Consider the following 110200-nt stretch of genomic DNA (forward strand, 5'->3'; position numbering starts at 1 on the left):
GCCGAACTACGACGCCGCCAGCGTCGCGGCGGCGGCTGAGGCCGTGGCCAAGGCCGGCATGCCCGCCCGGATCATGGTCGATGTCAGCCATGCCAACAGCGGCAAGAACCACGAGAACCAGCCGGCCGTCGTCGCCGACATCGCCGCTCAACTGGCCACGGGGACCTCGCCGATCATGGGCGTGATGATCGAGAGCAATCTCGTCGCCGGCCGCCAGGACATCGTCCCCGGCCGGCCCCTGACCTACGGCCAGTCGGTCACCGACGCCTGCGTCGACTGGGACACTTCGGTGCGCCTGCTCGACCAGCTGGCCGCCGCCGTGAAGGCCGGCCGCGAGGCGCGCAAGGCCTGACGACCAGACGCGCGAACGGCGGGGCTTAAGTCGACCACCCGCCGTTCGCGCATCCTTCTGACGACGAGCCGCGTTGTGAAGCCCGAGGGACCTTCACCAAGGCGAAGATCAAAATGACCCGTCTCGTCATCATCGGCCTGGCCATCGGCGCCATCGCCCTTCCCGCGACGCTGGCGCCCACGGACGCCGACGCCGCCACCTGCCGCAGCCGCAAGGCCACCGGCACCGTCATCGGCGGCCTGGGCGGGGCCCTGGTCGGCAACGCCATCTCCAAGGGCGGCGGCGGCCTGATCGTCGGCGGCCTGGGCGGCGCCTTGGTCGGCCGCGAGATCGGCAAGAGCGGCTGCCGCTCGCGCACGGCCTACTACAGCTCCGGCTCGCGCAGCGCTTCCTACGCGGCCCCGGCCCAGCCCGCGCCGGTCCGTCAGGTCTATTACGACCACATGGGCAATCCGGTCGCCACGGGCGAGGTCCGCAACGGGACCTTCCAGCAGGTCTCGGCCAATACCTCGACCGGTGGGACGTGCCGCAACGCCACGATCTCCTACTACGACGAGCGCGGTCGCCTCTCGCAGCGCCCCGTCCAGATCTGCCCCCGCTAAGAACCCACGGAAATCAAAACGATGATCCGCAAGCCTGTGATGGCCGCCCTGGCCCTCGCCACCCTCGCCTTGGCCGCCTGCGAAAACGGGCATGAAGCCATGAGCAATCCGAAGATCTGCGCCGACTTCAGCAATAACGCCGGCCCCGGCGCCACGGCGGCCTCGGACCCGTCGACGCCGGTCGACGAGTGCGCGCGTCGCTGGGCCTACAGCCTGGCCGGCTCCAAGGACGGCGCCGAGATCGTCGCCGACGCGGTCGTGGCCGCCTGCGCCCCGGTGCTGAGCCGCTGGAACCAGGCCTCGCTGGGCCAGAGCGCCAATAGCGGCGAGCAGGCGCTGAGCCTGACCACCGGCCAGCCGACCAACCCGCTGGCCGAGCACAGCAGCTTCGCCCAAGGCCGCGCGCTGTTCTACGTCGTCCAGGCCCGCGCCGGCCGCTGCAAGCCGCCGCCGGTCAATAACGGGGTCCCCGCCGGACTCTAGTGCTCAAGGTCTCTCTGTGGCAGAAGCGGAGCCGGACACCGCTCCGCACCCGGCACGCGCATCGCCGCCCCTGCCCTTCTTGCCTCAGAGAGACCGCGAGCGATGACCTCATCGACCTCGACCATCCGGTTCGGCCGCCTGGCCGCATCCGCCTTCACGCGTGACATCGACGCCGCCCACACCTTCTACCGAGACGTCCTGGGCTTCACGAAAGTCTTTGAGAACGGCGACCCCGTCGGCTTCATGATCCTGGAGAAGGACGGCGCCGAGCTGCACCTGAGCCTGGTCAAGGACCACAGGCCCTCGACCACCAACATCGCCCATCTGATCGTCGACAAGGTCGACGCCCTGCATGACCACCTGGTCGCGGCCGGCGTGCGGATCATCAAGTCGCTGGCCGACAAGGACTACGGCCTGCGGGCCTTCGTCTTCGCCGATCCGGACGGCAACCGCATCGACGTCGGCCAGCCGCTCGAAGCCGAAGCGCCGCGCTTCAAGACCCGCAACATGGCGGACGCGGCGTTCGTCGACTGCCGACTGGCCGGCGCGACGTTCGAGGATGTCGACCTGTCGAAGGCCCGCTTCAACAACGTCAATCTCAGCGGCGTCACGATCGACGACGCCAGGATCGACGGGCTGACGATCTTCGGCATGGACATCCAGGCGCTGATCCGGGCCGAACTGGCCCGCCGGCGCGAAGGCTAGGCGCGCGCGGCGCGCTCCCACTCCAGGAACTCCGGCGTCGCCAGCAAGCGATCGGCATAGGCCTGCGCCGCGCCGGCGTCGCCATAGTCAGCGAGCTTGATCCCGTAGGTGCGGAAGCGCGTCGCCACCGGCGCATAGAAGGCGTCGGCGATCGACCACTCGCCGACCAGGAAAGGCCCGCCCGAGCGTTCGAGCAGCTGGTTCCAGCGCCCGACGATCGTGCGGACGTTCTTCTGGACGGCTTCGGAGATGTCGGCGACGCGCGGCGCTTCGTCCAGCGCCATCGCGCACTCGCTCCGCAGGGCCTGGAAGCCGCCGTGCATCTCGGCCGCCGCCGAGCGGCCTAGTGCGCGCAAGGTCGGGTCTGCCGGCCATAGCTTCGCTTCGGGGAATTTCTCGGCCAGGTATTCGCAGATCGCCAGCGAGTCCCAGACGGTCAGGTCGCCGTCCTTCAGCACCGGCACCTGGCGGCTGGGCGAGTGCGCGGCGATGGCCGCGTCGGTGACCTCGCCCTGACGCAACTGGATCTCGATCTCCTGGAACGGCGCGCCCGTGCGCTTGAGCGCCAGCCACGGCCGCAGCGACCAGCTGGACCAGGCCTTGGTGCCGATGACGAGTTCCATGCCGCTCTCCCCTGATGCGATTGCCGCCCGGCTTACCTTGCGTCTAAGGTCGCCTCAACGATTAGAACAAATGTTCGAGGGAGAGAGTCCATGGCGGAAGCCGCCACGCCGTCGCCCGTTGTCGCGCCCGTATCGACGGCCTACCGACGATACGCCCTCTGGGTCCTGCTGATCATCTACACCCTGAACTTCCTGGACCGGCAGGTGGTCAACATCCTGGCCGAGCCGATCAAGCGCGATCTCAACCTCGCCGACTGGCAGCTGGGCATGATGACCGGCCTGGCCTTCGCCATCTTCTACACCGTGCTGGGCATCCCGATCGCCCGCATCGCCGAGACCAAGAACCGCCCCTACATCATCGGCGCCTCGGTGGCCGCCTGGAGCGCCTTCACCGTGCTGTGCGGCTTCACCCAGAACTTCTGGCAACTGATCCTGGCCCGTATCGGCGTGGGCGTCGGCGAAGCCGGCTGCACCCCGCCCGCCCACTCGCTGATCACCGACTACGTGCCCAAGGAGAAGCGGGCCAGCGCCATCGCCTTCTACTCGATCGGCACGCCGCTGGGCACGCTGGCCGGCATGGCCATGGGCGGGCTGATCGCCGACGCCTATGGCTGGCGAGCGGCCTTCATGGTGGCCGGCGCGCCGGGCGTGCTTTTCGCTCTGATCGCCGCCTTCACCCTGGTGGAGCCGCGCAAGCAAATGGCGGCCGAGATGGCCGCCCGCGCCAGCTCGCAGATCAGCTTCGCCGCCGCCCTGGCGGTGCTGGCGACCAAGAAGACCTTCTGGCTGGTGGCCCTGGCCGCCTCGATCAAGGCCTTCATCGGCTATGGCCACGCCCCCTTCACCGCCTCGTTCTTCTTCCGCAACCACGGCGCTGAGATCGCCGAACTGGCGGCCATGTTCGGCCTGAAGTCCGCCGGCTTCCTGGGTCTGGCGCTGGGCCTGATCGGCGGCACGGCCGGCGTCATCGGCGCCTGGCTGGGCGGGGTGTTCGCCGACCGCCTGGGGGCCAAGGACCTGCGGGCCTACGTTACCGTGCCGGCCATCGCCTCGCTGATCACCATCCCGATCTACATCATCGCCGTCAGCCTGGACGCGCCGATGCCGGCCATCGGCCTGCTGGCCATCAACGCCCTGCTCGGCACGCTCTGGTACGGCCCGGTCTACGCCACCGCCCAGAGCATCGTCGATCCGGCCCTGCGAGCCACCGCCTCGGCCGTGCTGCTGCTGATCATCAATCTGATCGGCCTGGGCCTCGGCCCCGTCGCCGTGGGCCTGCTCAGCGACGTGCTGGCCGGACACATGGGGCTTGGCGAAGCCCAAGGCGTGCGCTGGGCGCTGATGGTCTCGGCCACCTTGGGCCTGGTCGCGTTCGGCCTGTTCTGGGCGGCCCGGAACAGCATCCGCGAGGAGATGGTGGCCTGATCTCGAAGAGCGCCGGAGGCCTGGTGAAATAGCCTCTGGCGCTTTGGCTTCCGCTCCGTCACAGTCCCCTCAAATAATTAGAACAAATGTTTGAAGGGAGAGAGTCAGTATGGCCGACGCGCGTGCGTCCGGCGGCGATCGGCCGCTTTATTCCAATAGCTACAAGGCCGCGGTGCTGGGGCTTCTGCTCGCCACCTACACCTTCAACTTCATCGACCGGACGATCATCGCCACCATCGGTCAGGCCATCAAGGTCGATCTGAAGCTGACCGACACGCAGCTGGGCCTGCTTGGCGGCCTCTACTTCGCCCTCCTCTACACATTGCTCGGCATCCCGATCGCCCGCCTGGCCGAGCGCTGGAACCGCGTGAGCATCATCTCGGTGTCGCTGGTCGTCTGGTCGGGCTTCACCGCCCTGTGCGGCGCGGCCACCAGCTTCGCCCAGCTGGCCCTGTTCCGCTTCGGCGTCGGGGTCGGCGAGGCCGGCTGCTCGCCGCCCAGCCACTCGCTGATCAGCGACTATTATGAGCCCAAGAAGCGCGCCACGGCCCTGTCGATCTACTCATTTGGCATCCCGCTGGGCACCATGTTCGGCGCCGTCGCCGGCGGCTGGCTGGCCCAGGAGTTCAGCTGGCGGGTGGCCTTCGTCATCGTCGGCCTGCCCGGCGTGATCCTGGCCCTAATCGTCAAGCTGGTGGTCAAGGAGCCGCCGCGCGGCCATTCCGAGATCGTCGAGCGCCCCCTCGAGGCCGAGAACCTCGTGGTCGAGCCCGCGCCCAAGCCGGCCTTCTCCCTGGCCACCGAGTTCTCCGAACTGTGGGCGGTCTTCAAGGTCCTGTTCTTCAAGTGGCCGGTGCTGAACATGGTGCTGGGCGTGACCATCGCCTCGTTCGGCTCGTACGGCTCGGGCGCCTTCGTGCCGTCCTACTTCGTGCGCGCCTTTGGTCTGGGCCTGGCGCAGGTGGGCCTGATCACCGGCCTGATCGGCGGCTTCTCGGCCGGCATCGGCACCCTGGTCGGCGGCTTCCTCAGCGACTGGGCCGGCAAGCGCAGCGTCAAATGGTACGCCTGGGTGCCCGCCATCGGCCTGATCATCTGCACGCCGATCTACATCCTGGCCTATATGCAAGCTGAGTGGCAGGCGACGGCGATGATCCTGCTGGTCCCCGGCATCTTCCACTACGTCTACCTGGCCCCGACCTTCGCCGTGGTCCAGAACTCGGTGGAGCCGCGCCGCCGGGCCACCGCCACGGCCCTGCTGTTCTTCTTCCTGAACCTGATCGCCCTGGGCGGCGGGCCGGTCTTCACCGGCTGGCTGATCGACCACCTGGCCCAGTACCACTTCAACGTTCCGGACGCGGGCGGCGTGATCCACAGCGTGCTGGGCTCGTTTGGCGTCGAAGGCGGCCAGAGCTTCGCGGCGACCTGCCCCGGCGGCGTCGCGCCCAAGGGCTCGGCGCCCGAACTGATGGCGCAGTGCCGCACGACCCTGGCCCTCTCCAGCCAGCAGGGCATCATCGTCTCCCTGTGCTTCTACGCCTGGGCCGGCGTCCACTACGCCCTGGCCGCGATCGGCATGGTCAAGCACATGAAGTCGCGCGAAGCGGCGTAAGTAATAAGCCTCTTCCCTTGACTCCGTGGGCGGGCGGGCCGAAACGCCCGCCCATGATCAGCCGCTACGCCCGCCCCGAAGCCGCCGCCATCTGGTCCAGCCAGACCAAGTACAAGATCTGGTTCGAGATCGAGGCCCACGCCGCCGACGCCATGGCCGAGATCGGGACCATCCCGAAGCTCGCCGCCGAGACGATCTGGGAAAAAGGCAAGGACGCTGTCTGGGACAGCGACCGCATCGACGAGATCGAGCGCGTCACCAAGCACGACGTCATCGCCTTCCTGACCCACGTGGCCGAGATCGTCGGTCCGGAAGCCCGCTTCCTGCACCAGGGCATGACCAGCAGCGACGTGCTGGACACCTGCTTCGCCGTGCAGCTCAGCAAGGCCACCGACCTGCTGCTGGAAGACGTCGACCTGGTCCTCGCCGCCCTGAAGCGCCGCGCGCTCGAACACAAGATGACCGTCTGCGTCGGCCGCAGCCACGGCATCCACGCCGAGCCCCTGACCTTCGGCCTGAAGCTGGCCGGCTACTACGCCGAGTTCCAGCGCGCCAAGGAGCGCCTGGCGATGGCCAAGTTCGAGATCGCCACCTGCGCGATCTCGGGCGCCGTCGGCACCTTCGCCAATGTCGACCCGCGCGTCGAACAGCACGTGGCCGACAAGATGGGCCTGGCCGTCGAGCCGGTCTCGACCCAGGTCATCCCGCGCGACCGTCACGCTGCCTATTTCGCCGCCCTGGGCGTCGTGGCCTCGTCGGTCGAGCGCCTGGCCACCGAGATCCGCCACCTGCAGCGCACCGAAGTGCTCGAAGCCGAAGAGCCGTTCGATCCGGGTCAGAAGGGCTCGTCGGCCATGCCGCACAAGCGCAACCCGATCCTGACCGAGAACCTGACCGGCCTGGCCCGTCTGGTCCGCTCGGCCGTGGTGCCGGCGATGGAGAACGTCGCCCTCTGGCACGAGCGCGACATCAGCCACTCGTCGGTCGAGCGCGGCATCGGCCCGGACGCCACCATCCACCTCGACTTCGCCCTGCGCCGCTTGGCCGGGGTGATCGAGCGCTTCAACATCTATCCCGACAACATGGCCAAGAACCTGGACAAGCTGGGCGGCCTGGTGTTCTCGCAGCGCGTCATGCTGGCCCTGACCCAGGAAGGCGTCAGCCGCGAGGACGCCTATGCCGCCGTGCAGGGCAACTCGATGAAGGTGTGGCGCGGCGAGGGTCGGTTCATCGACTTCCTCAAGGCCGACCCTGTGGTCTCCAAGGCCCTGTCGGACGAAGTGCTCGAGGAGCTGTTCGACTACGGCTACCACACCAAGAACGTCGACGTGATCTTCAAGCGCGTCTTCGGCGAGCAAGGCTAAGGCATGAGTGAACCGCCGGTTCTCCGCCTCAACCCGGCGCTGGATCCGGCGGTCTTCGCGCAGGCCTATGCGCGCGACGGCCTCGTGCGCATTCCCGAGGTGTTCGAGCCGGCGGTCGTCGACCGCCTGGCCGGCATTCTCGAGCAGACCATCGACTGGGACATCATCTGCTCGAACGAGCGCGGCGGGGCCGAGGTCATCACCCGCGCTCGCCGGCAGGAACTGGGCGACCAGGTGGTGGCCAACAAGCTGCACGCGGCCACGGTGCGGGCCCGCAGCGGCTTCGCCTATGCCTATCTCGGCTATCCGATGATCAACGCCTTCGTCGAGGGCCGTGACCGGGGTCACCCGATCCACGCCCTGACCCAGTTCCTCAACAGCCCCGAGTTCATCGCCTTCGGCGCGGCGGTCACCGGCGAGCCGGGGATCACCAAGATCGACGGCCAAGCGACCTGCTACCGGCCCGGCGACTTCCTGACCCAGCACGACGACACCGGCGTCGGCGAGCGCTTGGCGGCCTACACCCTGGGCCTGACCCGGCAGTGGCGGCCCGACTGGGGCGGCCAGCTGTTGTTCCACGACGCCAACGGCGACGTGGCGCGCGGCTTCGCGCCGGCGTTCAATGTCCTGACCCTGTTCAAGGTGCCCCAGCAGCACTCGGTGGCCCCGGTCGCGCCCTATGCCGGGGCGCTGCGGCTGACGGTCACCGGCTGGCTGCGCAACGATCCGCCTAATGGCGCCGGCGGCTAAACGCGGCTTTCCGCCGGTCGTCGATGCGGACACCCGGGTGCTGGTGCTGGGCAGCCTGCCCGGCGAGGCCTCGCTGGCGATCAGCCAGTATTACGGCAATCCGAGGAACGCGTTCTGGCGGCTGATCGAGGGCGTGATCGACGCGCCGCTCGTACCGCTGGCCTATGAGGAGCGGCTGGCGACCTTGCGGACTCACGGCGTCGGTCTTTGGGACGTGATCGCCGAAGCCACGCGGGCCGGCAGCCTCGACGCCGCCATCCGCGATCCGGCGGCCAACGATCTCCTGGCGCTGATCGAGACCCTGCCGGCGCTGCGGTGCGTGGCCTTCAACGGCGGGACCGCCGCCAAACTCGGCGCGCGGCTGGTCGGCGACCGCGTCGCGACCCTTGCCCTGCCCTCCTCCAGCCCGGCCCACGCGGCGATGACCTTCGCGGAGAAGGCGCAGGCTTGGAGCGCGCTGAAGCCTTACTTGAGCGCCGCGACGTAGAGGTCCCGGAACCGCTTCAACTCGGCCGGATCCAGATCAGACACCGCCCAGTAGGTCAAACCGCCGGCTTGCCAGTGCTCCAGCCTGTAGCCGTTGCGCTGGCTGACAGTCCCTAGGCGATCAGCCCCGTCGCCCGGCCAGACGAACACGTTGATGACGTGCAGCCCGCGCCGATAGACCAGCGCCGCCGCGGGCTGGTTCTTCACATAGTCCAGCCGTCCGCCCGCTAGCGGGAAGCCCTGGTCAGCGAAGTCCACCACCGTCGGGGCGAAGGCGACCTTGCCGTCGAACCATGGCTTCACGACGTGCCGGCTGGACGTCTCGACATCGACCAGATGGTTGGCCTGCAGCGAGCGCACGTGGTCGGCGACCAGCTCGTCGGCGAGGCCAGTCCGCCATTGGCCGACGCCGGTTACGCCTAGGGTCACGGCCAGGGCGAGCGCCGCAAAGCTCGGGATCAGGCCGATGTTGGCGCGCGGCCTCTTCGCGCTCTGCTTCCGCGCCGTCGCCTCGGCGTCGATCGCGATGGCGACACGGCGCTTCAGGGCCTCGGGCGCCGCATAAGCCACGCCAGGCGCGGCCATGGCCTCGCGCACGAGCTTCAAGTCCTCCAGCGCCTGGGCGCAGGCGGCGCAGGTCTTCAGGTGCTCCTCGACGCGTAAGGTCCCGGCGGCGTCCAGTTCGCCGTCCATCATCGCCTGCAACAGCAGCCGGCAGGTGTCGCAATCGCTCATCGCCCGGCCTCCGTGCGCAGCGCCCGCGCCAGCAGTTCGCGGCCCCGGGCCAGGCGGGACATGACCGTGCCCTGCGGCACGCCGGTCATCTCGGCCACCTCGCGGTAGGACAGGCCCTCGATCTCGCGCAGGATCAGGCTCTCGCGGAACGGCTCGGGCAAGGCCTGCAAGGCGCGCTGGACCGTGGCGACGTCCGCCGCCCGCGACAGCAGCGTCTCGGCGGTCTCGGCCGGATCGGCGACATCCTCGGCGGCCTCGTCCTCGGCGAACACCGAGCGGCTGGCGCGGCGGGCGTTGGCCCAGTCGATGAAGCCGCGCCGGACGATGGTCAGCAGCCAGGCCTTGGCGTTGTCGCCGCGATACGCCGCGAACCCGCGATAGGCCTTCAGCAGCGCCTCCTGGACGATGTCCTCGGCCAGCTCGACATCGCCGGTCAGGTAGCGCGCCAGGTTATAGGCCGCGTCGATATGGACGAGGATCACGCCGTCGAAGTCGCCCGACCCCGTGGTCGCCGACGACCGCGCCCGACGGCTCCACCAGGCGCGCCCGCCGCCGTGGGCGACGGCCAGCAGCGGGCCCAGCACCAGCACCAGGAGGCGCTGGCCCGGCATGGGTCCCGGGCGGATCGCCGGAGCGGTCATCGACAGCGTCTGCATCTCAGCTCGGCTTCACCACCACCTTGCCCACCATGTGGGGGTGCAGGGAGCAGAAATAGCCGAATTCGCCGGGCTTGGTGAAGGTGAACGAGAAGCGATCGCCCGTGTCCAGGACCTTGGACCTGAACAACGTCTTGTCGTCGGCCACGACCGTGTGGGGGATGTCGTCCTCGTTGATCCAGGTGACGGTGGTCCCGACCGGCACGCTGAGCACCGTCGGACCGAAGGTGAAGTTTCCGATGCGGATGGTCTGCGGGACCGGCGCGACGGCAGCGGCGACCGGCATGACAACGGCCGGGCCGACCGAGAAGAAGGCGAGCGCCAGAGCGCCGGCGAGAGCGGGAAGACGGGTCATGAAAAGCCTTGTGACTTGAGCGTTTAAGCGAGCGTGCCGTCGATCAGGGCGATGCGCTCCTGGCCACGCACGAAGGTGGCGCTGGTGATCCCCAGCATCGACCGCAGCTGTTCGGCGGGAACCTTCAGCGGTCCCGGCGAGGGCCCCTCGCCGCCCACCGGCTGCGGGAAGGCGGTCGAACGTGCGGTGTGGAAGGCGACATTGCCTTCGACCTTCTGGGTGATCTGATGGATGTGGCCGTTCAGCACGGTTACCGAGCCGAAGCGCTTGAGGTAGCCCAGCGCCTGGGCCGCATCGTCGGTGCCCCAGCCCCAGTCGGCATAGACCGTCCAGAGCGGGATGTGGGCGAAGACCACGATCGGCGTCGAGGACGACCGGCCGGCCAGGTCCTTCTCCAGCCAGGCCAGCTGCTCAGGCCCCAGGCTGCCCATGCCGCCGGCCTTGAGGTTCACGACATTGACCAGGGCCACGAAGTGCACGCCGTGGTGGTCGAAACTATACCAGCCGGCGCCCTTGGTCCCCTTGCCATAGCGGTCGAGGAAGGCCTTGCCAGCGCCCTCGTCCAGCATGTCGTGCTCGCCCGGCACGTGGAACACGGTGAGGCCGGCCTCCTTCAGGATCTGGTCGGCGTCGTCGAACTCCTCGTCGCGCGACAGCTGGGTGATGTCGCCGGTGTGGAGGATGAAGTCCGGCTTGACCGGCAGGGCCAGGACCTTGCCCACCGCCTCGCGGAAGGTCGCCTTCGTGTCGGGGTTGGCGGCCTTGTTGAAGCCGATGTGGCTGTCGCTGATCTGCAGGAAAGAGAAGCCCTTGGCGGCCCCGTAGGGCGCGGCAACGGCCTGGTCGAGGCTGATCGAGTTGGCCAGCCCGCCGCTCATCGTGAACAGCGCGCCCGTGCCGGCCCAGGCCATGCACTTGAGGAATCCGCGCCGGTCGTCGTGGTGGTGTTCGTCCATCTTGGCTCCTTGGACTTGGGGTCTCAGGGAGCAAGACGGGACCGGCCGCGCGGTTATTCCCGGCGGCCGGAAAATTGTTCGCCTAGTGCGTCTTATCGGTCTTGAAATTGATCACGTGGTAGACCGCGTTGGTCGCGCCGATGTTCTTCAGGGCGTGGGGGCTGTTGCTGGCGTTGAAGATTACGCCGCCCGGGCCAAGCTTCTCCCACTTGCCGCCCGACAGGGTCTCGACCTGGCCTTCCTTGATGATGACCAGCTCCTCGTTCGGATGGGTGTGGGGCGGGTGCGAGCTGGTGCCAGGCTTCAGGGTCGTGACGTGCATCTCCAGCTCGTCCAGCGTCGCGGTCGGGCCCTTGGCCAGCTGGGCGTAGGTCCCGACGTCGGTGTCGTGGGGTTTCATCTCCTCCCAGCGCCAGACCATCGGACCGATTAGGGCGGGCTTGGGGGCCTGGGCGACGGCGACGCCGGCCAGGGTGAGGACCACCGCGCCGGCGGCGATGGCGAGGTCGCGTTTCGTGAGCATCGCCATCTCCTAGAACGTGTACGGCTTGCGCTGAGGACGGCTCAACAAGGCGTTAGCGGCGTCGTCATTGATGAAGCGCTCGGCCTTGGGGTCCCAGTGCAGGCGGCGGCCGGTCTTCATGGCCGCGTGGTGCAGCAGACAGGTCGAGCACGCGCGGTGGCCGATCTCCGCCGGGGCCGAGGGGGCCGCCCGGGTCTTGATCGAGATCAGCCAGTCGCCGTGTTGCTCGACCGATTTGCGCAGGTGGATCTCGTTGGGGCCAATCACGCTGTCGAGGATCTTCGGGTTGCTGGCCGACAGGGCCGGCGTCGGCTTCTGGCCGAAGCTGGGATCGCTGGAGGTGACGGCCGCGTCGCGGGCGACGAAGATCCAGCCTTCCGTGCCGATGAACTTCACCCCGTTCGGGAAGTCGCCCGAGATGTCCATGGTCACGCCGTTGGCGTATCGGGCGTGGGTCAGGAACTTGCCATGCACGTTCCACAGGCCGCTCTTGGGGAACTCAGCCGAGCCCCAGATCTCGACCGGACCCGAGTGCTCCATGTCCATGCCCCAGTGGGCTGTGTCGATGTGGTGCGCGCCCCAGCCGGTGATCATCCCGGCCCCGAACTGCTCGCAGCGCAGCCAGCCCGGACGGCCGAAGTCGGCCTGCGGATGGACCCGCATCTCGGTGTAGTAGGCCTCCGGCGTCGAGCCCAGCCAGGCGTCGTAGTTCAAGTTGGCCGGGATCGGCTGCTGCGGCGCCTCGGGGCCGGACGGATCGCCCGGCAGCCCGACCTCGACGTGCTTGAGCTGTCCGATGCGGCCGTTGCGGACCAGCTCGCACGCGCGGCGGAACTGCGGCCAGGGATTGTCCGACCGCTGCTGCGAGCCGATCTGCAGGATGCGGCCCGACTTGGCGACCGCGTCGGCCATGGTCCGGCCCTCGGCGATGGTCAGCGAGGCCGGCTTCTGCAGATAGACGTCCTTGCCGGCCTTGACCGCGTGCACGGCCAGGATGGCGTGCTGGTGGTCGGGCGTGGCGATGATGACCGCGTCCAGGTCCTTGGCGGCCAGCACCTCGTGATAGTCGGCATAGCCCCGGGCGCTATCCCAGGTGCGGCCGTACTTCTTGCTGTAGGTCTCGTTGACCAGCTGCTTGCCGGACTCCACGCGCTTGGAGTCCAGATCGCAGACCGCCAGGATCTGGGCGTGGTCGTATTTGAAGGTCTCGGCCATGTCGTGGCCGCGGGCGATGCGGCCCACGCCGATGACGCCGATATTGATGCGGTTCGACGGCGCGTTCTGGCCGAACACCGTGGCGGGCACGATGGTCGGGAAGGCGATGCCGGCGGCGAGGATTCCGCGACGGGTGAGGTTGCTCATCGTCATTTCCCTTAACCCAGGACCGGCTTGGTGGCGTTCTTCTGGGCGGTCAGCACCAGTTCGGCGGCCAGCAGCGCCTGCGTCTGGTCCTGGGCGACCGAGGTGCGCTCGACGATGTCGCCGACGAACTGCGGACCGAACGGCAGCTGGACCTGGCTGCAGTCGATGTAGCGGGCCGACTTCTTGTCGACGATCAGCAGATGGTTGGCGCCGGGCCGCCCCGTCGGATCGACGTACTTGCGCAGCTCGATATAGCCCTCGGTGCCGAGGATGAAGAGCCGCCCGTCGCCCCAGACGCCCAGGCCGTCCGGCGTGAACCAGTCGACCCGCACATAGCCCGTGCCGCCGTCGCCGACGACGGTCATGTCGCCGAAATCCTCGAACTTGGGATGGGCGGCGTTGTTGAGATTGCCGGTCTGGCTGGCGACGACCTTGGCGGTCTTGCTGCCGGTGTAGAACAGGAATTGGTCGGCCTGGTGCGAGCCGATGTCGGTCAGGATGCCGCCGTAGCGGGCCTTGTCGAAGAACCAGTCCGGACGCGGCGAACCGATGCGGTGCGGGGCGATGTTGATGGTCTGGACGACCTTGCCGATCGCGCCGGCCTGGACCAGCTCGCCGGCCTTGATCGCCGAGGGCACTTCCAGGCGCTCGGAATACATGATCGCGTACTTGCGGCCGGTGGACTTCACCGCCGCGCGGACCTGGGCCAGCTGCGCCAGCGTGATGATGCCCGGCTTGTCGGACAGGTAGTCCTTACCCGCCGCCATCACCTTCAGGCCCAGCGGCGTGCGCTGGTCGGGGATCGGGGCGGCGGCGACCAGCTGGATCGACTTGTCGTTGAGGATCTGGTCGATGCTGACGGCCACCGGCACGTCGCCGTGCTGGGTCTTGAAGTCGGCCAGCTGTTTGGCGTCATTGCCGTAGGCGTAGACCCAGGCGCACTCGCCCCCGCCCCGCTTGATCGCGGCGGTCATGCTCATGATGTGGTAGTGGTCGAGGCCGATCACCGCGAACTTGATCTTGTGCTTGGCGGTCAGGGCCGGTCCCGGCGCGGCGACCTCCTGGGCGAGGGCGTCGCTGGCGATGGCCATGCCACCCAGTCCGGCCGCCAACAGGAACGCCCGGCGGCTCGCGAGATCGTCCATGGTCTTTATTCCTCTCCAGTCGCCAGCTTGCCTGACCTCTTATGAGAAGAGATCAGACCACTAAAACGCGACCGAGGAAATACCTTCTTGGTCGTAGGCGCGCCGTTCGACGTCCGGAGGACGAGCCGGCGGCACATTACGGGAAATTCATCTGCACGCCGGCCGCGCTTGGGGCAGGCTCCGCGCCTTAGAGGGGAATCCTACACATGCGCATCTTCCTGCTGGCCGCCGTTTCCGCCGCGGCTATCTCCGGCGCGGCCATAGCCGCCGAAAAGCCGATGTACGGCGCGTGGGGCGTCGACCTGACGTCGCGCGATCTGGCGGTGAAGCCGGGCAACGACTTCAACAAGTACGCCAACGGCGGCTGGGAGAAGAAGACGACCATCCCCGCCGACCAGCCCTCGGCCGGCGTCGGCTACGACGTCTTCAACCGCTCGCAGGACCAGCTGCGGACCCTGATCGAGACGGCGGACGCCTCGACCCAGATCGGCGCGCTGTACAAGAGCTTCACCGACGAGGCCAAGATCGAGCAGGTCGATGACGCGCCGCTGAAGGCCGACCTGGCGAAGATCCAGGCGATCTCGTCGAAGGCCGACCTGGCCAAGGCCCTGGGCGCGGCCCATGGCGGCTTCGGCCCCGACCTGTTCTCGCTGGACATCTATCCGGACGCCAAGAACCCCGAGATCAACGCGCTCTATATCGGTCAGTCGGGCCTGGGCTTGCCCGACCGCGACTACTACCTGACCGACGGCTTCAAGCCGCAGCTGGACGCCTACAAGGCCTTCGCCGAGCGGGCGCTGAAGATGGCCGGCTATGCCGATCCGACCAAGGCGGCCGCCGACGTGATCGCCTTCGAGACGGCCATCGCCAAGGTCAGCTGGCCGGTCGCCGACCGCCGCGACATCGACAAGGTCTACAACCCCGTCTCGCTGACCGAGCTGCAGGCCTATGCGCCCGAGGTTCCGTGGGCCGACTATCTGGCCGCCGCGGGCATCACCGGCCGCAGCCAGGTGGTGCTGGGCGAGAAGACCGCCGTCAGCGACATCGCCAAGCTGTTCGCCGCCACGCCGCTGGAGACCCTCAAGGCCTGGCAGACCGTCCAGGGCGTGCAGGAGATGTCGCCCTACCTCTCCAAGCGCTTCGTCGACAGCCGCTTCGAATATGTGAAGGTGCTGAGCGGTCAGACCACCCTGCGCCCGCGCTGGAAGCGCGGCGTGACCCTGGTGGACGGCAGCCTGGGCGAGGTGGTCGGCCAGACCTATGTCGCCAAGTACTTCCCGCCCTCGTCCAAGGCCCAGATGGTCGATCTGATCGCCAATCTGAAGGTCGCCATGGCCGAGCGCATCGAGAAGGCGCCGTGGATGGCCCCGGTCACCAAGCAGGCGGCCCTGACCAAGCTGAAGAAGATGACCGTCATGGTCGGCTATCCCGACAAGTGGCGCGATTATTCGGCCCTGAAGCTCGACGCCGGCGACCTCTACGGCAATGTCCGCCGCAGCGGGGCCTTCGAGTGGGCCTATGCCCTGTCCGACCTGGGCCAGCCGGTGGACCACGCCAAGTGGGGCATGACCCCGCAGACCGTGAACGCCTACAACGGCGGGCTGGAGAACAAGATCGTCTTCCCTGCCGGCATCCTGCAGGCGCCCTACTTCGATCCGGCCGCCGACCCGGCGGTTAACTATGGCGCGATCGGCGCGGTGATCGGCCACGAGATCAGCCACGGGTTCGACGACCAGGGCCGCAAGATCGACGACACCGGCAAGCTGCGCGACTGGTGGACCGCCGAGGACGCCAAGCGCTTCGAGACCCAGGCCGACGTACTGGGCAAGCAGTACGACGGCTACGAGGCCGTGCCCGGCATGTTCATCAACGGCAAGCTGACCATGGGCGAGAACATCGCCGACCTGGCCGGCCTACAGGTGGCCTATGACGCCTACCACGCCTCGCTGAAGGGCAAGCCCGCTCCGGTCGTGGCCGGCATGACCGGCGACCAGCGCTTCTTCCTGGCCTTCGCCCAGGCCTGGCAGGACAAGTCGCGTCCGGACTCGCTGAAGCAGCAGATGGCGTCGGACCCGCACGCGCCGTCGAACTTCCGGGTCATCGGCCCGACGCGCAATGTCGACGCCTGGTACGCGGCCTTCGGCGTCAAGCCGGGCGACAAGTTCTACCTCCCGCCGGAGAAGCGCTCGCGCATCTGGTAGGCCCCGAAAGAGAAAGCCCGCGCCGTCTTGTGGGACGGCGCGGGCAGTTGGGTTTCCGAGTGTTCCCGGAAGGGGGGTGGTGGGGGTTGAAACGCCGGCTCAGCCGACCTTCTTCACCGGCACGTTCTCGACGTGGGTGTTGACGTAGTTGAAGCCGCCCGAGCCGTTCCATTCCTGGTCGACCGTCAGGGCCGCCGTGAACTTGGCGATGAACGAGCCGATGGCCGGCGGCGGCACGCTGTAGACGAACTCGCCGTTCAGCGAGACCAGCTGATGGTTGGGCCCAAAGCCGGTCTGATAGATCTGGCCCGAGACCTGGAAGCGGTGATTGCCGCCCGGGGTGGCCTGGACGATCTCGGCGAGGCCGGCCACGTGGCCCGAGGCGGCTTGCACCGACAGGGCCAGGTTGACGATCGGCGCGCCGGGCATGCCGACGTTACCGACCACGGCCTTGACGAAATAGAGACCGATGACGTCGCTGGCGGTCTTCTGGGTATGAAGGGTGTCGGCTTCAGCGCTCATTGGACGTTCTCCCTTTTCGGCGGTCCCGACGACCGCCCGGCGGGCACATTGATCCATCCCTTTTCGAGCGCCAGATAAAACCTGGGCGAAAATTTGAATTTCTAACAACCAAAAAGTGTATACGGTCGCTGACCTTGCGGAAGCCCCATAACGACAAAGCCCGGCGAGGTCTGGGACCTGCGCCGGGCTTTTAGAATAAATCGAATCGATCCCGAAGGACCAACCGTGGCGAAGCTTACTCGCCAGCCTTGATCTGTTCGCGGGCCACGGCCAGCAGCTCGTCCATCTTCATGCGGACCTCGCCTTCCGAGGCGGAGACGCCCGAGCCCGACAGATCCTGGTAGACCTTGCGCAGCACGTCCTCGTCGCCCGGCTGTTCGAAGTCGGACTTCACCACGGCGCGCGCGTACTCCTCGACCGTCGCCAGGCCCATGAGACCAGCGGCCCATTCGCCCAGCAGGCGGTTGCGGCGCGCGGTCGCCTTGAATTCAAGCTCCTGGTCGTGAGCGAACTTGTTTTCGAAAGCCCGTTCGCGGTCGTCGAAGGTGGTCATGAAGGCCCCAAAGTCGTCCGAGCCTGTCGCGCCCAGATAAATTCATCCGGTCGCGGCAGGCTCTAATTCTAAACATTTAGAGCATGATAGTCGCCGAAACCGGCGTCCACTTCCGGCTATCGTGCTCTTACGCGGGCTGCATATCCCGTGCCGCCCTCCGCCGCAATCGGCGGATAAGCCGCAGGCTACGTTTCCAGTCGCAGCATAGCCCAAAACGCCGGAGGAAAGCTGTCCTTCGTTTGCGCGGTCGTGCTGATTCAGGTAGGTTCCGCACGATATTTCCAGTGAGCGGCCTTGAGTCGAATGCCGCGCGCAGCTATCCGCCGCGCGCGCTTTTCGTTTCTCCGGAACTTTCCGGCCTCGAGGAGCGGCGCGCGCTTACAGAAGGGCCTCGACGAGAGCCATGACGACCCGTCGCAAGAAGATCTACGAAGGCAAGGCCAAGATCTTGTACGAGGGCCCCGAGCCCGGCACCCTGATCCAGTACTTCAAGGACGACGCGACGGCCTTCAACGCCCAGAAGAAAGCCATCCTGGAAGGCAAGGGCGTCATCAACAATCGGATCAGCGAGTACATCATGACTCGCCTGAACTCGATCGGCGTCCAGAACCACTTCATCCGCCGCCTGAACCTGCGCGAGCAGCTGATCAAGGAAGTCGAGATCGTCCCGCTCGAGGTCGTGGTGCGCAACATCGCCGCCGGCTCGATCGCCACGCGCCTGGGCCTGACCGAGGGTCAGCCCCTGCCCCGCTCGATCATCGAGTTCTACTACAAGGACGACAAGCTCGGTGACCCGATGGTCTCCGAGGAGCACATCACCGCGTTCAACTGGGCCGCGACCCAGGAGATCGACGACATGATGGCCACCGCCCTGCGGGTCAACGACTACCTGTCGGGCCTGTTCAGCGCCGTCGGCATCACCCTGGTGGACTTCAAGATCGAGTTCGGCCGCATCTACGAGGGTGACTTCTCGCGGATCATCCTGGCCGACGAGATCAGCCCCGACAGCTGCCGCCTGTGGGACTCGGTCACCAGCGAGAAGCTGGACAAGGACCGTTTCCGCCGCGACCTCGGCAACGTCATCGAAAGCTATACCGAGGTGGCTCGCCGCCTGGGGATCATGAAGGAAATGCCGACCGTCATCCAAGGCGGCGTGCACTAACCTTCATTCGGAAAGCAGCGTGGCCCTTTGACCGCCGCGCGGGGAGAACCTGTCAGTGAAAGCCACCGTCCACGTGTTCCTGAAGCCCGGCGTGCTCGACGTCCAGGGCAAGGCTGTCGAGAACGCCCTGCATGGCCTGGGCTGGCCGTCGGTCAAGGACGCCCGCGTCGGCCGCGTCATCGAATTCGATCTCGACGCCACGGACGCCGAGGCCGCCAAGGCCGAGGTCAAGACCATGTGCGACAAGCTGCTGGCCAACACGGTCATCGAAAGCTACCGCATCGACATCGCCTAAAAGGCGAGACTCGACAAAAACACGTTAAACGCGCACCCTCTCGTGACATTGTTGCGAGAGGGTGGCGACGTGACGATCTTCCAGATCCAGACGGCCTTGGCCGCGCGCGGCTTCGATCCGGGCAATATCGACGGCATCTGGGGTCGCAGGACCGCCGCGGCGGTTCGCGACTTCCAGAGAGCCAGCGGCCTGCTGATCGACGGGGTCGTTGGCCCCAAGACCCTGAAGGCGCTAGGCCTGGACGACAGCCCGCCCAAGAACGCCCTGGACGATCCCGCCCTGCCCTGGCTGATCGAGGCCAAGCGCCTGATCGGCGTGCGCGAGACGCCCGGCCCAGCCGACAACCCGGACATCATGCGATGGGCCGAGAACCTCGACATCGACTACGCCGGTGACGACGTCGCCTGGTGCGGCCTGTTCGTGGCCCACTGCGTCGGCTCCACCCTGGGCAACGAGCCCCTGCCGGCCAACCCGCTGGGCGCGCGCAGCTGGCTGAAGTTCGGCTCCCCCAGCAAGCCGCAGCCGGGCGCGGTGATGGTCTTCTGGCGAGGCTCCAGGACCGGCTGGCAAGGCCATGTCGGCTTCTATGCCGGCGAGAACGACGCCAAGGGCTATCTCATCCTCGGGGGTAACCAGTCGGATAAGGTGAGCTACACCTGGCTGGCCAAGGATCGGCTGCTGGACGCCCGCTGGCCGGCCACCGCGCCGCCCGGCTCGGGCAAGCCCCGCAAGGTCAAGGACGACGGAAAGCCGGTCTCGACCAACGAACAGTGATCGGCGACCCTTGCGGATCGGACCGGCCGAGCCCAGCTCCCCAGGTATCGAGACGGGAGGGAGCATCGAACATGTGGCAACTGGCGCAGGTCAATGTCGGACGCCTGAAGGCGGCGATCGACCATCCGATGATCAAGGACTTCGCCGACAACCTCGATCGCATCAACGCGCTGGCCGAGAGTTCGCCCGGCTTCGTCTGGCGGCTGAAGGGCGACGGCAACAACGCCACCGACCTGGCGATCAACGACGATCCGCTTTTCATCCCGAACCTGTCGGTGTGGGCGGACATCCCCTCGCTGGGCGCGTTCGTCTACCGCAGCGGCCACATCGAGATCATGCGCCGCCGCAAGGAATGGTTCGAGGACATGGACACCTACATGGCCCTGTGGTGGGTCCCGGTGGGTCATGAGCCGACGGTGGAAGAGGCGCTGGAGAAGCTGGCGTTGCTGAAGGCCCACGGGCCAACGCCGGCGGCGTTCACGTTCAAGACGCCCTTCCCCGCGCCGACGGGGGAGCCGGTGGCGCCTGAGCTGGATGAGTGCGCCTAAGAACTGTCGTCCCGGCTTTCGCCGGGATGACAAATCCATACGAACGGTGCTACAGGCCCGCGCCATGAAAGCCGCCGTCGTCGTATTCCCCGGTTCGAACTGTGACCGCGACTGCAAGGTCGCCATCGAGCGCTCCGCGGGCGCCCGTGTCGAGATGGTCTGGCACCAGGAGACGGCGCTGCCGGACGACCTGGACCTGATCGTCCTGCCCGGCGGCTTCTCGTACGGCGACTACCTGCGCTGCGGCGCCATGGCGGCCCAGAGCCCCGTCATGAAGGAAGTCGTCTCGGCCGCCGAAAAGGGCGTCGCCGTGGTCGGCATCTGCAACGGCTTCCAAGTCTTGACGGAAGTCGGCCTTCTGCCCGGCGCCCTGCTGCGCAACGCCGGCCTGAAGTACGTCTGCAAGGCCATCGATCTGGACATCGTCAACGGCCAGACCCGCTTCACCGCCGGCTATGGCGAGCAGCGCGACGCGGTCATGACCGTGGGCAACGGCGAGGGCAACTATTACGCCGACGAGGAGACCCTCGACCGGATCGAGGGCGAGGGCCAGGTGGTGTTCCGCTACAAGCAGAACCCGAACGGCTCGGCGCGCGGCATCGCCGGCATCGTCAACAAGGGCGGCAACGTCCTGGGCCTGATGCCCCACCCCGACCGCTCGTTCGATCCCGACCTGGGCTCTGACGACGGCGCGGTGCTGTTCCGCAGCATCTTCCAGAGCGCCTGACGCGGCTCAGCCCACGGATCAAAAAGTGGGCTGAAGCGTGCTGTTACAGTGTAGCAGCTCCAAAATCCCAGGCCTAAGGTGCCCGCCTCTGCAGGAGGGCCAACCATGAGTCTCGTCACCACCTTGCGCGCCGGCCTGATGGCCGCCGTCGCCATCTCGGCCGTCGCCGTCACGGCCCATGCCCAGACGCCGCCGATGGCGCCGGACATCGCCGGCAAGTACGTCGCCGCCAAGATCAACTACGACTACGAGAAGCGCGTCGTGATGATCCCGATGCGCGACGGGACCAAGCTCTACACGGTCATCGTCATCCCCAAGGGCGGCAAGAGCCTGCCGATCCTGCTGACCCGCACGCCCTACAACGCCGCCAAGCGCGCCGCCCGCAACGACAGCTCCAAGATGGTCTCGGCCCTGGCCCAGGGCGACGAGGTCTTCGTGGCCGACGGCGGCTATATCCGCGTCTTCCAGGACATCCGCGGCAAGTACGGCTCGGAGGGCGACTATGTGATGACGCGCCCGCTGAAGGGTCCGCTGAACTCGTCCGAGGTCGACCACTCCACCGACGCCTACGACACCATCGACTGGCTGGTGAAGAACGTGCCGGAGACCAACGGCAATGTCGGCATGCTGGGCAGCTCGTATGAGGGCTTCACGGTCGTGATGGCTCTGGTCAATCCGCACCCGGCCTTGAAGGCCGCGGCGCCGATGAGCCCGATGGTCGATGGCTGGATGGGCGACGACTGGTTCCACCACGGGGCTTTCCGCCAGCCGAACTTCGACTACATCACCGGCCAGACCACGGTGCGCGGCGCGGGCGATGGCGTGCAGCGCCAGGGCTATGACGACTACGCCAACTTCCTGAAGGAAGGCTCGGCCGGCGACTACGCCAAGAACCATGGCCTGGACGCCCTGCCCTTCTGGAAGAAGATCAGCGAACACCCGGCCTATGACAGCTTCTGGAGCGAGCAGGCTCTGGACAAGACCATGGAGAAGACGCCGCTGAAGGTGCCGACCATGTGGATCCAGGGCCTGTGGGACCAGGAGGACATGTGGGGCGCGGTGCACTCGTATCCGGCGCTGGAGTCCAAGGATACCAACAACGACATGAACTACCTGGTGCTGGGCCCGTGGCGGCACAGCCAGGTGAACTACGACGCCTTCAACCTGGGTCCGTTCAAGTGGGACGGCGATACCGCCCTGCAGTTCCGCCGTGATGTGCTCAAGCCCTTCTTCGACCAGCACCTGAAGGGCGCGGCCAAGGCCGACACGCCGCCGGTGCTGATCTACGACCCGGGCCAGAACAAGTGGAACCGCTATGCATCGTGGCCGCAGGGCAAGACCAAGAACCTCTATCTGGAGGCCAAGGGCGGCTTGGGCTTCGACGCCCCGGCGGCGGCCAAGGGCGCGGCGGCGTATGACGAGTACGTCTCCGATCCCGCCAAGCCGGTGCCCTACATCCCGCGCCCGCTGCAGTTCTCCGACCGCAGCCGCTGGACCCAGTGGCTGGTCACCGACCAGCGCGGTGTCGACGGCCGTCCCGACGTCCTGACCTACACTTCCGAACCGCTGAAAGAGCCGCTGAAGATCGCCGGCGTGCCGAAGGTGAACCTGACCGCCTCGACCAGCGGGACGGACAGCGACTGGGTCGTGAAGCTGATCGACGTCTATCCGGACGAGGTCCCCAGCCAGCCCGAGCTGGGCGGCTACCAGCTGGCCGTGGGCATGGACATCTTCCGCGGCCGCTATCGCGAGGGCTTCACCGAGGGCAAGCCGATCAAAGCCAACACCCCGCTGAAGTACCAGTTCATCCTGCCGACCGCGAACTACACCTTCCAGCCGGGCCACCGGATCATGGTGCAGGTCCAGTCCAGCTGGTTCCCGCTCTACGATCGCAACCCGCAGACCTTCGTGCCGAACATCTTCTTCGCCAAGCCAGCCGACTATGTGAAGGCCACCCAGCGGGTGTTCCACGCGGGAACGGACGCCAGCTTCATCGAGCTGCCGGTCGTCGACAGCAAGTGACAACGAGAAAGGCCGGCGGGGTCACCGCCGGCCTTCCTTCTACGGAGAGGTGCTCGTCAGGTCAGCGGTCGCCGCGCCTGACATTGTCATCCTGCTGATTGGCCTGGCCGCCAGGGTTGCGGCCCTGCTCGTCCTGCCTAGGTTCGCCTTGCCTGGGCTGCCCTTGCTGCTGCTGCTGGCCGGGCGCTCGGCGCTGTTGGTCGTTCTGCTGCTGCGGATTGCGGTTGTTGTCAGCCATCGGGCTTACTCCTTCTACACAGCGCGCTCGTGACGCACGGTTAGAGAACGAACCCGGAGTCGGGGCGTTCCTACGGCGGAGCCGCCTTATTTCCAGCTAAGCTGCGGATTTTTCAGGGATTCACTCCAAAATCCCGACGCTACGGCGGTTCCGCAACGATCGCCTCGCCATCATCCCCCTTAAAGCAAAGCTTTCGCCTCAAGCGAGAGAATTGGGGTCGAGCCGCGCCTTGCAGGGGATAGAACTAGAATCCCCGTTTCAAGCGCGCAACATTTCGCCGAACAAGGAAATGCGAAGGCATCGACGGTTGATATGACCATGGCCGACCCCGAAGTTCGGTTCCCCGACACCTATGTCAGCGGCCTGCCCGTCTGGGCCAAGCGCCGCAAGTCCTCGGGCGTGCATCCCGTGTTGCGCTTGATCGTGATCGCTCTGGCCCTGTTCGGCGCCGTGGTGATCGGCGTCTCGCTGCGCATGGGCTCGGTCGAAAAAGGCGGCGTGGTGATCGACTACTGGCTCGGCGAAGGCGGCGCCCATCTCGAGCACCTGATCAAGTCGATGTAGCGGAATCTGGGCGGTCAGGTTAGAAGGCGCGCCCATGAGCACGCCCCAAAAGCCCATGGCCGAATTGGCCGCCGAGTTCGGCCTGAAACCCGCCGAATATGACGTCGTCCTGGCCCGACTGGGCCGAGAGCCCAACCTCGTCGAGCTGGGCGTCTTCTCGGTGATGTGGTCCGAGCACTGCTCGTACAAGTCCTCCAAGAACCAGCTGAAGAAGTTCCCGATCGACGGGCCGCGCGTCATCTGCGGTCCGGGCGAGAACGCCGGCGTCATCGACATCGGCGATGGCGACGCGATCATCTTCAAGATGGAGAGCCACAACCACCCGTCCTACATCGAGCCCTATCAGGGCGCGGCGACGGGCGTGGGCGGCATCATGCGCGACGTCTTCACGATGGGCGCACGACCGATCGCTCTCTTGAACGCCCTGCGCTTCGGTGATCCCGAGCACCCCAAGACCAAGCGCCTGGTGGACGGCGTGGTCGCCGGCATCGCCGGCTACGGCAACTGCGTGGGCGTGCCCACGGTCGCCGGCGAGACCAACTTCCACAAGGGCTACAACGGCAACATCCTGGTCAACGCCATGTGCGTGGGCCTGGCCAAGGCCGACAGCATCTTCTACTCGGCCGCTCCGGGTCCGAACCTGGCGGTCGTCTATTTCGGCTCCAAGACCGGCCGCGACGGCATCCACGGCGCGACCATGTCCTCGACCGAGTTCACCGCGGACTCCGAGGAGAAGCGCCCCACCGTGCAGGTCGGCGACCCCTTCGCCGAGAAGCTGCTGATCGAAGCCACCCTGGAGCTGATGGCTACCGGCGCGGTCGCCGCCATCCAGGACATGGGCGCGGCGGGCCTGACCTCGTCGTCGGTCGAGATGGCCGGCAAGGGCGGCGTCGGCATCGAGCTGAACATGGACATGGTCCCGCAGCGCGAAGAAGGCATGTCGGCCTACGAGATGATGCTGTCGGAAAGCCAGGAGCGCATGCTGGCGGTCCTGAAGCCCGGCCGCGAGCAGGACGGCCACGCCATCTTCGAGAAATGGGGCCTGGACGCCGCGGTCATCGGCTACACCACCGACACCGGCCGCCTGGTGCTGAAGCATCACGGCGAGACGGTCTGCGACGTGCCGCTGGCCCCGCTGTTCGACGACGCGCCGCTTTATGACCGCCCGTGGGTGCAGCCCAAGCTGGACGCCCGCCTCGACCCGGCCAAGATCCCCGCCCCGATCGACTGGAACGAAGCGGTCCTGAAGATCGTCGGCAGCCCCGACATGGCCTCCAAGCGCTGGCTGTGGGAGCAGTACGACCGTCACGTGATGGCCGATACCCTGGAAGACAGCGCCACCGGCTGCGACGCCGGCATCGTGCGCATCCACGGCACCGGCAAGGCCATCGCCGTGACCAGCGACTGCACCCCGCGCTACGTCCAGGCCGACCCGTACGAGGGCGGCAAGCAGGCCGTGGCGGAAGCCTGGCGCAACCTGACGGCCGCCGGCGCCCTGCCGATCGCCATCACCGACAACCTCAACTTCGGCAGCCCCGAAAAGCCCGAGACCATGGGCCAGATCGTCCGCGCCACCGACGGCATGGCCGAGGCCTGCCGCGTGCTGGACTTCCCGGTCGTGAGCGGGAACGTCAGCCTCTACAACGAGACCAACGGCGTCGCCATTCCGCCGACCCCGACCGTCGGCGCCGTGGGCCTGCTGGAAGACTACGACCTGCGCACCGGCTTCGGCGCGGTGGCCGAGGGCGACACGCTGGTGCTGATCGGCGAGACCCACGGCGAACTGGGCGCCTCGATCTATCTGCGCGAAATCCTGGGCCGCGAGGACGGCGCGCCGCCGCCCGTCGACCTGGCGCTGGAGCGCAAGAACGGCGACTTCGTGCGCGGTCTGATCAGCTCGGGCCTCGTCGCCGGCGTCCACGACCTGTCGGACGGCGGCCTGCTGATCGCCGCGGCCGACATCGCCCTGGCCAGCAAGGTCGGCGTCACCCTGAACGCCACCAGCGCCGCCCACGCCCACCCCTACCTGCTGGGCGAAGACCAGGCTCGCTACCTGATCGCCACCCCGGACCCGGACGCGGTGCTGGAAGCGGCCAAGGAAGCCGGCGTCCACGCCAACCTGGCCGGCGTCGCGGGCGGGAACGACTTCGCGTCGAAGGACCTTTTCAGCGTCTCGCTCGACGCCCTGCGCACGGCTCACGAAGCCTGGCTGCCGGGCTACATGAACGCCCCCAAGGCTTAAGAGAAAGACCGAGTACGATGCGTATCCTCGCCCTCACCGCCGTCGCCGCCCTGCTGCTGAGCGCCTGCGCTCCGACTGCTGAGCCGGCCGCCCCGTCGGCGGACAATCTGGTCGCCCAGTGCTCGGCCAAGGGCGGTTCGATTCAGCCGGTCGGCAAGGCCCAGATTCCGACCTGCGTCGTCCCCTATGCCGACGCCGGCAAGGCCTGCACCGACAAGAGCCAGTGCGAAGGCGCCTGCGTCCTCGAAGGCAACCTGGAAGCCACGGGCGACGTCACCGGCCAGTGCCAGAAGACCAACCGTCAGTTCGGCTGCTACGCCAAGGTCGTGAACGGCAAGTCGACCGGCGCGATCTGCGTGGACTAAGGACAGTCTGATTTCTCCTCCCCCTCTGGGGGAGGTGGCCCAGAGGGCCGGAGGGGGCATCGCCGGCATAGGCCGAGCTGCCCCCTCAGTCGGCTTCGCCGACAGCTCCCCCAGCGGGGGAGCATCCAGAACCCCTAAGCCGCGTGCGTCCGTCCCGACCACCGCGCCACCGTCTCCAGCAGCTTGGTCGGGTTGATCGGCTTGCCCAGGTGGTCGTCCATGCCGGCGGCCAGGCAGTTGGCGATCTGCTCGGGCAACACGTTCGCCGTCATGGCCACGATCGGCGTCGCGGCCCCCCGCGCCCCTTCCATGGCGCGGATCTCGCGGGTGGCGGTCAGGCCGTCCATGACCGGCATCTGCACGTCCATCAGGACAAGGTCGAAGTGGCCCTGGCGCATGGCCTCGACGCCGGCCACGCCGTCATGGGCGGTCTCCACGTCGACGCCGAACGGCTCCAGCATCGTCCTGATCAGCTCGCGATTGACGGCGTTGTCCTCGACCAGCAGCAGGCGCACCCCGGCCTCACCGTCCAGCAGCGGCGCGGCGTCCTGCTCGGGCGCGGACAGTTCCGCCAACGGACCCCGGACTTCGAACCAGAAGGTCGAGCCCTGCCCTTCGGCGCTGTCGACGCCGATCTTGCCGTCCATGCGCTCGACGATGCGACGCGAGATGGCCAGGCCCAGGCCCGTGCCGCCGAACCGGCGCGAGACGGCCGCGTCGGCCTGCGAGAAGCGGTCGAAGATGTTGTCCAGGTGCTCGGGCGCAATGCCGATGCCGGTGTCGATCACCTCGCCGCGCAGCACGGCCGCCTCGCCCTCGATCTTCTGGCTGAGCGCCACCGTGATCGAGCCGTGGGCGGTGAACTTCACTGCGTTGGACAGGAAGTTCAGCAGCACCTGCGACAGGCGCGGCCCGTCCAGGTCCATGGGCCGGAGGCCCTTGCTGGTCTTGACCTTGATCACCAGGCCCTTGGCGACGGCGCGCTCTTCCACGAGGGCTGCGCAGGACGAGGCCATGGCGGCGGGGTCGAACGGCGCGGGGTCCAGCTCCAGCCCGCCGGCCTCCAGCCGCGAGAAGTCCAGCACGTCGTTGACGACGCTGAGCAGGGTGTTGCTGGCGTCCAGGATGTGGCCGACCTGGCGGCTGGCGGTCTTGGAGAGGTCGCGCGAGCGGCGCAGCACCTCGGCGAAGCCGATGATGGCGGTGAGCGGCGTGCGCAGCTCGTGGGTCATGTTGGCCAGGAAGTCGGACTTGGCGGCCGAGGCCGTCTCGGCCAGCTCCAGGGCCTTGGCCAGATCGATCTCGAGGAGCTTGCGCTCGGTGATGTCGCGCGAGGTGACCAGCAGAATGTTCGAGCCGTCGCCCAGGCGGGAATAGGAACTCTCCAGCCAGATGATCCGGCCGTCCTTGCGAATGGACTCGTAGTCGGCGTGGACCGGCGGACCGCCTGGCTCCAGGCCTCGGATCACACCCTGGACGCGTTTGAAGTCGGCGTCGCTGACCATGGCCTGGGGCGGCAGGGCCATGAACTCGTCGTGGGTGTAGCCGGTGATGCGCTCGATGCTAGGCGAGCTGTAGACCCGCTCGCCCTTCGGCGACCACAGGGCCACGTGGTCGGTGAGATTGTCGCCCAGCAGGCGGTAGAGGCGCTCGGCCTCACTGGCCTTGGCCAGGGCCGCCTGGACCTCCTCGATGGCCTTCTGCTTGGCCGCGACGCTGGCGGTCAGGTCGTCGCGCATCCGCTCGACCCGCAGGCGCTGGCCGGTCAGCCAGTAGGCCAGGGGCGTGGCCACCACCAGCGAGATCACCAGGGTCGCGAGCGGCGTATAGGCCTGCGGCGCATTCAGCACGACGATGTTGACCAGATAGTCCATCGCCATGGCCGCCCCCACGATGAGGGCCACCGTCGGCGCGGTCTTGAAGATCCGGTCTCTTAAGGCGCCCGGGCTGATCGCGTTCTCCTAACGCTGGTCTGAATCACGATGGACCTCGCCAGAATAAGGAAAGATTGCCCAGCTTCGCCAGTCGCGGTGACAAATCGCCGCGCGGAAACTCAAATCAAACCCGAGGTTTAGCGCCCTGACGCCTTGGCCACGTCGTCCAGATCCTTCTCCAGCGCCAGGCTGGCCTGGACCACGGTCGCCACCGAACGCTTGAAGAAGTCCTGGGGCACCGTCGCGAAATCGTCCGTGGGCTTATGATATTCGGGATGGTCCTCGACGCCGAAATAGACCCAGGGCACGCCCTTCTCGCCGAAGGCGTAGTGGTCGGACTGGGTGGTCCAGTTGTTCTCCTTGCCGTCGGCGTCGGTGTCGTGGCCCAGCTTCAGGGTCACCGGCGCGGTCGTGGCCACCTTGACCAGGATGGGTTTGAGGAACGGGAACGGCGAGGTCCCGGAGACATAGAGCTCGTTCTTGGGGTTCTTGCTCAGCATGTCGAAATTGACGTCCAGCGCGACGGTCTCCAGCGGGACCGGCGGCGCGGCGGCGAAGGCCTTGGCGCCGCGCAGGCCGCTCTCCTCGGCGTCGACCACCGCCAGGATCACGTCATGCTTGGGGGGCTTGGCCTTGAAGGCCTCGGCCACGGCCAGCAGGCCCGCCACGCCCGAGGCGTTGTCGTCGGCGCCGTTGTAGATTTCGCCGTTGCGGACGCCCAGGTGGTCGTAGTGGGCCGAGACGACCATAACCTTGCCTGGGGCCTTGCCCGGCTTGGCCCCCTTGATGCGGGCCACCAGGTTGATCCCCTGGACCTTGGTCCCGTCGCGCTTGGCGAACTCGAACGACTGCTCGAACTTGTCGCCGATCGGCGAGAGGCCGATCTCGGCGAAGCGGGAGAGGATGTAGGCTCGCGCCTTCTCCGAGCCCGGCGTGCCGGGCGCCCTGCCCTGCATGTCGTCGGCCGACAGGATGCGGATGTCGTCGATGGCCTTGTCGCCGGGAGAGGCGAAGGCCGGCGCGGCGGCGGAGAGGATCGCGGCGGCGATCAGCGCGGAAAGACGGATCATGGCGTCTACATGCCGTGCGCGCGGCGGCGAATTCAATTAAATCTCGCGCATATCGTCGTGGACCGCCGTGACCAACGCTGTCAGCTTAGGCGCGTTGTTAAGGATTCCCGGCCACACAAGTCCTTCAGCGACCGGAGCCTTCCCCGTGCCCATGTCCCACGCCGAGCTCGAGGCCCGCCTCACCACGGCCTTCCCCGATTCCGAGATCGTGCTGACCGACCTGGCCGGCGACAACGACCACTGGAAGGCCCGCATCGTCTCGCCGGCCTTCAAGGGCCTGCCGCGCGTGCGCCAGCACCAGTTGGTCAACAAGGCCCTGGCCGACGTGCTGGGCGGCACGCTGCACGCCCTGGCCCTCGAAACCGCCGCCCCGGCGGAATAGGGAGACCCGGTGCGCTATCGTCCCTTCGGATCCACGGGCATGGCGGTCTCGGCGCTCACCTTGCGCCTGGCCGAAAGCTCGCGTCTCCGGGCCAACGAATGGCGCGCCCTGATCTTCACGGCGCTGGAAAACGGCATCAACAGCTTCCAGGTCGAGGGCGACTCGCCCGAGCTGCTGAAGGGCGCCGCCGAGGCCTTCGCCAGCGTCGAGCGTCACCTGCTGTTCCTGACCTGGCGTGTACGCGGCGACGCGGCGGTCCTGGGCCAGCAGGCCGTCGACAGCCTGCTGCAGTCGGCGTTCGAGAGCCTGGCGCTGGACTATCTGGACCTGGTCCTGATCAACGATCCGCTGTCCCCGGCCCTGCCGCCCGCCTTCGAGGCCGGCCTGCGCACGTTGGTGGAGGGCGACGCCCTGCGCGGCCTGGGCATCGCCAGCCGCGGCGACATCGACCCGCGCCTGCTGAAGAGCGGCCTGGTCACGACCATCTCCTCGCCCTTCAACCTGTCTTCGGGATGGGCCGAACGCCACCGGATCCGCCACGCCTCGACCCATGACTTCGCCGTCGTCGGCGAGGACTTCTGGCCCCAGGCCCTGCACGAGGGCGGCGAGATGGCCGCGCCCAAGCCGTCGCTGTGGCGGCGGCGGTCGGACCCCTTGGCCGACATGGGCGGCTACGAGTTCCTGCACGCCACCCAAGGCTGGAGCGCTGAGGACATCTGCCTGGGCTACGCGCTGACCGAGCCCTCGCTGTCGACCGTACGCATCACCGCCGACACGCGCGCCGACGTCGAGCGCCTGGCCGCCGTGGTCGAGCGCGACCTGCCCAACGGCGTCTGCGCCCAGATCGAGATGGCCCGCTTCTCGGCCCAGGAACGCGAGAAGGCGGCCAGCCGCACTTGACCCTCCCTCTTGACCGGGGGCCTGACGGCGCCTAGCTGAAAGGCTTGAGTTCCAGGACCACCGCCATGACCGACGTCGCCTCCTCCCCCGCCCTCGACTTCATCGCCAAGACCGTGGCCGAAAATCCGGTCGTGGTGTTCATGAAGGGCGTGCCGGACCAGCCGCGCTGCGGCTTCTCGTCGGTGGTCGTCCAGATCCTCGACCACCTGGGCGTCGAGTTCATCGGCGTCGACGTCCTGCAGGACGATGAGCTGCGCCAAGGCATCAAGACCTTCACCGACTGGCCGACCATCCCCCAGCTGTACGTGAAGGGCGAGTTCGTAGGCGGCAGCGACATCATCCGCGAGATGTTCCAGTCGGGCGAGCTGAAGACCCTCCTGATCGAACAGGGCGCGCTCACGGCGTGAGCCGGGTCTTCGTCCCGCCTTCCGACGCCTACTCGCTGACCTTCGAGCCCAAGGCGTCGGACATCGACGCCAACGGCCACGTCAACAACGTGGTCTATCTGGGCTGGGCGCAAGACCTGGCCATCGCCCACTGGGAAGCCTGGGCCAGCGAAGAGCAGCGCGCGCCCTGGAGCTGGATCGCGCGCCGCCACGAGATCGACTACCGCCGCGAGCTGCTGCCCGGCGAGGTCGCCACCGGCTACACCTGGGTCGGTGAGCTGAAAGGCCCGCGCTTCGAGCGGTATGTCCGCATCGACGGCCCCGACGGCGAAATGTGCGCCCAAAGCCGCACCGACTGGGTCCTGCTCGATGTCGCCGCCAAACGCCCCGCCCGGGTGCTGCCGTGGATGATCGAGCGCTTCACGCCGAAGGGCTGAGCACCTTGTTGGCGATGACGATGCGGTCGGCACGCGTCAGACCCAGCTCGTCGTAGGTGAACCGCAGCTCCGCCGTCCCAGACGACCCCTTGCAGGTCTCCAGCCGCCGCCGCGCGAAAGCGACCACGGCGTGACCATCCTTCCGATCCACCCGGAACACGAAATCGGCCTTGGCCGCGCAGCCCTTGGAGGCGACACGAATAGTCAGCGCGTCAGGACCAGCGTGCGCCGCCAGCAGCGGCTCCAACTCCGGGAAAGCTTCGCCCGGCGCGGCGGACACCAGCGCGGGCGTGGTCGCGCAGCCGGCCAGCGTCAACGACGCTCCGGCGATCACAAAACCTCTGCGCGAAATAACGAAGTTCATCGACCTCTGTACGAACTCCTCATCTTCTGGTGAAGATCGCCCACCGCTGGCGAACTGACCAGCCTCCGGGGAGTTTGTCGTGCGTCTTCGTTCCGCTTTCCTGGCCGCGTCGCTGGCCAGCGTTCTCGCCGCCCCCGCGCACGCCGCCGCCGACTACAAGAAGCTCGACGCCGAGATCGACCGGCTGCTGGCCGTCAGCAAGGTTCCCGGCGTCGCGGTGGCTGTGATCGACAACGGCAAGGTCGCCCACGTGGTCGCCAAGGGCGTTCGCAACGAGAAGGGCGATCCGCTGGCCACAGACACCATCATGTACGCGGCCTCGGTCACCAAGCTGACCTTCTCGTACTACGTCCTGATGCTGGTCAGCGATGGCAAGATCGATCTGGACAAGTCGATCGCCGACTACCTGCCCAAGCCCCTGCCCGCCTATCCGAAATATGCCGACCTCGGCGTCGACGAGCGCTGGAAGACGATCACCCTCCGTCGCCTTCTGACCCACAGCTCGGGCCTGGCCGACCAGCGGTTCTACGACCCGGAGAACAAGTTCCGCTTCAACCTCGAGCCGGGAACCCGCTACGCCTACTCCAACGAAGGCATCAACCTGGCGCAGTTCGTCATCGAGGAAGGCCTTGGCCTGAAGGTCGGCGACGAAATGAACCGCCGGATTTTCCAGCCCCTGGGCATGACCCGCTCCAGCATGATCTGGCGCGACGACTTCAAGGGCAACCTGGCCGACGGCGTCCACGAGGACGGCAAGTGGGAGGCCCACGATGACCGCTCCAGCGTCAAAGCGGCTGGCTCGCTGGACACCACGATCGCCGACATGGCCAAGCTGACGGCGGCCCTGGTGTCGGGCTGGAGCCTGTCGGCCAAGGCCCGCGCCGAGCTGGACAAGCCCAGCTTCCCGATCGTCAGCGAGGCCCAGTTCCCGCCGTTCCTGATCAAGGACAATCCCGCCAACGCCAAGATCGGCCTGGCCGCCGGCATCGGCGTGGTCGTCTATGACGGGCCGCAGGGCCACGCCTTCTTCAAGGGCGGCCACAACGACATCACCGACAACCACGTGGGCTGCGTCGAGAAGGGCAAGCGCTGCGTCGTGCTGTTCAGCAACAGCGGCGTCGGCCAGCGCATCTACCCGACCCTGGCCAAGATGGTGCTCGGCGATCTGGGCACGCCCTGGCCGTGGGAATACAGCCGGCAGCTGCCGATCGCACCCTAACCCCAGGGCCCCGGGTTCCGCCCGTCGCTGGGCGGGACCAGGGTCGGCGCAGGCGTCGGACGTCTCGCGACCGTCCCCTGCCCCACGCCCAGCTTCATCAGCGCCTCGACGCGGTTGCGGGTCGAGGGGTGGGTCGAGAACAGGTTGTCGGCGCCCTTCCCGTTCAGCGGGTTGATGATGAACATGTGGGCCGTGGCCGGATTGCGTTCGGCCTCGTGGTTGACGTAGCCGCCACGTGCATAGGCCTCGATCTTCTCCAGCGCGCGGGCCAAGGCGGCAGGGTCGCCGCCGATCTGCGCGCCGATCCGGTCGGCTTCGTATTCGCGGGCGCGGCTGATGGCCATCTGCACCAGCATGGCGGCGATGGGGGCCAGGATGGCGATGGCGATCGCGCCGATCAGGCCGCCGCGATTGTCCTCATCCCGCGAACCGCCGAAGAAGAACGCGAAATTGGCCAGGGCCGAGATCGCGCCGGCGATGGTCGCCGTCACGGTCATGGTCAGGGTGTCGCGGTTCTTCACGTGGGCCAGCTCATGCGCCATCACGCCCCGGATCTCGTCGCGGGTCAGCAGGCTGAGCAGCCCGGTGGTCGCGGCGACGGCGGCGTGGGCCGGGTCGCGGCCGGTGGCGAAGGCGTTGGGCTGGTCGCTCTGGATCACCGTCACGCGCGGGCGCGGCAGGCCGGCCTTGGCCGCCATCTCCGCCACGTCGATCGCATAGTTACGGATCAGCGGCTCGGGGTGGCTCTCGTCCACCTCCTGGGCGCCATAGGTCCGCAGCACGATCTTGTCGGCGTTCCAGTACGAGAAGGCGTTCAGCGCCAAGGCGAAGGCCAGGGCGATCAGCATCCCGGTCGGGCCGCCGATCAGATAGCCCGCGGCCATGAACAGCGCCGTCAGGCCGGCCAGCAGCAGGTAGGTCTTGAAGTGGTTCATGGCGTCGTCAGTCGAAGATGTCGAAGAGGTCGAAGCGCTTCTTCTTGTGGCCGTACTGGCCCGGGCGGCGGTGACGGTCGTCGTCGTCATCGTCGTGGCGCTTGTGGTGATCGTGGTGATGGTCGGGACGCGTATAGGGGCGCGGTTGGCCGTAGACGGCCTGGGTCTCCTCGCGCTCCAGGGACATCAGCTTTTCAAGCTCGCCCCGGTCCAGCCAGACGCCACGGCAGCGCGGGCACATGTCGAACTCGACGCTGGCGCGCTGCACGGCCTGCATGGAGCCGTCGCAGTTGGGGCACATCAGAAGGGGCATGGTCGAACCTCCGGTCCAAAAGGATGGAACGGGTGTCCTCGATGACAGGCGGCGCCTTTGGGGGAGGGGCGGTGGCGGCCGGACCCAGAACATCGAGAACACCCGATGCGGTCCGACATCACGAGTGCTTGCATCACTCGCCAGAGGGGCCCGGTCCCGCCCAACTAACCTGGGATGGTCGCAAGGCGCTTTCAAGGGCCGCCCGGCCCTTAAGGAGGCAACAAAAAAGGCCCCGGATCGCTCCGGGGCCTTTTCCGTTGGTTCGGATCCGACGCTTACGAAGCGTAGAATTCGACGACCAGGTTCGGTTCCATCTTCACCGGATACGGAACTTCCGACAGTTCCGGAGCGCGGACGAAGGTGGCCGACAGGCCCTTGGCGTCGACCGAGACGTACTCGGCGAAGTCACGCTCGTTCGAGGCGACCGCTTCCAGGACCAGAGCCATGTTGCGCGACTTTTCGCGGACCGCGATCACGTCGCCCGGCTTGCAGCGGTACGACGGGATGTTCACGCGCTTGCCGTTCACGGTCACGTGGCCGTGGTTCACGAACTGGCGGGCGGCGAACACGGTCGGCACGAACTTGGCGCGATAGACGATGGCGTCCAGGCGCGATTCGAGCAGCGAGATCAGGTTCTCCGAGGTGTTGCCCTTGCGGCGAGCAGCTTCCTCGTAGGTGCGCGAGAATTGCTTCTCGGTCAGGTTGCCGTAGTAGCCCTTCAGCTTTTGCTTGGCGCGCAGCTGCAGGCCGAAGTCCGAAACCTTCTGCTTGCGGCGTTGGCCGTGCTGGCCAGGACCGTACGAGCGTTGGTTGACCGGCGACTTCGGACGACCCCACAGGTTTTCACCCATACGACGGTCGATTTTGTACTTGGCGCTATGGCGCTTCGACATAGTCAGTCTTTCAAAACGATCCGTGCCGGCTCCCCTCGAAAGAGGTGCGATCTCAACGGCGGCTTCGGGTCAATCCGTCATAAGTTTTCCGCGCCGTCCGGCAAGCCGGCGGCGTGAAGGGGTGGCTTATGAGGGAGAGAGGCCGGGGAGTCAATGTTGGCGGCTATAGCTGAGCCGCGTGCCTGATACGGACAACATGCACGACCCCGTCGCCGAAATAATAGCGGATCACATAGGGCGGCACGACGACCAGCTCCCTCAGCGTAGCGGTCGCTTTGCGGCCACGCTCTGGATGGTCAGCCAAGCTTTCGACCGCCCCTCTCAAACGCACGGCCATGCGTTGCGCGGCCAACGGGCTGAACTGTCCGATGTACTCGCGAATAGCCATAAGGTCGGCCAGCGCGCGCTTGGTCCAGACTACTTGCGCCACTTGGCGGGAGCGGGCTGCTCGTCGGGGGTTCCCCAGGTGTCGAGCCAGGCCGCCACCTCTTCGTGCGGCGCCACACGACCAGCGGCGATGTCAGCCATGCCTTCGGCATCGGCGGCCGCTTCGGCTTCCTCGTCGATGTCGAAGATGGAGGGTTCGGGAACCATGAAGGGCAGCATAGCAGATCGCCATGCGCCCTCAACGGTCAGAAGTCAGAAATCACAATCTTTGCGCGTGAAATTCGATATGCTCGCTGATGAAGGTCGTGATGAAGAAGAAGCTGTGGTCGTAGCCGTCCTGGCGGCGGACCGTGACCTTACGGCCGGCCTTGGCGGCGGCGGCTTCGAGCAGTTCGGGCTTCAGCTGGCTTTCCAGGAAGCTGTCGGCCAGGCCCTGGTCGATCAGGATTTCGTCGAAGCTTTCGCCCGCTCCGTCCTCGATCAGGGCGCAGGCGTCGTGGGCCCGCCACAGCGCACGATCCTCGCCGAGATAGGCGGTCATCGCCTTGTCGCCCCACGGGCAGTTCAGCGGCGAGACGATCGGCGCGAAGGCGCTGACCGACTTGAAGAGGTCCGGGTTGCGCAGAGCGACGGTCAGCGCCCCATGGCCGCCCATCGAGTGGCCGAAAACGCCCCTACGCGCTGGGTCCAGCGGGAAGGCGCCATCGACGGCCTTCAGCAGGTCCTTTGTCACATACGAATACATCTTGAAGTGCAGCGCCCACGGGGCCTCCGTGGCGTCGACATAGAAGCCCGCGCCCTGCCCCAGGTCATAGGCCGGATCGTCGGCGACACCCTCGCCGCGCGGCGAGGTGTCCGGCGCGACGATCGCCACGCCGTGCTGGGCGGCGTGGGCGTAGACGCCCGACTTCACCGTGAAATTGTCCTCGGTGCAGGTCAGGCCCGACAGCCAGACGAGATAGGGAAAAGGCCCCTCCCCGTCCGGCGTCCACACCGTGAACTTCATCGGCGTGCCGGTGCTGGTGCTGGCGTGGCGGCAATAGCGCAGCGTGCCGCCGTGGACGCGGTGAGTGTTCAGGACTTCGACTTCGGACATCGGACTAGAACGTCACGACGGTGCGGATGCTCTCGCCCGCGTGCATCAGGTCGAAGGCCTTGTTGATGTCTTCCAGCGGCAGGACGTGGGTGATCATCGGGTCGATCTGGATCTTGCCGTCCATGTACCAGTCGACGATCTTGGGCGTGTCGGTGCGGCCGCGCGCGCCGCCGAAGGCCGTGCCCTTCCAGACGCGGCCGGTGACCAGCTGGAACGGGCGGGTCGAGATTTCCTTCCCCGCCTCGGCCACGCCGATGATGATGCTCTCGCCCCAGCCGCGGTGGCAGGCTTCCAGCGCCTGGCGCATGACCGTGGTGTTGCCGGTGGCGTCGAAGGTGTAGTCCGCGCCGCCGTCGGTCAGGGCCACCAGGTGCTGGACCAGGTCCCCGTCGATGGTCTTCGGATTGACGAAGTGGGTCATGCCGAACTTGCGGCCCCATTCCTCGCGGTCCGGATTGATGTCGACGCCGACGATCATGTTGGCGCCGACCAGCTTGGCGCCCTGGATGACGTTCAGGCCGATGCCGCCCAGGCCGAAGACGATGACGTTGGCGCCCGGTTCGACCTTGGCGGTGTTGGTGACAGCGCCCACGCCCGTGGTCACGCCGCAGCCGCAGTAGCAGGCGCTCTTGAACGGCGCGTCGCGACGGATCTTGGCGACCGCGATCTCGGGCAGCACCGTGTAGTTCGAGAAGGTCGAGCAGCCCATGTAGTGGGCGATGGCCTGGCCCTTGTACGAGAAGCGGCTGGTGCCGTCCGGCATCAGGCCCTTGCCCTGGGTGGCGCGGATCGCCGTGCAGAGGTTGGTCTTGCCGCTGAGGCAGCTTTTGCACTGGCGGCATTCGGGCGTGTAGAGCGGGATCACGTGGTCGCCGACGGCCACCGAGGTGACGCCCGGGCCGACCTCGACCACCACGCCCGCGCCCTCGTGGCCCAGGATCGAGGGGAAGATGCCTTCGCTATCCAGGCCATCCAGCGTGTAGGCGTCGGTGTGGCAGACCCCGGTCGCCTTGATCTCGACCATCACCTCGCCGAACTTCGGCCCTTCCAGATCGACCTCGACGATCTCCAGCGGCTGCTTGGCGGCGAAAGCGACGGCGGCGCGGGTCTTCATGTCGAGTCTCCTGGATTGAGCGGCCGCAATCTGCCGAGGAAGGCCGGCCGGGTCGAGCCCAGTTTGTGATCCGTGTTCACTTCTCGACAGTGTTCTGGCGCGGTTCGTGGTCTAGACTGTCCCACGAAAGTGGGGAGCGGACTTGGCGACGATCGACGACGACCTGGCGGCGATCTCGAGGATCGATGTCGCGCCTAAAATCCTGGACGTGGTCTGTCGCACGACGGGCATGGGTTTCGCGGCGGTGGCGCGGGTCACCGAGGACCGCTGGGTCGCTTGCGCGGTCAAGGACGACATCGCCTTCGGCCTGAAGCCCGGCGGCGAGCTGGATCTGGTCTCCACCATCTGCGACGAGATCCGCGACAGCGGCGTGGCCGTGGTCATCGACCACGTCGCCGAGGACGACGCCTTCCGCGACCACCACACGCCGCGCCAATACGGCTTTCAGAGCTACATCTCGGTGCCGATCCGCCGCAACGGTGAGTTCTTCGGCACGCTGTGCGCCATCGATCCGCGCCCGGCCAAGCTGAAGACGCCTGAAGTGATCGGCATGTTCGAGCTGTTCGCCGACCTGATCGGCAGCCACCTCGAAGCCGAGAACCAGCTGGCCCAAAGCCAGGCGGCGTTGCTGGACGCCCGGGCCACCTCGGAGCTGCGCGACCAGTTCATCGCCGTGCTGGGCCATGACCTGCGCAACCCCCTGGCCGCCATCGACGGAGGCGTGCGGTTGCTGACCAAGACGCCGCTGAACGAGCGCGGGACCTGGATCGTCGGCGAGGTGCGCAAGAGCGTCGACCGCATGGCCAGCCTGATCGACGACGTTCTCGACTTCGCGCGCGGCCGGCTGGGCGGCGGCATCGGCGTCGAACGTCGCCACGCCCCGGCCCTGCGCGAGGCGCTGGAGACCGTGGTCGCCGAACTCAAGGCCGCCCACCCTCAACGCATCATCCAGACCGAGCTGAGCCTGGAGTCCGCGCCGCAGGTGGATGTCGACCGCATCAGCCAGCTGCTGTCGAACCTGGTGGGCAACGCCATCACCCACGGCGCCGCCGACCAGCCGGTGCGGGTGCAGGCGCGCGATCACGGCGGCATGTTCGAACTCTCGGTGGCCAATGGCGGCGCCCCGATCCCCGCCGACACCGCCCAGCGCCTCTTCCAACCCTTCGTGCGCGTGTCGTCGGCGCCAACCCAGGGCGGCCTGGGCCTGGGTCTCTATATCGCCGCCGAGATCGCCCGCGCCCACGGCGGCGACCTGGGCGTGACGTCCGACACCGCCGAGACCCGGTTCACCTTCCGCATGCCCTTGTCCGAACCTTCCTTCCAGTCCGAGACAGCGTAACCCATGACCAAGACCCTGAACGTCGCCCTGCTCGGCTATGGCATGGCCGGGAAAGTGTTCCATGCCCCGCTGATCGCGGCCACGCCGGGGCTGACGCTGAAGACCGTGGTCACCTCGCGCGCCGATCAGGTCGCCGCCGACCATCCGGGCGCGACCGTGGTCCCCGACATCGCCACGGCCCTGGCCGATCCCGAGATCGACCTCGTCGTGGTCGCCACGCCCGACGCGGTTCACGCCGAGCACGGCCGCGCGGCCCTGGCGGCGGGCAAGGCGGTGCTGATCGACAAGCCGTTCGCCACCAGCCTGGCCGACGCCCGGGCGCTGGCCGAGCAGGCCCAGCACGCCGGCCAGTTGCTCAGCGTGTTCCATAACCGCCGCTGGGACAGCGACTTCCTGACCATCAAGCAGCTGATCGCCGACGGCGCCCTGGGCGAGGTCACCCAGTTCGAGTCCCGCTACGACCGCTTCCGCCCCGTGGTCATCGACCAGTGGAAGGAGAAGGCCGGCGCTGGCACCTGGTACGGCCTTGGCCCGCACCTCGTCGATCAGGCCCTGCAGCTGTTTGGCCTGCCCACCGCCGTCTATGCCGATTTCGCGGTCCAGAAGGACGGCGGCCAGGCGGTCGACTACTGCCACGTGCTGCTGCGCTATCCGCGCCTGCGGGTCATCCTGCACGCCTGCCAGCTGGCCCCGGTCAACGACCTGCGCTTCGTGGTCCACGGCACGGGCGGCAGCTTCATCAAGCACGGCCTGGACCCGCAGGAGGCCGCCCTGGCCGGCGGCGTGAAACCCGGCGGCGAAGGCTGGGGCGTCGATCCGCGTCCGGGCGCCCTGACCCGCGTCGAGGGCGGCTCGGACTTCACGAGCCTGCCCGGCGACTACCTGGCCTTCTACGCCGCCCTGCGCGACGCCCTGAACGGCGCTGGTCCGAACCCGTCGAACGCCGAGGACGCCCTGGCCACCATGACCGTCATGGACCTGGCCATGCGCAGCGCCGAAGAACGCCGCGAGCTGACGCTGTGATGATCGTCGTGGGCCTGGTGGCCGCCTTGTTGGCCGCCGAGCCGGCGACCGTCCTCAAGACCCTCGACCTCGCCAAGCCCTTCGCCACGCGCTCGGCCTGGCGCTTCACGGCCACGCAGGACCCGCCGGTCTCGGATCCGACCGGCTTCCAGGACGACAAGGTCGATGGCCCGGTCCACCTGTGCCTGCGCAAGGCTCCCTCCGCGCCGTGCGATCCAGCCCTGAAGGCCACGGTCGCCAATCCGTCGGACAACGACGTCTTCCTCGCTCCGCACGACCTGGCCAAGGCCGAGATCGTCCAAGGCCCCTCCGGCCCGCCCCTGCTGTTCGTTCAGGCCGGCAGCGTCCACAGCGGCAATGGCGACCAGCTGGTCCGCACCCAGGTGCTGGCCTACCGCGCCGACGGCGACCGGTTCGAGCGCGTCTACGAGTACGTGACCGGCCACAACAACAACCAGGACGTCCGCTTCATCGCGGCCGGCCCGCTGAAGGGCGACATCGTCTCGGTCGAGCCGACCCAGGACGCGCCGTACGGCTTCTGGGTCGTGGTCAATGCGCCCGCGAACGGCGGCTTCAAGGAGGTCCTGCGCTATCGCAGCGCCACGCGCTACGGCGACGGCAACCCGCTGGCGGTGATCGACTCCGAGATGCCGAACATGGCCCAGCGTCTGGGCCTGTGGAAGCCGGGCACGCCCATGCCCCTCCCAGCCCGCGCCTGCCCGAAGCCACATCTGGTGCGCATGGCGCTGTGGTGCGAGTGATCGCGCTGATCCTGGCGCTGGCCGCAGCGACGCCCGCCCTGCCGCAAGCCGATCTGGCCGGCAATCGCCTTGAAGCCCTGACCCAGCGCTCGGACCTGATGAAGCAGGACGGCCCGCCGCTGCTGTGCACCGCCGACGCCAAGTGGTGCGCCGAGATCAGCCGCGACGTCGACAGCAACGAGTCCGAGCTCCACGTCTTCAACGGCCTGCCGCCCGTCGATCAGCCTCTCATCCACGCCCTGACCAAGACCGACGACGAGGACTTCGCCCTGTGGCCGAAGATCATCCGCCTGGCCGACGGCGGCCTGATGATCGGGGTCGAGCACCAGACCATGACCAGCTATTCGGGCGGCGGCGGCAGCGCCTCGACGCTGGAGCTGATCCGCGTGGACATGGCCGCCCCCGAGGCCGCCAGGACGGTGCTGACCCTGCCGATCGCCGCCTCGCTGATGATCCGCGCGTGCTTCAGCGAGAAGGACTACGACCTGCGCCGCGGCGCTTGCCACGACGAGTACGGCTTCGGCGCCGAGCTGACCCTTGATCCCAAGACTGCCTCCGGACCGCCGCGCTTGGTGGTCGAGACCGAGGCGACGGCGTTTCCGTCCGGCAGCTCGCGCGACGGCGATTCCACGACGCGCGGCCGCCTGCGCAAAAGCGATCTGGTGACGGCGCGCGACCCGGCGTGCAGCTATCGCAGGGTCATGACCCTGGATGCGAAGACGGACCTCTACGCCCCGGACACGCCCGTCCCGAACTGCGAGGCCTACACGATCCCCTGAGCCTAGGCCTTGACCACCGCCGGTATGCGGAAGCGGCCGTCCAGCAGTTCGGCCCTCGGCAGGTAGGCCCGCAGGTACATCGCGAACGGTCCCGACCTGGGCGCGGGCAGCCAGTTGGCGGTCTTGTCGCCGCCGGGGTCGGCGCGGCCGATCCACAGGTCCAGCGTGCCGTCGGCATTGCGCTTCAGGCCCGGCGTGCGGTCGCCGATGGCGTAGCGCTTGATCGGGTTGTCGGTGAAGAAGAACTGACCGTCGGCCGTGGCCTCGTACATCGACAGCGACCAGAAGCCGTCCAGGGGCAGCTGGGCCGGCAGGCTCAGGCGGTAGGGACCATCGCCCGTGAAGGTCCCCGCCCCGTCGTCGCCGGCCGCCTTCAGGTACATGGCCTCGGCCACCGGCAGCGCGCCCAGGCCCTGAAGGGCGACGATGGCGCGGTAGATATAGTCCTGGCCGTAGTCGCCGAGGTTGGGACGCGGATAGGACCAGCCGCCGGTGAACACCTGCCGCCCCTTGGCGAAGACGGTGATCATCTTGGCCTCATCGACGCCAGCGGCGGCCGCGCCGTCGTTGAACGGCCCCGCGCCCAGGAAGGCGGCCGTGCGGCGCAGGATGCGCTGGTCGGTCGGCGGAGCCGGGTCGCTGGCCAGCAGGGTCCGAGCGGTCGCGAAATAGTCGGCCGGCTTGGCGTCGCGCTGCGCATAGGCGGCGATCGGACCGCCGGCAGGCCCCTTCAGCACGAAGCCGTCCTGGGCCTTGTGGGTGGCGGGCAGATCATCGCCGCCGTCGGTCAGGATGCGGATCAGCAGCCAGGCGTGCGGGGTGGCGATGCGGACGGGGTTGGGGCCGGTCGAGGCCTGGCCCGGTCCGACCAGGGTGAAGGTCCCGCCCTCGCCGCCGATCGTGCGCGTCCCCAGCACCACGTTGTTGTTGGTGAACATGTCCATCACCGCCACCGAACAGTAGCGCTGGCCCATCGGCGGGATGGTCAGGGTCACCGGCCCCTTGGACAGGTCCAGGAAGGCCGGCGAATAGAGGGTGTCGTTGTTGGGCGTCGTGACCCAGCGGGCCGTGTGGTCCGACAGGGTGCGGGTGTGCCTGAGCATGTTCACCGCAGCGCCGGGGATCTTGAGGATCCGCTCGCGCGTCGTCGCCATCTCGATCAGCGGCAGGGCGTAGAGATAGGCGTCGCGCGCGGCGGTGGCGTCGCCGTCAGCGGCCTTGGTGGCCCAGGCTGGCGACAGACCCAGCGCGCCGGCCACGGCCAGCAGTTCCCGACGGTTCATGCCGCCCTCCCCGAACATTTGTTTGAGGCGAGTGAACGCGCGAACGGCGACGGCGGCAAGAGCCTTCAGGGCTTGGGCGCCTTGGCCGGATCGACATAGACGGTGTCGGTCGGCCCCCAGCCGGTGATCTGGACCACGGCGGGCTCCTGGCGGGTCAGGGCGAAGTGCGGCGCATCCTTCGGCTCGCGATAGAAGCTGCCCGGCGGCAACGCCTTGACCAATGCGTCGCCCGCAACCTCGCCATAGCCGAAGAACCAGGTCCCGGAGATCACCGTCGCCGTGCGCGGGTCCTTGTGGGTGTGCGCCTGGATGCGGGTGTTGGCCGGCACGCGGATCTCGATCGTGTAGAGCCCTGGCTGGCTGGGGTCGCCCGAAAGCACCCGCGTCTGGATGCCCGTGACGCCGGAGGTGCCGGCCTTGGCGCTGGTGGTGGCCAGCGCGGTGATCTCAGCCGGAGTCAGGCGCAGCGGCCCGCTCTGGGTGTCGGCGGCTTGGGCGAAGGTCGGGCCGGCCAGCAGCAGCAGGCCGACGATGAGGGTTCCGAGGCGGCGCATGGGCATCTCCTGTGTGATGCCGCCAGGGTCGCCTCGAGACGCAGGTTACCGCTTGGACGTTGCCGCCGCGCCTGGTCGGAACACGGCGCCGTCTTCAGTCTTCCTTGGCTTCCTTGGCCGCTTTCGCCGCCGCCAGCTTGGCCAGGACGCGGCCCCGGCCCTTGCTGAGCGCAGTGATCACGCCCCGGAAAGTGCGGACCTCCTGGTCGGTCAGGCGGGCGCGGGCCAGGGGAACACGCAGGTTACGGACCATCGACGGCTTCTTCTCGGGCGGATGGTAGAAGCCGGCCTTGTCCAGTTCGTCCTCGAGATGCTCGTACAGGCCCAGCAGCATCGCCTGGTCGGCGGGCTCCTCGACGTTCTGCTCGAACTTCTTCCAGGGCCGGTCGTCCTGGGTCATCTTCCATTCGTAGGCATTGATCGACACCGCCTGGGCCAGGTTCAGCGAGCGGAAGCGCTCGTCGATCGGGATCGAGACGATGGCCTGGCACAGGGCGATGTCGTGGGTCTCCAGCCCCGCGCGCTCGCCGCCGAACAGCAGGCCGACGCCGCGCCCTTGCGCGACCTCGTCGGCCAGATGGCCGGCGCTCTCACGCGGCGTGTAGACGGGCAGGCGCGTCTCGCGCGGACGGGCCGTGGTGGCGTAGACCAGCTTCAGGTCGCCGATCGCCGCTTCCAGGGTGTCGAACACCTTGGCCTCGTCCAGCGGCCAGCTGGCGCCCGAGGCGCTGGCCCAGGCCCGCTCCTGCGGCCAGCCGTCGCGCGGCCGCACCAGGCGCAGGTCGTAGAGCCCGAAATTGGCCATCACCCGGGCCACCGCGCCGATGTTCTCGGCCAGCTGGGGCTCATTCAGGATCACGCAGGGCGGGACGGGCTTGAAATCGTCAGTCATCCCGCACCCTTTGCCGCCGACTGAGCGTCTGATGCAAGCTTTAGCGCAGCCGAACCGCCACGGCCGCGTTTAGCCCGCATGTCACGCCGCGCCCTCCTGACCGCCCTCCTCGCCCTGCCCGTGCTGGCCGCGTGCCACGAGAAGCCGATGCTGGGCCAGGAAGAGCCGGCCATGAAGCCCAAGGCCGTGCAGAAGCGCATCGAAGCCATCGCCGCGCGCGCCGCGCCGGCCGTGCTGGGCGTGGCGGTCGAGGACCTGGGCACCCGCCAGGTCTGGGCGTTCAATGGCGACCGCCGCTTCCCGCTGGGCGGCGCCGCGCGCATCCCGATCCTGGCCAGCGTGATGGCCGAGACCGAGGCCGGACGCTTGCCGTTGAGCGAGGTCATGTCCGTCCGCGACGTCGATCTGTCGCCGCCGCCCAGCGCCGTCGCCGACGCGTGGCCGGGCCGCCAGACCTGGAGCATCGCCGAGCTGGAGACCCTGGCCCGCGCCGGGGACAACACCGCGCTGGACCTCCTGATCGACCGGGTCGGCGGGCCGGGCGCGGTCAATGGCTGGCTGGACGTCAAACGCATCGAGCATGTCAGCGTCGACCGCTATCGCCGTCAGATCGCCACCGACGCCCGGGGCCTGGCCTCGTTCCGCGCCGACTGGAAGGGCGAGGCGGCGTGGCGCAAGGCGGTGGACGCCGTGCCGGCCGACCAGCGCGCCAAGGCGGCCAAGGAACGCGCGACCGATCCGCGCGACACCGCGACACCCGTGGGCTTGCTGCGCCTGCTGGAGGCCTTCACCAATCGCGAGCTGTTCTACAAGCCCGACCCGGCCCGTCTGCTGGGCCGTGATCCAGGCTATCTGGCGGACGCCCTGCCCGCCGGCGCCCGCATCATCCAGTCGGCCGGCGCGGCTCAGCCGGACCTCGGCGTCCAGCCGACGAACCACGCGGTGGCCTTCGTGGAGCTGAAGGACGGCCGCCGGATCGCCTTCGTCGTCTTCCTGACCGCCTCGACCACCGACGCGGCGGCGCGCGAGGCGATCGTCGCCGACGTCGGCCGGGCGGTGCTGAAAGAGTTTTAGCCCTGCGCTCCCGCTATTTTCGAGCCCGCGCCAAGGCCTCCAGCAGCTGAGCCGGGTGCAGCGGCTTGGCCAGGTGCAGGTTGGCGCCGGCGGCCTGCGCGGCGGCGACGTGCTCTTCCATGGCGTTGGCGGTCAGCATGACCACCAGGATCGGCGGCGCCCCCGAGGCGGCTTCACGAGCCCGGATGGCGCGGGTGGCCGACAGGCCGTCCATGATCGGCATCTGCATGTCCATCAGCACGGCGTCGAAGCTGGCCTCGTCCAGCGCCTGCAAGGCCGCCTCGCCGTCGCCGACCATGGTCAGATCGACGCCGAACGGCTCCAGCACGATCTGGACGACCTTGCGGTTGGTTGGATGGTCCTCGGCGACCAGCACCCGCATGCCTTCCAGCGAAATCTCGCGGTCTTCCTCGATCGCGGTCTGCGCCATGTCCGCGCAGCGGGTCAGCGGCAGCAGCACCTCGAAGCGCGCTCCCTGCCCTGGCGTGGCGTCGGCGCGGATGCCCCCGCCCATCATCTCGGCCAGGGCCGCGCAGATGGACAGGCCAAGGCCCGTACCGCCGAACTGGCGGGTGATCGACTGGTCGGCCTGCACGAAGCGCTTGAACAGGCGTTGGCGCACGCCCTCGTCGAAGCCGACGCCGGTGTCGCTGACCACGAAGCGGACCTTGTCGTCCACCCGATCGACTTCAAGCGACACGCCGCCCTCGGCGGTGAACTTCACGGCGTTGGCCAGGAGGTTGGAGAGGATCTGGCTGATCCGGCCCGAGTCGCCCTCGTAAGTTCCTTCGGCGTCCGGCGCGACCGACCAGCGGAACACCAGGTGCTTGGCCTCGGCGGCGGCGGCGTGCAGCTCGGCCATGCCGCGCACCAGCTGGGCCAGGTCGAACGGCCCGGTGGTCAGCTGGAACTCGCCGGCCTCGATCTTGGAGACGTCCAGGATGTCGCCCAGCACCTGCTCCAGCAGGCGTCCCGACGACGAGACCAGCGCCGCCAGCTCGCGGCGGGCGACCGGGTCCTCCTCGTCGCCCAGGCGATCGCCGATGGCGATGACCCCGTTCAGCGGCGTGCGCAGCTCGTGGGACATGTTGGCCAGGAACACCGACTTGGCCTGGTTGGCGCGCTCCAGTTCGGCGGTACGCTCGGCCACGCGATCCTCCAGCGAGCGACGCAGTTCCTCGTTGCGCTCGCGCTGGCGGCGTAGCGCCCGGGCCAGGGAGCCGATCTCGTCGGTGCGGCGCTCGATCGGTTCGGCGGCGGCCGGATCGCCCCGGCGCTGGGCCTCGGCCAGGGCCTCCAGCGGCGCGGCGACCATCTGGTTGGTCAGGCGATAGAGCAGCAGCACCTGCAAAGCCACGCCGATGAAGCCGAACAGCAGCACCCACGAGGCGGTCTTCAGCGACGACCAGACGATGTCGCCCGACGGGAAGGTCATCAGGAACCACCAGCCCGGCTCGACCAGGCGGCCATAGGCCACCAGCTTGTCGCCCTTGGGGGTCAGGATTGTGCCGACGTCGCGCTTCTGGGCGCGGACGGCAGCCACCAGCCCCTTCAGGTCGTTCTCGGCCTCGAACTTGCGCAAGAGCCCCGCGTCGACCGCGCCGTTGCGCGACAGACCCTGGGCTCCGACCAGCTCGCCGTCGTCCGCCACGATCAGGTTCTGGCCGCCCGGCAGGGCGTCGGCCACGGCGCGCAGCAGATAGCTGTCCAGCGACAGGCTGGTGCCGAACGCACCCATGAACTGGCCCTTGTAGTAGAAGGGCGTCATGCAGGCCGCGTTCAGGCCCCGGCCGCTGGGATCGGAGATCAGCCGCCGCAGCTTGGTGCACTTCATCACCCGGTCCGGATTGTTCTCCGGCAGGGTCAGCTGCGTCATCTCTTCCTTCGCGATGCTGAGGTGCGGCGGCGCGGTGCGGCGATAGTAGATCAGCTTGTCCTGGCGGTTGGGCCCGAACATCACCAGCCGCGTCTTGGGCGTGAAGAAGTAGAAGTTGTCGTAGTGGCGGATCTCGGTTTCGCCGGCGGCGGCCACGACGTCGGTGGCGGCGACGAACAGCTGCCGCTCGGTCAGGGTCATCGAGCCGGCGTCCGGCAGGTAGCCGCCGATGCCGTAGATGTAGCGGTCGCCGATCCGCGCGCCGTCGAACAGGCCGTCGACCGAGCGCCGGGTGCCGTCGCCCTTCTCCGGGAACAGGCGGTTGAACTGGGCATGGACCTCTGGGTCGTCGCCCATGGCCAGGCGGCGCGTCAGGGCCTCGCCCGCCGCGTCGTGCACTTTCACGAGATCGGAGAACAGGCGGTCCTCGGTCTTGACCCGCTCGCCGACATATTCGGCCAGGTGCCGCGTCTGGGTGTCGGCGGCGCTTTTGCGCACGAAGACGAAGGCCGCCGCGGTCGCGACGCCCGTCACCGCGATCGACAGGATCGCCACCATGGTCAGGAGCCGACGCGCCAGTGGCGTCGTGACGCTCGTGGCCGTTCCGGGACTTGTATTCAAAATAGCTCCCTGGCCCGCGCCCCCGGGCCGTTGCCCCCAAAACCTTACGCTTGAAAACTGAACTTGATCACGCGGTCCAACCGAGCCGCTTTTCCCCCGCGACGCAACAGTCTATAGCCTCCCGGTCCGCGCCGCGTGCTGGCCCTGTGCGCCAGAACGCCGCAGGCGCGCCACCGCCAGAGGAACACCCCCGAAAATGGCCAAGATCAAAGTCGCCAATCCCGTCGTCGACATGGACGGCGATGAAATGACCCGCATCATCTGGAAGCTCATCAAGGACAAGTTGATCTTCCCGTACCTGGACCTGGAACTCGACTACTATGACCTGTCGGTCGAGAACCGCGACGCCACCAACGACCAGGTGACGATCGACGCCGCCGAGGCGACCAAGAAGCACGGCGTCGCCGTCAAGTGCGCCACCATCACCCCGGACGAGCAGCGCGTCACCGAATTTAACCTCAAGAAGATGTGGAAGTCGCCGAACGGCACGATCCGCAACATCCTGGGCGGCGTGATCTTCCGCGAACCGATCATCTGCCAGAACGTGCCGCGCCTGGTGCCGGGCTGGACCCAGCCGATCATCGTCGGCCGTCACGCCTTCGGCGACCAGTACAAGGCCACCGACTTCCTGTTCCCCGGCAAGGGCACGCTGTCGATCAAGTTCGTCGGCGAAGACGGCGAAACCATCGAGCACGAAGTGTTCAAGAGCCCGTCGGCCGGCGTGGCCATGGGCATGTACAACCTCGACGACTCGATCCGCGACTTCGCCCGCGCCTCGTTCGCCTACGGCCTGGGCCGCGGCTATCCGGTCTACCTCTCGACGAAGAACACGATCCTGAAAGCCTATGACGGCCGCTTCAAGGACATCTTCCAGGAGATCTTCGACGCCGAATACGCCGACCAGTTCAAGGCCAAGGGTATCCACTACGAGCACCGCCTGATCGACGACATGGTCGCCTCGGCGCTGAAGTGGTCGGGCGGCTACGTCTGGGCCTGTAAGAACTACGACGGCGACGTGCAGTCGGACATCGTCGCCCAGGGCTTCGGCTCGCTGGGCCTGATGACCTCGGTGCTGATGACGCCGGACGGCAAGACGGTGGAAGCCGAAGCCGCCCACGGCACCGTCACCCGCCACTATCGCCAGCATCAGAAGGGCGAGAGCACCTCGACCAACTCGATCGCCTCGATCTTCGCCTGGACGCGTGGCCTGGCCCACCGCGCCAAGCTGGACGACAACCAGGAGCTGGCCGACTTCGCCCTGACCCTGGAAAAGGTCTGCGTCGACACCGTCGAAAGCGGCTTCATGACCAAGGACCTGGCCCTGCTGGTCGGCGACAAGCAAGGCTGGCTGACCACCGAAGGCTTCCTCGACAAGATCGACGAGAACCTGAAGAAGGCCATGGCCTAAGACTTTCGGGCTCCGGCCTGAAACAAGAGCGCCCCGGGGGAACTCCTCCGGGGCGTTTTCTTTTGCCTATTCGCCTCGACCGCGCTCCATCAGCGCCCCGGCGAAGTCGATGACGCACATCGAGCCCCACTGCCGGTGCCCGCCGCAGGCCACGCCGGCGGCGCTGTAGCTGGCGGTGAAGATGTTGCGGCGATGCCCGCGTCCGGCCACGCGGCTGTCGATGACCAGTTGTCGCACGACCGCCCGGGCGTCGTCATAGCCGTACGAGATGTTCTCGGCGGCCATGCCCGCGAAGACGCCCGCCGCGCGCAGGCGCAGGCCCAGGCTGCCGGCCGCGCCGTGGCCGACATCACCACGCGCCCCCTGGAGCCGCACATGCTCCAGCGCCGCCGCGCCCAGTCGGCGGTCGTCCTTCAGCGGCGCCAAGGGTTGCTGCTGCTCAAGGAAGTCGATCGCCTCCTCCACCGCCCCCGGCTCCTCCTGCTCGAACGCCCACTCGGGCGCGCGCCGCAGTTCGCGGGCGTAGTCGGCCGGATGGGCGCGGACATAGTTGATCTCGGCCAGCACGTCCGCGTCCAGATCGGCGGCGTGGGCGAAAGATGGGGCGGCCAGCGCACATGCCAGGACGGCGGCGCGGGCAAGCGAACTCAACGCGGACAAACTGAAATCCCCGATACGCGTCCCTCGCACCCTGCATAGCATCCCTGGCCGACACGTCTCCACGCGCGCGTTGTCGCGGGCTGAGCGAGCGCTCTTGCGGGGAACGCCGATAGCTGGGATATCCGCGTTAACCTTTCGGAGGCGGCATGACCCTGCAGAAGCGGATCTGGGACCTGATCGTGCTGGCGATCTTCGTCTTCGCCGCCGCTTTCGCCACGGCGCCGTGGTTCGCCTTCCGCGCCCTGAAGGCCGCCGCCCAGTACGAGGACGTGCAGGCGATCGGCGAGCTGGTCGACTTCCCCGCCGTACGCCGCAGCCTGACCGGCCAGTTGGTGGCCGAGGCCCCCGCCGCCCAGCCCGAAGCACCGTCGATCTGGCGCGACCCGCTCGGCGTGTTCAGGAAGGCCATCGAGCCTCTGGCCCCGCCCGAGCCCAAGGTCGACCGCTACCTGACCGTGGCCGGCGTCTCGGCCCTGACGCGCGGCTACGCCCCCGGCAAGGCCCCGCCGGCCTTCAGCCGCGACACGTCGCTGGCCGGCCAGGTCAGGGACTCGATCAAGGGCCCCTTCCCCGGCATCGCCTATTGGGACCCCAACCGCGTGCGCATCGCCGTCAAGCGGCCGGACGGCAGCGGCAAGGTCACGATCTTCACCTTCGAGCGCAAGGCGCTGTTCACCTGGAGGCTGGTGCATATCCGCCTGCCGGGTGACGAGCGTCAGGGCTGATAATCGCCAAGAAACCTGATTGCTTTGATCGCCCTCGTCCTCGACGTCCTTTCCCGGGTCTGGCCGTTCTTCCTGCTGGTCGGCGCGGGCGTGGCCCTGGCTCGCCTGCGGCTGCTGGACGGGCCGATGACGAGAGGCCTTTCGGCCTATGTCTACTGGGTCGGCTTCCCCGCCCTGTTGCTCCATTCCCTGTCGCGCCTGGGCCGGCCCGGCCATGACCTGCTGCTGGGCCTGGTCGCCTATGCCTCTGTCGGTCTGCTGTTGATGGCCGCCACCGTGACGGTCGGCCGGCTGCTGGGCTGGACCAAAGCCGAGCGGGCCGGAGCCGGCATGGCGTCCGGGGTCGGCAACAGCGCCTTCCTGGCCCTGCCCGTCACCGCCGCCGTGCTGGGGGCCGAGGCCGCGCGGCTGGTCGCCGGCGTGGTGGCCATCGACTTCGCGGTCCTGGCGACAGCGGGCGTGGGCCTGCTGGGCTGGGCGGCGGGCCGGTCGGTCCGGCGTTCGACCGTGCAGGCCTTCCGCAATCCGGTCGTGGCCGCGGCCCTGGCCGGGGTCGCCCTGGCCCTACTGGACGTCGCCCTGCCCGAGCCTCTGGACCGCGCCATCGGCATGGCCGCCGCCTCGGGCAGTCCCGTGGGCCTGGTGGCGCTGGGCGCGGCGCTCGGCCTGCGCGAGACCGAGGGCGAGGCCTCGCCGGCCGGCGCGCCGGTGCTGCTGGCCGCGATCGTCAAGCTGGCCGCGTTTCCGCTGCTGGCTTGGCTGGCCATCGGCCTGACCCCTGCCCCGCCGCTGTTCCGCGCCGGCGCGGCCCTGCTGGCGGCGGCCCCGACGGCGGTCAATGTCTTCATCCAGACCCGCACCTACGGCGTCTGGCCGCGTGGCGCGGCGCGGATCGTGGCCCTGACCACGGCGGCCTCGGCGATCACCCTGTCAGTCGTCGCGCTGCTGCTGACAGCCGGCGGCAGCTAGGGGCCTAGGGTCTTCCGCATAGGAGGAGACCCATCATGATCAGCTACATCACCATCGGCGCCAGCGACCTCGATCGGGCCGGTGCCTTCTATGACGCCGTGCTGGGCGCGCTGGGCAACCAGCGCCTGTGGCGGCAGGGCGACTGGATCGGCTACGGCCCCGACGAGGACCACGCCACGGTCATGATCTGCGCGCCCGAGAACGGCCAACCGGCCAAGGCGGGCAACGGCATCATGGTCGGGCTGAAGGCCGAGACCGCGGCGCAGGTCGACGCCTTCCACGCCGCCGCCCTGGCCCAGGGCGGGGCCTGCGCCGGCGCGCCCGGACCGCGCCCGGCCTATGGCGAGGGCTACTACCTGGCCTATGTGCGCGATCCGGACGGCAACAAGCTGTCGGCTTTCCTCAAGGGGTGAGCAGGTTCGAGCCCGACGCGGCGCCGACCTTGCGCTGCTCGCCGGCCGTCCAGCCGGCGGGACAGTCGCCGAGACGGTGATAGCGGCGGGCCTGGACCACCTTGCCGACATCGGCCGTCAGCGGCTGCAGGGCGAAGCGGACCGTGAAGTCGCTGGCCGGGTCGCCTTTGACCGACGTGTAGAGACCGAAGTGCTGACCATTGGCCTGGCAGCGGCCGGCATGCTCGGTGGCGGTGTCGGTCGCCGGCTTGCCATAGGGCTCGCATGGCTGGCCGCCGATGCTGGGCTCGACACGCGTGAAGGACGAGATCAGCTCCGGATTGGCGCAGACCTCGACCGCGCCGGTCTGGCCGCCGCTGTCCTCGACGATCTCGACGCGCCAGAACGACGGCGGCGGGATGGCGGTCGAGGGCGCCTGGGTTTGGTCGCAGGCCGTGAGGCCGACCAGAAGCGCCAGTCCGATCCAGATACGCATCGCTTCGCCCCGTGAAGACTACAGATGTAAATCATCGCGAATATCGCACGCCGTCAAGCGGTCCATGTCGGTTTACGGCAAGCTGGATCGTCTTCAGGGAAAGGGAGACCCTCGGCATGGACGTACGCGAGCAGATCGACCGGTATATCGACGACCAGCCTCCGGCGAAGCGCCAGGAGCTTCAGGACTTGCACCAGCGCATCCAGGAGATCGCGCCCGACGCCCCACTCTGGTTCCTGGACGGTCGGGACGACACCGGCAAGATCGTCTCCAATCCGAATATCGGCTATGGGACGCAGACGCTCGACTATGCCGACGGAAGCTCGAGGGCGTTCTACAAGATCGGCCTGAGCGCCAACACGGCCGGCCTGTCGGTCTACGTCATGGGCCTGAAGGACAAGGCGTACCTGTCCCAGGCCTATGGCGCCCGGCTCGGCAAGGCCAAGATCACCGGCTACTGCATCCGGTTCAGATCGGTGAAGGCCGTGGACCTGCGCGTACTCGAAGAGGTCTTCTCGGATGCGTTGGCCGCGGGATCGACTCGCTAGGCAGCCCCTATTTCGGCATGGGGATGGACCACACCTTCCCCGCGCCGCGCTCGGTGAACCACAGGGTGTCGCCCGCCGGCTCCACGCCGGTCGGCGACTTGAGGCCTTCCTTCAGGACGGTCACGTGGGCGATGTCGCCCGTGACGGTCAGGGCGTGGATCTTGCCGGCCCGGTTCTCGGCGACGAACAGCTTGCCGCCCGCCGCGCGCATGCCGTCGGGGCCTTTCACCGGCGCGTCCATCCAGATGTCCACCAGCGCGCCGGGTTTGCCCTGGGCGTCGATGGGAATGCGGAACAGCTTGTTGAGGGACACGCTGTTCACGTAGAGCGCGCCGTCCAGAAAGGCGACGCCGTCGACGCCCAGCAGCAGGCGATTGTCCAGGAACAGCTCGGCCGCCGTCGCCCCCGGCGCCAGGCGGTAGATCTTGGCGTTGGCGGTGTCGGAGATGTAGAGCGCCTTGTCGGGGCCGATGGCGAAATCGTTGCAGGTCGTGGTGTCGCCCGGCAGCTCCCAGCGCAGCTTCTCCTTGCCGGTCGCCAGATCGAAACCGCGCAGGCTGGTGCGGCGACGCACCGGCGTCGTGTCGGGGATGGGCGTCAGTTGGCAGGCCCACAACGTGCCCGCATCCGCCAGTTGCCCGAAGAAGAACGTGCCGGGCCCTTCAGCGCTGGCGTCGATGAAACGCTCGGCCGTCGTCGCGCCCTTCTTGACCCGGTAGATGTAGGGCGAACTGGCGCTGCCGACATACAGGGTCCCGTCCGGCGCAACCGTAAGGCTCTCCGGCTGGGACTTTTCATCCTGGATCAGGATCTCGGCGGCCTTGGCACCCGCGGCAGGCATGGACGACGTCAGGGCAAGGGCCGCGATCACGGCTATCTTCGCGAAGTTCATGCTGGTTCCCCCTCCGACGCGGGCGCGCTTGGCGCGCTGTCCTCGAGGTTGAAGTCATTGAACGTCCGCGCTCGATTCTCAAGCGGATAACCGCGCTACGCCAGATCGCGCGCAGCGCCCAACGAAAAGCCCGCCGCTCCGGGTGGAGGGCGGGCTCTGTCGTCTTCGTTGGTCGCCGAGGATCAGCCGGCCAGGATCGCCTTGACGGCGGCCAGGCCTTCCTCGGCCTTGCTGTCGTCCGGGGCGCCGCCCTGGGCGAAGTCGGCCTTGCCGCCCGCGCCCTGGCCGCCCATGGCGATCACGGCGGCCTTGGCCAGGTCGGCGGCGCTGAACTTAGCCGTAAGGTCGGCGGTGACCGCGACCGTGACGGCGGCCTTGCCGTCCGACGTGCCGACCAGGGCCACGACGCCCGAGGTCAGCTGCTTCTTGAACTCCTCGGCGACGCCGCGCAGCTCCTTGCCGCCGACGCCGTCCAGGACGCGGGCGATCAGGGCCGTGCCGTTGACGTCTTCCGGACCCGAGGCCGCGCCACCGCCGCCACCCAGGGCCAGCTGCTTCTTGGCCTCGGCCAGTTCCTTCTCGAGACGCTTGCGGTCGGCGATCAGGGCGTCGACGCGGGCGCCGACTTCAAGGACCGGGGTCTTGAACTGGTCGGCCAGCGACTTGGCCACGCCCGCCTGGTCCAGCAGGAAGCGGCGGGCCGCCTCGCCGGTCAGGGCCTCGATGCGGCGCACGCCGGCGGCGACGCCTTGTTCCGAGACGATCTTGAACAGCGCGATGTCGCCGGTGCGGGCCACGTGGGTGCCGCCGCACAGTTCGACCGAATAGGCCTTGGCTTCGTCGGCCAGCGACTTGCCGAGCGTGAGCACGCGGACGCTGTCGCCGTACTTCTCGCCGAACAGCGCCACGGCGCCGGCCTCGATGGCCTCCTGCGGGGCCATTTCCTTGGTCTCGGCCGGGACGTTCTGGCGAATGACTTCGTTGACCTCGGCCTCGATCTTGTCGAGTTCCTCGGCCGTCAGCGGACCGCCGTGGCTGAAGTCGAAGCGCATGCGCTCGCCATCGACCATCTGGCCCTTCTGGGCGACGTGCGGGCCCAGCACATGGTGCAGGGCGGCGTGCACCAGGTGGGCGGCCGAGTGGTTGGAGCGGGTGGTGTGGCGGCGCTCGGCGTCGACCGAGGCCACGACCTGGTCGCCGACCTTCAGGTCGCCCGACAGCTCGACGCGGTGGACGAACAGTTCGCCGGCCTGCTTCTGGGTGTCGATGACGCGGTTCTCGCGGCCGTTGGCTTCCAGCACGCCGGTGTCGCCGGCCTGGCCGCCGCTCTCGGCGTAGAAGCTGGTGCGGTCCAGCACGACCTCGGCGGTCACGCCGGCCGAAGCGCTCTCGACCTCGACGCCGTCGACGACGATCGCCTTCACGACGCCGGTGGTCTCGGTGTTCTCATAGCCGACGAAGTCCGTCGCGCCGGCCTTTTCCTTGATCGCGAACCAGGCGGCGGCGCCGGCCTGCTGGCCCGAGCCGGCCCAGTTGGCGCGCGCCATCTGGCGCTGCTTTTCCATGGCCGCGTCAAAGGCGTCGGTGTCGACGGTCAGGCCCTTGGCGCGCACGGCGTCCTGGGTCAGGTCCAGCGGGAAGCCGTAGGTGTCGTAGAGCTTGAAGGCGGTGTCGCCATCCAGCACGCCGCCGCTGGTCAGGTTGGCGGTGGCTTCGTCCAGCAGGCCCATGCCGCGGCCCAGGGTGACGCGGAAGCGCTCTTCTTCCTGGCGCAGGGTCTCGACGATCGAGGCCTCGGCGCGGCGCAGTTCCGGATAGGCCTGGCCCATTTCGGCCACCAGGGTCGGGGCCAGGCGGTGCATCAGGGGCTCGTTGGCGCCCAGCAGATAGGCGTGGCGCATGGCGCGGCGCATGATCCGGCGCAGGACGTAGCCGCGGCCTTCGTTCGACGGCGTGACGCCATCGGCCAGCAGGAACGACGACGAGCGCAGGTGGTCGGCAATGACGCGGTGCGACGGGGCCTGATCGCCCTCGGCCTTGACGCCGGTCAGCTCGACCGACGCGGCGATCAGGGCCTTGAACAGGTCGACGTCGTAGTTGTTGTGCACGCCCTGCAGGACGGCCGCGACGCGCTCCAGGCCCATGCCGGTGTCGATCGAGGGCTTGGGCAGCGAGACGCGCTCGCCGCCGGCCAGCTGCTCGAACTGCATGAAGACGAGGTTCCAGATCTCGATGAAGCGGTCGCCGTCTTCATCGGGGCTGCCCGGAGGGCCGCCCGGAATGCCTTCGCCGTGGTCGAAGAAAATCTCCGAGCACGGACCGCAAGGGCCGGTGTCGCCCATGGACCAGAAGTTGTCGCTGGTCGGGATGCGGATGATGCGGTCGTCGCCCAGGCCGGCGATCTTCTTCCACAGGTCGGCCGCCTCGTCGTCGGTGTGGTAGACCGTGACCAACAGCTTTTCCTTCGGCAGGGCGAAGTCGCGGGTCAGCAGGGTCCAGGCGTGGTGGATCGCCTGTTCCTTGAAGTAGTCGCCGAACGAGAAGTTGCCCAGCATCTCGAAGAAGGTGTGGTGGCGGGCGGTGTAGCCGACATTGTCCAGGTCGTTGTGCTTGCCGCCGGCGCGGACGCATTTCTGCGAGCTGGCCGCGCGCGGATGCGCCGGCGTCTCGGCGCCCGTGAACACATTCTTGAACGGCACCATGCCGGCATTGACGAACAGCAGGGTCGGATCGTTCTGCGGCACCAGCGGCGCCGACGGCGTCACCGCGTGATCGGCCTTGCCGAAGTAGTCGAGGAAGGTGCTGCGGATCTCGTTCAAGCTGGGCATGAGCGTCTCAAGTCTGGCGTACCGGTCCGGCAGGCGGCCGGGAGTCGGGCGCTGCATAGCGCGGATTTTGGTGAAGGGGAAACCGACTCGGAGATGGGGGCTGCCGACACGGCTGAAAAGGGCGGGTTCGGAGGCCAGATGCTCCCCCACGATGCGGGGGAGCTGTCGGCGAAGCCGACCGAGGGGCCATCTCGGCATAGGCCGCGTTAGCCCCCTCCGGCCCTCCGGGCCACCTCCCCCGCATCGCGGGGGAGGATCTTCGCCCCAGAACGAAAATAGGCCGCCTGGCATGGGGTCCAGGCGGCCTGCGATCGCGGCCCTCGCGGCGGTCCGGCCGCGGGCGTGTTGAAGGCGGGGACGCCCGGGGTCGGGCGAGGGCCGCGAAACGGTAAGGCCGTAAGGCCTAGTCTTCTTCGCCCTCTTCCGGGCCGCCGACGAGAAGTTCTTCCTCGATCTTCTGCGACGACTTGCGGACGGCCGCTTCGATCGAGGCGGCCACATCGGGGTTGGTCTTCAGGAATTCGCGGACATTGTCGCGGCCCTGGCCGATGCGCTGGCTGCCGTACGAGAACCACGAGCCGGCCTTGTCGATGATCCCGGCCTTGACGCCCAGATCGATGACTTCGCCCAGCTTGGAGATGCCCTCGCCGTACATGATGTCGAACTCGACCTCGCGGAACGGCGGGGCCACCTTGTTCTTGACGACCTTCACGCGGACGTTGTTGCCGATGATCTCGTCACGGACCTTCACCGAACCGGTGCGGCGGATGTCCAGGCGCACCGAGGCGTAGAACTTCAGCGCGTTGCCGCCCGTGGTGGTTTCCGGGCTGCCGTACATCACGCCGATCTTGTGACGGATCTGGTTGATGAAGATGACGATGGTGTTGGCCTTGTTGATCGAGGCGGTCAGCTTGCGCAGCGCCTGGCTCATCAGACGGGCTTGCAGGCCCGGCAGGCTGTCGCCCATCTCGCCTTCGATTTCGGCCTTCGGCGTCAGGGCCGCGACCGAGTCGATGACGACGATGTCGACGGCGCCCGAGCGCACCAGGGTGTCGGTGATTTCCAGGGCCTGTTCGCCGTTGTCGGGCTGGGCCACCAGCAGGCTGTCCAGGTTGACGCCCAGCTTGTGGGCGTAGGACGGATCCAGCGCGTGTTCGGCGTCGACGAAGGCGGCGGTGCCGCCGGCCTTCTGGACCTCGGCCACCACATGCAGGGCCAGGGTCGTCTTACCCGAGCTTTCCGGACCATAGACCTCGATGATCCGCCCCTTGGGCAGGCCGCCGATGCCCAGGGCGATGTCCAGGCCGAGCGAGCCGGTGGAGACGGACTCCATCTCGACCTTGCCCTTTTCGCCCAGCTTCATCACTGAGCCCTTGCCGAACGCCCGATCGATCTGGGTGAGCGCCGCTTCCAGAGCGCGCTGCTTGTCGCCTTCTTCCTTGCCCACGAGTTTCAATGCCGCCTGACTTGTCATGTTGATCCGCCCTCTATCCCATGATTCCGGTCGCTCGATCGGCGCTTACCGCGCCCCGCCCCAACGACCTGTGGAACACCCTTAATGCGTACGCCCTTTGTTCTGAGTTCGCAAGATGTTCTCGCTCGCCTTCACGCAAAGAAACGACCGTTTCTGTCGTAGGCCAGAATGCCGCAGGGGATATACCCGGATACGGGACCATCCCCGCGAGGGTGAAACCGGTCCTTAAGTCCCGTCATGCCAGCTTCACCGCTCCTTGGGGGACCGCCGACTTGTCCATCGACCCACGCCGCCTTCTAGGCCTGGCGTTCGCCAGCGCCGACCTTCTGGTCGAACTGCAGAATGGCCGCGTGCGCCTGGCCTTGGGCGCGGCGCAGAAGGTCATGGGCCAGAGCGAGGCCAGCCTGACCGGCAAGGTCTGGCCGCACCTGTTCCACGCCGACGACCAGCCGCTGATGGACGCGATGCTGAGCTGCGCCGACGACGGCGTGCGGCGAGGCCCCGTCGTCCTGCGCCTGATCGGTCCGGAGGACCGCCACGTCCGCGTGATCCTGCGCGCCCTGCCCGAAAACGACGGCCGGGTCTCGCTGGCCGTCACCGCCGCCCAGTCGGCCGGCCCGCCGCTGACCGCCGGCACCCTGCATCCGCGCGAGTCGTTCGACGACATCGCCAAGGGCCTGTTCGAGGCCGCCCGCGTCACCGGTCTGGAGCTGGAACTGGCGATGGTCGAGTTCGCCGGCCTGGAGACCATGCGCGACGGCCTGACGCCCAATGAGGCGGCCGCGCTGGACGTGCGGGTGGCCAGCGCAGTCCGCGCCGAGTCGCATGGCGGTTCGGCCGCCACCCAGCTGTCGCCCGACCGCTTCGCCCTGCTGCGGGCCAAGGACGATCGTCCCGAGAACATGGTCAAGCGCCTGACCCGCATGGTCAGCGCCGACGCCAGCGCCCACGTGGTGCCCCTGGAGGCCGGCGGCGGCTCGGCGCGCGCGCTGCGCGCCCTTCGCTACGCGCTCGACGACTTCCTGCGCGAGGGCCTGAAGGACATGCCGCCGATGACGCTGTCGGAGGCGATGAACCGTTCGGTGAAACGCACCCTGGCCCGCGCCGGCGCCCTGGGCGTGGCCGTCAGCCAGCGTCGCTTCAACCTGGCCTTCCAGCCGGTGGTCGACCTGAAGTCCGGCGCGGCGCACCACCACGAGGTGCTGGTGCGCTTCGAGGACGGCGCCAGCCCGTTCGCCCTGATCCGCATGGCCGAGGAATTCGACCTGATCGAGGAGCTGGACCACGCCATCGTCGAGCAGGCGGTGAAGAAGCTGGCCAACGACCAGGAGCGCAAGCTGAAGCTGGCCGTGAACGTCTCGGGCCGCACGATCGTCAACGAGACCTTCGTGGGCCACATCGAGCGCCTGCTGGCCAAGCATGACGAGGCCAAGGGTCGGCTGATCTTCGAGGTCACCGAGACCGCGGCGATTGATGACCTCCCCCGCGCCAACCGCCATATCCAGGCCCTGCGCGGCATGGGCTCGATGGTCTGCCTGGACGACTTCGGGGCGGGCTCGTCGTCGTTCGCCTACCTGCAGCAGCTGTCGCTGGATATCGTCAAGATCGACGGCCGCTATGTCCGCGAGCTGGCCGACAACGGCCGCGACGGCGCCCTGGTGCGCCGCCTGGTCGAGCTGTGCCAGGACCTGAAGATCCGCACCGTGGCCGAGATGGTCGAGACGATCGAGGTGGCCGACATCGTCCGCGCCGCCGGCGTCGATTTCGCCCAAGGCTGGCTCTACGGCAAGCCGGCCGACAAGCCCATGCCCGCCCTGCGTCCCAATCCCTCGGTCACGCCGGTGGCGCGCCGGGCGGGGGCGTCTGAGAGCTGGGGGTAGCGTTGTGATCTCTCCTCCCCACTAGGGGGAGGTGGATCGCTGCGAATACGCAGCGAGACGGAGGGGGTCGCGAAGCGATGATGCGCTCGCCGCCGCACAAGGCCCCTCCACCGCCGTTCGGCGGTCCCCCTCCCCCAGAGGGGGAGGAGAAACACTCAATCCATCAAGCTCAGGCCTTGCCGCCCTTGCTGACGATGTAGTCGTCGATCACGCGCTCCAGCGTGGTCAGCGGGGTCATGCCCGAGAGCAGGCCCGCGTCGTGGAACTCGCGGATGTCGAACTTCTTGCCGAGCGCCTTCTGGGCCTTGGCGCGGGCGCGGAGCCAGACGATCTTGCCGATCATGTAGCTGCAGGCCTGGCCCGGCCACACGACGTAGCGTTCGATCTCGGTGATCGAGCCGCTTTCCTCGTCGCCCATGGTCTCGGCCATGTACTTCACGGCCTGCTCACGGCTCCACTTCTTGTAGTGCATGCCGGTGTCGACCACGAGGCGGACGGCGCGGAACAGGGCGTCGTGCAGCATGCCGATGTGGCCGCGCGGGTCGGTCTTGTAGATGCCCATCTCGACGGCCAGCTGCTCGGAATAGAGCGCCCAGCCCTCGGTGTAGCCCGAGAAGCCGATGATCTTGCGGATCATGGGCAGGCCCTTGGCCTCGTTCGAGATCGACAGCTGCAGGTGGTGGCCCGGGACGCCCTCGTGCACCGTCAGGGTGGTCAGGGTGTACTTGGCCTGCTCCTTGGTGTCGCGCAGGTTGATCCAATAGATCCCCGGGCGCTTGCCGTCGAGCGAGGGCGAGTTGTAGTAGCCGCCCGGCGCGCCGGCCTCGATGGCCTTGGGCACGCGGCGGATCTCCAGCGGCGCCTTCGGCAGGGCGCCGAAATAGGCCGGCAGCTGCTTCTGGATCCAGGCGGCCTTCTCGTTCAGGTCCTTGATCAGCTGTTCCTTGGACGCGTCGTCGTTCGGATAGAAGTCCTCGCCCAGCTTGGCCATGCGCTCGCCGACCGTGCCGGTCTTCATGCCGATGGTCTTGAAGAGCTTGTCGGCCTCGGCCGAGATCGACTTCACCAGGTCCAGACCCAGCTGGTGGATCTCTTCCGGCTTCAGGTCCGAGGTCGTGTAGTTCTTCAGCGACACGGCGTAGTAGTCGCCGCCGTCCTTCAGGCGCCACACGCCGGCGTCATGGGTGGCCTTGCCGCGCACGCTTTCCAGCAGGGCGATCTGGCGCTTCAGGGCGGGCAGGACAGAGCCTTCATAGATCTTCGAGGCTTCGGCGGCCCAGTCACCGTCGATCTTCTTGTCCTTAGTGCGGCGGGCGATCGACTTGACCAGCGGCGCGTCGGCCGTCGGCGTACCGGCGAAGGCCTTCATCTGGATCAGGGTCTTGTCGATGATGAAGTCCGGCGGGATCACGCCGTCGGCCATGTCCTGCTTAGCGATCGCGGTTTCCTGATCCATCAGGCGGGCAAAGCCCTCCATCCGCGCCAGATAGGCGTCGGCGTCGGCCTTGGTCTCGATGCTGTGCTGGGTGTCCAGGAAGTCCGGCATCTGCTGATACGAGCCGGTCAGCTGGCTGAGGACGTAGGGCGCGCCCGAACCGCCGCCGCCATAGCTGAACTTCTTGTTGCCCTCGTCCTGGACCTGCAGGACGAACTCGACGGTGTCGTAGTTGGCGGCGTCCATGCCCTTCAGGGCGCGACGGTCGATGCCGCGCAGGGCGGCCAGCTGCTCGCTGGTCTGGACCTTGTTGGCCTCGATGGCCGCGAACGAACGGTCGCTGAGCAGGTCCTTGGTCCAGGCCAGGTCGCCGCTGTCGAGTCCCAGGCTGGTCGCCGTCTCGGGCGACTGGCGCAGCTGCTTGGCCATGATCTCGTCGAACATCGCGTTCAACTTGGCGACTTCGCCTTGGCGCGCGAGGGCCAGCGACGGCAGACCGCCAGTGGCCGCGAAACCCGCCGCGGCGGTGGCGAACATCATGTGACGACGATTGAGCAAGGCTTTTCCCTCCCGGAGCCGATTTGTGGAGCGAAGGCGTAAGGCCCTGCCCGGCTTTGGCGAAATTAATTTCGAGTCATGGAGGGAAAAGCAACGGGCTCGCTCAGGCCAAGGTCACGAACAGCTCGTTCTCGATCACCCACTGGCCGGTGACCTTCTTCCAGGTGGCCAGATAGGTCCCCGACTGCTCGGGGGCATCCTTCCACTGTCCGACCCAGCGGCCGCGTTCGGCGGCGCGCGCGCCTTCGCTGTCCAGGTCGATCTGCTCCGTCGTGCGGATATAGGCCCCGAAGCCCTTGTCGGCGAACTGGCTGGCGAAGGCGGCCAGCACGTCCTCGGCGCCCAGCAATAGCGAGCCGTCGCCGGCGATCAGGGTGACGCGCGGATCGAAGAACGGCCGCAGGCGCGCGGCGTCCTTGGCGGCGATCAGCTTGTTGGTCAGCTTGCGGCGGGCGGCGATGGCGTCCTGGGGCGTGGTCATGGTCTTCCCTGCTCTGCCAGCCCGTGTAGCTTGGTCCCCATCCTACGCAAACATTCCGACGCAAACTTCAGAGCCGCGATGCCCGCCCCGACCCTGACCACCGCCCGCTTGACCCTCAGCCCCCCGACGCTGACCGACTTCGAGGACAGCCGGGACATGTGGGCCGATCCGGTCGTGGTCCGCCACGTCGGCGCCCGCCCCTTCACCGACGAGGAGACCTGGACCCGGCTGATGCGGGCCCGGGGTCTGTGGGAGGTGCTGGGCTTCGGCTATTGGGCGGTGCGCGAGACCTCGACCGGCCGCTATGTCGGCGAGGTGGGCTTCGCCGATCTGCGCCGCGACATCCAGCCCAGCCTCTTTGGCCTGCCCGAGATGGGCTGGGTGCTGTCGGCCTGGTCGCACGGCCAGGGCTTCGGGACCGAGGCGGTCGGCGCGGGCCTGGCCTGGATCGACCAGACCCTGGCCCCGCCGGTCGTGCCCTGCATCATCGATCCCGACAACGCCGCCTCCCTGGCCCTGGCCGCCAAGATGGACTTCACGCTGAAGACCCACACGACGTTCAAGGGCTCGCCGATCATGGTGATGGAACGCCGCCGATAGGCTTGTACAGTTTTTATGTAACTTCGGCTTGATCCGGGCCGCCGCGCCCAATAGGTTCCGCCGCGTCGCGGGGGCGCGATCGCTTACGGAGTCCAAGTAAGTGTTGAGTTCTGCTCACCGGGCTGGCGCCTTCACGCCGGCCGCCGGCCGATTCCGCGCGTCGACCGCGCTCTCGGCCATCCTCGCCCCCATGATCCTGCTGTCGCCGCTGGCGGCGCACGCGGCCGATCCCAGCAAGACGTTCGGCGACAAGGAGCTGACCGACAGCGCCGACCAGATCACCAACGACAAGACCATCGACCTGACCGGCGACATCGACTTCGGCGATGGCGAGGACGGTTTGACCAACAATGCGACCATCACGATCGGCGCGAATTCCACCGCGCCCGTGACGGTCTCGCTGCTTTCGCTGGAAGCCTTGGTCAACAAGGGCGGTACGATCGACTTGCGCAACGGCCATGTGGGCGATGTGCTCAAGATCTCCGGCGACTACAACGGCTCCGGCAAAGCGCGCCTGGGTCTCGACGTCGGGCCCAGCGGCGCTGACAAGCTTGTCGTCGGCGACATCGCCAACGGCGGCACGGCCATCACCCTAGGCCTGATATCGGCCAAGACCGCCGTGCTGACCGGCGACAAGGGTCCCGTCCTGATCGAGGCCGGCGCGGGTTCGAAGGCCGACGCCTTCACCATCGAGAACAACGAGATCGGCCTCATCCACTACAGCCTGATCTATGACGACAAGGCAGCCACCTATCGCCTGAAGGGCGAGGCGGGCCAGCGGGTCTATGAGGCGCTGAAGATTTCCGAAGGCGCCAGCAGCGTCTGGCGCCAGTCGGCCGACGCCTGGAGCGCCCACGTGGCCAACCTGCGCGACGCCGGCTCCGACGCCAACGGCGCGGGTGTCTGGGGCCTGGCCTTCGGCGGCCGCCAAGATCGCGACGACACCACGACCCTGTCGCCGCAGCGTCAGATCAACACCGACTACCAGCAGACCACCTATGGCGGTCAGATGGGCATCGACCTGATCAATGGCGGCGTGGACGACGGTCACATCACCATCGGCCTGACCGGCGGCTACGCCGACTCCAAGATGCGCTTCAGCGGCGTCGCGGGCCAGGAGGTCAAGCTCAGTGTCCTCAACCTCGGCGGCTATGTCGTCCTGACCAACGGCGGTTTCTTCCTCAACACCCTCGCCAAGGTTGATCGCCAGTCGATCAAGACCAACGACGCCGTCGACGGCATCGACGCCAAGTTCGACGGGACGGCCTACGGCGCCCTGGTCGAAGCCGGCCACCGCTTCGAGATGGACGGGCTGGCCTATGAGACGCTGCTGGGCGTCAACTATGTCAGCGCCCGCCTGGACGACATGCAGACCCTGGGCCAGCGCCTGGACTTCGACAACGCCACCGGCTTTGTCGCCAAGGCCGGCGTGCGCGGCTCGGCCGGAAGCGATCTGCTAGGCGGCGCCCTGACCACCTACGGCGCGGCGTTCGTGGCCCACGACTTCTCGGTCAAGAACGGCGTGACCCTGGTCAGCAACGATCAGAGCGAGCACCTGTCGAAGGACGGCGGTCGCACCTTCGGTCAGCTGACCGTCGGCGTCAGCTATCGTACGACCGATGGCGCGATCACCTTCGTGGAAGCCGGCGGCGACTACGGCGGCGGTCGTTCGGGCGGCGGCCTGCGGGTCGGCGCGCGCTTCGGCTTCTAGGGCCGGAGGTCTGGGGCCGGCTTCAGGCCGGCTCCAGGCCCAGCCGCTCGACCACGGTCTTGATCGACGCGCCGCGCGGGACCACCGCCCAGTCCGTCGGGGCCGAGGCGCGCACGGCCACCACCGCGCCCTTGGGACAGACGTCCAGGCAGTCGACCTCGATGACAGCCGCGCGCGCCTTGCGGCCCTTGCCCTTGGCGCCGATGGCCTTGCGCAGGGCCTTGGCCAGCTTCTGGTCGCCGTCGTCGCCGAAGCCGCCGTCCAGCTTCTTGGAGCACTTGCGGCACACCAGCACCACCTCGCTCCAGTCGGCCTTCACGCGCTTGATGGACTTGTCGCTCATGACCTGAAGATGGGAACGGTGATAGGACAGCGCCATGGTTCGCAAACTCTCCGCCAAAGTCGTGAAAGACCCCACCGCCGAGGCCGACCGCGCCTGGTTCGAGGCCCACCCCGAGCGCCGCTTTCGCCTGCGCGATCCGGCGCCGGTCGAGTTCAAGGACCCGCTGGGCGATCCCGGCGACGGCTTCTCATGGCGCGTGCTGATCGCCCGCCTGCCCGACGGCGGCCGCCTGCGCCTGCCGATCTCGCTGTCGTGGGACCTGCACAACGACCACGCCAAGGACCAGCACATCCAGATCCTGTTCGACCAGGTCGCCCCGCCCGAGGCCAAGGCCCGGCTGGGCTGACGCGAGCCATGCGGGGGGAGATGATCCGCACGATCCTCCTGTGGGCGTTGGTCCTGGCGCTGGGCGCGTTCGCGCTGCAGTGGCTGGAATACCGGTTCGTCGTCCGCGCCTTCTCCTGGCAGGTCTATGTCGGCCTGATCGGCGTGGCCTTCGCGGCCGGCGGGGTCTGGGTCGGCTGGAAGCTGGCGGCCCGCGCCCGGCCCGAGACCTTCCAACGCAACGACGCCGCCCTCGCCGCGCTGGGCCTTACAGGCCAGGAGGTGAAGGTGCTGGAGCGCCTGGCGGCCGGCCGCTCCAACAAGGAGATCGCCCGCGACCTAGGCCTCTCCCCCAACACCGTGAAGACCCACGTGGCCAACCTCTACGCCAAGCTGGAGGTCGGTCGCCGCACCCAGGCGATCGGCAAGGCGCGCGAGCTGGCGCTGATCCCCTAAGACCTTGGCCTTGACCGTTTCCCGATAGGGCGAGACGGTCGAATTCACCCTTTCGGGCGATACCGTTCCGACGATGAGAACGGCAAGCCTCGGGACGCGTCGCAGGGGGCGGCGCGGAGGAGGACTTCCATGACACGCACCATCGTGACCTACGGCCTGATCTCGGGCGTCATCATCATCCTGGGCATGATCGCCACCATCGTGTTCTCGGCCCAGCACAGCCTGTGGCTGGGCTATCTGATCATGCTGGTCGGGCTCACCGCGATCCTGCTGGCGATCAAGTCGCATCGCGACAAGGTGCTGGGCGGGGTCATCAAGTTCTGGCCGGCCTTCCTGATCGGCCTCGGCGTCGCGGTGGTCGCCGGCATCGCCTATGTCGCCATCTGGGAAGCCTATCTGGCCATCACCCACTACCGCTTCATGGACGAGTACACGGCCAGCATCCTGGCCTCGAAGAGAGCCGAGGGCCTCTCGGGCGCAGCCTACGCCAAGCTGGCCGCCGAGATGGCGGAGATGAAGAAGAACTACGCCAACCCGCTGTACCGGATGCCGATGACCTTCATCGAGATCTTCCCGGTCGGCCTGCTGGTCGCCCTGGTTAGCGCGGCCCTGGTGCGCAACTCGAAGTTCCTGCCGGCAAAGGCCTAGAGCTTCGTCACCCGCACCGCCATCCACGGCCGGCCGGGCAGCGCCACGGTCGGCCGGTTGGGGTCGTGCAGGTAATAGGCGTCCTTCTTGGCCATGACGAAAGCGCCGTCGATCGGCGTGACGGTCATGTTCCAGGTGTCGAGCACATCGACTTGGAACCGCTCGCCGCCCTTCAGTTCGTCCTTGGGCAGGGCCACCGCCCAATCCGTCGGCGCGGCCTCGCCGAAATAGCGCAGGTAATAGCTGCCGGCCTTGCCGCCCAGATGCTGGTCCCAGGTGCGGTCGATGGGGTCGAGGCCCGGCGTCGGCCCCGCCTCCATCACCGTCTTCAGAAACGCCAGGCGCGGGACACTGTGGCCGGTGAACGCGCCGCCCTTGGCCGTCCAACGCACGCCCTCCTTGAAGACCTCGCCGTGGCCGACATAGGTGCCGGCGACCAGGCCATGCCAGAAGCGCTCGACGAGCTGCTCCGCCGTCAAATCACCCCAGCGCTTGTCGAGATCGCCCTCGTAGCGGACCTCGTCGAAGATCACCGGCTTCTTCCATACGTCGCGGAAGATCTGGGCGCGGCTGTCGTCCATCACCGCCGCGCCGTGCTGGATGCTGGCATGGCTGATCCACGGCCGGCCGTTGTCGTAAAGGTCCCGCCAATTGTGGATCGAGCACAGCCTGCCGTAAGGGTCCTCGGCCTTGATCAGCTGGCCGATGCGCTCGAAGTCGGCGACCGACTTGGCCTTCACCAGGTCGAACTCGTTGGCCAGCGACCACCAGACGTTCGAGAAGCTGGCGAACCGCGCGACCATGTAGCGGACGTAGCGATCGTCGCGCGCCGGGCTCATGGCGTGCCAGCCAGTCTTCTCGTCATAGGGGTGGAACAGGATCAGGTCGGCCTGGACGCCCTGCTCGCCCAACCGCCGGACGCGGTCCTCCAGGCGGCGGAAATAGGCGGGGTTCAGGCGATCGTAGTCCCAGCCCTCTCCGGCCGGCTCGAACGGATGGATCGGCTCGCTCGCCACGTTCGGGAAGACGCACATCCGCATCTTGTTGAACGGCGAGGCCTTCAGGGTGGCCAGGGTCTGGTCGCAGAGGGCGTCGCTCTGCTGGGCCCAGGCATAGGCCGTGGTGCCGACCTGGCGGTAGGGCGTCCCGTCGGCATGGGCGAAATGGTAGCCGCCGGTCACATGCACCGGGCCGTGGTCGCGCGGGGCGACGGCGGTGAGCGTCCCGGTCTGGCCGTTCAGCGCCTTGACGGGGCTGGTCGTCCGCCAGCGCCAGACGCCTTGGGTCGGCGGGCTGAAGCGGATGCGCCAGGTGTCACCGCCGTCGTGGAAGCCGCGCACCTTCAGCGTGGTCTTGCCGTCGGTGAAGGCGGCGTGCAGCTCCACGTCGAACGGATTGCCTGGAACCGTCGCCTTCAGGGTGATCTCATTCACGCCCCAGCGCGGGACGGTCGGACCGGCGGCCAGAGCGGGCGTGGCGAGGAAGGCAAGGCCCAAGCCGGTGGCGGCGCGGCGGGTCAGAGATGGCGGAGGCATGGCCAAGAGTTAGGCATGATTCACGACGCTGATCCTCCCCCTCTGGGGGAGGTGGCCCAGAGGGCCGGAGGGGGCAGCGCGGCCGATGCCGAGTAGGCCCCCTCAGTCGCTTCGCGACAGCTCCCCCAGAAGGGGAGCAGCTAACCGCCCTTAAGCCGCCTGCAGCTGCTGCTTGACCCGCTCGGCCAGGGTTTTGATGTCGATCGGCTTGGGCAGGAAGGTCACGCCCGTCTCGCCTTCCAGCAGGTCACTGAACTCGGCCTCGGCATAGCCGGAGATGAACATCACCGGCGCATTGCCCAGATAGCCGCGGGCCTTCTTCAGCAGGGTCGGGCCGTCGATGCCGGGCATGATCACGTCGGAGATCAGCAGGTCGATCGTGCCGGCGTTCTCCTCGGCGATGATCAGGGCCTCTTCGCCGTCGGCGGCTTCCAGCACCTCGTAGCCACGGGCGCGCAGCAGGCGGGCGGCGACGCTGCGGACGGCGTCTTCGTCCTCGACGAACAGGATGCGGCCGGCGCCCGACAGGTCGCGGGCGGCGCGCGGCTTGACCGGCTCGGCGGCGGCGGCCTGGGCGGCGATCACGCCGGCGGGCGCGTCATAGATCGGCAGGAAGATGCGGAACGCCGCGCCCTCGCCCGGACGGCTGTGGACGTGGATCCAGCCGTCGCTCTGCTTGACGATGCCGTAGACCGTAGCCAGGCCCAGGCCCGTGCCCTCGCCCACCGGCTTGGTGGTGAAGAACGGGTCGAAGATCTTGCCCATGACGTCGGGCGGAATGCCGGGGCCGTCGTCCGACACCTCGATGAAGGCGGTGTCGCTCTCGGCCGCCGGGAAGCCCAGCTGGATGGCTTCGTCGCGGGTCAGGCGGGCGGTGCGGATGCGCACGATGCCGCCGCCCTTGGCCGCGCGCACGGCGTCGCGGGCGTTGACGGCCAGGTTCATGACCGCCGTCTCGAGCTGGCTCTTGTCGGCCCGCACCTGCGGCAGGTCGCGGCCATAATCGGTGATCAGCTTGACGTCTTCGCGCAGCAGGCGGCGCAGCAGGACCTCGAATTCCGAGATCAGCTCGCCCAGGTCCAGCACCTCGCGCTGGACGGTCTGCTTGCGCGAGAAGGCCAGCAGCTTGCGCACCAGGTCAGCGGCGCGCACGCCCGTCTGGCGAATCTCGTTGAGACCTTCATACGAAGGATCCCCGACCGGGTGGCGGTGCAGCAGCTCGTCCAGGCGCAGCTGGATGGCCGTCAGCAGGTTGTTGAAGTCGTGGGCGACGCCGCCGGCCAGCTGGCCAATGGCCTGCATCTTCTGCGACTGGGCCAGCTGAAGCTCCATCTGCTTCTGCTCGGACACGTCGATCATGTAGGCCACGACGCGGCCTTCGGCGCGGTAGAGATACAGATGCGCGATGCGGGTCTGGTCGCGGGCCAGGCGCACCTCGAACGGGCCGGCCTTGCCTTCGTTGAGGCGGGTCTCGGCCTCGGCGCGCGAGGCGGCGTCGATCAGGTCGCCGAACACCATGCCGGGCTTGCCGCCGGTCATGGTGGTCAGGGCCGGATTGACCTCCAGCACCTTGGATTTGAAGGGGTCCAGCCCCTCCAGCAGGGCCGCGCCGAACGGCGAGGCGCCGGCGAAGGCGTCCAGGGTGGTCGGCGGCGGGGCGGCGCGCTCGGCGACCGGCGCGGGGGCCAGGGTCTCGACGACACGCTCGACCTCGACGATCGGGGTCAGGCGGATCAGCAGCCGACCGCCGGCCAGACGCGAGACCTTAGCCGTGTGGTCGACGCCGCTGGCGCGCAGCACGCCATGGGCCATCTCGCCCTTGCGAGCCTGGACCAGGGCGGCGAACAGGCTGGAGCCGGCCACGCCCTTGGGCAGGCGGCGCTGCTCGCCCATGACTTCGCGCCAGGCGAGGTTGGCGGCCAACAGGCGGCCGTCCGGCGCGGCCAGGGACGCCGGCTCGCTCAGGGCGTCGATGAAGCCCTCGGCCTGATCGACGTCATTGCCCCCGGCGGCCGAGCCACGGATGGCCACCAGCCCCAGGATCGCCACGCCAGCGACGCCGAGCAGCAGCAGCAGACCAGCCAGGGTCACGGGTCCGGCCTTCAGCGCCGGGGCGGCGGAAAAGGCCGCCGCGGCCACGAAGAATATCGCCGCGCCGACCAGCCACGGATCGAAGCGCCGACGCGATGCGCCGGTCGAAGCTTTGTCCTGGAGCTGGAAATCGGCCATGGGCTGAATTGTCACCTTCGTTACGGCGAGGCTGCGACTCACCCGCAACCGGAGAAAGGATAGCCTTTCCCGCGACGTAGGTCAGTTTTCTGGAAATTGAGTCTTATAGAGGACGCGCGCGCTGCCCTTCGCGGGCCTGCGGCTTCTTCCCGTTCATGACGAAGCTGATGACCTTGGCGACCGCTTCGAAGTGTTCGATCGGGATTTCCTCGTCGATCTCGACGCTGGCGTAGAGGGCGCGGGCCAGGGGCGGATCCTCCAGCACCGTCACGCCATGCTCCTCGGCGACGGCGCGGATCTTCAGGGCCAGCTCATCGACACCCTTGGCCACGCACATCGGCGCGGGCGTCTCACCCGGCTCGTAGCGCAGCGCGACGGCGTAGTGGGTCGGGTTCATGACGACGACGGTCGCCTTCGGGACAGCCTGCATCATCCGCTGGCGCGAGCGTTGCATCTGGATCTGGCGACGCTTGCCCTTGATGTGGGGGTCGCCGTCCGACTGCTTGTACTCTTCCTTGACCTCCTGGAGGGTCATGCGCATGCGGTTCATGAAGCGGATGCGCTGCCAGAAGTAGTCAAAGGCGGCGGTGGCGACCAGGAAGATGATCACCATGATCAGCATCTTCTTGGACAGCTTGATCGCCTCGGGCAGCAGCAGCGACGGATCCATGCCGACCAGGTTGCGCACCTCGCCGACATTGGGCTTCAGCACCATCCAGGCGATGAGGCCGGTGACGAAGATCTTCACGACCGACTTGGCGAACTGCATCAGGCCGTCCGGGCCCAGGATGCGGGTCACGCCCTTCAGCAGGTCCAGCTTGCTGAAGTCGGGCTTCAACTTGTCCGTCGTCAGCATGAAGCCGGTCTGGGAGACGTTGGCGATCACGCCCATGGTGCAGGTCACGATCATGACCAGCAGCAGCGGCGGCATGGCGGCCATCACCGCCTGCTTCATCAGCAGCACGGCCCCGCCGCTGGAGATCTCGATCGTGCCGGCGTGGGCGATGAACGGATAGAGCGCGGCCATCAGGTCGCGCGTCAGCCAGCCGCCGGCCAGCAGGATCACCGACACCGCGCCAGTCAGCGAGGCCAGCTGCGGGATGTCCGCCGACTTGACGACGTCGCCCTTGGCGCGGGCGTCCGACAGCTTCTTGGCTGACGGTTCTTCTGTTTTCGACTCGGGATCTGAATCTTCCGCCATGCCGCGCCCCTAGTTGAACACAGCGAGAAGTTCGCGATAGCGGTCGGTCCAGACCATGGCGATGCCGCCCAGCGACAGCGCCAGCAGCGACAGGCCCAGGATCACGCTGAGCGGCGAGGTCACGAAGAAGATCTGGAAGGCGGGCATGACCCGGCCGACCAGGCCGGTGGCCAGGTTGAAGACCAGCGAGAACACGATCACCGGCGCGGCCAGCTGGATGCCCAGCGAGAACGACTGCGCCACCGTCCGCACCGCCAGGGTGACGGCGTCGTTGATCGGCACGGCGCGGGTGAACGGGAAGATGGTGTACGACTTGACGATGGCGCCGATGAACAGGTGATGCAGGCCCGTGGCCATCACCAGGGTCAGGCCCATCATCGACAGGAAGCTGGCCACCGCCGTGCTCGAGCCCTGCATCGAGGGGTTCACCGACTGCGCGAAGGACAGCGTGGTCTGCATCGAGATGATTTCACCCGCCGTGGTCAGCGAGCTCATGAACAGGCGCAGCACCGAGCCGATCATCAGGCCGATCAGGATCTCGTGGATCACCCCGCCGACCAGGCCGCCCAGGGTAACGGGGATCGGCGGCACGGTGCTCTGCACCAGCGGCCCCAGGATCAGGGCCATCAGCAGGGCGAACGCCAGGCGCACGCGCGGCGGCACCGACTGCTCGCCGATGCCCGGCATGGTCATGACCATCGCCCCGACCCGCGCGAAGACGAGGGCGGCGACATAGACCTGGAATGCCGTGGCGAAGGAGTTCACCGGGAGGCCCCTGCCCTTTTTCGCTACAGGCCAGCGATGCGGGCGGCGATCTGGCGCATGAACCCACTCATCAGCGCGCCCATCATCGGCAGGAAGATCAGCAGCGACACGAAGATGGCGACGATCTTGGGGGCGTAGACCAGGGTCTGTTCCTGGATCTGGGTCAGGGCCTGGAACAGACCGATGGCCACGCCGATCACCAGGCCGACGATCAGGCAGGGCGCGCACAGCTGCAGGGTCAGCCAGATCGCGTCCCGGCCGACATCAAGAACCTCTGCGCCCGTCATGCGAAGCCTCATCGGAATCGGCCGTACTGGCCGCGTTGTTTCGAGGCTGAAAGATGCCCGGAATATGGTTAACGAGGCGTTAGGGGTTGTTACCCGGACGGTAGGAAACGCGGGGCGCGACGGTGGGTCGCGGGGGCCCGCCCCTTCGGAACCTTCACCGCGACCGACGCTTTTCCATAGGCAAGTTGTACGCCCGGGGACCTTCATGACACGACTTCTGCGCGCCACCCTGTTCGGCGCCGCCTTGCTTGCGCCGCTGGCGGCCAGAGCCCAGGACGCCTCGACCTTCGATCCCGCTACCCTGGACCTGGCCAAGCTGATCGAATGTCGGACCTATGCGCCGCCCCAGTACAACGCCTTGGCCTTCTGGCTGATGGAGGACGACGGCAAGGCTGCCCGAGCCCAGTTCGGCCTGTCCGAGATCCGGTCCGCCAACCCGATGCTCAAGACCTACGCCCTGAAAGCGCCGCTCACGGTGTTCGGCCGGCAGACCAGGCTGATCGCCTTTTCCAGTTCAGGTCCGATGGCGGTGCTGGACGAGGTCGACCCGCACCCGCTCGCCCTCGAGCTGGGCGTCGAGCCCGCCGTGGACACGCCCGGCAAGTTCCTGGGTGAGCGCGAGATTTCCGCCTCTTCGGAAAAAGGCGGTACCGGCGGAATGACGTTCAACAGCCGCGTCGCCCTGAACGTCTCGACCGTCACGTCGCATCCCGGCAAGACCCTGGCCGGCTGCAGCTACGTGATCGACATGGTGGACGGCGATGAGGCGAAATAGGTCCGGCCCAGCTATCGCCAGGCCCTAAAAACCCGCCGTGTCCGGGGCCATCCAGGCGACCGCGGCGGGATCGTCATAGGCGCAACCGACCAGCACCTTGTTCGCCAGAGGCTCCTGGCTCAGTTGGTAGGCGATGAGGGCATGCGTCCCGTCAAGTCGCCGCTCGTCGGGCGAGTAGGACGCGGGCGTCAGACCGAGCTTAGCGGAGACGGAAGTCTGCTTCTGTCCCGCAACGGCCATGAGAATCCGGCCCGGCGAGACGTAGATCTCGTTCGTCGAATAGCCGAGCGCGCTGACGGGCGTCTTCAGGCGATAGAGATTGCCTGATGGCGCGGCGAGCGACTGGATCGGCGACTTCATGCCGACATCGTCGGTCGCGAGCGCCGCCATCAAGGTTGCGATTTCGTCGTCGCCGAGCCGGCACGACAGCGCGCGGACCAGCCGCGTCTCCTGCGCCCGCGCGACGGCTGGCGCCGCCGAGGCCAGAGCACCCAAGGCGATCAACAGCCCCAGGGATCTGGACCAAGGCGTCATGGCGGATCGCTTAGCGGATGCGGATGCGGACCGGGACCTGGATGTACGAGCCGGCGCGGCTCTTGCCGTCCGGGCCCAGCAGGTCGACCTGGGTTTGCGACATCATCGCCAGGGCGGCCTGGCCGACGCCGAGATCGTTGGGGCTTTCTTCCTGCACGGTGCAGGCGGTCAGGTGACCGTCCTGCTTGACCATGCAGTTCAGCAGGGCGACGGCGACGCGCGGCTCGGAGACGGGGGTCAGCAGGTCCGACGGGGCCTTGGTTTGCACCGGGGTGGCGACGACGGCGGCGGCGAAAGCGAGCAGAGCGATCACGAGTTCATCCCTTACTTTATCTTTTTCCAGCGGCCCCGCCGCCGTGTGTCCTATTTCGGATCAGGCGGCCTGGGCCTGCTTCAGTCGTTGCAGGCCTTGTGCCGCCAGGTCCGTGAGCGAGCGCAGGCCCAGCTCCGAGAAGACATCGAAGGCGCAGGCCAGGGCCGCGCCGGCGCGGGCCAGGCGGCCATCGTCGCGGCCGGTGATCTCGACCCGGGCCTCGTAGAGGCGGGCCAGGTTCATCTGGGCCACGGCCCAGCTGGCCGGATCGCGGCCGCCAGGCGCGGCGGCCAGCTCGGCCTTGAAGGCCAGCTCGGCGGCGTCCAGCACCGCGAGGTCGGCGGTCAGCTCGGCGCAGCGCGCCAGGCACAGGGCGCGGTTGTTGGCGACCACGGCGCGCAGGGCCAGGGCCGGCTGGGCCTTGAGCACCTGGGTGGCGCGGTCATAGGCCGAGACGGCTTGCTCGAAGGCGCGCTCGCTGGTCGAGGCCTCGCCCATGGCCTGAAGCCCAGCGCCCAGCGCGGCGCCGCTACGGGCCCAGTCCATCGGGCTGTGATCGATCGACAGCACGTCGACGGCCGCGAAATGGGCCTCGATGCCATCGTTGATGTGCTTGAGCTCGCCGTCCAGCTCGCCCAGCAGCACCAGAGCCTGGCCGCGCAGGCCTTCCAGGCGGGCCCAGGCCAGCGGCTCGAAATCGGAATCCAGCAGGCCGGCGGCGGTCTTGGCCTCCGACACGGCCAGCTCGGCCAGGGCGCGGTCCTTCAGGCGTTCGCCGCAGGCCAGGATCAGTTCGATGCGGGCGGCGCGCTGGTCGGCCAGCAGCAGACGGGCGGGCCCGCCCTTCACGCGCTTGGCGGCGGCCAGGGCGCGCAGCGGCGCCTCATAGGCCTGGACGGCGGCCAGGGCGCGATCCAGATCGTTGGCCTGCAGCGCGGCGCGCCCTTCCAGCCCGGCGGTCAGGGCGGCGCAAAGCGGCGTGCGGTGATTGGCCGGCGTGCGGGCCAGGGTGGCCGAGGCGGCGGCGATCAGCCCCTCGTCGCCGAACAGGTCGGCGCCCAGAATGGCCAGCACGGCCTGCTCGCAACGCGCGGCGGCCAGGGCGTCAGGGCGACGCTCGGCCTCCAGGATTTTCACGGCGGACTCGGCCTGGGCCGCGCCCTTCCTCAGAGCGGTGGCGTCGCCGCTGCGGCGGGCCAGTTCTCGCCAGACGACGGCGGCTTCCAGCAGGCGTGCGCCACGGTCCTTGGCCCCGATGCGGCCGGCCACCACGTCGGCCGAGCGCGCCTCGTTGTTCAACAGGCGCAGGTCGAGCAGCTCCAGCAGCGAGGTGTCGCCGCCGGTCAGGCCTTCACGCCAAGCGCTCTTGGCGTCGCCATCGACGCCGAACAAACGCTTCAAATCCCGTCCGAACTCGAACATGCGCACTCCGCCTACGGAACGTCCCACGTCGGGACAGCCCGACAGAGGTTCAACGCACAATCAGCAAAACCGGAGCCAACACATTTAACAAGTGGTTAACAGGTGTTTACGGCGCGTTAACCATAAATATTTCCTATGTTTTTACACACTCTTCCGAATTTCAGCCAATTTGGTTGAAGATGTAGTGAATTGGCACACTTCTTGCTTTGTCGAATACAAGCGGAGCCACGGAACGACACCATTTCTTAGAACTTTGTTCACTGAACTAAAAATGACGTTAACTATAAGATTTAAGGCCTGGTTTACCTTTCGTTCACGGACACTCTCCCTTTCTGCTCGCGAAGCAGTCTAGAAGGCCGTCAGCAACGACCTTTCGGGAGCCCGTTCCATGGCCGCCGTCACTCTCTGGATCGCCAGCCTTTGCCGTCCCGATCCGGGCTATGGCGGCTGGTCCTATGTGCGGCGGACGGATGGCGAGACAGGCGCGGCGGCGATCAAGGGCGCGGCCGGCGGCGAGCGGCGCACCAGCGCCGCGAAGATGAGCCTCACGGCTCTAGTCGAGGCCCTGGAAAGCCTGTCGGACCTGCCGAAGGAGACGTCGGTGACCCTGCGCTTCGCCGATCCGGACCTGGCCGGACAGCTGGTGGCCTCGGACGGCGCCTACGCCACGGCCGAGCCGGAGGCCTGGACCGCCGCCCGCACCGCCGTCGCCGCTCGTCCCATGCTAGAATTGGTCCCGGCCGCCCCGACCGACGCGGCGAACGGCTTCCTCAACGCCTGGGCCGAGTTCGGCCTCGACACGGCCAAGTCGCGCGGCAGCTTCAAGGCCGCGATCCCCAAGCCGAACCTGCTGAAGTTCCCGGGCTAGGCCGGCTGGCCGACGATCAGGTCGGCCGTCGCCGGGTTACAGGCGAACGGGATGTCGGCGAGGGTCGCCATCCGGATCAGCGCCTTGACGTCGACGTCATGCGGCTGTGGCGACAGCGGGTCGACGAAGAAGATCAGCACGTCCAGCCGCCCCTCGGCGATCATCGCCCCCAGTTGCTGGTCGCCGCCCAGCGGGCCGCTCTTCAGCCGCACCAGGTTGAGATGCGGCAGCGCCTCCAGGATCCGCCCGCCGGTCGTACCGGTGCCAAACAGCGCCTTGTCCTTGAGATAACCCTCATGCACGACGACCCACTCGACCAAGGCGGCCTTCTTGTCGTCGTGAGCCACAAGGCCGATGGAGAGAGGGCGAGCGGTCATGGGCGACTCCGATCCGAAGCCGCCCATAGACCAGCGCCCTGTTCAAAAGGGAAGGCCTAGGGACAGGGCGTCACGTAGCGGTCCGAGTACAGGGTCCGGACGCCCCAGGAATTATTGATCCCGTCACAGCCGCGATAGCTCTCGCCGACCAGCTGGGTCTTGCTCTCGCCCGAAAAGTACTGGACCAGGATCTCGTTCTCCACGGCCCGCGAGGCGGCCGGACCGGCGACGGCGGTGGCCGTCAGCAAGGCGAGAACGGCGAAGCGCTTGAGCTTTCGAAAGGTCATGAGCCAACTCCATGCGAGATGATGGCGCCAGATTGACACAACCTGTGATTTTGCAAAGCACCGATGCAGCCGACCATCGCTCTCGACGCGAGCCCCGTCGCTGGCTATCTGCGCTCGATGAGTGAAACCGAGATCGACGGCCGCCTGCTGCAGCGCTGGCTCCGCACCGACGCGGCCGATCCGGCGCTGCTGATCGGCTGCGCGGTGGACGATGGCGAGTGCGACGAGCCCTTGCCGATCACCCAGGTCGACATGGCCCGGCAGGCCTTGGTCTGCGGCCGCGTCCGCATCCCCTTCCCGCGCCTGGTCGATTGCCTGCTGGTCGCGCCGGCGGACCATCCGGCGGTCGCGGCGATCCGGGCCTGTGTCTCGCCGGAGGAGCAGCGGCTCCAGCGGCTGAAGGCCGAACTGGGCGACGAGTATCCCCGCCCCTTCGCCTCGGTCGAGGACCTGGAAGCCGTCCACACCGCCGAGATGGCGCGCCGTGAAGGCAAGCTGCCCGAGCGCGCCCTGCGGGGTCCGTGGGTGCGGGCCCTGAAGCGCAATGAGCTATATCGCCAAGGCGCGCAGCTGGCCCAGTCGTGGCGCGAGCTGGCCAACAGCCTGGGCGCGCCGTGGTCGGACATCGCCCTGCACCTGGCCTGGTTCCAGCGCCACGCCGGCCACCCCAACCGCGCGATCGAGACGGCGCGCGACTTCTGGGCCTCCAAGGCCGTGGCGTCCCAGACCGAGATCGCCATGCTGGCCACGGTCGAGGCCGCGTCGTGGATCGACCGCTTCGAGCGCAAGGGCGGCGCGCCGCCCGATCTGATCGAGGCTCGCCGTGCGGCGGCCAAGGCCTACGCCATCAACACCACCGATCCGGAGATCAAGGCCGTCTACCAGCGCCTGCAGGCGATCGCCGACGGCCCGGACGACAGTCGCGGCGGTCGGCGCTAGTTAAGCGCGTTCCTTGGTCCGCTCGAAGCGCACCTTCGGATAGCGCTCGGCGACATAGCCGATCTCCCAGGACGACTTGCCCAGGAACACCGGCTGCTCGTCGATGTCCTGGCCCATGGCCGACTTGTGCTTGTCGATGAAGTCCTCGATGTCGGCGCGAGCGCCGCCCAGCCAGCGGGCTTCGGCATAGGGGCTGGCCTCGAAGATACAGTCCAGCTGGTACTCGTTGGCCAGGCGGTCGGCCATGACCTCGAACTGCAGCTGGCCGACGGCGCCGACGATGAAGTCGCTGCCGATCATCGGACGGAACAGCTGGGTGACGCCCTCCTCGGCCAGGCCTTCCAGCGCCTTCTTCAGGTGCTTGGCCTTCAGCGGGTCCTTCACGCGCACGCGGCGCAGGATTTCCGGGGCGAAGTTGGGCAGGCCGGCGAAGCGCAGGGTTCCGGTCTCGGACAGGCTGTCGCCCACGCGCAGGACGCCGTGGTTGGGGATGCCGATCACGTCGCCGGCGAAGGCGTCCTCGGCCAGCTCGCGGTCCGACGCGAAGAACATGATCGGCGCGTTGACGCTCATGGCCTTGCCGGTGTTCTGGGCCTTCAGCTTCATGCCGCGCGTGAAGCGGCCGCTGGTCAGGCGCAGGAAGGCGATCCGGTCGCGGTGGTTGGGGTCCATGTTCGCCTGGACCTTGAAGACGAAGCCAGACACTTCGCTGTCGCCCGGGGCGACATGGGTCTCGGCCCCGGCCTTGCTCACCTTGGCCGGATGCGGCGGCGGGGCGTAGGCGCCGATGCCGTTCAGCAGCTCGGAGACGCCGAAGTGGCGCAGGGCCGAGCCGAAGAACACCGGCGTCATGTGGCCTTCCAGGAAGCTCTGGACGTCGAACGGCTTGCCGGCCTCGGTGACCAGCATGGCGTTGTCTTCCAGCTCGGCCTTCTCTTCGGGGTCCAGGTACTGGACCACCGCATTGCCCTTGAAGGCGATCGGGTCCGGATGGCCCTCCTCGTCGGTCGAGCTCTTCTTGGCGTAGGGGATGAACTTGTCGTTGCGCAGGTCCAGCATGCCCTTGAAGCGGCCGCCCGAACCGGCCGGCCAGTAGAGCGGCGCCGGGTCCAAGGCCAGCTTGGACGAGACCTCGTCCAAGAGCTCGAACGGGTCCTGGGCCTCGCGGTCCATCTTGTTGATGAAGGTGATGATCGGGATGTCGCGCAGGCGGCACACCTCGAACAGCTTCAGGGTCTGGGGCTCGATGCCCTTGGCGGCGTCCAGCACCATGACCGCGGCGTCGGCGGCCGTCAGGGTGCGGTAGGTGTCTTCCGAGAAGTCTTCGTGGCCCGGGGTGTCCAGCAGGTTGAACATCAGGCCGTCGTGGTCGAACGTCATCACCGAGGCGCTGACCGAGATCCCGCGCTCGCGTTCGATCTTCATCCAGTCCGACTGGGTGCGGCGGGTCTGGCCGCGCGCACGCACGGCGCCGGCGGCCCGGATCGCCCCGCCGGCCAGCAGCAGGTTTTCCGTCAGCGTGGTCTTGCCGGCGTCGGGGTGGCTGATGATGGCGAAGGTGCGCCGACGGGCGGCTTCAGCGGCGGGGGAAGTGCTCATGGGCGGGGACTAGCCCTATCAGCCCTTTTTGTCACCTTCCGCATTGATCTGGGCCGGCGCGGCGGCCGCCTCGGCTTCATGGTCGATCCGCCAGACCAGGGCCTGGGCGGCCTCGACCATCTCGCCGCCGTGCGGGCTGCGGGCCAGCGGGGCCAGCACCGCCTTGGCGATGGCCGGATCCTTGGCCCGGATCAGGGCCTGCGCCGCCTCGATCCGGAACACACCGACCTCGGGCGCCAGCTCGACGGCCTTCAGGCGGACATTGACCAGCCCTTGCGTCTGCGGCTCCAGCTGCTTGCTGTTGGCGTAGTCGCGCAGCAGGCCGGGATTGTCCGGATTGAGCTTGAAGGCGCGAGTGAACAGCTTGGAGGCCTCGGCATAGGTCGCGGCGCGATTGGCCTCATCGGCTCGGCCGGCGGCCATGCGGCTCTCGCCCAGCGCGATCAGGGCCTCTTCGTCCTTGGGATCCGCGGCCAGCAGGGCGTTCAGCATCGCCTCCCCGGCGGCCCGGTCGCCATAGCGGGCCTCGGCGCCGCCCAGGACGATCTGTGAGAAATGATCCTTGGGCGCCTTGGCGGCGCGCTTGCGTACATCGGCGATGAAGGCGGGGCGGTCGGCGTCGGACACGCCCAGCTTCATCCGCTGGTTCTCCAGCAGCAGGTCGTCGGCGCTGGCCGGAAGGGTGGTGATGGTGAGCTTTGCCTCGCCCTCGGCCTTGCGCGGTAGCGCCCCGCCAGGGACGGGACGGCTCATATAGTCCTGCAGCTTGCGGCGCAGACCGTCGGGCTCGTCGCCATAGACGCGCTTCCAGGCGGCGATCGGATCGCGGCTCTCGCGGGCGTCGTCCAGATAAGGCTTCAGCAGCTTGTACCGCGCCGGATCGGAGACGATGTAGTGGGTCAGCAGCCAGGCCTCGGCGTAATAGGCCGCCCCCTCGTCCTTCTTGACCTCGCGGGGGCTGACGGCCAGGACCTTATCGATCGGGATCCAGCCGCCGGGCTGGGTCAGGCTGCGCGCCCGCCCCCGGTTCACCCCGCCGACGATCATCTGCTTGGGACCAAGGTCCACGGTCATGTAGTATTCGGCATAGCCCTCGACGAGCCAGGCCGGATAGGCGCTGGGGTAGTAGCGCAGCATGAAGTGGTGGACGTATTCGTGCAGCACCGCGTCGTCGCCGCGGTTTTCGTCCTCGTCACGGGTGACCCCGTCGCGAATGGCCACGGCGAAGGTCTCGGCTGGCGCGGGGAAATAGACGCCCGCCGCCTTTTCCAGCCTGGGATAGACCCGCTTCAGCTCGTCGTTGTCGGCGACCAGATAGACCGGCAACTTGCGGATGACGGCCTCGTCCCGCGGCCGGCCGTGCAGGCGGCGCAGCAGGCTGTCGAAGTCCTCGAGCTGGGTGGCGTAGGCGCGGACCGCCTTCTCGCTGCGGCCATAGACGATGAAGTGATCGCTCTCGGCCTTCAGCCACTCGGCGTGGGCGCCGCCGCTCACCAAGACGCCAGCCAGCATCGCCGCCGCGCCCCAACGCTTCGCACTCATGACGCCTCCCCTGATCGCGATACGATCGCAATCTTAAATTGAGGCTATTCGCGTCGAGCGACAGGCTTCAACCCACTTTCTGGGCCCAGCGTGACCGGGGTTCCATCACGACTGTGACAATACGCCCGGAAATGGGTCAAAAAGCCCCTATTCGAAGAATGGGTTTGGAGTCATGCTTCCCTCATCCCGTACCGGCGGCATCAGATCGTCGGACGAATGGAGGAAATCGAACGATGGCCCTGCTCGACCATCATCATCGCGCCCCGGCCCGGCAACATCCCGCCGGCAGCGCGCTGTGCTTCGGCATCACGATCGCTGGACTGGTCGTCCTGGCGGTGACGCTGAGCTGGTTGTTTCGGCTGATTACACTCTAGGCCTCAGGCGGCCAGACGCCGCCAGACCTGACGATCGGCCTCGAGGTTGGTGAGCGCGCCCGAATTCTGGCGCTGCAGCAGCGTGGCCATGATCTCGATGCTCAGCTGCGCATAGCGCACCTGGACGTCATCCTTGCGGCAGCCCCGGCCCGGCGCGATGAACAGGGCCGCATTGACCTCCGGCGCCTTGGCCACGATCAGGGCGGCCAGACGTTCGGCCCGTTCGTGGTCCTTGTGGTGCAGCAGCGGCTCTTCCGCGAACAGTTCCTTGCCCAGCTCACCGACATAGTTGAGCGACAGCGCGGCAAAGCGGTCGCGCGTCATCGGCGGCGCGAGATCGGCCGCGTCGAAGCTGAGGATAACGTCGTTCATAAGAAAAAGCATGGCGGATACTTGGCTGCTGAACGCTGAGCGGGGGTTCGAAAGCTCATGCAGCATGCCGCAAACACGCTTTAGGTCCGGTTTAGGAGCAGGGTTAACGCGTCCCAGGAGTCGAGTTCTCCACAGACGCTCCACTCAAACTTGGATCTAGGCCTCGACGGCTTCCGTCAGGAAGTGGCGGCCGTCGCGGTCCTCGATCTCGACCACCCAGACGTCGGGGTCGATGCGGGCGGCGCGCTCGGCATAGGCGTCCAGATCGGGCTCGAACTCGGAGCGGACCGGCTGCATCCAGAAGCGTTCGCCGTCGCCGCGCGTGGCCTCGCTGTAGAGCTTGGCGGTCCCGGCCTTGCGATCGACCACCTTGACCAGCACCGCCCCGGCCCGCGCGTCGCCCTTGCGGGCCACCATGGCGAAGGCGCCGCCCAGCTCGGCGCGGCGGATCAGAGCGCCGACCCAGATATCCGTCGAAAGAAGCATCGCTAACCGAACCGCAACCCACGGGGCGTATAGGTCGCCCCTCAAGTCTCGAAGCATACGAGAATATGACGCCGAATACGCACCAGAAAGGTCGCGGGGCGCGATGGATCGGGGCAGCGATCGGGCTGGCGGCGTTCGCCGTTCCCACGGCGCTGTACGCCAACGCCGCCGACCAGCTGTACGAACGCACGCTGATGACGGCGGCCGACGGTCGTTGTCGACTCTTCACGCCCACGGTCGCGTCCGCGCTCGACGCCTCGCGGGCCCAGGCGCGCGGCGCGACGCTGCGCTCGGGCGCCAGCGAGCTGCAGGTCACCGCCCTGGAGCAGCGCGCGCGCGTAAAAGCCGCCGGCGCGGCCTGCGATTCTAAGGACCTGACCCTGGCCGCCAGCCGCGTGAAGAAGGCCTTCGAAGGCTATTCGCAGATGCTGGCCATGAACTATCCGGGCGACGTCGCGTCCTGGAAAGCCGAGCGTTCGGTGTCGGCGACCATCCCCGTCTGGCGGCTGTCGCAACCGTCCAGCTTCGGCGGCGACCGCCTGATGTTCGGCCTTGCGGGCCGCGCCAAGGCGCTGACGGCCGTGGCCACCTTCGACAACGGCCAGCGCCCCTACTCGGCCCGGATCATCGTGCGCGACACCAGCCGCACGCTGGGGCCCTATATCGCCTCCAACGCCGGCCGCAATCTGGCCGCCAAGGTCGCGCCGCGCAACGCCAGCCTGGTGTTCAACGCCGAGACCCGCGAGGAAGCCCCCCTCACCCTGCTGCCGACCGGCGCCAAGACGGGCCTGGCGTTCCGCTTCCCGCCGACGGCGGCCGACGCGATCTCGCAGCTGGATCCGCGCGAAGCGGTGACGGTGGAGTTCGCCTTCACGGGCCGTGGCGACGAAATCACCCGCAAGGCCTATGTCGAGGTCGGCGATTTCGCAGCGGGACGGGCGTTCCTGCGCTAGCGCGCTAGCGAGGCGCGAAGGCGATCACGTTGTCGCCCAGCGCCGTCGGCGGTTTCGCCTCGCCCTCGACCGGCGCTCCGGCCTGCGGGGCCGGCTCGGTCAGGCTTTCCAGCGTCACCGACTTCAGCGGGGCCAGCAGCACCGGCAGGCGCACCGAGACGCTGGTGCCCGCGCCCAGGCGGCTTTCGATCGTCATCTCACCGCCATGCAGCTTGGCGAAGGCGCGGACCAGCGACAGGCCCAGACCCGTGCCCTTGGCGCGCTGCTCCACCCCGCCGGCCTGCTCGTAGGGACGACCCAGGCGCTCGAGGTCCTCAGGCGAAATCCCGACGCCGGTGTCGGCGACGATCAGCTCCAGCACGCCGTCATAGCCGTGGGCCGTGACCGTCACCTGGCCGCCGCGCGGCGTGAACTTCAGAGCGTTGGAGACGAGGTTCAGCACGATCTGCTTCAGGGCCCGACGGTCGGCGTCGACCTCCAGCTCGCCCGGCGGCAGCACGCCGCGCAGCTGGACGCTGGCGCCATCGGCCTGGACGCGCAGCAGCCGCATGGCCGCCTGCACCGCCTCGCGAGCGTCGAACACGCCACGTTGCAGCTCGAAGCGCTCGGCCTCGATCTTCGACATGTCCAGCACGTCGTTGATCAGGTCCAGCAGGTGGCCGCCGCTCTCGTGGATCAGCTCGGCATATTCCGCGTAACGGTCGCTGAGCGGACCGAACATCCGGGCGCGCATGATGTCCGAGAAGCCCATGATGGCGTTCAGCGGCGTGCGCAGCTCGTGGGACATGTTGGCCAGGAAGCGGGCGCGGCCGGCGGCCAGGGCCTCGGCGTCCGCGCGGGCCTGGTCGAGCGCGGTCTCGCGATTGCGTTCGACCGTGACGTCGCGCAGCACGCCGACCAGCTGATTGGGCGCGACGCGAGCCAGGTCCAGGGCCACGATGCGCTCGACGCCCAGGGCTGGATTGAAGGTGATGCTGGCCGCGCCCTCGCGATAGGCGGCGGCGACGGCGGCGGTCAGGCGCTGGCGATCGCCCGGGGCGGCCGCGCCGGTCAGGCCGCGATTGACCAGGTCGACGGTGGTGACGCCGGGCGGCGGGGCTCCGCGCACGGCCGTCACCTGGCCTTGGCCACGGATGGCGATCGCCAGATGCGGCAAGCCGTCCAGCAAGGTCTCCAGATAGAGAATCTCGGTGGCGTTGCGGTCGTCGCGCGCGCCCTGGCGGCGCCGGCCGATCAGCAGACCGGCGGCAAGGCCAAGGCCCGTGGTGACCAGGGCCAGAAAGCCCAGCACGAAGGCCAGCGGGCCGGTGGGCTCAGGCGGGGCCAGACCGGAGAGTTGGCTGAGGGCGGCCACGCAGCCGCCGATCAGCGCCAGGGCCGCGCCCTCGGCCAGACGCTTGGGCTGGTCCAGGATCGAAGCCGCCGCGACGGGCGCCAGGCACCACGCGGCCATGGCGCCGGAGACGCCGCCCGTCAGCACCGCCGCCAGCGAGCCGCCCACGGCCCACAGGACCAGCAGCACCGACTGCGTCCGCTCGCTATCGCGCGAGAACAGCAGCGAGGCCAGGGCCGGGACCGCGCCCGCGCCCAGCGCCGCCCAGATCGGCCAGCCGCCGGTGTTGTGCGCGAACAGCGCTGCGGCGCCGGCCAGGCAGATAGCCGCCAGCCAGCCCAGGCGCCACGCGTGCGCGGGATCGAACCCCGCCGGAGGGGCGGAGCGTCGGATCGGGTCTGGAAGCGTCTCGAATTCCAAGGGCCGTTCGACTTGCAAGCGCGGCGGGGAAGCACCGTCTTCAAACCTTAACGCGCCAAAGCCCCTCCCTCCAAGGCCGCACAATCGTTAAGCGACCTTTCCTCGTGGAAGCGTTGTGGACGGAAACGGAATCGTAAGCGCCGACCGGCATCCTTCCCGTCTGAATCGTCACGGACAGAAGGTCCGGGAGCCCACCATGCCAGAACCGGCGTCCCTGGACGCATTGTCCGACCGCGCGTACGCGGACCCCGCCTCGGCCGACCGCCGGGCGGCCGCGATCGAGCGCCGGCGCCTGGCCCTGGACGATCGCAAGCGCTCGTTCCTGCGCATGGTCAGCCACGAGCTGCGCACCCCGCTGAACGCCGTAATCGGCTTCTCCGAAATCCTGTCGCACGAGCTGTACGGACCGCTCGGCAGCCCGCAGTACAAGGAATATGCGGGCATCGTGCACGACAGCGGCATGAAGCTGCTGAAGCTGGTCAACCAGATCGTCGAGCTGGCCCGGCTGGAGGGTCACGTCACCGATATCGAGATGACGCCCGAGCCGGTGGACGAGGCGCTGGACGACGTGATCGACACCCTGAAGGCCGAGATCGCCCGCCGCGAAATCATCGTCCACGTGATCGGCCAGGGCGCCCTGCCCGCCGTCATCGCCGACAGCCGCGGCCTGCGGACCATGCTCTCCAACCTCTTGCAGAACGCCGTTACGCACTCGCCTGCGGGGGGAGTCGTGCATGTCGCCGCCAGCCGGATCGGCGGCGAGATCGAGATCACCATCCGCGACCAGGGCCCAGGTGTCGAAAGCTCGGAACTGCCGCGCCTGCTGCAGCCGTTCGAACAGGGCGGCTCGGCCCTGACCCGCACCCAGGAAGGCGTGGGCCTGGGCCTGCCGATCGTCGACCTGTTGTCACGCGCCATGGGCGGCCAGTTGCGGCTGTCCTCCAGCCTGGGCGCGGGCTTCCTGGCGCGGCTGATCCTTCCGGCAGCATAGGCCCGAGCTTGCCTTGCGGGGGCCAGCCCCCTAATTGGCCCGCCATGACCAGCGCCATCGACACCGCCCTCAACGACCTCGCCGACGAGTTCGAGCTCCTCGGCGACTGGGAGGAGCGCTATCGCTACGTGATCGAGCTGGGCAAGGAACTCGCCCCCCTGACCGACGCCGAGCGCTCGGAGGACAACAAGGTGCGCGGCTGCGCCAGCCAGGTCTGGCTTGTGACTCTGCCCCAGGCCGACGGGACCCTGGTCTTCAAGGGCGACAGCGACGCCCACATCGTCAGCGGCCTGGTGGCCATCATGCTGCGGCTCTATTCGGGCCGCACGCCCGCCGACATCGTCGCCTTCGACGCCAAGGGCGCGATGGACAAGCTCGGCCTGTCCGAAGCCTTGTCCTCGCAACGCTCCAATGGCCTGAAGTCGATGGTCGCCCGCATCCAGCACGACGCGAATGTCCGCCTCGCCTAGCGTCCGCGTCGCCGCGCTCTACCGCTTCACGCGGTTCGACGACCCGGCGGCGATCCAGGGCCCGCTGGCGGCGCTGTGCTGTGGCCTGGGCGTCAAAGGCACGCTGCTGCTGGCCCGCGAAGGCGTCAATGGCACCATCGCCGGCGAGGACGCCGCCATCGAGGCGGTGCTCGACCACATCCGCGCCCTGCCCGGCTGTGAAGGCCTCGCGCCCAAGACCGCCTGGGCCGAGCGCATGCCGTTCCACCGGATGAAGGTCCGGCTCAAGAAAGAGATCGTCACCCTGGGCGAACCGGACCTCGATCCGACCGACGCCGGGACCTATGTCGCGCCCGCCGACTGGAACGCCCTGATCGCCGATCCCGACGTCGTGGTCATCGACACCCGCAACGACTACGAGGTCGCCGTCGGCCAGTTCGAAGGCGCCGTCGATCCCAAGACCGCCAGCTTCTCGGACTTCCCGGCCTGGTTCCGAGACTACCGCGCCGGGCTTGAGGCCGAGCGCGGCCCCGACGCCGCGCCGCTGAAGGTGGCGATGTACTGCACCGGCGGCATCCGCTGCGAGAAGTCGACCGCCTTCCTCAAGGCCGAGGGCGTCGAGCAGGTCTTCCACCTGAAGGGCGGCATCCTCGACTATCTTGAACAGGTCCCCGAGCCCGAAAGCCTGTGGCGCGGCGAGTGCTTCGTGTTCGACGAGCGCGTCGCGGTCGGCCACGGCCTGGCGCAAGGGACGCACGTCCTGTGCCGAGGCTGCCGTATGCCGGTCAGCCCGGAGGCCCAGGCTTCCAAGCTCTATGTCGAAGGCGTTTCGTGTCCGGCTTGCCATGACCAGCGGTCGGACGACCAGAAGGCCCGCGCCGCCGAGCGCCACCGCCAGGCGCTGCATTGCGAGACCCTGGGCATCGACCACGTCGGCGCGACTTTTCCTTCAAGGCCAAGCTGAACGCTTCGCGCTTGCCCCGCGTTGACCCGGCTCCTCTTCTCTAGGAGCCGCCCATGCATACGAACGAAGACCACATCAAGCTCGTCAACGGCCTGGTCGAAACCACCATCGACAGCGCCGATGGCTATGCCGAAGCCGCCAAGGACGCCGACGCCTCGCGCTACAAGGACCTGTTCGAACGCCGCGCCCAGGAACGCCGCTCGGTCGCCTCGGACCTGCAGAACGAAGTCCGCCGGCTGGGCGGCGAGGCCAAGGACGACGGCACCATCCTGGCCGCCGCCCACCGCGTGTTCCTGAACCTCAAGGACTCGATCACCAAGGGCGACGAAGCCGTCGTCAATGAGGTCGAAGCCGGCGAGGACCACATCAAGGCCAAGTACGAAAAGGCCCTCCAGGATACCGACGTCGACGCCCAGACCCGCGCGGCGATCGAAAAGGCCTGGACCTCGGTGAAGTCCGGCCATGACCAGATGCGCGACCTGAAGCTGTCGCTGAAGCACTAAGACCTGCGAAGGGCGGGGCCAACAGTCCCGCCCATTTGCGTCACGCGGCGCCACACCGCATATGAAGGCCATGGAAGACGCGCCGCGCATCGTTCTCGATGAGAAACAGGTCAATCTGATCGCCAAGGCCCTGGCGGACCCGCGCCGCCGCCAAATCCTCAAGGAGGTCGGCGCGGCCAGCGAGCCCTTCCCTTGTGGCGCGATGGCCCAGCATGTGCCTGTGACCGCCGCCACCCTGTCGCACCACATGAAGGAACTGGAAACGGCGGGCCTGATCAAGATCTGCCGCCAGGGCAAGTTCGCCTTCCTGATCCTGCAGCGCGACGTGCTGAACGCCTACCTGGTTCAGCTAGCCGAAATCTGAAGGCGACCCGAGGGACTCCAACGGGCCGATCCGGCCGCCAAGACTTCGGCCACGAGCGCGGCATAGGCGTCGTTGGTCAGGCTCAGGTCGTACGCCAGGGCCCGATCGCCCGGCCGGACCGGCGCCTCGACCTGGGCCAGCAGCGCCGCCGCCAGCGCGTCGGGATCCTGGCCGTCGAACAGCAGACCGTAACGGCCCTCCTCCAGCACCTGGGCCGCGTCGCCGGCGATCCTGGACGCCACCACGGGCGCGCCCGCCGCGAGGGCTTCGAGCAAGGCCAGCGACGATGTCTCCCAGCGCGATGGCAGTGCGAACACCGCCGCGCGGCGCAGCCAGGCGAAGACATTGTCGGTCTCGCCCGCGAGCAGGAAATCCTCTCCCAGCCCAGCGGCCTGCGCCAAGCCGGTCAGCCTTGCCTGCTCGGCCGGGGCGCCGCCGCCGATGATCGCCAGCCGCAAGCGTCGCGTTCCGCGCGCGCGGCCCATGGCCTCGATCAACAGATCGAAGTTCTTCTGCGGCCGCAGCCGACCGATGCCGACCACCACGGGGACCTGGTCCTCGAGCCACGGATGCGGCGCCGGCGCCTGGGCCAGCCGGGCGGCCAGGGCGTTGTCGACGCCGTTCGGCAGCTCGACCGCGCGACCCGACGCGATGGCCTGGGCGAACAACGGCAGGCGGCGCAGCGCGCGGCCGACCACGACGATCCGGGCGGCGTCGAGGGTCAGCAGCTTCATCCAGGCTAGGCGCGTGCGGCTCTTGAGGCCGTCGTCGCGGGCCACCTCGTTGCTGATGCAGTAGATGCGGGCGATGTGGCCAAGGCCCTGGCAGGCCAGGAACGGGGTCCAATGGCCCATATTGCCCACCGACATCAGCGCGCCCGCCGGCTGGCGCGAAAGCCACGCCCGAAGCCGCAAGGCCGCGACGCCCCGTCCCAGCGCGCCTTCCTTGGGCGCCAGCACCTTCAGCGCGAAAGGACCACGCGCCGCCTCCTCGGCGAAGAACCCCTCGCCGTAACCCACCACCAAGGTGGTCGGATGGTCCTGGGCGAACCGCTTGGCGAAGTCGATGGCGTTGCGCACCACGCCGCTGGACCGCAGGTCGTGGATGTAGAGATAGACGTGACGCATGGCGGCCCCTGGCGCGAATAACCAGCGCTACCGCCGTTCTGTAACAGTCCGATGCCAGAGGGCGGGCCCGTTACAGCCTGAGCAGGCAAGCCTTGTCGGCGCAAGTTTGAGCTGTCCTCTCTAGACAGCGGCTTTTCAAGGGTTTTGCCAAACTCACAAATTAAGCGAACAGGCTAACGCTGTCCCCGTAAGGCCGGTTGCAGCTTAAGACTGTCCCTCTCGGGCTTCTCTGAGCGGCTTGCAGGTCTTACCGTGCTGGTTGGCGATCGAGACCTCAGATATCGTTGGCTAGAGGTCCCCAATGACAGGGCCGAACTTTGCCTTTCACCCATCCGATCTCACGGTTCGGAAGGTATCGGAAGGCTTCCAGCGGCGGACTGCTGTGCTTCCAATTGCTATGGGTGAGGCCGGGCATCAGGTAGGCCGAGCGGGGCTGGGCTTGGATGCTGGCGCGGTCCCAGCTATCGCTCACCCAAGGGCATCACCCGAGTCTGCGCTTGTAGAGCCAGAGCACAAGCTGCTTCCCGTCTGCTAAATCCCGACACTCGGCATGGGCACGGGTGACGGCAGGGTCGCCCTCACCTCGACTAGGCCGACGCCCAGATGGAAGACTCGGTCCGCTGCAGCGATCGTTTCAGGGCGGTGGGACACGACAATCCGCGCAATCTTGAGCGACGAAAGGTGTTCGTTGATCGCCCGCTCCTTGAAGACGTCGAGATGCGAATTCGCTTCGTCCAGGATCAATATCTTGGGCCGTTTGTATAACGCCCTGGCGAGCAAAATCCTCTGCTTCTGCCCGCCAGACAGCGTCGACCCCAGATCGCCGACGAAGGTTTCGGCGCGCATGGGCATGGCCTGGACCTCGCCATCGATCGCGGCCATGGTCAGGCATTGCCAGACGCGCTCGATCTCGATCGCATCGTCGAAGAAGGCGACGTTTTCGGCGATCGAACCGGGGAGAAGTTCATCGTCCTGCAGAACCAAGCCTACGGCCTCTCTCACCCGTCGCGCGCCCCAGCTGTTGAACCCGAGGCCGTCCAGGCGCACCGATCCGGACGTTGGCTGATAGAGGCCCGACAGAACCTTCATGAGCGTGGATTTTCCAGATCCCGACGCGCCCACAATCGCCACGCACTCGCCGGCGGCGACAGACAGGCTCAGGTTTTGAAAGACGAAAGGATCCTGGGGCGAATAGCAGAAGCTGACCCGGTCCAGTTCCAGGCGACCGGTGATTTCCGGAAGGTTGCTCGCCGCCCCCTCAAGCCCTGTCTCTCGCGGCGTCAGGACAATATCGGCGATACGGTTGGTATAGAGATCCGTCAGGCGCCAATTCACGATCTGCTCGAACAAGGTGATCGACCGGGCCATGAACTGCGAACGATAAGATACGAAGGCATAGAGGATGCCGATCGTCATTTCATTGTTTACGATTTTCCGGACCCCAAGATAGACGATAGCCGTCAGGATCACGCCGTCGAACAGTTTTTGGACCGCGTTGAAACTTAGATTGACGAAGGCGCTGGACTGGTTGGCCTTGATCGTCTCGGAGAACTTGTTGGCCCAGTCGTTTTCCCGCTGTGCTTCGCCATTCATGGCCTTGATGGTCTGTATGGCGCGCAGGGTCTCCAGACGCTTGCCCTGCTCGGCGATGGACGCCATCAAGGCGTCGGCGGCGTATCGCCGGCTCAACGGCAGGCAGACCAACCTCAGCGCCACATAGACGGCCAGTCCGACGCCTGTGATCAGCGCCAAGGTCGGTGCGAAGATGGTCATCAAGATCGCGGTCGAGAGGGCCATCGCACCATCGATCAGCGTGCCGACAAGACCGTTAGTGACGAGGGCCTTGATGGGGTCGAGCGCCTGCAGTCGGCTCTGCGTGTCGGCGAGTCGCCGACGCTGGAACCAAGCCAGCGGCAGTCGCATCATATGATGGAAGACCCGCCGACTCATATCCCAAGCCAGTACGCTGTTCATGCGTTGCAGGACGATGCCGCGCAGGACCTCAGCGATGGCGTTGAATACGGCGAAGGTGGCAAAGCCCATGGCCAGAACGCCCAGGAGATCAATGTCCCCCTTCAGGGCGACCTCATCGATGGCGATCTGCATGTAGAAGGGACTGGCGATCACGTACGCCTGCAACAGGAGGGACAGGATCAGCGCCTTGCCCAGCCCGCCTTTGAGGTCCGGGGTCCACCGTAGGAGACTGCTCAATTTCAACCGCGGCGCGTCGGCCTTGCGTTGGAACGACGGCGTGGGCGTCAGTTCGAGCGCGACCCCCGTGAACCGTCGGGCCACCTCGCGCAAGGCGACGATCTGGTAGCCCAAGGCGGGATCGAAGATGCGAACGCCTTTTTTGGCTACGCGGTCGAGCACGACGAAATGATTCATGCCCCAGTGCAAAATGGCAGGGCACTGCAGTTGCGCCAGTTCATCGACCTCGCAGCGAACCGCGCGGGAAGAGAGCCCGATGCCTGCGGCGATGGCGCTAAGGTCCCGCAAGGTCGTGCCGCGCGACGAGGCCGGGTGACGCTGACGCAGCCAAGTCAGGTCGATCTCGGATCCAGCCATGCTGGCGGCCATCGCCAGAGCCGCCAGACCACATTCGGTGGCTTCCGATTGACGATTGCGAACCGCGGGGTCGAGTTTCATGGCGCCATTCTGCGATTGACGGCCTGGAGCGGATCAAACAGCCAATCGACGAAAGACCGTGTTTCCAAGATGAGGTCGGCAGACAAGCGGCTGCCCGGCGACAGGCGCCAGTCCTTGCCGTAGGCGCGGACCGATTGGCGGTCCAACGCCACCGTGATCCGATAAAGGGCCTCCTTGGCCTCGACAGCATCGGCCAGTTCGGCCGGACTCGTCGGCGCGTTGGCGACGGACACGACATGCCCTCGCCCCATCCCAAAGCGCTGATAGGGAAAGGCGTCGTACATCAAGCGGACTTCATCGCCGGGACGAATGAAGCCAAGCGCCCGGGAGGGCGCCCATAGCTGGGCCTCGAGCTTTCCCCCTTCGGGCACGATGACCGCAACGGTCGAACCGCCAGAAACCGCCGCCCCCGGGGTCGCGCGCAAGGACGCCAACTGCCCCGACCTTGGCGCGACGATCAAAGCTTCACCGTCCGCGGCGTATGAGGCGCGCTTCTCGCGAATCTGCGCTGCAGAGGCATGCATCTCCGCCGCCGCCTGCTTCGCCTCCGCGCCTAGCTGACGTCGAGCCGCTTCAAGCTGCACGAGTGACGCGGCGCCCTCTTCGGCCTGTCGCTCGATCATCGAAAGATTTTGTTGGGCGGCCACAACAGCCTCTTCACGCTGGCGAAACTGCAGCTCCGAGAAATAACCCTTCTCGCGCAGCGGCCGCGCGGCCTCGAGCGACGCAGAATTCAAATCGATGCGACGCTTCTGCAAGGCCACTTCCGACGTCAGGCGCTCCTGCTGTTGCAGGAGGCTGCGCCTTTTTTCGTCAAGCTCGCGCGTCTTTTCGCGCAAGGACAGGCCGTTGGCCTCCAGTCTCTCTGACACGGCCTCCTGCTGCTCATCGGAGGCGCCGACCAGCACCGTAGACAGCCGATCGCCCTGAGTGGTCACCGCATCATACTGCAGCCTAGCGACGGGAGCTCCCGCCTCGATCGTGTCGCCTTCGCGGACATAAACCGCAGTGAGGACGCCAGGCCGGGTGACGGCCAAGTGGATGGCGCCGGCGGCGGGGACGATGATACCTGCCACCGTTTCCTTTCGCGCATATTTGGCCGTGCACAGGAAGACGACTACGACGATGAACGTCACTGTCAGGAACAGCGTCAGGATCCAGGACGCCGCTTCGAAGGGCCGAGCGGGGCGGCCGTAAGCAGCCCCGCTCGCCTCGATGGCTTCGCGACGAAATAGACCGTCGTCTGTCGACGGGGCGGGATCTGGTTGCACTGGGATTCTACCGAGAACGGGGAACGTCTTTTGTTTTCAGCGAGAACCAGTGTCCGGCATTGTCCATGGGCTTTTCGTCAGGGAGCGGCGTTGCCTTGTCGCCGTGGTAGACGATCATCGAAGCGCTGCCCGGCCCGATCATCAATCCTTGTGACGCAGTCACGAAGTTGATCCTATTCACATCCGCGCCGGGCTCGTTCGTGCGCGCGGCGATCGCCCAGTGAACGCCCAGTGCGCTCAATCGCCCTGAAATCTCTCTCGAGCGGCCATGATCATCGCCGTGGCAGCGGGAACTTTCGCGATACTCAGCGTAGAAGGCGATCACGCCCTTGCAGCCCTCGATATCTTGGACGAGTTTGATGAACTCTGGGCGATGGTCCGCGAAGATCCGTCTAGGATCCGGTGTCACTGCCTGGGCGCAGGCAGTGACACTGAGCGACGTCGCGAGTAGCAGGCCAAAGCCAAGCGCCTTCACCGCTAAATCCCTGATTGATTTGCGACTTTGTAGGCGAAATAGCCTGCGGCGATGAGTGTGGTGTCGCCGGGTAGATCGCCAAAGCGCGCGCCGGCGGCGATCATGGCGGCCGCCTTAGTGTCGTTGACTATGAAGTCTGGATTTGCTTGCGCCAGGATAGCCGAGTAACCCGCGTTGGCATAGGCCGCGACCTCCGACGTACGATCATAGTACCCTTGCTTGGTCATCTGGTACAGTCCGGCGCCGGCGGCCGCTTGGCCAAGTGTAAATCCGATCGCATGGGCCGTGACGCCAAAGAACCAGTTTCCGAAGGCCTGAACGGTGTCGGAATTGACGACGGAAAGTTGAGCGGCATAGGTATTCTTGACATCCAGGGGGCCATGGCTGTGAACGTCTTCTATGAATTGATTAAAGGCCGCTTTGTACTGAGTAGGGGTATGAAGGTTTCGGCCATTTTCCCACTGCTGATGGATAATGGCGTCAACGTTGAAGCCCTGCCCCGCGAGGATCTGGACGATCTGCGCATACTCGGCGGGGATGATCTGGTGCCCCGGCTCGGGCGGCGAGAAACCGCCAAGGCCCATGATCGCCGGTCCGGAAATCTGCAATGTGGAATAGCCGGGACGGTTGTCGATGTAGGGATCGAACGAAGCACCGATACCGTTGACGTCATGCCGGACAAGCTGGACGGTCAGTTCAGCAGCCGTGATGTCGCCATTCGGCAGCGTCTGCGGGCTCCCCAGATAGGTTTCCGCGGAAAACCAAACCAATCCATCCGTCGAGCCCGTACCGTGGGCCGAAGAGAAGGCGATGTCGTTGGAGGTCGCCCAGAGCGAATCCGCAGGCATGTGACCAGCGTCGAAGTCGTTCATGACCTGCTGCCAAGCCGGATCCGTATAACCGAAACTGAACGGTGAGTTGAAGTCCAGATCGCTTCCCTGCGGCCTGCCGGCTCGCAGTTTCTCGGCGTCCTCCAAGTCCATGATGCTGAAATTCACGAAGGCGGCGTCGACGTCGAAGCCACCCGCAACGCGGTCGAGTTCGTTGATGTCCAGGTCGCGCATGTCCCTAACCTTTCACATAATCTAACTGACGGTGTCGGCTTCTTGTGCCGTTATCGACAAAAGATCTTCCATTCTTGATGCGTATGCTGACCAGTTTCCTGTTTCGCTAAGATCATTCAGGGACCAGGAAACATAGGATGAGTTCACGTAGAACGATGGACCGAGCGGAAGACTTGGGTTGTTGAGCAACCCGGCGTGCGCGAGCGCCCCGACAAGCAGCGCCCTGGCGCATCTTCCATTTCCATCCAGGAGCGGATGGGCCAAAATAACGATCGCGTAGGATATGATCGCCCGATGCAGCGGATGAAGATCCATCGAAAATAGATCTAGATAGCGAACCCGCCACTGAGACGAGAGTTCAACGTCTTCGAAGTAGGTCGTCGGGTGCCCATCTAGCGGGGTGGTTCGCCCTTGCTTCCCTGAATATTTGTTTGGACGCCCCGACAGCGCGGAGGAAAGCTTCAGGAACCGCTCCTCGGAGATTCCGCCTCGTCTGAAATCTTCCCAGAAAAACCAGTAAATAGGCTCCACGCACGGCCGCAGCATGAATTCGGCGGCGCTGGGATGTATGATGGGCCACGACGCACTGGGAACAGCCAACCGACCCGTGATATCGCCGGACCTCACATGGTGAGCATATCTTACTTCCAGGCCGAAAGTTTCCGAGACCTTTTTAAATTTTCGATCCCTCTCTCGGATCAAATTTTCAACGCGCCGCGTCTTGTCTGATATAGTTGGGAGCCCCTTTATTATCGGCGCTTTAAGGTGGATATCATTCACCTGTGAAACCTGCCCCGGGCTTCGGCACGACAATTCTGGAGACGCTTGCGTCACAACCCGCTCGGCCGCTGAACTCACTTGAGGTAGGCGTAGCAGCACGCACAACCTAAGGGAAGATTGATTCCATCTTAAATTGCAGATTTTGCCGCCAACATTGAACCCGCTACCAAAGACAGGACGCTGGCCAGCCCCCCGTCGCCGCGTGACCTGCACGGCCTGCGTGTCGGGAGAGGTTTGGACAGGGCGGATTCGAGTGGCCGGAAGATCTCGATCAGCATGCTCTTGCCGAGCGGGATCCAGATGCCGTCCACTGGCGCGAAGGCGCACAAGCTTGCTGTAAACCGAGGTCCGTTGAGCACCCCGCCAGGGACAGCACCAACCTGTTTCCGGGCCACTTCTAGCCTGTACCGACAAGCCCTCAGAAAATCTCTCGCCCCTCGCTCATTGAATCACTTCGATGATTATCTAAATGTCGAAGCGTTCGCCGATCAACGGCGTCCGGAGAGAGACAATGAGCAAGCTTACTGGCAAGACCGCCGTCGTGACCGGCGCCTCGAAGGGTATCGGCGCCGCCATCGCCAAGGCCCTGGCCGCCGAGGGCGCGGCCGTCGCGGTCAACTACGCTTCGAGCCGTGACGGCGCCGACAAGGTCGTGGCCGAGATCACCGCCGCCGGCGGCAAGGCCATCGCCGTCCAGGGCGACGTGGCCAAGAGCGCCGACGTCACCAAACTGTTCGACGAGACCGCCAAGGCTTTCGGCGGCGTGGACATCCTGGTCAACAACGCCGGCGTCTACGAGTTCGCCGCGCTGGAAGACGTCACCGAGGAGCACTTCCACCGCCAGTTCAACATTAACGTCCTGGGCCTGCTGCTGGCCACGCAAGAAGCGGCCAAGCGCTTCGGCGCCGACGGCGGCAGCGTGATCAACATCAGCTCGGCGGCGACCACGGTCGATATCCCGACCGCCTCGGTCTACACCGGCACCAAGGCCGCCGTGGACTCGATCACCCGCGTGCTGGCCAAGGAGCTGGGTCCGCGCAAGATCCGCGTCAATGCCGTCTCGCCCGGCGCGGTCGAGACCGAAGGCACCCACACCGTCGGGATCATCGGCTCTGAGCTCGAAGCTCAACTGGTCGCCCAGACCCCGCTGGGCCGCATCGGCCAGCCGTCGGACATCGCGCCGGTGGTGAGCTTCCTGGCGTCGCCGGACAGCTTCTGGATCACCGGCGAGATCATCGCCGTGGCCGGCGGCAACCGCTAAACCATATGGTAGTGCCGCGCCAGGCGCTGCAGGGCGAGTTTCAGGACCGTCTTGCCCGCCCGGCGCGGCAGCTTCAGCGACCGCTCGGCCATCTCCAGCGCCGAGCCCATCAGGCAAACCCGCTCCAGAATCTCGCGCAGGCCCGGCCCCACCGCCGCCAGCGCATTGGCGATCCGCTCACGGGCGGCCAGATCGCGCTCGGCCGGGGCCAGACCCGGCCTGCCGCCGTCCACCCGAGGCGTCGCGTCCCAGCGCATGGTCATGCGGCCTTGCGCGCCCAGGCTCTCGAACTCCTCGCGCAGCCGCTCGCCGGCCGCGGCCTCGGTCGGCGTCAGCCAGGGCTGGCCGTTCCCGTCGCGGCGGCGGGCCAGCCAGGCGATCGGCGACTCGCCGAGATTGCGTCGCACCGGCCCCTCGGCCGTCACGACCTCTTCCTCGATCACGCTCGGACGTCCCGGCGGCGGCGTCGAAGGTTCTGGTCTGGCCGTCATCGTCCAGCCGCCCTGGGCGCGCGGTTTCAGGGTCGCATCGCGGGCAAGGGCCTGGAACGCCGCCTCGTCCAGGGTCAGCATGACGCTGCGCCGCCGGCTGGGCCCCAGGCGCACGCCGTAGCCCAGACCCAGCGCCTCGACCACCGCGCCGGGACGCGACAGCAGCCGCATGGCCCGTTCGGCCAACCGCCGCGCCTCCAGTTCCATATCGAACTCCGCGCTCACGCCGGAATCTCCTCGGCATGGGCCGGAGCCTGGCGCAGGCAGGCCTCCAGGTCGGTGAGCCGGCGGTCGAAGACGGCGTCCTCACGCATGTCCTCGATCTTGCGGCAGGCGTGGCCGCAGGTGGTGCGATCGCGACCGAACGCGAAGGCCACCCGCGCCAGCGACCAGTGGAAGGTGATGTGGGTCAGGTAGATGGCCAGCTGCCGCGCGCGGACGGCGGCATGGGTGGCGCGCCTGGGCGCGCTGATCTCGGCCGCCGGCACGCCGGTGGCCAGGGAAACGAGATGGGTGACGAAGCCGACCGTCAGGCGGTCGCGACGGGGATCGGGCGTGATCGCCCAGATGTCCTCAAGGGCTTGAACCAACATGGCGTCCTCTCCTCCCAGCCGCGAGCACGGCGGGCGAATACGACTATAGGTATATAATCTTATGGAGAGGAAGATATTCCTATTTCACTCAAGCTTTGATCGCTTAAAGCTTTGATTTTCCTAGGCTGCAACAGCCGATACACCCACAATCGGACGGGCATTCGTACGCCGTTCGTCCGCGATCGCCCCCCGTTTGGCGACAGGTGTCGGAAGGGCGATTCGCGTCGCGGGCGCCTGGTCGAACAGCGCCTGCATGCCCGCGACCCAGGCGGCGTCCACGACCGTCCCGGCAAGACGCAGGCGTTCGCAAGCGCGAATGGCCTCGTAGGCCCCGACCGTGGGATTTGCGGCCAGAAGGGCCGGCGAACAAGCGCCTCGTATCGCCTGGGTCACCGTGGACGGCGCGGGCGGCCCCTCCCGCAACCACCGCTCCGCCAGATGGAAGCCGTCGGCGCCGAACAGGCGCATCATGTAGCCGACCTTGGTCTGGATCTGAATCTGGCCCTTCCGATCGACCGCGATCATCGGGAACGCCGGGGCCAGCGACGGCAAGGCCGTGTTGGCGTAGAAGATCATATCCCAGTAGCCGTTGGCGATCCGAACGAAGTGAGCGGCGTCCCTCACCAGGACCAGCCCCGACTCCTTCATAGGCAGGATTTCGACCTTGGCCTTGCGCACATCGACCGTGTCGTTCGACACATCGACATATAGCGAGCCCAGCTGGATCGCGTTCTGGAAATACCGGTCGCGCAGAGCGCCCCAGACCATCCGTCCCTGGCCGCCGTTGTCGAAGAACGCCTTCAGCGCCCGCTCCCCCGCCGATCGGGGCCTGGCGGGCCGTGCGTTCAGCCGCGACAGGACATCGATCGTGATCTCCAGGCACAGGCCATAGGGATAGGGCTTGCCGTAGCGCCCGCCGGCTTCAACCGCCAAGGCCTGGTCGGTCTCGCCGCGCAGGGCCAGGAACGTCGCCTCGAGGGCGGGAAGCGCCGGGATCAGGAAACGCCTGGTCAGCGCCGACTGCAGACGGTCGGCGTCGAGATCGAACTCACGCATGGGACTTTGGGCGAACTAGACACCTTCGAGGGCGACACCGTGTGGCAGGATAGCGCCTCTGTGCGAGACCACCAGCGCGGCCAGAGCGTGCGCGCGCCGGATCGCCTCCGGAATGGGTAATCCCGCCAGCCGCGACGACAGGTAGGCGGCGTTGAAGCTGTCCCCCGCCCCCGTGGTGTCGACGGCCTTGACCCGGCCTGGCGGCGGCGTGGTCGTCCGGCCTTGCGGCTGGTGGACATTGACCGCGTGGCTCTCGTCGCGGGCCACCACCTCGGCGCCGGCGGCGGCCCACTCGGCGGCCAGGTCCTCGGCCTCGCGGTCGTAGAGCGGGCGGCTGTCCTCGCTGCTCAGCGAGATGTAGCGGCACGAGGGCACGACGCCGTCCAGGGCCGCGCGGGCCGCCTCGGGGCTGGGCCACAAGGCCGGGCGGTAGTTGAAGTCCAGGGCCACGGCGATGCCCAGCGAGTGGACATAGGCCAGGATGTCCTTCAGGCGCGCCCGCCCGATGTCGCCGACCACCGCCAGGGTGACGCCCGACAGGTAGACGAGGCCGCTGGCCTTGGCCGCCTCGATCAGCTGGTCGGCGGTGTGGGCCGAGAACAGGTCGCGGATCGGAGCCCGCTCGCGCCAATAGTGGAACTTCCGCTCGCCGTGCTCGTCCAGGACGATGGCGTAGAGGCCCGGCAGGCGGTTCTCGACCTGGCGGACCAGGCGGGTGTCTATGCCCTCGCGGCGCATGGCCGACAGCACGCCCTCGCTGAACGGATCGCCCTGCCCCAGCGCCGTGCAGTAGGCGACCTCGTCGCCCAGGCGGGCCATGTAGATGGCGGTGTTGAACGTGTCGCCGGCGAAGCCCATGCGGTAGAGGCTGTCGGCGCTTTCCGGCGACAGCTCGACCATGCATTCGCCGAGTACGGTGATCCTGGCCATGGTCAGCCCTTCTTCTTGGCTGACGGCGCGGCGGCCTTGGACTGCTGGGCGATCCAGGCGTCGATCCGGGTTTCCAGCACCGCCAGCGGCAGCGAGCCGTGCAGCAGCACCGCGTCATGGAAGCCGCGCTCGTCGAACTTGTCGCCCAGCTTGGCCTCGGCCCGCTTGCGCAGTTCCAGCAGCTTCAGCTCGCCGATCTTGTAGGCCAGGGCCTGGCCGGGCCAGGAGACGTAGCGCTTGAGCTCGACCTCGATATTGGTCGGCGACAGAGCGGTGTTGTCGGTGAAACAGGCGCGGGCCTGCTCCATGCTCCAGCCCTTCCAGTGCATGCCGGTGTCGGCCACCAGGCGACAGGCGCGCCACATCTCGTAGGACAGACGACCGAAGACCTCATAGGGGTCCCGATAGATGCCCATCTCCTCGCCCAGCCACTCCGAATAGAGACCCCAGCCCTCACCGAACGCGGTGAAGTAGAGGTTGCGGCGGAACTCGGGGACACCCGTCTGCTCGGCGGCCAGCGAGGTCTGGATGTGGTGGCCGGGCGCGCCCTCGTGCAGCACCAGGGCCGGCAGCTCGTACAGCGGCCGCTGGTCCAGCTCCGAGGTGTTGATCATCAACCCGCCGGCCCGGCCGACCTTGGCGTCGCCGCCGAAGTAGCGGCCGGTGGTGTAGCCCTTCTCGATGCTGGCCGGCACCGGACGCACGCCGTAGGTCAGGCGCGGCAGGACGCCGAAGTGAGCCGGCAGCTGGTCGTCGGCGCGCTTGGCGATCTCGGAGGACTTCTCCAGCAGCTGCTGACGGCTGGTCGCATAGAAGCGCGGATCCTGGCGCAGCATGGCCAGGAAGGCCGGCAGGTCGCCCTGGAAGCCGGCGGCCTTCATGGTCTCCTGCATGCGGGCGCGGATGCGGGCCACCTCGGACTGGCCGATGTCGTGAATCTGGTCCGGCGTCAGGGTGGTGGTCGTGTGCCGGCGGGCCAGGAAGGCGTAGTAGCGCTTGCCGTCCGGCAGGTCCGAGGCCGCCAGACTCTTGGCGGCGTGCGGGACGTATTCCTCGGTCATGAACTTGACGAACGTGGCGCGGGCCGGCGCGACCTTGTCGGTCATGGCCTTCTCGCCCTCGGCGACCAGGGCCGCGCGCGTGGCCTCCGGGATGCTGGCCGGCAGGGTGCGTAGCGGCGTCATCAGCGGATCGTCGGCCAGCGGCGTGGCGGCGGTGCGCTGGGCCCGCTCCTGGACCGCTTGAGCGGTTGGGATGGCCTGGACGAAGCCGGCCTTCACCCCGCGACGGGCGTTGTCGATATTGGCCGCGTACCAGCCGGGCATGCCGTTCAGCAGGCCGATCCAGCGCCGGGCCTCGGCCTCGCTCTTCAGCTTCATGCCGGTGGCGCGGTACAGCATCATCACGTCGAAGCCGCCGTCGCTGCTGAACGGCATCCGCGACTCGTCGTAGCCGGCCGCCTCGATGCGGTCCTTGACGGTCCACAGCAGCAGATCGCGGGTCAGCTTCTCCTCGTCGGAGAGGCCCTTGGTCTCCATCGACGACAGCGCCGCCGAGATCGCGTTCAGCTTGGTCAGCCGCGCCGCATCGGCGGCCGGCGAGACGTCGGGCAGCCGCCAGCGAGCCTCGCTGGAGCCGCCGGAATCGGGATCCTCGTCGGCATTGCCCAGCGCCTCGTAGCGGGCGACCAGGCTGACGAGATTGCCGGAGGGCGTGGCCCCGGCGGCCGAGACGGCCAAGGCTGCGAGGCAGACGCCGGCCAGGGCGGCGCGCCAGGGTGCGATGCGAGTCATGAGGCGCAGCTTAGGCGAACGCGGATCGCCCGGCGACACGCGAATCGTTCACCGCGATCCCTTGGCGGGGACCGGTTGGAAGCACCTAAGTTTTTGGAAGATGTTCGAGAATGGAGCGGGCGAAGAGATTCGAACTCTCGACCCCAACCTTGGCAAGGTTGTGCTCTACCACTGAGCTACGCCCGCCCATTCGCGAGATATATAGTCGCTCCATTCTCCCGAAAGTCCGGAAGAATGGAGCGGGCGAAGAGATTCGAACTCTCGACCCCAACCTTGGCAAGGTTGTGCTCTACCACTGAGCTACGCCCGCATCGGCGGGGCTCAGAAGAGCGCCCCGCGACGAGGAGGCGGCTTATGGCAGAGGGCTTCGCGCTTGGCAAGCGCCCTTTGAGGGGTTGCCGACAGCCTTTTTTCGGAGGCTAGATTTCGCCAGGTTTTCCGGGGGCGGAGTTCTAGGCGTTGCGTCTGTTTGTGTTCGGTATGGGCTATGTCGGCGCGGCGTTTTCGCGCGCCCTGAAGGCGCGTGGCTGGGAGATCGCCGCCACGGCGCGGGACTCCGATCAGGCTGATCGGCTGCGCGCCCAGGGAATCACGCCGGCCGATCCGGACGATGGCCAGGCCATGGCCGCCGCGCTCCAAGGGGTGAACGCCATCCTGGTCACCGCCCCGCCCGGTCCCGACGGCTGCCCCGCGCTGGAATCGCTGATCCCCGCCCTCGCCCAGGCCCAGGCTTTCCCCGACTGGATCGGCTATCTCTCCACGACGGGGGTCTATGGCGACTACGACGGCCGCTGGGTTTTCGAGACCGCGCCGCTGAAGGCCCAGTCGGTCGAAGGCGCCCGCCGGGTCGGGGCCGAGCGCGACTGGCGCCAGGTCGGGCGCGGCATGGGCCTGACCGTCACCGCCTTCCGCCTGCCAGGCATCTACGTTCCCGGCCGCAGCGCACTGGACCGCCTGCGCGCCGGCGAAGGCCGCCGCATCGTCAAGCCGGGCCAGGTGTTCAGCCGCATCCACCTCGACGACATCGTCTCAGGCTTGCTGGCCTCGCTGGAGCGGCCGAAGGCGGGCGGGATCTACAACCTCGTCGATGACGAACCGGCTCCGCCGCAGGACGTCATGGAGCATGCGGCCAAGCTGCTCGGCGTCCCGGTCCCGCCAGACCTGCCCTTCAACGAACTGGGCATGTCGCCGGCCACTCGCCGCTTCTACGCCGAGAACAAACGCGTCTCGAACGCGCTGGCCAAGGCGGAACTGGGCTGGCGGCCGGCGTATCCGACATATCGCGAAGGGTTGGCGGCGATTTTGAAGGCGGGCGGATGAACTTGCCCCCTCTCCCATAGGGAGAGGGTTGGGGTGAGGGGTTACAGCGTCAGACGAAGTGCCGGCACGCCGTCAAGCCTCGTAACCCCTCACCCTCCCATCGCTACGCGACGGGCCCCTCCCTCTCCCTAAAAGAGAGGGGTTAGAAGCCCTACTCGTCGTCGATCGCCGGCGCCCTTGGGGTGATCCCCACCGCGTCCAGACCCGCCGCATTGCGCAACCGCGCCGCTCGCGCCAGGCGGCGGGACACCAGGTCGCCCTCCTCCGGTTCCGCCAGGCCCTTGGCCTCCGCGACGGCCGCCACGAGGCGTTCCAGGTCCTGCGGACGCGACAGGCGGTGATCGCCGTCCTTGATCAGGGTGAAGACGACCTGATCCGAGTTCAGGGCGTTGGCCAGCTCCAGCGCGTGAGTCCACGGCACGTCAGGGTCCGCGCCGCCTTGCAGCACGCGCACCGGCACATCGATCGGCACGGGTCCCGGCAGGATCGACCACCGCGCTCCGTCTTCCAGCAGCTCGCGGGTGATCGCGTAGCCGACGTCGTCATACTCCGACGGCCGGATCCAGAAGCCGTCCTTGGCGATCGCCGCCTTGGCCTCGGCCGAGAGATCCGGTTCCATCAGCTTCTCGGTGAAGTCCGGCGCGGGGGCGATCAGCACCATGGCCTTGACGCGGTCGGGCCTAGCGATCGCCGCCAGGCACGACAGCCAGCCGCCCATGGACGAGCCGACCAACACCAGCGGGCCTGTCGTCAGCTCGTCGATCAGCGCCAGGGCGTCCGCGCGCCAGCGGCTGATGGTTCCGTCCTTGAACTGGCCATCGGACTCGCCGTGGCCGAAATAGTCGAAGCGGATATAATTGCCGCCGCTGGCCTGGGCCTGCTCGGCCAGGACCTCGGCCTTGGTCCCGGTCATGTCGGAATGGAAGCCGCCCAGCCACACGACCGTCGGCCCCTCACCCTCGACGCGGCGGAAAGCGATCTTCGAGCCGTCTTCACGCGCCAGGGCGCCCCGGGATTCGGTCATGGCGTCGCCTCGATCCTTTCGCTAACTAAAATTCGCTCGTTTTCGCCGAGAGTCGCGTGCCCGACCTACCCGCCGATTTCACCTTGCTGCAAGTCACGCCGGAGCTGGAAACCGGCGGGGCCGAGCAGACGACGATTGATGTCGCCCACGCGGTGGTGGCGCAAGGCGGCAAGGCCTTGGTCGCGACCAAGGGCGGGCGCATGGCCTCGCGCCTCGAAGCCGACGGCGGCCGGCTGGCCCAGATGCCGGCCCAGTCCAAGAACCCGCTGATCATGCTGGGCAACGCCGCGCGGCTGATCGACCTGATCCGGCGCGAGAAGGTCAGCCTGGTCCACGCCCGCTCGCGCGCCCCGGCCTTCAGCGCCCTGTGGGCCGCGCACGCCACCAAGGTGCCGTTCATCGCCACCTATCACGGCGTCTACAACGCCAAGTCCAATCTCAAGCGCTGGTACAACGCGGTGATGACCAAGGGCGACCTGGTCATCGCCAATTCCGAGTACACGCGCGACCACGTCATCCGCGAGCACGGCATCGCGCCGGAGAAGGTCGTGGCCATCCCGCGCGGCGTCGACCTGTCGCGCTTCGAGCCCGGCGTGGTCGGCGGCGACCGCATCGAGGCCCTGCGCAAGGCCTGGGGCGTCTCGGACAACGAGCGCCGGCTGAAGGTGCTGCTGGCCGGCCGCCTGACCCGCTGGAAGGGCCAGGCCCTAATGATCGAAGCCATGGCCCGGCTAAAGGCGCGCGGCGAGGATCGGGTCCTGCTGCTGCTGGCTGGCGACGATCAGGGCCGTAAAGGCTACCGCGCCGAGCTTGAGGCCGCCATCGCAGCCGCCGGCCTGGAGAATGCGGTGAAGCTGGTCGGCCACTGCGACGACATGCCGGCCGCCTATCTGCTGGCCGACCTGGCCATCGCGCCCTCGCTGGAGCCGGAAGCCTTCGGCCGCACGGCGGTCGAGCCGCAGGTGATGGGTCGCCCGGCCATGGCCTCCGACCACGGGGCCACGCGCGAGACCATCCTGCCGGGCGAAACCGGCTGGCTGGTCGCGCCGGGCGACGCCGAGGCCTGGGCCGACGCCTTGCTCGAAGCCTGCGAGATCGGCGCGGCCGGACGACAAACCCTGGGTCAGGCCGCACGTCTTCGCGCACGGCGGTTGTATTCAGTGGACGCGATGTGCGAAGCGACGCTCAACGTCTACGCTCGCGTATTGAGCGCCCGAAGTTTGGAGCGGCAGCCTTGAGCAAGGAGATCAAGAAGGTCCTGGTGATCAAGCTGGGCGCTCTGGGCGATTTCGTCCTGGCCCTGGCCGCGATGAAGAAGATCCGCGAGGCCCATCCCAAGGCCAAGATCACGCTCCTGACCACCCCGCCCTTCGAGGCCCTGGCCAAGCTCAGCCCGTACTTCAACAGCGTCGAGACCGACGGCCGGCCCAGCGACGTGGGCGAGACCCTGGCCATGATCGGCCGCATCCGCAAGGCGCGCTACGACCGGGTCTACGACCTGCAGACCAACAGTCGGACCAACTGGTACTTCCAGCTGCTGCGCCCGTTCGCGCCGCAATGGAACGGCATCGCCTTCGGCGCCTCGCTGCCGCAGAAGGGCTCGGCCCGACTGCGCATGCACACGCTGGAGCGGCAGGCCGATCAGCTGCGCGCCGCCGGCATCTGGCCCGACGCCCCGACCGAGCCGGGCAGCGCCCCGCCGCCTGACCTGACCTGGATCCTGCGCAAGCACAAGGAGCCGCGCCCGGTGGCCGGCGCCGCCACGCCGCGTCCGTATGTGCTGTTCGTGCCCGGCGGCTCGGCCCACCGGCTGGACAAGCGCTGGCCGGTCGAGAACTATGCCCAGCTGGGCTCGCTGCTGAAGGCGCGCGGCCTGGACATCGTCATCATCGGCGGCCCGCAGGAAAGCGCCATGGCGCGCCACATCCAGAAGGCCGTGGGCGGGGCCCGCGACCTGACCGGCCGCACCGACTTCGCCCAGCTGGCCGTGCTGGGGGCCAAGGCGGCCCTGGCCGTCGGCAACGACACTGGCCCGACCCACCTGCTGGCCGCCGCGGGCGCCCCGACCATCGCCCTGTTCTCCGACGCCTCGGACCCCGAGCTGTGCGGCCCGCGCGGCCACGTGGCGGTGATCCGCTCGCCCGACCTCAAGGCCCTGCCGGTCAGCACCGTGGCGAGCGCGGCGATGGCGCTGCTGCCGCACTGATCTCGCGGAACTAATACCCCGCGTACCGCCCCGGCTTGTGGTTGGCGATGATCACAGCGCTCAGCGCCACGGCGCTGGCGATGGACAGCAAGAGCTTGTCGAAGCTGATCGTGAAGAAGGCCGCCAGGATGACCAGGCAATCGGCGGACATCTGCACCTTGCCGGCGCTGATGCCGCGCCGCTCGTGCAGCCAGAGCGCCAGCACCCCCGTCCCGCCGACGCTGGAGCGGTGACGGGCCAGGGCCAGGATGCCCATGCCGATGATCGTGCCGCCGAACACGGCCGAGAAGATCGGGTCGACGTGGCCGATCTTCAGCCAGTAGGGCATGCCGAAGGCCAGGCCCATCAGCAGCAGGTTGGTCGCCAGGGTCTTGAAGGTGAAGGTCCAGCCCAGGGTCCGCTGGGCCAGGACGTAGAACGGCAGGTTCAGCAGGAAGAACACCGTCCCCACCGGCCAGCCGCCCAGGTACGAGATGATCAGCGCCACCCCGGCCACGCCGCCCGTGACGAGGCCGGCGGCCTTCAGCAGGGTCAGGCCCACGGCGATGAAGCTGGAGCCGATCAGGAGGGCATGGACGTCCTCCAGGGCGGTGTGGCGGTGTTCAGTCATGAGGCTCGCGGCAGGCGTCTTGAAACGGGGAGAACTCGTCCCCACCCTGTCATTTCCGCCCATTCACCGGCTGGGATCAGAAAAAACTGTATCCGCCAGCGTCTCTTTGACCGCCGTCGCTTGATAGAGCGCGGCCGGCGGGTCATATATCACTTTCTCGCGGCGCGCCCAGCGCGGCGCGCACGCGTTCAACTCTACCCTCATCAACTGCCCCGGAGCCGCCCCTATTCGCCGTCCTATGCAAACGCCGCCCGTTAAAGACGGACCGCGTATCAACGAAGACATCCGAGTCCCCCGCGTCCTGCTGATCGACCAAAACGGCGAGAAGCAAGGCGAGATGCCGACCGCGTCCGCTATGGAAGCGGCCGAGGAAGCCGGCCTGGACCTGGTGGAAATCGTTCCGAACGCCAATCCGCCTGTCTGCAAGATCCTGGACTACGGCAAGTTCAAGTTCCAGGAGCAGAAGAAGAAGAACGAGGCGCGCAAGCGGCAGAAGGTCGTCGAGCTCAAGGAGATCAAGCTCCGCCCGAACATCGACATCCACGACTACGAGGTCAAGGCCAAGGCCATGACCCGCTTCTTCGAAGAAGGCGACAAGGTGAAGGTCACCCTGCGCTTCCGTGGTCGTGAAATGGCTCACCCCGAGCTGGGCATGAAGCTGCTGCACAAGGTCAAGGCCGACTTCGACGAAGTCGCCAAGGTCGAGTACGAGCCGCGCATGGAAGGCCGTCAGATGATCATGATCCTGGCCCCGCGCTAAGGACTGGTCTTCAGCTAGACATCGAAACGCCCCGGCCCTCAAAGCCGGGGCGTTTTGTTTTGCGCAGGCCCTTTCGGATGTCTCGACACGTCCGCACCCTCTGGTAGAGTTTCCAGCGGTTGGGGGAAGTTCGCGTGTTCAAGAAGCTGTTGGCCATCGGCTTGGCCTGTGTCGCCGTGGCAGCCGGTCCGGCGTTCGCCGCCGAGAAATCCGATCTGGCCCTCTATGGCCGCCTGCCTCAATACGAAGAGGTCCGCGTCTCGCCCGACGGCTCGAAGCTGGCCATGGTCCTGACCAATGGCGACGAGCGTTTCGTGCTGGTGCGCACGCTCGCCGGCCAGAATGTGGCGGTCGTCAAGGCCGGGACGACCAAGCTGCGCGGCCTGACCTGGGCGGGCGAGGACCATCTGATCATGGTCTCGTCCCAGACCACCGAGGTCTTCGACCTCCAGGGTCCGGCCCGCGAGTATTACATGGCGCTGGACCTCAACCTGGTCACCAAGAAGCAGAACCTGCTGCTGCGCGCGCAGCCCAACACCATGAACGTGATCCTGGACTCGCCGATGGTGCGGACCATCAACGGTCAGCCGGTGGCGTTCCTCGAAGGCGTGCACTTCGTGAACAACCAGGGCCTCAACACCCTGTTCAAGGTCAACCTGAAAGACGGCATGACGCGAATGCTGGACGGCGGGGTCCGCGAGGACACCGACGGCTGGCTGGTCGACGCCGCCGGCGAGCCGGTGGCCCAGTCGCTCTATGACGGCAAGAAGGGCCGCTGGAGCCTGCGGATGAAGCTCAATGGGTCCTGGCGCGAGGTCGACCAAGCCGACAGCCCCATGGGCTCGTACGGGCTGTCGGGCTTCGGCCGCGACGGCAAGTCGGTGCTGGTCTGGCGCAGCGACGAGAAGCGCACCGACATCCTGCGCGAATATCGCGGCGTCGGTCAGTACGAGGACCTGCCGGGCGACCTGCAGCTCAGCGGCCTGCTGCACGATCCCGACACCCTGGCCCTGCTGGGCGGCTACCAGCTGAAGGGCGACGACTTCACCTACACCTTCTTCGACCCGGCCGCGCAGAAGACCTGGAACGCGGTGGTCAAGGCGTTTCCGGACGACCGCATCACCCTGGCCTCGTGGTCGAAGAACCGGCGCAAGGTGGTGGTGCGGGTCGACTCGGCCACCGAGGGCCCGGCCTACGCCTTCGTCGACCTCGACACCAAACAGGCCAGCTGGCTGGGCGACATCTACAAGGGTGTCAACGCCGCGACGATCTCGCCGGTGCGCGCGATCAAGTACAAGGCCGCCGACGGCCTGGAGATCAGCGGCTACCTGACTCTGCCCAAGGGTCGCGATCCCAAGAACCTGCCGCTGATCGTCCTGCCGCACGGCGGGCCCGAGGGTCGCGACGAGCCCGGCTTCGACTGGTGGAGCCAGGCCCTGGCCTCGCGCGGCTATGCGGTGCTGCAGCCCAACTTCCGCGGCTCGGAGGGCTTTGGCTGGGACTTCGTCAAGGCGGGGTTCGGCGAGTGGGGCAAGAAGATGCAGACCGACCTGTCGGACGGCGTCCGCGACCTGGCCAGGCAGGGGATCATCGACCCCAAGCGCGTCTGCGTGGTCGGGGCCAGCTATGGCGGCTACGCGGCCCTGGCCGGGGCGACCCTGGACAAGGGCGTCTATCGCTGCGCCGTCTCGGTGGCGGGCGTGGCCGACCTGCGCAAGTTCCTGCTGACCAACATCAACAACAACAACGGCGAGACCAATGCCGCGCAGCGCTACTGGCTGCGGTTCATGGGCGTCGACGGGGCCAAGGATCCGGACCTGACCGCCATCTCGCCCGCCCAGCAGGCGGCCAAGGTCGACATCCCCGTCCTGCTGATCCACGGCAAGGACGATACGGTGGTCCGCTACGACCAGAGCCAGGCCATGGCCGACGCGCTGAAGAAGGCCGGCAAGCCGTTCCAGTTCGTCACCCTGGACGGCGAGGACCACTGGCTGTCGCGCGGCGCCACGCGCCAGAAGATGCTCAACGAGACCGTCGCCTTCGTCGAGAAGAACAACCCGCCCGACTGAATGCGGCGTTTGGCTGATCGCCAAGCCAGAGG

General features: G+C 67.5%; 116 protein-coding genes, 2 tRNA genes and 2 pseudogenes (1 of these 120 running past the window's edge). 57 read left to right on the top strand and 63 right to left on the bottom strand.

Annotation, left to right across the window (positions count from 1 at the left end):
• From AC07YH_RS03840 to AC07YH_RS03855, 4 genes are all read left to right on the top strand, one after another.
• On the top strand, positions 1–352 hold the 3' portion of the coding sequence (locus tag AC07YH_RS03840; protein ID WP_494745687.1) for a 3-deoxy-7-phosphoheptulonate synthase. 740 nt of this gene lie to the left of the window's left edge; only the last 352 of its 1092 coding nucleotides appear in the window; the start codon falls outside the window, past its left edge; it ends in the stop codon at positions 350–352.
• A gap of 113 nt (positions 353–465) precedes the next feature.
• A complete protein-coding gene (locus AC07YH_RS03845; protein WP_494745688.1) occupies positions 466–954 on the top strand; it encodes a hypothetical protein in 489 nt (162 codons plus the stop codon).
• 21 nt (positions 955–975) lie between these two features.
• Positions 976–1437: a hypothetical protein gene (locus AC07YH_RS03850; protein WP_494745689.1), complete on the top strand. Its 462-nt coding sequence runs from the start codon at positions 976–978 to the stop codon at positions 1435–1437.
• Between the two features lie 102 nt (positions 1438–1539).
• Positions 1540–2142, top strand: a complete 603-nt coding sequence (locus tag AC07YH_RS03855; protein WP_494745690.1) for a VOC family protein — start codon at positions 1540–1542, stop codon at positions 2140–2142.
• Here AC07YH_RS03855 and AC07YH_RS03860 read toward each other — a convergent pair.
• Positions 2139–2765: a glutathione S-transferase family protein gene (locus AC07YH_RS03860; RefSeq protein WP_494745691.1), complete on the bottom strand. Its 627-nt coding sequence runs from the start codon at positions 2763–2765 to the stop codon at positions 2139–2141. The genes AC07YH_RS03855 and AC07YH_RS03860 overlap by 4 nt on opposite strands.
• A gap of 90 nt (positions 2766–2855) precedes the next feature.
• On the opposite strand from AC07YH_RS03860, the gene AC07YH_RS03865 reads away from it, so the two are divergent.
• The 5 genes from AC07YH_RS03865 to AC07YH_RS03885 all read left to right on the top strand — a co-directional run bounded on the left by AC07YH_RS03865 (position 2856) and on the right by AC07YH_RS03885 (position 8403).
• Positions 2856–4190, top strand: a complete 1335-nt coding sequence (locus AC07YH_RS03865) for a spinster family MFS transporter (protein ID WP_494745692.1) — start codon at positions 2856–2858, stop codon at positions 4188–4190.
• A gap of 109 nt (positions 4191–4299) precedes the next feature.
• A complete protein-coding gene (locus AC07YH_RS03870; protein WP_494745693.1) occupies positions 4300–5802 on the top strand; it encodes a spinster family MFS transporter in 1503 nt (500 codons plus the stop codon).
• A 53-nt stretch (positions 5803–5855) separates the two neighbouring features.
• Positions 5856–7166 (top strand): adenylosuccinate lyase, encoded by a 1311-nt coding sequence (purB, locus tag AC07YH_RS03875; RefSeq protein ID WP_494745694.1) that lies wholly within the window; start codon positions 5856–5858, stop codon positions 7164–7166.
• Between the two features lie 3 nt (positions 7167–7169).
• Positions 7170–7916, top strand: a complete 747-nt coding sequence (locus AC07YH_RS03880) for a 2OG-Fe(II) oxygenase family protein (RefSeq protein WP_494745695.1) — start codon at positions 7170–7172, stop codon at positions 7914–7916.
• Positions 7900–8403 carry a DNA-deoxyinosine glycosylase gene (locus AC07YH_RS03885; protein ID WP_494745696.1) on the top strand — a complete coding sequence of 168 codons (504 nt, stop codon included), beginning with the start codon at positions 7900–7902 and terminating at the stop codon, positions 8401–8403. Before AC07YH_RS03880 ends, AC07YH_RS03885 begins: the two co-directional genes overlap by 17 nt.
• Here AC07YH_RS03885 and AC07YH_RS03890 read toward each other — a convergent pair.
• The 7 genes from AC07YH_RS03890 to AC07YH_RS03920 all read right to left on the bottom strand — a co-directional run bounded on the left by AC07YH_RS03890 (position 8382) and on the right by AC07YH_RS03920 (position 14134).
• A complete protein-coding gene (locus tag AC07YH_RS03890; protein ID WP_494745697.1) occupies positions 8382–9137 on the bottom strand; it encodes an anti-sigma factor family protein in 756 nt (251 codons plus the stop codon). The two genes, AC07YH_RS03885 and AC07YH_RS03890, sit on opposite strands and share 22 nt — an antisense overlap.
• A complete protein-coding gene (locus AC07YH_RS03895) occupies positions 9134–9793 on the bottom strand; it encodes a sigma-70 family RNA polymerase sigma factor (protein ID WP_494745698.1) in 660 nt (219 codons plus the stop codon). Before AC07YH_RS03895 ends, AC07YH_RS03890 begins: the two co-directional genes overlap by 4 nt.
• Before the next feature lies 1 nt (position 9794).
• On the bottom strand, positions 9795–10148 hold the full coding sequence (locus AC07YH_RS03900) for a plastocyanin/azurin family copper-binding protein (protein ID WP_494745699.1): 354 nt from the start codon (positions 10146–10148) through the stop codon (positions 9795–9797).
• A gap of 23 nt (positions 10149–10171) precedes the next feature.
• Positions 10172–11104: a metallophosphoesterase family protein gene (locus AC07YH_RS03905; RefSeq protein WP_494745700.1), complete on the bottom strand. Its 933-nt coding sequence runs from the start codon at positions 11102–11104 to the stop codon at positions 10172–10174.
• Between the two features lie 82 nt (positions 11105–11186).
• A complete protein-coding gene (locus tag AC07YH_RS03910; RefSeq protein ID WP_494745701.1) occupies positions 11187–11627 on the bottom strand; it encodes a cupin domain-containing protein in 441 nt (146 codons plus the stop codon).
• A gap of 9 nt (positions 11628–11636) precedes the next feature.
• Entirely contained in the window at positions 11637–12989 is a 1353-nt protein-coding gene (locus tag AC07YH_RS03915; protein ID WP_494745702.1) for a Gfo/Idh/MocA family protein, read from the bottom strand.
• Positions 12990–13000: 11 nt separating this feature from the next.
• Positions 13001–14134: a Gfo/Idh/MocA family protein gene (locus AC07YH_RS03920; RefSeq protein WP_494745703.1), complete on the bottom strand. Its 1134-nt coding sequence runs from the start codon at positions 14132–14134 to the stop codon at positions 13001–13003.
• Positions 14135–14340: 206 nt separating this feature from the next.
• Here AC07YH_RS03920 and AC07YH_RS03925 point away from each other — a divergent pair, with 206 nt between their 5' ends.
• Positions 14341–16335: a M13 family metallopeptidase gene (locus AC07YH_RS03925; RefSeq protein ID WP_494745704.1), complete on the top strand. Its 1995-nt coding sequence runs from the start codon at positions 14341–14343 to the stop codon at positions 16333–16335.
• Positions 16336–16434: 99 nt separating this feature from the next.
• On the opposite strand, the gene AC07YH_RS03930 is transcribed toward AC07YH_RS03925, so the two are convergent.
• Entirely contained in the window at positions 16435–16857 is a 423-nt protein-coding gene (locus AC07YH_RS03930; RefSeq protein ID WP_494745705.1) for a DUF1842 domain-containing protein, read from the bottom strand.
• A gap of 235 nt (positions 16858–17092) precedes the next feature.
• Entirely contained in the window at positions 17093–17410 is a 318-nt protein-coding gene (locus AC07YH_RS03935) for a DUF1476 domain-containing protein (RefSeq protein ID WP_494745706.1), read from the bottom strand.
• Between the two features lie 403 nt (positions 17411–17813).
• Between AC07YH_RS03935 and purC the strand changes: the two genes are divergently transcribed.
• From purC to AC07YH_RS03965, 6 genes are all read left to right on the top strand, one after another.
• Entirely contained in the window at positions 17814–18572 is a 759-nt protein-coding gene (gene purC / locus AC07YH_RS03940; protein ID WP_494745707.1) for a phosphoribosylaminoimidazolesuccinocarboxamide synthase, read from the top strand.
• 55 nt (positions 18573–18627) lie between these two features.
• A complete protein-coding gene (gene purS / locus AC07YH_RS03945) occupies positions 18628–18867 on the top strand; it encodes a phosphoribosylformylglycinamidine synthase subunit PurS (RefSeq protein ID WP_223393902.1) in 240 nt (79 codons plus the stop codon).
• Between the two features lie 69 nt (positions 18868–18936).
• Entirely contained in the window at positions 18937–19641 is a 705-nt protein-coding gene (locus AC07YH_RS03950) for an NlpC/P60 family protein (RefSeq protein WP_494745708.1), read from the top strand.
• Positions 19642–19712: 71 nt separating this feature from the next.
• A complete protein-coding gene (locus tag AC07YH_RS03955; protein WP_494745709.1) occupies positions 19713–20189 on the top strand; it encodes a DUF3291 domain-containing protein in 477 nt (158 codons plus the stop codon).
• A gap of 64 nt (positions 20190–20253) precedes the next feature.
• Complete coding sequence (purQ, locus tag AC07YH_RS03960; protein WP_494745710.1) at positions 20254–20916, top strand: phosphoribosylformylglycinamidine synthase subunit PurQ; 663 nt, start codon at positions 20254–20256, stop codon at positions 20914–20916.
• A gap of 105 nt (positions 20917–21021) precedes the next feature.
• The gene (locus tag AC07YH_RS03965) at positions 21022–22938 is read left to right on the top strand and encodes a CocE/NonD family hydrolase (protein WP_494745711.1); all 1917 of its coding nucleotides are present in this window, start codon (positions 21022–21024) and stop codon (positions 22936–22938) included.
• 61 nt (positions 22939–22999) lie between these two features.
• Here the strand turns inward: AC07YH_RS03965 and AC07YH_RS03970 are convergent, their stop codons facing one another.
• Entirely contained in the window at positions 23000–23176 is a 177-nt protein-coding gene (locus tag AC07YH_RS03970; RefSeq protein ID WP_494745712.1) for a hypothetical protein, read from the bottom strand.
• Positions 23177–23494: 318 nt separating this feature from the next.
• On the opposite strand from AC07YH_RS03970, the pseudogene AC07YH_RS03975 reads away from it, so the two are divergent.
• The 3 genes and pseudogenes from AC07YH_RS03975 to AC07YH_RS03985 form a co-directional block, all read left to right on the top strand.
• Positions 23495–23695, top strand: a pseudogene (locus AC07YH_RS03975) (hypothetical protein); the annotation flags it as partial.
• Positions 23696–23774: 79 nt separating this feature from the next.
• Complete coding sequence (gene purL / locus AC07YH_RS03980) at positions 23775–25982, top strand: phosphoribosylformylglycinamidine synthase subunit PurL (RefSeq protein WP_494745713.1); 2208 nt, start codon at positions 23775–23777, stop codon at positions 25980–25982.
• A 17-nt stretch (positions 25983–25999) separates the two neighbouring features.
• Positions 26000–26347, top strand: a complete 348-nt coding sequence (locus tag AC07YH_RS03985; RefSeq protein ID WP_494745714.1) for a hypothetical protein — start codon at positions 26000–26002, stop codon at positions 26345–26347.
• Between the two features lie 134 nt (positions 26348–26481).
• Here the strand turns inward: AC07YH_RS03985 and AC07YH_RS03990 are convergent, their stop codons facing one another.
• Both AC07YH_RS03990 and AC07YH_RS03995 read right to left on the bottom strand, forming a co-directional pair.
• The gene (locus AC07YH_RS03990) at positions 26482–28299 is read right to left on the bottom strand and encodes a PAS domain-containing hybrid sensor histidine kinase/response regulator (protein WP_494745838.1); all 1818 of its coding nucleotides are present in this window, start codon (positions 28297–28299) and stop codon (positions 26482–26484) included.
• Between the two features lie 119 nt (positions 28300–28418).
• Positions 28419–29351, bottom strand: coding sequence for a M20/M25/M40 family metallo-hydrolase (locus AC07YH_RS03995; RefSeq protein ID WP_494745715.1), 933 nt, complete (start codon positions 29349–29351; stop codon positions 28419–28421).
• A gap of 145 nt (positions 29352–29496) precedes the next feature.
• Here AC07YH_RS03995 and AC07YH_RS04000 point away from each other — a divergent pair, with 145 nt between their 5' ends.
• The 4 genes from AC07YH_RS04000 (at position 29497) to AC07YH_RS04015 (ending at position 31456) form a co-directional block, all read left to right on the top strand.
• Positions 29497–29733 carry a BolA/IbaG family iron-sulfur metabolism protein gene (locus AC07YH_RS04000; protein WP_172263125.1) on the top strand — a complete coding sequence of 79 codons (237 nt, stop codon included), beginning with the start codon at positions 29497–29499 and terminating at the stop codon, positions 29731–29733.
• A 9-nt stretch (positions 29734–29742) separates the two neighbouring features.
• Positions 29743–30633 carry an aldo-keto reductase family protein gene (locus AC07YH_RS04005; RefSeq protein ID WP_494745716.1) on the top strand — a complete coding sequence of 297 codons (891 nt, stop codon included), beginning with the start codon at positions 29743–29745 and terminating at the stop codon, positions 30631–30633.
• 65 nt (positions 30634–30698) lie between these two features.
• Complete coding sequence (gene grxD, locus AC07YH_RS04010) at positions 30699–31040, top strand: Grx4 family monothiol glutaredoxin (protein ID WP_494745717.1); 342 nt, start codon at positions 30699–30701, stop codon at positions 31038–31040.
• Positions 31037–31456, top strand: coding sequence for an acyl-CoA thioesterase (locus tag AC07YH_RS04015; RefSeq protein WP_494745718.1), 420 nt, complete (start codon positions 31037–31039; stop codon positions 31454–31456). The genes grxD and AC07YH_RS04015 overlap by 4 nt, the downstream gene beginning before the upstream one ends.
• Here AC07YH_RS04015 and AC07YH_RS04020 read toward each other — a convergent pair.
• Positions 31440–31772 carry a hypothetical protein gene (locus tag AC07YH_RS04020; protein ID WP_494745719.1) on the bottom strand — a complete coding sequence of 111 codons (333 nt, stop codon included), beginning with the start codon at positions 31770–31772 and terminating at the stop codon, positions 31440–31442. The two genes, AC07YH_RS04015 and AC07YH_RS04020, sit on opposite strands and share 17 nt — an antisense overlap.
• A 127-nt stretch (positions 31773–31899) precedes the next feature.
• Between AC07YH_RS04020 and AC07YH_RS04025 the strand changes: the two genes are divergently transcribed.
• Positions 31900–33039: a serine hydrolase domain-containing protein gene (locus AC07YH_RS04025; RefSeq protein ID WP_494745720.1), complete on the top strand. Its 1140-nt coding sequence runs from the start codon at positions 31900–31902 to the stop codon at positions 33037–33039.
• On the opposite strand, the gene htpX is transcribed toward AC07YH_RS04025, so the two are convergent.
• The 7 genes from htpX to AC07YH_RS04060 form a co-directional block, all read right to left on the bottom strand.
• Positions 33036–33974 carry a zinc metalloprotease HtpX gene (gene htpX / locus AC07YH_RS04030; protein ID WP_494745721.1) on the bottom strand — a complete coding sequence of 313 codons (939 nt, stop codon included), beginning with the start codon at positions 33972–33974 and terminating at the stop codon, positions 33036–33038. The two genes, AC07YH_RS04025 and htpX, sit on opposite strands and share 4 nt — an antisense overlap.
• Before the next feature lie 7 nt (positions 33975–33981).
• Complete coding sequence (locus AC07YH_RS04035; RefSeq protein ID WP_494745722.1) at positions 33982–34287, bottom strand: TFIIB-type zinc ribbon-containing protein; 306 nt, start codon at positions 34285–34287, stop codon at positions 33982–33984.
• A gap of 275 nt (positions 34288–34562) precedes the next feature.
• Positions 34563–35180: a 30S ribosomal protein S4 gene (gene rpsD, locus AC07YH_RS04040; protein ID WP_172263139.1), complete on the bottom strand. Its 618-nt coding sequence runs from the start codon at positions 35178–35180 to the stop codon at positions 34563–34565.
• Positions 35181–35343: 163 nt separating this feature from the next.
• Positions 35344–35646, bottom strand: a complete 303-nt coding sequence (locus AC07YH_RS04045; RefSeq protein WP_494745839.1) for a type II toxin-antitoxin system RelE/ParE family toxin — start codon at positions 35644–35646, stop codon at positions 35344–35346.
• Complete coding sequence (locus AC07YH_RS04050) at positions 35598–35774, bottom strand: antitoxin (RefSeq protein ID WP_494745840.1); 177 nt, start codon at positions 35772–35774, stop codon at positions 35598–35600. Before AC07YH_RS04050 ends, AC07YH_RS04045 begins: the two co-directional genes overlap by 49 nt.
• Before the next feature lie 52 nt (positions 35775–35826).
• Positions 35827–36663 (bottom strand): S-formylglutathione hydrolase, encoded by an 837-nt coding sequence (gene fghA, locus AC07YH_RS04055; protein ID WP_494745723.1) that lies wholly within the window; start codon positions 36661–36663, stop codon positions 35827–35829.
• Between the two features lie 4 nt (positions 36664–36667).
• Entirely contained in the window at positions 36668–37777 is a 1110-nt protein-coding gene (locus tag AC07YH_RS04060; protein ID WP_494745724.1) for an S-(hydroxymethyl)glutathione dehydrogenase/class III alcohol dehydrogenase, read from the bottom strand.
• A gap of 142 nt (positions 37778–37919) precedes the next feature.
• Between AC07YH_RS04060 and AC07YH_RS04065 the strand changes: the two genes are divergently transcribed.
• From AC07YH_RS04065 to AC07YH_RS04080, 4 genes are read left to right on the top strand one after another with little or no spacing between them, the layout of a single operon-like run.
• Positions 37920–39116: a GAF domain-containing sensor histidine kinase gene (locus tag AC07YH_RS04065; protein ID WP_494745725.1), complete on the top strand. Its 1197-nt coding sequence runs from the start codon at positions 37920–37922 to the stop codon at positions 39114–39116.
• A 3-nt stretch (positions 39117–39119) separates the two neighbouring features.
• On the top strand, positions 39120–40139 hold the full coding sequence (locus tag AC07YH_RS04070; RefSeq protein WP_494745726.1) for an oxidoreductase: 1020 nt from the start codon (positions 39120–39122) through the stop codon (positions 40137–40139).
• Entirely contained in the window at positions 40136–40900 is a 765-nt protein-coding gene (locus AC07YH_RS04075) for a hypothetical protein (RefSeq protein ID WP_494745727.1), read from the top strand. The genes AC07YH_RS04070 and AC07YH_RS04075 overlap by 4 nt, the downstream gene beginning before the upstream one ends.
• Entirely contained in the window at positions 40891–41679 is a 789-nt protein-coding gene (locus tag AC07YH_RS04080) for a hypothetical protein (RefSeq protein WP_494745728.1), read from the top strand. The genes AC07YH_RS04075 and AC07YH_RS04080 overlap by 10 nt, the downstream gene beginning before the upstream one ends.
• Before the next feature lie 2 nt (positions 41680–41681).
• Here AC07YH_RS04080 and AC07YH_RS04085 read toward each other — a convergent pair whose 3' ends face one another.
• From AC07YH_RS04085 to AC07YH_RS04095, 3 genes are all read right to left on the bottom strand, one after another.
• Positions 41682–42962 carry a DUF1254 domain-containing protein gene (locus AC07YH_RS04085; RefSeq protein WP_494745729.1) on the bottom strand — a complete coding sequence of 427 codons (1281 nt, stop codon included), beginning with the start codon at positions 42960–42962 and terminating at the stop codon, positions 41682–41684.
• Positions 42963–43027: 65 nt separating this feature from the next.
• Complete coding sequence (locus AC07YH_RS04090) at positions 43028–43516, bottom strand: cupin domain-containing protein (RefSeq protein WP_494745730.1); 489 nt, start codon at positions 43514–43516, stop codon at positions 43028–43030.
• 94 nt (positions 43517–43610) lie between these two features.
• Entirely contained in the window at positions 43611–44408 is a 798-nt protein-coding gene (locus AC07YH_RS04095; RefSeq protein WP_494745731.1) for an RNA methyltransferase, read from the bottom strand.
• Between the two features lie 78 nt (positions 44409–44486).
• Here AC07YH_RS04095 and AC07YH_RS04100 point away from each other — a divergent pair, with 78 nt between their 5' ends.
• The gene (locus tag AC07YH_RS04100; RefSeq protein WP_494745732.1) at positions 44487–45482 is read left to right on the top strand and encodes a serine hydrolase; all 996 of its coding nucleotides are present in this window, start codon (positions 44487–44489) and stop codon (positions 45480–45482) included.
• Positions 45483–45495: 13 nt separating this feature from the next.
• On the opposite strand, the gene AC07YH_RS04105 is transcribed toward AC07YH_RS04100, so the two are convergent.
• Positions 45496–47916: an ATP-binding protein gene (locus AC07YH_RS04105; protein WP_494745733.1), complete on the bottom strand. Its 2421-nt coding sequence runs from the start codon at positions 47914–47916 to the stop codon at positions 45496–45498.
• A 259-nt stretch (positions 47917–48175) separates the two neighbouring features.
• On the opposite strand from AC07YH_RS04105, the gene AC07YH_RS04110 reads away from it, so the two are divergent.
• Complete coding sequence (locus AC07YH_RS04110; RefSeq protein ID WP_494621505.1) at positions 48176–49387, top strand: NADP-dependent isocitrate dehydrogenase; 1212 nt, start codon at positions 48176–48178, stop codon at positions 49385–49387.
• 66 nt (positions 49388–49453) lie between these two features.
• Here AC07YH_RS04110 and AC07YH_RS04115 read toward each other — a convergent pair whose 3' ends face one another.
• Positions 49454–50047 (bottom strand): CAP domain-containing protein, encoded by a 594-nt coding sequence (locus AC07YH_RS04115; protein WP_494745734.1) that lies wholly within the window; start codon positions 50045–50047, stop codon positions 49454–49456.
• Positions 50048–50193: 146 nt separating this feature from the next.
• Between AC07YH_RS04115 and AC07YH_RS04120 the strand changes: the two genes are divergently transcribed.
• Genes AC07YH_RS04120 through AC07YH_RS04130 form a run of 3 tightly spaced genes read left to right on the top strand, consistent with a single transcriptional unit; the run spans position 50194 to position 52154 of the window.
• Entirely contained in the window at positions 50194–50772 is a 579-nt protein-coding gene (locus tag AC07YH_RS04120) for a DUF2939 domain-containing protein (protein ID WP_494745735.1), read from the top strand.
• A gap of 24 nt (positions 50773–50796) precedes the next feature.
• Complete coding sequence (locus AC07YH_RS04125; protein ID WP_494745736.1) at positions 50797–51741, top strand: AEC family transporter; 945 nt, start codon at positions 50797–50799, stop codon at positions 51739–51741.
• Between the two features lie 35 nt (positions 51742–51776).
• A complete protein-coding gene (locus AC07YH_RS04130; RefSeq protein WP_494745737.1) occupies positions 51777–52154 on the top strand; it encodes a VOC family protein in 378 nt (125 codons plus the stop codon).
• Here AC07YH_RS04130 and AC07YH_RS04135 read toward each other — a convergent pair.
• Positions 52144–52629 (bottom strand): hypothetical protein, encoded by a 486-nt coding sequence (locus AC07YH_RS04135; protein WP_494745738.1) that lies wholly within the window; start codon positions 52627–52629, stop codon positions 52144–52146. The two genes, AC07YH_RS04130 and AC07YH_RS04135, sit on opposite strands and share 11 nt — an antisense overlap.
• Positions 52630–52745: 116 nt before the next feature.
• Here AC07YH_RS04135 and AC07YH_RS04140 point away from each other — a divergent pair, with 116 nt between their 5' ends.
• Entirely contained in the window at positions 52746–53177 is a 432-nt protein-coding gene (locus AC07YH_RS04140; RefSeq protein ID WP_494745739.1) for a hypothetical protein, read from the top strand.
• A 7-nt stretch (positions 53178–53184) separates the two neighbouring features.
• On the opposite strand, the gene AC07YH_RS04145 is transcribed toward AC07YH_RS04140, so the two are convergent.
• The 3 genes from AC07YH_RS04145 to recA all read right to left on the bottom strand — a co-directional run bounded on the left by AC07YH_RS04145 (position 53185) and on the right by recA (position 58371).
• On the bottom strand, positions 53185–54018 hold the full coding sequence (locus AC07YH_RS04145; protein ID WP_494745740.1) for an SMP-30/gluconolactonase/LRE family protein: 834 nt from the start codon (positions 54016–54018) through the stop codon (positions 53185–53187).
• 233 nt (positions 54019–54251) lie between these two features.
• Entirely contained in the window at positions 54252–56897 is a 2646-nt protein-coding gene (gene alaS / locus AC07YH_RS04150) for an alanine--tRNA ligase (protein ID WP_494745741.1), read from the bottom strand.
• 403 nt (positions 56898–57300) lie between these two features.
• A complete protein-coding gene (gene recA, locus AC07YH_RS04155; RefSeq protein ID WP_494745742.1) occupies positions 57301–58371 on the bottom strand; it encodes a recombinase RecA in 1071 nt (356 codons plus the stop codon).
• Positions 58372–58643: 272 nt separating this feature from the next.
• Between recA and AC07YH_RS04160 the strand changes: the two genes are divergently transcribed.
• The gene (locus AC07YH_RS04160) at positions 58644–60251 is read left to right on the top strand and encodes an EAL domain-containing protein (protein ID WP_494745743.1); all 1608 of its coding nucleotides are present in this window, start codon (positions 58644–58646) and stop codon (positions 60249–60251) included.
• Positions 60252–60420: 169 nt separating this feature from the next.
• Here the strand turns inward: AC07YH_RS04160 and AC07YH_RS04165 are convergent, their stop codons facing one another.
• Together AC07YH_RS04165 and AC07YH_RS04170 are read right to left on the bottom strand one after the other, a co-directional pair.
• A complete protein-coding gene (locus AC07YH_RS04165; RefSeq protein ID WP_494745744.1) occupies positions 60421–62244 on the bottom strand; it encodes a DUF885 domain-containing protein in 1824 nt (607 codons plus the stop codon).
• 103 nt (positions 62245–62347) lie between these two features.
• Positions 62348–62725 (bottom strand): nuclear transport factor 2 family protein, encoded by a 378-nt coding sequence (locus AC07YH_RS04170; protein WP_494745745.1) that lies wholly within the window; start codon positions 62723–62725, stop codon positions 62348–62350.
• Positions 62726–62803: 78 nt separating this feature from the next.
• Here AC07YH_RS04170 and AC07YH_RS04175 point away from each other — a divergent pair, with 78 nt between their 5' ends.
• Entirely contained in the window at positions 62804–63325 is a 522-nt protein-coding gene (locus AC07YH_RS04175; RefSeq protein WP_494745746.1) for a GNAT family N-acetyltransferase, read from the top strand.
• Between the two features lie 103 nt (positions 63326–63428).
• A complete protein-coding gene (locus AC07YH_RS04180; protein ID WP_494745747.1) occupies positions 63429–65036 on the top strand; it encodes an autotransporter domain-containing protein in 1608 nt (535 codons plus the stop codon).
• Positions 65037–65058: 22 nt separating this feature from the next.
• Here AC07YH_RS04180 and AC07YH_RS04185 read toward each other — a convergent pair whose 3' ends face one another.
• On the bottom strand, positions 65059–65415 hold the full coding sequence (locus AC07YH_RS04185; RefSeq protein WP_494745748.1) for a (2Fe-2S) ferredoxin domain-containing protein: 357 nt from the start codon (positions 65413–65415) through the stop codon (positions 65059–65061).
• On the opposite strand from AC07YH_RS04185, the gene AC07YH_RS04190 reads away from it, so the two are divergent.
• The 3 genes from AC07YH_RS04190 (at position 65414) to AC07YH_RS04200 (ending at position 66807) form a co-directional block, all read left to right on the top strand.
• On the top strand, positions 65414–65725 hold the full coding sequence (locus AC07YH_RS04190) for a hypothetical protein (RefSeq protein WP_494745749.1): 312 nt from the start codon (positions 65414–65416) through the stop codon (positions 65723–65725). The two genes, AC07YH_RS04185 and AC07YH_RS04190, sit on opposite strands and share 2 nt — an antisense overlap.
• A 20-nt stretch (positions 65726–65745) precedes the next feature.
• Positions 65746–66159, top strand: a complete 414-nt coding sequence (locus tag AC07YH_RS04195; RefSeq protein WP_494745750.1) for a response regulator transcription factor — start codon at positions 65746–65748, stop codon at positions 66157–66159.
• Between the two features lie 129 nt (positions 66160–66288).
• On the top strand, positions 66289–66807 hold the full coding sequence (locus tag AC07YH_RS04200; RefSeq protein WP_494745751.1) for a DUF4199 domain-containing protein: 519 nt from the start codon (positions 66289–66291) through the stop codon (positions 66805–66807).
• On the opposite strand, the gene AC07YH_RS04205 is transcribed toward AC07YH_RS04200, so the two are convergent.
• The 5 genes from AC07YH_RS04205 to fliQ form a co-directional block, all read right to left on the bottom strand.
• The gene (locus tag AC07YH_RS04205; RefSeq protein ID WP_494745752.1) at positions 66804–68342 is read right to left on the bottom strand and encodes a DUF5605 domain-containing protein; all 1539 of its coding nucleotides are present in this window, start codon (positions 68340–68342) and stop codon (positions 66804–66806) included. The genes AC07YH_RS04200 and AC07YH_RS04205 overlap by 4 nt on opposite strands.
• Positions 68343–68492: 150 nt before the next feature.
• Positions 68493–70571 (bottom strand): cell cycle histidine kinase CckA, encoded by a 2079-nt coding sequence (gene cckA, locus AC07YH_RS04210; protein WP_494745753.1) that lies wholly within the window; start codon positions 70569–70571, stop codon positions 68493–68495.
• 103 nt (positions 70572–70674) lie between these two features.
• On the bottom strand, positions 70675–71772 hold the full coding sequence (flhB, locus tag AC07YH_RS04215; protein ID WP_494745754.1) for a flagellar biosynthesis protein FlhB: 1098 nt from the start codon (positions 71770–71772) through the stop codon (positions 70675–70677).
• A gap of 9 nt (positions 71773–71781) precedes the next feature.
• A complete protein-coding gene (gene fliR, locus AC07YH_RS04220) occupies positions 71782–72537 on the bottom strand; it encodes a flagellar biosynthetic protein FliR (RefSeq protein WP_494745755.1) in 756 nt (251 codons plus the stop codon).
• 23 nt (positions 72538–72560) lie between these two features.
• The gene (gene fliQ, locus AC07YH_RS04225) at positions 72561–72824 is read right to left on the bottom strand and encodes a flagellar biosynthesis protein FliQ (protein ID WP_494745756.1); all 264 of its coding nucleotides are present in this window, start codon (positions 72822–72824) and stop codon (positions 72561–72563) included.
• Positions 72825–73029: 205 nt separating this feature from the next.
• Between fliQ and AC07YH_RS04230 the strand changes: the two genes are divergently transcribed.
• Positions 73030–73599, top strand: a complete 570-nt coding sequence (locus tag AC07YH_RS04230) for a hypothetical protein (RefSeq protein ID WP_494745757.1) — start codon at positions 73030–73032, stop codon at positions 73597–73599.
• 24 nt (positions 73600–73623) lie between these two features.
• Here AC07YH_RS04230 and AC07YH_RS04235 read toward each other — a convergent pair whose 3' ends face one another.
• Genes AC07YH_RS04235 through AC07YH_RS04245 form a run of 3 tightly spaced genes read right to left on the bottom strand, consistent with a single transcriptional unit; the run spans position 73624 to position 75868 of the window.
• Positions 73624–74133, bottom strand: coding sequence for a hypothetical protein (locus tag AC07YH_RS04235; protein ID WP_494745758.1), 510 nt, complete (start codon positions 74131–74133; stop codon positions 73624–73626).
• 10 nt (positions 74134–74143) lie between these two features.
• Entirely contained in the window at positions 74144–74446 is a 303-nt protein-coding gene (locus tag AC07YH_RS04240; RefSeq protein WP_494621453.1) for a hypothetical protein, read from the bottom strand.
• 60 nt (positions 74447–74506) lie between these two features.
• Positions 74507–75868, bottom strand: coding sequence for a hypothetical protein (locus AC07YH_RS04245; RefSeq protein ID WP_494745759.1), 1362 nt, complete (start codon positions 75866–75868; stop codon positions 74507–74509).
• Between the two features lie 388 nt (positions 75869–76256).
• Between AC07YH_RS04245 and AC07YH_RS04250 the strand changes: the two genes are divergently transcribed.
• Entirely contained in the window at positions 76257–76736 is a 480-nt protein-coding gene (locus AC07YH_RS04250; RefSeq protein ID WP_494745760.1) for a ribonuclease H, read from the top strand.
• Here the strand turns inward: AC07YH_RS04250 and AC07YH_RS04255 are convergent.
• Both AC07YH_RS04255 and AC07YH_RS04260 read right to left on the bottom strand, forming a co-directional pair.
• On the bottom strand, positions 76733–77113 hold the full coding sequence (locus tag AC07YH_RS04255) for a methylglyoxal synthase (RefSeq protein WP_494745761.1): 381 nt from the start codon (positions 77111–77113) through the stop codon (positions 76733–76735). The two genes, AC07YH_RS04250 and AC07YH_RS04255, sit on opposite strands and share 4 nt — an antisense overlap.
• A 56-nt stretch (positions 77114–77169) precedes the next feature.
• Positions 77170–77400 carry a DUF6289 family protein gene (locus AC07YH_RS04260; protein WP_494745762.1) on the bottom strand — a complete coding sequence of 77 codons (231 nt, stop codon included), beginning with the start codon at positions 77398–77400 and terminating at the stop codon, positions 77170–77172.
• Positions 77401–77463: 63 nt separating this feature from the next.
• Between AC07YH_RS04260 and AC07YH_RS04265 the strand changes: the two genes are divergently transcribed.
• A complete protein-coding gene (locus AC07YH_RS04265; RefSeq protein WP_494745763.1) occupies positions 77464–78339 on the top strand; it encodes a hypothetical protein in 876 nt (291 codons plus the stop codon).
• Here AC07YH_RS04265 and AC07YH_RS04270 read toward each other — a convergent pair whose 3' ends face one another.
• Both AC07YH_RS04270 and AC07YH_RS04275 read right to left on the bottom strand, forming a co-directional pair.
• Positions 78340–79938, bottom strand: a complete 1599-nt coding sequence (locus AC07YH_RS04270) for a peptide chain release factor 3 (RefSeq protein ID WP_494745764.1) — start codon at positions 79936–79938, stop codon at positions 78340–78342.
• A gap of 18 nt (positions 79939–79956) precedes the next feature.
• The gene (locus AC07YH_RS04275) at positions 79957–81480 is read right to left on the bottom strand and encodes a tetratricopeptide repeat protein (RefSeq protein ID WP_494745765.1); all 1524 of its coding nucleotides are present in this window, start codon (positions 81478–81480) and stop codon (positions 79957–79959) included.
• 233 nt (positions 81481–81713) lie between these two features.
• Here AC07YH_RS04275 and AC07YH_RS04280 point away from each other — a divergent pair, with 233 nt between their 5' ends.
• Entirely contained in the window at positions 81714–81854 is a 141-nt protein-coding gene (locus AC07YH_RS04280) for a hypothetical protein (protein ID WP_494745766.1), read from the top strand.
• A 3-nt stretch (positions 81855–81857) separates the two neighbouring features.
• On the opposite strand, the gene AC07YH_RS04285 is transcribed toward AC07YH_RS04280, so the two are convergent.
• Positions 81858–82238 (bottom strand): hypothetical protein, encoded by a 381-nt coding sequence (locus AC07YH_RS04285; RefSeq protein ID WP_494745767.1) that lies wholly within the window; start codon positions 82236–82238, stop codon positions 81858–81860.
• A gap of 144 nt (positions 82239–82382) precedes the next feature.
• Complete coding sequence (locus AC07YH_RS04290; RefSeq protein ID WP_494745768.1) at positions 82383–82712, bottom strand: DUF1491 family protein; 330 nt, start codon at positions 82710–82712, stop codon at positions 82383–82385.
• Positions 82713–82777: 65 nt separating this feature from the next.
• On the opposite strand from AC07YH_RS04290, the gene AC07YH_RS04295 reads away from it, so the two are divergent.
• Positions 82778–83665 (top strand): hypothetical protein, encoded by an 888-nt coding sequence (locus AC07YH_RS04295; RefSeq protein WP_494745769.1) that lies wholly within the window; start codon positions 82778–82780, stop codon positions 83663–83665.
• A 4-nt stretch (positions 83666–83669) separates the two neighbouring features.
• Here AC07YH_RS04295 and divJ read toward each other — a convergent pair whose 3' ends face one another.
• Entirely contained in the window at positions 83670–85418 is a 1749-nt protein-coding gene (gene divJ, locus AC07YH_RS04300) for a cell cycle sensor histidine kinase DivJ (RefSeq protein WP_494745770.1), read from the bottom strand.
• A 196-nt stretch (positions 85419–85614) separates the two neighbouring features.
• Here divJ and AC07YH_RS04305 point away from each other — a divergent pair, with 196 nt between their 5' ends.
• From AC07YH_RS04305 to AC07YH_RS04325, 5 genes are all read left to right on the top strand, one after another.
• Positions 85615–86409 carry a sensor histidine kinase gene (locus AC07YH_RS04305; RefSeq protein WP_494745771.1) on the top strand — a complete coding sequence of 265 codons (795 nt, stop codon included), beginning with the start codon at positions 85615–85617 and terminating at the stop codon, positions 86407–86409.
• A gap of 44 nt (positions 86410–86453) precedes the next feature.
• The gene (locus AC07YH_RS04310) at positions 86454–86879 is read left to right on the top strand and encodes a SufE family protein (RefSeq protein ID WP_494745772.1); all 426 of its coding nucleotides are present in this window, start codon (positions 86454–86456) and stop codon (positions 86877–86879) included.
• Positions 86863–87822 (top strand): oxygen-dependent tRNA uridine(34) hydroxylase TrhO, encoded by a 960-nt coding sequence (gene trhO, locus AC07YH_RS04315; protein WP_494745773.1) that lies wholly within the window; start codon positions 86863–86865, stop codon positions 87820–87822. The genes AC07YH_RS04310 and trhO overlap by 17 nt, the downstream gene beginning before the upstream one ends.
• 53 nt (positions 87823–87875) lie before the next feature.
• The gene (locus AC07YH_RS04320) at positions 87876–88325 is read left to right on the top strand and encodes a PA2169 family four-helix-bundle protein (protein WP_494745774.1); all 450 of its coding nucleotides are present in this window, start codon (positions 87876–87878) and stop codon (positions 88323–88325) included.
• A gap of 70 nt (positions 88326–88395) precedes the next feature.
• On the top strand, positions 88396–88689 hold the full coding sequence (locus AC07YH_RS04325) for an ArsR/SmtB family transcription factor (protein WP_494745775.1): 294 nt from the start codon (positions 88396–88398) through the stop codon (positions 88687–88689).
• Here the strand turns inward: AC07YH_RS04325 and AC07YH_RS04330 are convergent.
• The 6 genes from AC07YH_RS04330 to AC07YH_RS04355 all read right to left on the bottom strand — a co-directional run bounded on the left by AC07YH_RS04330 (position 88671) and on the right by AC07YH_RS04355 (position 96055).
• Positions 88671–89816, bottom strand: coding sequence for a glycosyltransferase (locus tag AC07YH_RS04330; protein WP_494745776.1), 1146 nt, complete (start codon positions 89814–89816; stop codon positions 88671–88673). The two genes, AC07YH_RS04325 and AC07YH_RS04330, sit on opposite strands and share 19 nt — an antisense overlap.
• Before the next feature lie 531 nt (positions 89817–90347).
• Positions 90348–92465, bottom strand: coding sequence for a peptidase domain-containing ABC transporter (locus AC07YH_RS04335; RefSeq protein ID WP_494745777.1), 2118 nt, complete (start codon positions 92463–92465; stop codon positions 90348–90350).
• The gene (locus AC07YH_RS04340; RefSeq protein WP_494745778.1) at positions 92462–93736 is read right to left on the bottom strand and encodes an HlyD family secretion protein; all 1275 of its coding nucleotides are present in this window, start codon (positions 93734–93736) and stop codon (positions 92462–92464) included. Before AC07YH_RS04340 ends, AC07YH_RS04335 begins: the two co-directional genes overlap by 4 nt.
• A gap of 7 nt (positions 93737–93743) precedes the next feature.
• Positions 93744–94211: a hypothetical protein gene (locus AC07YH_RS04345; protein ID WP_494745779.1), complete on the bottom strand. Its 468-nt coding sequence runs from the start codon at positions 94209–94211 to the stop codon at positions 93744–93746.
• 2 nt (positions 94212–94213) lie between these two features.
• A complete protein-coding gene (locus AC07YH_RS04350; protein ID WP_494745780.1) occupies positions 94214–95275 on the bottom strand; it encodes a hypothetical protein in 1062 nt (353 codons plus the stop codon).
• A gap of 21 nt (positions 95276–95296) precedes the next feature.
• A complete protein-coding gene (locus AC07YH_RS04355; protein WP_494745781.1) occupies positions 95297–96055 on the bottom strand; it encodes a Fic family protein in 759 nt (252 codons plus the stop codon).
• A gap of 511 nt (positions 96056–96566) precedes the next feature.
• Here AC07YH_RS04355 and AC07YH_RS04360 point away from each other — a divergent pair.
• Complete coding sequence (locus tag AC07YH_RS04360; RefSeq protein WP_494745782.1) at positions 96567–97316, top strand: glucose 1-dehydrogenase; 750 nt, start codon at positions 96567–96569, stop codon at positions 97314–97316.
• Here AC07YH_RS04360 and gafZ read toward each other — a convergent pair.
• The 7 genes from gafZ to AC07YH_RS04395 form a co-directional block, all read right to left on the bottom strand.
• Complete coding sequence (gafZ, locus tag AC07YH_RS04365) at positions 97313–98014, bottom strand: gene transfer agent activator GafZ (RefSeq protein WP_494745841.1); 702 nt, start codon at positions 98012–98014, stop codon at positions 97313–97315. The two genes, AC07YH_RS04360 and gafZ, sit on opposite strands and share 4 nt — an antisense overlap.
• 14 nt (positions 98015–98028) lie before the next feature.
• Complete coding sequence (gene gafY, locus AC07YH_RS04370) at positions 98029–98400, bottom strand: gene transfer agent production transcriptional regulator GafY/HdaB (protein ID WP_494745783.1); 372 nt, start codon at positions 98398–98400, stop codon at positions 98029–98031.
• A 120-nt stretch (positions 98401–98520) separates the two neighbouring features.
• Complete coding sequence (locus AC07YH_RS04375; RefSeq protein WP_494745784.1) at positions 98521–99456, bottom strand: hypothetical protein; 936 nt, start codon at positions 99454–99456, stop codon at positions 98521–98523.
• A 15-nt stretch (positions 99457–99471) separates the two neighbouring features.
• The gene (locus AC07YH_RS04380; RefSeq protein WP_494745785.1) at positions 99472–100386 is read right to left on the bottom strand and encodes a sugar kinase; all 915 of its coding nucleotides are present in this window, start codon (positions 100384–100386) and stop codon (positions 99472–99474) included.
• A gap of 2 nt (positions 100387–100388) precedes the next feature.
• A complete protein-coding gene (locus tag AC07YH_RS04385) occupies positions 100389–102179 on the bottom strand; it encodes a DUF885 domain-containing protein (RefSeq protein WP_494745786.1) in 1791 nt (596 codons plus the stop codon).
• A gap of 111 nt (positions 102180–102290) precedes the next feature.
• Positions 102291–102365, bottom strand: a tRNA-Gly gene (locus AC07YH_RS04390).
• A gap of 49 nt (positions 102366–102414) precedes the next feature.
• A tRNA-Gly gene (locus AC07YH_RS04395) sits at positions 102415–102489 on the bottom strand.
• A gap of 149 nt (positions 102490–102638) precedes the next feature.
• On the opposite strand from AC07YH_RS04395, the gene AC07YH_RS04400 reads away from it, so the two are divergent.
• Both AC07YH_RS04400 and AC07YH_RS04405 read left to right on the top strand, forming a co-directional pair.
• Positions 102639–103499 (top strand): SDR family oxidoreductase, encoded by an 861-nt coding sequence (locus tag AC07YH_RS04400; protein WP_494745787.1) that lies wholly within the window; start codon positions 102639–102641, stop codon positions 103497–103499.
• Positions 103500–103532: 33 nt separating this feature from the next.
• A pseudogene (locus tag AC07YH_RS04405) lies at positions 103533–103628 on the top strand (hypothetical protein); the annotation flags it as partial.
• 22 nt (positions 103629–103650) lie between these two features.
• Here the strand turns inward: AC07YH_RS04405 and AC07YH_RS04410 are convergent.
• Positions 103651–104523 (bottom strand): alpha/beta fold hydrolase, encoded by an 873-nt coding sequence (locus AC07YH_RS04410; protein ID WP_494745788.1) that lies wholly within the window; start codon positions 104521–104523, stop codon positions 103651–103653.
• A 56-nt stretch (positions 104524–104579) separates the two neighbouring features.
• On the opposite strand from AC07YH_RS04410, the gene AC07YH_RS04415 reads away from it, so the two are divergent.
• Complete coding sequence (locus tag AC07YH_RS04415; protein WP_494745789.1) at positions 104580–105761, top strand: glycosyltransferase family 4 protein; 1182 nt, start codon at positions 104580–104582, stop codon at positions 105759–105761.
• Positions 105758–106729, top strand: a complete 972-nt coding sequence (locus tag AC07YH_RS04420; protein ID WP_494745790.1) for a glycosyltransferase family 9 protein — start codon at positions 105758–105760, stop codon at positions 106727–106729. Before AC07YH_RS04415 ends, AC07YH_RS04420 begins: the two co-directional genes overlap by 4 nt.
• Before the next feature lie 10 nt (positions 106730–106739).
• Here AC07YH_RS04420 and AC07YH_RS04425 read toward each other — a convergent pair whose 3' ends face one another.
• On the bottom strand, positions 106740–107339 hold the full coding sequence (locus AC07YH_RS04425; protein ID WP_494745791.1) for a YitT family protein: 600 nt from the start codon (positions 107337–107339) through the stop codon (positions 106740–106742).
• A gap of 238 nt (positions 107340–107577) precedes the next feature.
• On the opposite strand from AC07YH_RS04425, the gene infC reads away from it, so the two are divergent.
• Positions 107578–108099, top strand: coding sequence for a translation initiation factor IF-3 (infC, locus tag AC07YH_RS04430; RefSeq protein WP_099580303.1), 522 nt, complete (start codon positions 107578–107580; stop codon positions 108097–108099).
• A 134-nt stretch (positions 108100–108233) separates the two neighbouring features.
• Complete coding sequence (locus AC07YH_RS04435) at positions 108234–110168, top strand: alpha/beta hydrolase family protein (protein ID WP_494745792.1); 1935 nt, start codon at positions 108234–108236, stop codon at positions 110166–110168.
• Positions 110169–110200 lie beyond the last annotated feature (32 nt).

Source organism: Caulobacter sp. GW456-12-1-14-TSB4, from assembly GCF_059424195.1.

Bases quoted from the DNA above. Each gene is read 5' to 3' on its own strand.
- AC07YH_RS03860 (WP_494745691.1), bottom strand. From the start codon at position 2,765: ATGGAACTCGTCATCGGCACCAAGGCCTGGTCCAGCTGGTCGCTGCGG.
- AC07YH_RS04260 (WP_494745762.1), bottom strand. From the start codon at position 77,400: ATGACCTTTCGAAAGCTCAAGCGCTTCGCCGTTCTCGCCTTGCTGACG.
- AC07YH_RS04205 (WP_494745752.1), bottom strand. From the start codon at position 68,342: ATGCCTCCGCCATCTCTGACCCGCCGCGCCGCCACCGGCTTGGGCCTT.
- rpsD (WP_172263139.1), bottom strand. From the start codon at position 35,180: ATGTCGAAGCGCCATAGCGCCAAGTACAAAATCGACCGTCGTATGGGT.
- AC07YH_RS04350 (WP_494745780.1), bottom strand. From the start codon at position 95,275: ATGCGCGACCTGGACATCAACGAACTCGACCGCGTTGCGGGTGGCTTC.
- gafY (WP_494745783.1), bottom strand. From the start codon at position 98,400: ATGTTGGTTCAAGCCCTTGAGGACATCTGGGCGATCACGCCCGATCCC.
- alaS (WP_494745741.1), bottom strand. From the start codon at position 56,897: ATGCCCAGCTTGAACGAGATCCGCAGCACCTTCCTCGACTACTTCGGC.
- AC07YH_RS03885 (WP_494745696.1), top strand. From the start codon at position 7,900: ATGGCGCCGGCGGCTAAACGCGGCTTTCCGCCGGTCGTCGATGCGGAC.
- AC07YH_RS04070 (WP_494745726.1), top strand. From the start codon at position 39,120: ATGACCAAGACCCTGAACGTCGCCCTGCTCGGCTATGGCATGGCCGGG.
- purC (WP_494745707.1), top strand. From the start codon at position 17,814: ATGACGACCCGTCGCAAGAAGATCTACGAAGGCAAGGCCAAGATCTTG.
- AC07YH_RS04140 (WP_494745739.1), top strand. From the start codon at position 52,746: ATGGACGTACGCGAGCAGATCGACCGGTATATCGACGACCAGCCTCCG.
- AC07YH_RS03880 (WP_494745695.1), top strand. From the start codon at position 7,170: ATGAGTGAACCGCCGGTTCTCCGCCTCAACCCGGCGCTGGATCCGGCG.
- AC07YH_RS04305 (WP_494745771.1), top strand. From the start codon at position 85,615: ATGCCAGAACCGGCGTCCCTGGACGCATTGTCCGACCGCGCGTACGCG.
- AC07YH_RS04290 (WP_494745768.1), bottom strand. From the start codon at position 82,712: ATGCTTCTTTCGACGGATATCTGGGTCGGCGCTCTGATCCGCCGCGCC.
- AC07YH_RS04425 (WP_494745791.1), bottom strand. From the start codon at position 107,339: ATGACTGAACACCGCCACACCGCCCTGGAGGACGTCCATGCCCTCCTG.
- cckA (WP_494745753.1), bottom strand. From the start codon at position 70,571: ATGGCCGATTTCCAGCTCCAGGACAAAGCTTCGACCGGCGCATCGCGT.
- trhO (WP_494745773.1), top strand. From the start codon at position 86,863: ATGTCCGCCTCGCCTAGCGTCCGCGTCGCCGCGCTCTACCGCTTCACG.
- AC07YH_RS04385 (WP_494745786.1), bottom strand. From the start codon at position 102,179: ATGACTCGCATCGCACCCTGGCGCGCCGCCCTGGCCGGCGTCTGCCTC.
- AC07YH_RS04275 (WP_494745765.1), bottom strand. From the start codon at position 81,480: ATGAGTGCGAAGCGTTGGGGCGCGGCGGCGATGCTGGCTGGCGTCTTG.
- AC07YH_RS03935 (WP_494745706.1), bottom strand. From the start codon at position 17,410: ATGACCACCTTCGACGACCGCGAACGGGCTTTCGAAAACAAGTTCGCT.
- htpX (WP_494745721.1), bottom strand. From the start codon at position 33,974: ATGAACCACTTCAAGACCTACCTGCTGCTGGCCGGCCTGACGGCGCTG.
- AC07YH_RS04195 (WP_494745750.1), top strand. From the start codon at position 65,746: ATGATCCGCACGATCCTCCTGTGGGCGTTGGTCCTGGCGCTGGGCGCG.
- AC07YH_RS04145 (WP_494745740.1), bottom strand. From the start codon at position 54,018: ATGCCTGCCGCGGGTGCCAAGGCCGCCGAGATCCTGATCCAGGATGAA.
- AC07YH_RS03965 (WP_494745711.1), top strand. From the start codon at position 21,022: ATGAGTCTCGTCACCACCTTGCGCGCCGGCCTGATGGCCGCCGTCGCC.
- AC07YH_RS03895 (WP_494745698.1), bottom strand. From the start codon at position 9,793: ATGCAGACGCTGTCGATGACCGCTCCGGCGATCCGCCCGGGACCCATG.
- gafZ (WP_494745841.1), bottom strand. From the start codon at position 98,014: ATGGAACTGGAGGCGCGGCGGTTGGCCGAACGGGCCATGCGGCTGCTG.
- AC07YH_RS04285 (WP_494745767.1), bottom strand. From the start codon at position 82,238: ATGCTTTTTCTTATGAACGACGTTATCCTCAGCTTCGACGCGGCCGAT.
- AC07YH_RS04320 (WP_494745774.1), top strand. From the start codon at position 87,876: ATGCATACGAACGAAGACCACATCAAGCTCGTCAACGGCCTGGTCGAA.
- AC07YH_RS03900 (WP_494745699.1), bottom strand. From the start codon at position 10,148: ATGACCCGTCTTCCCGCTCTCGCCGGCGCTCTGGCGCTCGCCTTCTTC.
- AC07YH_RS04380 (WP_494745785.1), bottom strand. From the start codon at position 100,386: ATGGCCAGGATCACCGTACTCGGCGAATGCATGGTCGAGCTGTCGCCG.
- AC07YH_RS04135 (WP_494745738.1), bottom strand. From the start codon at position 52,629: ATGCGTATCTGGATCGGACTGGCGCTTCTGGTCGGCCTCACGGCCTGC.
- AC07YH_RS04325 (WP_494745775.1), top strand. From the start codon at position 88,396: ATGGAAGACGCGCCGCGCATCGTTCTCGATGAGAAACAGGTCAATCTG.
- grxD (WP_494745717.1), top strand. From the start codon at position 30,699: ATGACCGACGTCGCCTCCTCCCCCGCCCTCGACTTCATCGCCAAGACC.
- AC07YH_RS03850 (WP_494745689.1), top strand. From the start codon at position 976: ATGATCCGCAAGCCTGTGATGGCCGCCCTGGCCCTCGCCACCCTCGCC.
- AC07YH_RS04270 (WP_494745764.1), bottom strand. From the start codon at position 79,938: ATGAGCACTTCCCCCGCCGCTGAAGCCGCCCGTCGGCGCACCTTCGCC.
- AC07YH_RS03890 (WP_494745697.1), bottom strand. From the start codon at position 9,137: ATGAGCGATTGCGACACCTGCCGGCTGCTGTTGCAGGCGATGATGGAC.
- AC07YH_RS04280 (WP_494745766.1), top strand. From the start codon at position 81,714: ATGGCCCTGCTCGACCATCATCATCGCGCCCCGGCCCGGCAACATCCC.
- AC07YH_RS03930 (WP_494745705.1), bottom strand. From the start codon at position 16,857: ATGAGCGCTGAAGCCGACACCCTTCATACCCAGAAGACCGCCAGCGAC.
- AC07YH_RS04090 (WP_494745730.1), bottom strand. From the start codon at position 43,516: ATGCGCCGCCTCGGAACCCTCATCGTCGGCCTGCTGCTGCTGGCCGGC.
- purQ (WP_494745710.1), top strand. From the start codon at position 20,254: ATGAAAGCCGCCGTCGTCGTATTCCCCGGTTCGAACTGTGACCGCGAC.
- recA (WP_494745742.1), bottom strand. From the start codon at position 58,371: ATGACAAGTCAGGCGGCATTGAAACTCGTGGGCAAGGAAGAAGGCGAC.
- AC07YH_RS04105 (WP_494745733.1), bottom strand. From the start codon at position 47,916: ATGGTGGCGATCCTGTCGATCGCGGTGACGGGCGTCGCGACCGCGGCG.
- AC07YH_RS04330 (WP_494745776.1), bottom strand. From the start codon at position 89,816: ATGCGTCACGTCTATCTCTACATCCACGACCTGCGGTCCAGCGGCGTG.
- AC07YH_RS04255 (WP_494745761.1), bottom strand. From the start codon at position 77,113: ATGACCGCTCGCCCTCTCTCCATCGGCCTTGTGGCTCACGACGACAAG.
- fliQ (WP_494745756.1), bottom strand. From the start codon at position 72,824: ATGACGGGCGCAGAGGTTCTTGATGTCGGCCGGGACGCGATCTGGCTG.
- AC07YH_RS04375 (WP_494745784.1), bottom strand. From the start codon at position 99,456: ATGCGTGAGTTCGATCTCGACGCCGACCGTCTGCAGTCGGCGCTGACC.
- AC07YH_RS03955 (WP_494745709.1), top strand. From the start codon at position 19,713: ATGTGGCAACTGGCGCAGGTCAATGTCGGACGCCTGAAGGCGGCGATC.
- AC07YH_RS04310 (WP_494745772.1), top strand. From the start codon at position 86,454: ATGACCAGCGCCATCGACACCGCCCTCAACGACCTCGCCGACGAGTTC.
- AC07YH_RS03985 (WP_494745714.1), top strand. From the start codon at position 26,000: ATGCGTATCCTCGCCCTCACCGCCGTCGCCGCCCTGCTGCTGAGCGCC.
- AC07YH_RS04035 (WP_494745722.1), bottom strand. From the start codon at position 34,287: ATGCCCCTTCTGATGTGCCCCAACTGCGACGGCTCCATGCAGGCCGTG.
- flhB (WP_494745754.1), bottom strand. From the start codon at position 71,772: ATGGCGGAAGATTCAGATCCCGAGTCGAAAACAGAAGAACCGTCAGCC.
- AC07YH_RS03845 (WP_494745688.1), top strand. From the start codon at position 466: ATGACCCGTCTCGTCATCATCGGCCTGGCCATCGGCGCCATCGCCCTT.
- AC07YH_RS03970 (WP_494745712.1), bottom strand. From the start codon at position 23,176: ATGGCTGACAACAACCGCAATCCGCAGCAGCAGAACGACCAACAGCGC.
- AC07YH_RS04250 (WP_494745760.1), top strand. From the start codon at position 76,257: ATGGCCGCCGTCACTCTCTGGATCGCCAGCCTTTGCCGTCCCGATCCG.
- AC07YH_RS04410 (WP_494745788.1), bottom strand. From the start codon at position 104,523: ATGACCGAATCCCGGGGCGCCCTGGCGCGTGAAGACGGCTCGAAGATC.
- AC07YH_RS03920 (WP_494745703.1), bottom strand. From the start codon at position 14,134: ATGGACGATCTCGCGAGCCGCCGGGCGTTCCTGTTGGCGGCCGGACTG.
- AC07YH_RS04265 (WP_494745763.1), top strand. From the start codon at position 77,464: ATGCAGCCGACCATCGCTCTCGACGCGAGCCCCGTCGCTGGCTATCTG.
- AC07YH_RS03915 (WP_494745702.1), bottom strand. From the start codon at position 12,989: ATGAGCAACCTCACCCGTCGCGGAATCCTCGCCGCCGGCATCGCCTTC.
- AC07YH_RS04060 (WP_494745724.1), bottom strand. From the start codon at position 37,777: ATGAAGACCCGCGCCGCCGTCGCTTTCGCCGCCAAGCAGCCGCTGGAG.
- AC07YH_RS03925 (WP_494745704.1), top strand. From the start codon at position 14,341: ATGCGCATCTTCCTGCTGGCCGCCGTTTCCGCCGCGGCTATCTCCGGC.
- AC07YH_RS04050 (WP_494745840.1), bottom strand. From the start codon at position 35,774: ATGGTTCCCGAACCCTCCATCTTCGACATCGACGAGGAAGCCGAAGCG.
- AC07YH_RS04085 (WP_494745729.1), bottom strand. From the start codon at position 42,962: ATGAACCGTCGGGAACTGCTGGCCGTGGCCGGCGCGCTGGGTCTGTCG.
- AC07YH_RS04130 (WP_494745737.1), top strand. From the start codon at position 51,777: ATGATCAGCTACATCACCATCGGCGCCAGCGACCTCGATCGGGCCGGT.
- fghA (WP_494745723.1), bottom strand. From the start codon at position 36,663: ATGTCCGAAGTCGAAGTCCTGAACACTCACCGCGTCCACGGCGGCACG.
- AC07YH_RS04245 (WP_494745759.1), bottom strand. From the start codon at position 75,868: ATGTTCGAGTTCGGACGGGATTTGAAGCGTTTGTTCGGCGTCGATGGC.
- purB (WP_494745694.1), top strand. From the start codon at position 5,856: ATGATCAGCCGCTACGCCCGCCCCGAAGCCGCCGCCATCTGGTCCAGC.
- AC07YH_RS04335 (WP_494745777.1), bottom strand. From the start codon at position 92,465: ATGAAACTCGACCCCGCGGTTCGCAATCGTCAATCGGAAGCCACCGAA.
- AC07YH_RS04200 (WP_494745751.1), top strand. From the start codon at position 66,289: ATGACACGCACCATCGTGACCTACGGCCTGATCTCGGGCGTCATCATC.
- infC (WP_099580303.1), top strand. From the start codon at position 107,578: ATGCAAACGCCGCCCGTTAAAGACGGACCGCGTATCAACGAAGACATC.
- AC07YH_RS04230 (WP_494745757.1), top strand. From the start codon at position 73,030: ATGACACGACTTCTGCGCGCCACCCTGTTCGGCGCCGCCTTGCTTGCG.
- AC07YH_RS04360 (WP_494745782.1), top strand. From the start codon at position 96,567: ATGAGCAAGCTTACTGGCAAGACCGCCGTCGTGACCGGCGCCTCGAAG.
- AC07YH_RS04175 (WP_494745746.1), top strand. From the start codon at position 62,804: ATGCCCGCCCCGACCCTGACCACCGCCCGCTTGACCCTCAGCCCCCCG.
- AC07YH_RS03910 (WP_494745701.1), bottom strand. From the start codon at position 11,627: ATGCTCACGAAACGCGACCTCGCCATCGCCGCCGGCGCGGTGGTCCTC.
- AC07YH_RS03905 (WP_494745700.1), bottom strand. From the start codon at position 11,104: ATGGACGAACACCACCACGACGACCGGCGCGGATTCCTCAAGTGCATG.
- AC07YH_RS03870 (WP_494745693.1), top strand. From the start codon at position 4,300: ATGGCCGACGCGCGTGCGTCCGGCGGCGATCGGCCGCTTTATTCCAAT.
- AC07YH_RS04190 (WP_494745749.1), top strand. From the start codon at position 65,414: ATGGTTCGCAAACTCTCCGCCAAAGTCGTGAAAGACCCCACCGCCGAG.
- AC07YH_RS04185 (WP_494745748.1), bottom strand. From the start codon at position 65,415: ATGGCGCTGTCCTATCACCGTTCCCATCTTCAGGTCATGAGCGACAAG.
- AC07YH_RS04235 (WP_494745758.1), bottom strand. From the start codon at position 74,133: ATGACGCCTTGGTCCAGATCCCTGGGGCTGTTGATCGCCTTGGGTGCT.
- AC07YH_RS04170 (WP_494745745.1), bottom strand. From the start codon at position 62,725: ATGACCACGCCCCAGGACGCCATCGCCGCCCGCCGCAAGCTGACCAAC.
- AC07YH_RS04100 (WP_494745732.1), top strand. From the start codon at position 44,487: ATGTCACGCCGCGCCCTCCTGACCGCCCTCCTCGCCCTGCCCGTGCTG.
- AC07YH_RS03855 (WP_494745690.1), top strand. From the start codon at position 1,540: ATGACCTCATCGACCTCGACCATCCGGTTCGGCCGCCTGGCCGCATCC.
- purL (WP_494745713.1), top strand. From the start codon at position 23,775: ATGAGCACGCCCCAAAAGCCCATGGCCGAATTGGCCGCCGAGTTCGGC.
- AC07YH_RS04110 (WP_494621505.1), top strand. From the start codon at position 48,176: ATGGCCAAGATCAAAGTCGCCAATCCCGTCGTCGACATGGACGGCGAT.
- AC07YH_RS04295 (WP_494745769.1), top strand. From the start codon at position 82,778: ATGACGCCGAATACGCACCAGAAAGGTCGCGGGGCGCGATGGATCGGG.
- AC07YH_RS03995 (WP_494745715.1), bottom strand. From the start codon at position 29,351: ATGATCCGTCTTTCCGCGCTGATCGCCGCCGCGATCCTCTCCGCCGCC.
- AC07YH_RS04120 (WP_494745735.1), top strand. From the start codon at position 50,194: ATGACCCTGCAGAAGCGGATCTGGGACCTGATCGTGCTGGCGATCTTC.
- AC07YH_RS03865 (WP_494745692.1), top strand. From the start codon at position 2,856: ATGGCGGAAGCCGCCACGCCGTCGCCCGTTGTCGCGCCCGTATCGACG.
- AC07YH_RS04095 (WP_494745731.1), bottom strand. From the start codon at position 44,408: ATGACTGACGATTTCAAGCCCGTCCCGCCCTGCGTGATCCTGAATGAG.